The organism is Streptomyces actuosus, assembly GCF_016921115.1.
Taxonomy (GTDB): Bacteria; Actinomycetota; Actinomycetes; order Streptomycetales; family Streptomycetaceae; genus Streptomyces; species Streptomyces actuosus_A.
In genome coordinates this window covers 55048-167721 of record NZ_JAFFZS010000003.1, presented here as the reverse complement: position 1 = coordinate 167721, position 112674 = coordinate 55048, and the positions used below count along the sequence as shown (strand labels likewise).

Below are 112674 nucleotides of genomic sequence, written 5' to 3'. Positions count from 1 at the left end.
GCCTGGTGACCACCACCGATCAGCACAGCGCCGTGCGCGGCCGCGAACCCCTGCGCACCCTGGGCCGGCACCGCCGCATCGGCAGTCTCCTGGTCTTCGGCCAGAACCTGGTCCCGCTCGGCCCCGGCACGGTGCGCGTGGGCGACCCGGTCAGGGTTCTCGCCTAGTGCCGCATCAGGCAACGTTCGCCCCGTCGCGACGCCCGGCACGCACTCTCGCTGCACCGGACGAAAGCCCGAGTACATCCAGTACGAGGGCTTCCGGCCGGCACACCGGGAGCACGCACCGGACGCCGCTCCTCGACGGGCGAACGTTGCCTGCCGCGGCACTAGAGACGGGCCTTTGCAAGGGCGTGCGGGCACGAGGCACCGGCGCGCGGGATCCGTTCGCGACGACGGGCCCGACCACCTGCTTCATCGCACGGCCCGGGGTTCGACGACGATCGGTCCGGTCCCACCCGACCGCGGCCCCGTGCACTGGGACGCGTCGCACCCCACGGCCCGGTCAGGCCGCGCTGCGGCCGAGGCGGTTGCGCGCGGACACGACGGACGCCTGCGGCGAGACCTGCCGGTCCGGCCACCGGCGTCCACGCCGGGCCCCTACCACCCGCGCAACCGGTCCTCAGCCGCCCTCCTCGGCAAGCTTCCTGATGCCCTGCAGCGTGGCCTCCATCCCTGCCCTGAGCTCCTTCAGGCGGAAGGCGACGATCTGCTCCTCCCGGTCCGGCCGGCGCTCGATCGCCAGAGTGACTCCGTTGCGGCCCGGCCCGACGAGGGCCGACTGGCGCAGCCGGGTGCCCCCGTCCTCGGCCTCGAGTTCGTAGCGCCAGTACGCCATGGACCGGGCCGGATCCAGCGTCGGTTCCCCGTACCGGCCGTCCGCATCCATGACGACCCAGGCGAAGACCCGTTGGTCGTCCAGCTCGACCACATGGGAAACGGTCCGCCACTCGCCGATCTGCGGATGGCGGTTGCAACCCTCGAAGCGCGCACCCACCAGGGGCCGGTCCGCGCCGTCGACCCACGCGACGCGCTGCAGCTCCGGGCTGAACCGGACCGGCAGGCGGATGTCGGTCACCAGTTCCCAGACCCGCGGCACGGGTGCCTCGACACGCACGTCACAGCGCACGGTCGGACCCTCGGCACCTCGCATGTCGCCCCCTCGATGTCGAATTCCCGGATCATCCACGACCTTGATCCGTTTGCGCAACAGGCCCTGCCCACAGGGCTTCGGGCCGCCGGGGACCGGACCGCCGTGCCAGGTGCCGGGCCCGATGAAGGCCGTCCCCGACGCACCGCCCGGCGACCGCGCCGCCATCGGGCGCCTCCCCGTGCCTCCCCACCCCTTTCCGCCTCCCCTCTCCTGCCCCACGGCGTTCCCCTTCCCCCCTCTTCCTCCCCCCTCGTCCGGTTCCCGGTCCCGTCCCGGGTGCTGTTCCTCCGGAACGAGGGGGCGGGAACCGGGAACGCTCCCGTGGGGGAACGACGTTGGGACTTTCATGAGACGTTCGTGAGAGGCCCCGAGCGTTCGAGGTGATGTCGCTCTCTCCTCGACCGCGTCCTCGGGTCGAAGACCTCACCAGCGGCTGTCACGGAGCGGGAAGGGGGTTGTGGTGCGGGCGATCAGCGGACTGTGGCGCTGGCGGCACAACCCGCTGCGCCGCGGGACCGACCTCGCCGAGGCCTGGCTCGCGGTGGCGGCGCTGGTGCTGCTCCTCGTCGCCGCCCCGGTGGCCGGCGTCCTCGTCGGGGGCATCGCCGACGACGCGCTGCAACAGTCCGTCCGCGAACAGCACCGGCACCGGCACCGGGTGACGGCCACCGTCGTCCAGGAGCTGGACCGCTCCGGCCGGGACTCGGACCCCCAGGTCGCTGCCGGGCGCGTCGCCCGCAGCCGGGTCGTCGCCGACTGGCGCGCCCCGGACGGCTCCCGGCACCGGGGCCCCGTCCTGGCGGTCCTCAACACCCCGCACCCAGGCGACCACTTCCCGATATGGACCGACGTCCACGGCGGCATGGTCGCCCGCCCGCTGGACTCGGCCACGGCGACCACGCACGCCGTCCTCGCCGGATTCGGCACGGCGATGCTGACCGGCGGACTCGTCGAGGGCGGCAGGCAGCTGACCGTCCGGCGCATGGTCCGCCGCCGGTACGACCGCTGGGGCCAGGCCTGGGACCGGGCAGGTCCGGACTGGGGCCGCACCGGTACCGGCAGCTGACGGCGTCACGACTCTGGTCAACCCGGGGCCGCCGCGCACGCTACGGTGGACCGGCCGACTCTTCGGCGACATCCCGCGCGTGAGGGAGCCCCAGGGCGCCCCGAGGGCGACGAGCCATCAGGTACGACGAGGTGGGGGCACAGCAACGCATGGCACAGGGCACGGTCCAGGTGACGCACACCGGCACATCGCGGTGGCGGCGCCGCACGGGTGAGTACGCGTCGCTCGCCGCCGCCCTGGAGGCCGCGGCCGACGGTGACGTCCTCACCATCGCACCCGGCACCTACCGGGAGAACCTCGTCGTCGAACGGGCGGTCACCCTGCGGGGGCCGGAAGGGGCCTCGGGCAGCGTGCGCGTGGCCCCGCTGGACGGGGTGCCGCTGACCGTGCGGGCCTCCGCGGTCGTCCACGACCTCCACCTGGAGGGGCAGGACACGACGGCCCCCGCACTGCTGGTCGAGGAGGGCACTGCAGAACTGCGGGACATACGCGTCGTGACCCGTTCCGCCGCCGGGATCGAGGTCCGCGGTGCCGCACGGCCGACCCTGCGGCGCTGCACCGTCGACAACCCGGCGGGCATCGGCATCGCCGTCCTCGACGGCGGGGGCGGAGTGTTCGAGGAGTGCGAGGTCGTCGCGGCCGGCCAGTCGGGCGTGGCCGTCCGCGGCGGTGCCCACCCGCGGCTGGATCGCTGCCGGGTGCACCACGCCTCGGGCGCGGGTCTGAGCGCGACGGGCGAGAACTCGGCCCTGGAAGCGGTGGGCTGCGAGGTGTACGAGGTGCGCGGCAGCGGTGTGCAGATCACCGGACGGGCCACGGCCCACCTCACCGACTGCGACGTGCACCGCACCGCCGCCGACGGCGTCACCCTGGACACCGACGCCGTGCTGACGCTGGCCGACTGCCGCATCCACGACATTCCGGAGAACGCCGTCGACCTGCGCTCGCGGTCGGTGCTGACGCTGACGCGGACGACCGTGCGCCGGTTCGGCCGCAACGGCCTGTCCGTGTGGGACCCGGGCACGCGCGTCGACGCCAACCAGTGCGAGATCTTCGACAGCACCGGAGACTACCCGGCCGTCTGGGTCAGCGACGGGGCGACCGCGGTCCTGGACTCCTGCCGGGTGCACGACGTGCCCGACGCGCTGTTCGTCCTGGACCGCGGTTCCCGCGCGGACGTCGTCGACAGCGACCTGTGGCAGGTCCGCAACACCGCCGTGTCGGTGAGCGACGGGGCCACGGCCCAGCTCGACGACTGCCGGATCCGGGACGCGGCGACCGGCGCCTGGTTCCGCGACCACGGCAGCGGCGGCACGCTCGCCAACTGCACCCTGGACGGCACCCAGACCGGTGTGATCGTGACCAAGGGCGCCGACCCCACCGTCGAGCGGTGCACGGTGGGCTCCCCCGCCGAAGCCGGCTTCTACGTCTCCGCGGGCGGCCGCGGCAGTTTCCTGGACTGCCGGGTGATGGGCAGCGGGGGCTACGGCTTCCACGTGATCGACGGCTGCCGTACCACGCTCCGCAAGTGCCGCACGGAGCGGTGCGCGCGCGGCGGCTACGAGTTCGCGGACAGCGGGCCGGACGCGTCCTCGACGAGTGGTCCGCTGGTGGAGGACTGCACGAGCGACGAGAGCGGGGGCCCGAGGACCCCGGCGGCGCGCGAGACGGCCGTGGAGGCGATGGTCACCACGACCGGCCTCCTCGGGTCCGTGCCCGAGCAGCGCCCCGACGTGCAGGCACCGCCGCCGGCCCCCGCCGACGACGAGCGGCCGGCGCGCCCCGGCAAGGCGGTGCTGTCCGAACTCGACGCGCTGGTCGGTCTGGAGAGCGTCAAGCGGGAGGTACGCGCCCTCATCGACATGATCGAGGTGGGCCGGCGTCGGCAGCAGGCCGGTCTGAAGGCTGCGTCGGTCAAGCGGCACCTGGTGTTCACCGGCTCCCCCGGCACCGGTAAGACGACGGTCGCCCGTCTGTACGGCGAGATCCTCCGCTCCCTCGGCGTGCTGGAGAAGGGCCATCTGGTCGAGGTCTCCCGTGTCGACCTGGTCGGCGAGCACATCGGTTCCACCGCGATCCGCACCCAGGAGGCGTTCGAACGGGCCCGCGGGGGTGTGCTGTTCATCGACGAGGCGTACGCGCTGTCGCCGGAGGACGCGGGCCGCGACTTCGGCAAGGAGGCCATCGACACCCTGGTGAAGCTGATGGAGGACCACCGGGACGCGGTCGTGGTGATCGTCGCCGGCTACACGGCCGAGATGGAGCGGTTCCTTCAGGTCAATCCGGGAGTGGCGTCCCGCTTCTCCCGGACCATCACCTTCGGCGACTACGGTGCGGGGGAACTGCTGCGGATCGTGGAGCAGCAGGCCGAGGAGCACGAGTACCGGCTGGCGCCGGGCACGGGCGAGGCACTGCTGAAGTACTTCACGGCGATCCCGAAGGGTCCCGCGTTCGGCAACGGCCGGACCGCGCGGCAGACCTTCGAGGCGATGGTGGAGCGGCACGCGGGCCGGGTCGCCCAGGTGGCGGAGCCGAGCACGGACGATCTGACCCTGCTGTATCCGGAGGACCTGCCCGACCTGCCGTGAGCGGCCGGACACGCCGGCCCTCGCGGAGCACCGGGCCGGCCCGCCCCGAGGGAGGAGCGCGGCACGCTCCGGTCGGGGCGCGACCCCTCGGTGCCGCACCGAGGGCGAACGCTCGGGTCCCGTCGGGGGCGGGCGCCGTCGGAGCGGTGCCGAGGGCGGGTCGATGACGGGTCGATGACGGGCGTGGACCGTCCCGGCGCCACCCCGACGGCGGGCGCCCCGTGCGCGGGCCGTCACGGATCTCCGCGTCCGGCCTCCGGCGCCGGACCCGGGGCACCGGGCACGATGCCGGGGCTCCCTCACCCGTCCCCGCCGGACGGCCGCGGGGCGGGGACGTCCGGGCGCAGGCGGGCCAGGAGCGCGCGACGTTCCTCGGCGAAGGCGGGGTCGGCCTGGTAGTCCGAGTGGCCGAGGATCGGCGCCGGCAGCGGGGTCCGCTCCGTGCGTCCGTAGGCGAGCGGGTCCCTCAGGGGCTCGCGGTCGACGGCCGGATCGCCGGGCAGCCGCACCGGTCCGCCGATCGGGTCGGTCGGGCGGTACAGGTTGCGCCAGCAGTCGACCTCGGCGTGCAGGGAGGCGAGCGCGGCCGGACCGAAGTGGGCCGGGAACCAGCGGCCGTACAGCCGCTCCAGCGGGGAACCGTACGTCAGCAGCGCCACCCTGCTGCGCTCGGCCGGGCGCAGCTGCCAGGCCGCTGCGGCGGCGAGCACGCTGCCCTGGGAGTGTCCGGACAGCACGAGGCGCCCGCCGGTGGCACGGGTCCAGGTGGCCATGCGCCAGGTCAGGTCCGGTACGGCGCGCTCGGCGTAGCAGGGCGGGGCGAAGGGGTGGGCCGCGCGGGGCCAGAAGGTGCCGACGTCCCACAGGATGCCGATGGTGCGTCGCGCCGAGGCGTCCTTGTACGCGCGCCGGCCCGACGTGACGAAGAACAGGAAGCCCAGTCCGATCAGCCAGGAGCCGAGGGCCTGCGCGGTCTGGGCGGCCCCGTGGACGAAGGGGGGTGTGCCGGCGGCTGCGCCGCTCGGGGTCCTGCCGGTGGTGAGGGCGCCCGCGAGGGCTCCGGTGCCCAGCAGCAGGGTGGTGGCGGAGGTGACCGCGACGAGGAGGGGGGTGCGGTCGGTGAGCGCGGCCATCGCCCGTGCGGTCGCGATGCGGCGGGTGCGGGCGGGGTCCTTCGGCTCGTCCGGGTAGTCGCGGTCGACCGCGGCCACCTCTGCGCGGCGTAACCGCCAGGTCTCCCGGGCCAGCCGCACGCACGGGACGAGCAGCACCAGGAGCAGCGCGGGGATGACGGAGGCCTGCCAGGTCAGCAGGGCCGGCGGCCCGTCGATGACGGCGCGGGTGCCGTCCAGCCAGTCCGCGACGCGCTGCGCGACGCCGCCCGACATCACGCCGCCCAGGGCACAGGCCAGCATGGCCACGGCCGGACCACCCAGTCCCCGCAGGACCGTGCGGGAGGCGCCCGCCGCACCGGGCGCACGGGCAGGGCCGAAGGTGCCTGGGATGCGGAGGGCGCCGGAGCGGCCCGCGGTGCTGGAGGTGTCCGTGATGCCCGAGGTATCCACTGTTCCGGAGGCATCCGCTGTGCCGGAGAAGCCCGCTGTGCCGCAGGCGCCCTGCCTGCGGGCGTCGTCGGCGGGAGCGCGGTGCAGCAGATGGGCGACGACCGCCAGGGCGACCACGATCAGGCCCTGGACCAGGGCGATCCCCCCGAAGGTGGCATCGCCGGGCAGCCGGCCCGACGAGTGCCAGCCCGGCCGCTCCCAGCCGGCGTGGACGACAGCGAGGACGAGCACGGCGAGCGCGCCGAGCGGCAGCCATCTGATCAGGTGGCCGTCGAGTTCGCGGTCGAGGCGCTGCTCGCTGCGCCCCCGGTGGCACACCACCGACACCACGGCGACGGCACCGGCCACGAGGACGGCTTCCAGCAGCCGTCCGGCGACGTCGAGTGCCACCGGGCCACCGGGCTCCCGGTCGAAGCGTGCCGCCGAGGTGCCGACGGCTGCGGCGACGGTCAGCAGGCCCGCCGCGGTGTGCGCGGCCCGCAGCCGCGCCACGAGGCGGCGCCCGTACCAGAAGCCGGGCCGGGCCAGCGGCGTCGGACCGCTCCCCTCGTCGCGCCGGTCGGGTACCGTGAGGGGCAACTGGGACTCGTACGCCCGCCACGTGCGGTGGGAGAGGTACCACAGCAGACCGGTGAGGGCGGCGGGCACCACGGCGGCCAGGGCGAGTCGGCGGCCGGGCAGGCTCCACCAGCCGGGGTGCGGCGCGGCCGGTGAGAGGAAGCCGAGCCAGGTGTGCCGGTCGGTGCAGGCGCGTGTGCCCGCGCACTGCCAGGCCGCGAGGTCCAGGGCGACCTCGCAGGCGGCGGCCACCAGCAGCACCGTCAGAGTGAGGCCGGCGAGCCGCACCAGCAGCCCGTACAGGCGGACGGTCCGGGGCCGGTGGTCACCGCCGGGGCGCATCCAGTGGGCGAGGTTGACCACCATGAACGGCAGCAGCAGCAACCACAGGGCACGGCCGGCGTTGCCCGAGGTGAGGTTGCACCAGACGTACGCCTCCGGCACCGGCCGGCCGCGCGGGTCGCCGCCACGGGACTCGGCGTCGACGTCGTCGGCGCGCCGGAAGACGGCGGCGATGCCGTCGCCGGTGATCCGTACCGTGCGCGGGTCGTTGAGCATCTTCTCGGCGGTGGCGCCGCCGACTCCGTGGACGAGGAGTTCCAGGGCCACCGTGGGCTGTGCGGGTCCGGCGGCACCGGCCGGACGGTCCTCGGCTGCACGTTCCACTGTTCTGCACTTCCCCCGTGACGTGTCGCGCACTTCCCTGTGGCGCGTCCTCGACGTGTGTCCGTGCGGGCACAGGATCTCCGCTCCGGGCGCGTCGTACACCTGCCGTCACGGAATTTCCCCGTTCCGTGTGACTGTGCGGCGCACGGCGGGCCGTGGAGTGGCATGTGCGCGTCGGTGCCGGCGGTGCCGCGGTGCGCTGGGCGGCGTGCAAGGATGGGACGTCCGCGCCCCGAGAACGCGAGAAGATGCTCGTCGCAACCGGCGTGCCGGGCGTGTCGGACGGCTTTGAGACGGCTTGAGGCGAAAGGACCGGAGCGTACGTGAGTGAGAATCAGAACCTCCTCGCGGAACAGCGGCGCGCCCTGATCGTGGACGAGGTCCGGCGCCGGGGCGGGGTCCGCGTCAACGAGCTGACCCGCAGGCTCGGCGTGTCGGACATGACGGTCCGCCGGGACCTGGACGCGCTCGCCCGGCAGGGTGTCCTGGAGAAGGTGCACGGCGGCGCGGTGCCCGTGGTCGAGGCCAGCACGCACGAGCCGGGGTTCGAGGCGAAGTCGGGACTGGAGCTGACGGCCAAGGAGGACATCGCGCGCGCCGCGGCCGAGCTGGTCGCGCCCGGCAGCGCGATCGCGCTCTCGGGCGGCACCACGACCTACGCGCTGGCGCAGCAACTGCTGGACGTTCCGGAGCTCACGGTGGTGACGAACTCGGTGCGGGTCGCGGACGTCTTCCACGTCGCGCAGCGCACCTCGGGCCAGCGGCAGGGCGGAGCCACGGTGGTACTGACCGGCGGGGTGCGCACGCCGTCGGACTCGCTGGTGGGGCCCGTGGCCGATCAGGCGATCGCCTCCCTCCACTTCGACGTGCTGTTCCTCGGGGTGCACGGGATATCGGCGGAGGCCGGGCTGTCGACGCCGAACCTCGCGGAGGCGGAGACCAACCGGCGGCTGGTGCAGTCGGCGCGGCGGGTCGTCGTCGTGGCCGACCACACCAAGTGGGGCACGGTGGGCCTGAGTTCGTTCGCCAGGCTGGAGCAGATCGACACCTGGGTCACCGACGCGGGGCTGCCCGAGCGGGCCCGAGCGGAGGTCGCCGAGCACGTACGGCAGCTGGTGCTGGCGGGCGAGCACGCGGAGGACGCGGACACCTGACGGGTGCCCACCGGGGCCGGTGCGGCGGCGCAAGGACGTCGGCCGGGTGGACACCCGGTGGCTCTCCCGTCCAGGACACCGGGGCGTGCGGGCGCCGCGCATCGGGCCCTCGTGCCCGTAAGTGCCGTTGCCCGACGGGGAGTTCCATCCCCGCCGCGTCCTGCCGCCCATGTCCCGCCGCACGCGGCTCGGCGCCCACCGCCCCCGTGCGGCTGCAGGGTGCGCCGCACGCACGCGCGCCCGGGTACCGGCCGGCGTGGCGGGCGGTCCGGCCTGCGCCGGAACCTGGCGCGGCGCGCCGGGCCGCGGAGCGCGGGCCGCGCGTGCCGGCCGCGACGCGACTCAGCCCGGCCACACCCCGGTCTCCAGCAGCGTCCGGATCGCTGCGCTGTACGGGGCGATGTCCAGGCCCTGCTGGGCGAGCCAGGCGTCCGAGTAGTACTTGTCGAGGTAGCGGTCGCCGGGATCGCACAGGAGCGTGACGACGCTGCCCTGCCGGCCCTCGGCGACCATCTCCGCGACGATCTTCAGCGCGCTCCACAGTCCGGTGCCGGTCGAACCGCCCGCTTTGCGGCCGATGGCCCCCTCCAGGGCGCGCACGGCGGCGACGGAGGCGGCGTCGGGGACCTTCATCATGCGGTCGACGGCACCGGGCACGAAGCTGGGTTCCATCCGCGGCCGGCCGATGCCCTCGATGCGGGAGCCGCAGTCGCAGGTGACGTCCGCGTCCCCGGTCGTCCACCCCTCGAAGAAGCAGGAGTTCTCCGGATCGGCGACGCAGATGCGGGTGTCGTGCTGCATGTAGTGGACGTAGCGGGCGAGAGTCGCCGAGGTGCCGCCGGTACCGGCCGTGGCGACGATCCACGCCGGTTCCGGGTACCGCTCCAGCTCCAGCTGGCGGAAGATCGATTCGGCGATGTTGTTGTTGCCGCGCCAGTCGGTGGCCCGTTCCGCGTAGGTGAACTGGTCCATGTAGTGGCCGCCGGTCTCCGTCGCGAGGCGGACGGACTCCTCGTACATCGTGCGCGGGTCGTCCACGAAGTGGCAGCGCCCGCCGTGGAACTCGATCAGCCGGATCTTCTCGGTGCTCGTCGTGCGCGGCATCACCGCGACGAACGGCACGCCGATCAGCTTGGCGAAGTACGCCTCGGACACGGCGGTCGAGCCGCTGGACGCCTCTATCACCGGGCGGTCCGGGCGGATCCAGCCGTTGCACAGGCCGTACAGGAACAAGGAGCGGGCGAGGCGGTGCTTGAGGCTGCCGGTGGGGTGGGTCGACTCGTCCTTGAGGTACAGGTCGATGCCCCAGTGCTCGGGCAGCGGGAAGCGCAGGAGGTGGGTGTCGGCCGAGCGGTTGGCATCGGCCTGCACCTTGCGCACAGCGTCTTTCAGCCAGTCGCGGTAGCCGGCGTCGCTGCGGTCGACATCGAGTGTCACGCCCGTCCGGGGCTGCTGGGTGGTCCTCACGGCAGGGCTCCTCACACTTGCGCGCCGACGACGCGTCGTACGCCCGGCACCCCGATGATAAGCAGCTTTCGCACGCTCCTCACCTGCATAAACGCATCTTTGAGCGCCTCCAAGACACCCCTGGGGGAGGCGCCTTGGGCCACGGGGGGCGCATTCGGACGAATGCTCCCCGCCGCGCCCCGGGAGGACGACGCGCGTACTGGTGCTCCACGCCGTACGCGGGCAGACTGCACCGCACGGGACCGGTCCCCCGTCACCGGGCGTCACAAGCCAGTCCGGCGGCCGGCGCGAGGGCGGCGTGTCCCGGACGGGGGCGCACACACTGGGTCACGACACGAACGGGACGCCGCCCGGGCGCGAGCACCGGCCGGCGCACCCACGCGCACAAGGGGGCAGGGCGGTATGGCGGAGCCGGAGTTCACGGCCACGGGCGTACGGATCGAGAAGAGACTGCGCTCGCTCACCCGAGCCGGGAAGGTCCGCATCAGCGGAGGCAGGCTGGAGTTGCTCAACAGCTACGGCAGCGAGATCGACAGTGCGCCGGTGCAGGCGGTGCGCGCTTCGCGGCCCTGGTTCGCTCCGGAGGACCGGGCGACGGCGGATCTCAACGGCCACCGGTACCTGCTGACACTGGGCGAGCACGACCCGGCCCCGGGCGAGCCGGGGCCGCCCGCGGCACGCCGATTCATCGAGGCCGTACGCCGGGCGGCGGGACGCGGCGACTGAATCCCCGGGGCGGGGCGCGCCGCGAGTTGCGGGACCGCACCCCCTGGGTCACGCTGTTCTCACGTCACTGAGGGTTTACCGGCGATAACGCTGCGAACCAGCCCGCCGGCCACGACAGCAGGCGGCAGTTCCACGCAGGCGTCCTGCTGACGATCCGTTGTTCGTGTTCTTCCGGACGTCCATCTCGGACCTCACGTCGGGGAGTCGCAGCCGTGATCAGCAACCCACGCAGGCACTGCACGGTGGAGCTTCAGGCCCTGCCGTCGCGGATCGGCCAGGTCCGCAGAATCGTATCGGCGCAGTTGCGCTACTGGCATCTGGATCCCCTGATAGACCGGGCGTCGCTCGGTGTGACGGAGCTCCTCAGCAATGTCCACCGGCATGCCCGGCCGGACAAGACATGCACCGTCGAGATGGAGCTGCTCCTGGACCGGCTCACGGTCTCGGTGCGCGACCACGATCCTCGCCTGCCCGTGGTGGAGGAGGCCGATCCGCTCGCCACGTGCGGCCGCGGCCTGGCGATGGTCGCCGCCGTGAGCGAGAGCTGGGGCGCGCAGCCGGACGGTGACCAGGGCAAGGTCGTGTGGTTCACACTGCCCACGGCCGCCACGGCGCGACCGGCGCCGACGCGCGTGCCGCGCTTGACGCCCCTCGATCAGCCCGCGCTCCGGTTCGCCGAACTCGGCGCGGTCGACCAGGTCGCCGACGGCCGCGGTCCGACACGCGCTCCCGCCCGGTCCGGCGTGGCCGGCTGACGGCGATCGACGGCCGGGCCGCCCGCGGGGCGGCCGTCGGCCGTTGTCGCGGTCACGGCAGCGCCGAGCGGCTCTCGCCCGGCTGTCGACGACGCGCCGCGGCCGGGGCCGACGCCCCGGACCACGCGCAACGGACCACCGATGCCCGGCTCCCCTGGTCCCGGTGGCGCACCGGACGGGCCTCGAGCCCCGGGCGACGCCCCCTCGGGCGCGGGCTGCGGCTCCCGGGTCCCGCGCTCCACCTACGGCCGACTCGCCGCTCCCACCGATGCAGGGACGTCCGACCGATGCCCCGGCCACGGAGGTCGGCGGCCCCGGCGCCGTCCAGCGGCGGGGGTCACCGGCTGGTGCGGGCAGGAGCCCTGCCCGCACCGCCTCGGCGCCGCCGGGTCACGGCGGCCGAACCGCCGGTGCCCGCACCGGTCGGGTCCCGGCACCCCCCTCATCCCGCGCGCTGCGGCCCTTCGACAGCAGGCGCACCCAGCGGTCGCCAGCCGCGTTCCCGGGCGAAGCCTCGTCCGTGCCCCGCTCCCCCGCTCCCCCGCTCCTCGGCGACGACGCACCCGGCCGGACGAGGGGAGCCCGACGGCGCCTCGGTGGCACTCGACCGCCTCCGGCTCCCGTCCCGGCACGCGCCCCGGACGGCCCCGTCCCGGCCCACGGCACCGAGGAGGAGCCTGGTCGGCAAGGGGCCGCGACGGCCGGGACGGGGGCGACGTGTCCGCCGTTCAGCTGAAGGGGCCCCGGGCGGTGGTCATGGCGTGCCGCCCCGGTCCGCCCGGCCGAACTGCTCGTCCAGGACGGACAAGCGGCGCCAGTACTCGTCCTCGTCGATGTCGCCGGCGGCGAAGCGGCGCCCGAGCAGGGCGATCGGCGAGTCGTGTGCGGTGGAGGGCCGTCCGGGGCCGCCGCGCCGGCCGGTGCGTCGCAGGAGCGTGACGGCGCCGATCACGACGGCCGCCCAGATCAGCGGGAAGAACAGGAGCCACGGGCCGGGCCCGCCGCCCCCGTGCGCGAGGGTCAGCATGTCGGGTCATCTCCCTTGCCGGTCGTTGCGTGGTGACACTTCGACACTGACGCCGCGAGGGGGTCCGCGTCGTCGTCCGCACAGCGGCAACGAGCCTGCTTCCCCGGGAGTACGGCGCGGGCGGCCTGCGAACTCCCGGGCCCTCTCGACGCCTGTAACTACTAGTATGTACAGTGCGGCTATGAGCACAGCGGACCGACTGGTCGAGTCAACCCGCGAGCTGCTGTGGGAGCGCGGCTACGTGGGCACGAGCCCCAAGGCCATCCTGGAGCGGGCCGCCGCCGGGCAGGGCAGCATGTACCACCACTTCAAGGGCAAGCAGGACCTCGCCCTGGCCGCCATCCGGCGCACCGCCGACGAGATGACGGCCACCGCCGAGAGCGTCCTGAGCCGGCCGGGCACGCCGTACGAGCGCATCGAGGCCTACCTGCTGCGTGAACGCGACGTGCTGCGCGGCTGCCCGGTGGGCCGGCTGACCATGGACCCGGACGTGATCGCCAGCGACGCGCTGCGCGCCCCCGTCGACGCCACCATCGCCCGGATCCGGCAGCGTCTCGCGGACGTCGTCGAGGAGGGCAGGCAGCAGGGGCAGTTCGCGGCGGACCTCGACGCGGAGGAGATCGCGTCGGCGGTCGTCGCGACCGTGCAGGGAGGCTATGTCCTCGCCCGCGCCTCCGGCTCCCCCGCCGCCTTCGACGCGGGCGTGCGCGGCCTGCTCGCCCTGCTGCGGCCCGCGTGAGGGCCGTCGATCCCCACGAGCGGCACCCGCCCGGTCCGGTCCGGCCCGCCGTCCACCGCGCCCGAGGAGGCAACGGATGCACGCCATGCAGTACGAACTGACCTTGCCGGCCGACTACGACATGGGGATCGTACGATCCCGCGTGGCCCGGGTCGGGCACCTGACGGACGACTGGGAGGGCCTGGGCCTCAAGGCGTACCTCATCCGCGAGCGCGGGCTGCACGGCTCGCCCGTCAACCAGTACGCGCCGTTCTACCTCTGGAACACCGTGGAGGGCATGAACGCCTTCCTGTGGGGCGGCGCCTTCCAGAGACCGTGCGACGACTTCGGACGGCCGGCCGTGCAGCAGTGGACCGGGCTCGCCCATGAGCCGGGAGGCGCGGCCGGCTCCCCCGCCACGACCGCCGTACGGCGCCGGGAGCAGGTACCGGACGGCGTGGTCCTGTCGCAGGCGACGGAGGAGGCCGCCGCCGAGGCGGGCCGGCTCGCCCGGCAGGACGGGGCGGTGCTCGCGGCGGCGGCCGTGGACACGCTGCGGTGGGAGATCGTCCACTTCTCGCTGTGGGGGCACGACACGCCGAAGGCCGAGGGGGATGTGTTCCAGGTACTGCACGTGTCGGCGCCGGGACACCGGCGGCTGCCGCGCGGCCGCCACTGGTGAGCGCGGTCCGCACGGTGCTCGGGGACATGTCTCCCGAGCACCTGGGGGTGTGCGACGCGCACGACCACCTGTTCCTCGGCAGCCCCCGACTGCCCGGCGAGGAGTTGCGCAGCGTCTCCGCGGCGCGCGCGGAGCCGGCGGCGTTCCGCGAGCGGGGCGGCGGGGCCGTCGTGCAGTGGACTCCCTACGGCATGGGGCGGCGGGCCGCCGATCTGCCGGCCCTGTCCCGGCAGTCGGGCGTGCATGTGGTGGCCGCGACGGGGCTGCACCGGGCCGCGCACTACGACGCACGGGTGCCGAAGGGGCCGCGCGGTCGGGCTGCTTCCTGACCTTCGACGGGCCCTCACGGGCCCACCACGCCACCGACGGGCCCGTGCCGGACGCCGTGCGGGCCCTGGCCGACGCCGGGTTCGCCGACCGACTCCGGCTCGGCGGCGACACGACGACGGCGTCGGCCCGGTCGGTGAACGGCGGACCGGGGATGCCGTACCTGCTGCGGCGGGTGGCTCCCCGGCCGGCGGAGACGCTGGGGGAGGATCTGATGCGGCGCGTCCTGACGGACGATCCCCGGCGGGCCTTCGCGGCGGACTGGCGCTGAGGCCGCCTCCGCCCTCACCTCGCACGTCCGGGCCGGCACCGAGCCGTCGCGGAACCTTCCGGCCGCGTGCCGTGCGGCGCGGCCGGGCCCGGTGGGTGGCCCCGGCCCGCCGCACCGGTCGCGGGCCGCGCCCCTCCCCGCCGGTCACGCCCGTTCCCGCAACCGGGGGAAGAGCGGGGCCGAGTCCGGCAGCCGGCCGTCCGGACCGGGGGTGAGCTGCGCGGCGACGGAGGCAGCGGCACCCGGGACGAAGGGCTCCAGCTCCGCGGCGAGTCCACGGCACGCTCCGATCAGCGTGGCCAGCACCGCGTCCAGCCGGGCGGCGGCGGCCCGGTCGCCGAGACGTTCGGCCCGGGCCAGTTCCCACGGGCGGGCCGCGGCGAGGCAGCGGTCGGCTGCCTCGACGATCTCCCACACCGCGCGCAGGGCGCGGCGGAAGTCGTAGGCGGCCAGGGCGGCGTCGACCCGGCCGGGAGCCGCGCGGTACACGGCCGCCAGGGTGTCGGCCGCCTCGTCCCCCGGGCGAAAGGACGGGACGGTCCCGCCCCGGTGCCGGTGCCGGTGCAGCAGCGTCACCACGCGGTGCACGAGGTTGCCCAGCCCGCCGGCGAAGTCCGCGTCGGCGCGGGCGACGAGGCGGTCCGCGGTGAAGTCGGCGTCGCCGACGCGCGGTACGTCGCGCAGCAGCCACCAGCGCACCGGGTCCGTGCCGTAGGCCTCGGTGAGGGCGACCGGGTCGACGGTGGTCCCGGCGGACTTGCTGATCTTGCGGCCGCCCACGGTGAGGTGGTCGTGGACGAGGACGTCGGTGGGCAGCGGCAGCCCCGCCGAGAGCAGGACGGCCGGCCAGTACACGGCGTGGAAGCGCAGCACGCCCTTCCCGGCGAGGTGGACGCGGCGCCCGCCGGAGGCCCACCAGCGCCGGTAGGCGGGGGCGTCGGTGCCGAGGCCCAGGCTGGTGACATAGGCGCTGAGGGCGTCCCACCACACGTACACGACCTGGGTGGGGTCGTCGGGGACGGGGACTCCCCAGCCGCGGGCGCGGGCGTGGGAGCGCGAGACGGAGAAGTCGTGCAGTCCGCCGGCGATGAGGGCGAGGACCTCGTTGCGGCGGACGGCGGGCTCGATGCGCACGGTGCCGTCCGAGATCAGCCGGTGCAGCGTGCCGGCATGGCGGGAGAGCCGGAAGAACCAGTTCTCCTCGGCGACGCGCTGCGGCGCGGTGCCGTGCTCGGGGCACCGCGTGCCGGTCAGTTCCTCCGGGGCCCGGAATGCCTCGCAGCCCACGCAGTACAGGCCCTCGTACTCCTTGCGGTACAGGTCCCCGGCCGCGGCGCAGGCGCGCCAGAGGCGTTCTACGCCGACACGGTGGCGGGGGTCGCTGCTCGTGCGGAGGAAGTCGTCGAGGCGGAGTGCCAGAGGTTCGCGCAGGGCGGCGAAGGCGTCGGCGTTGCGGTCGACGAACGCGCGCACGGGTACGCCCTCGGCCTCGGCGGCGAGGACGTTCTTGAGGGAGTTGTCGTCGGTGCCGCTGAGCAGCCGCACCTCGGCTCCCCGGCTGCGGTGGTGGCGGGCCAGGGCGTCGGCCTGGACCAGCTCCAGGGCGAAGCCCAGGTGCGGGCGGGCGTTGACGTAGGGAAGGGTCGTGGTCAGGTAGTGGCGTCGTGCCGTCATCGGTCCTCCTCGCCCGGTGACGGGGCGACCTGACCGGCACAGCGGTGAGACCCCGTTCCCGGGGCCTCGGCGTCGGTACGCGTCCGTGCTCAGCAGCCCCGTCGGCGGGGCATCGTGCGGTGCTGGGCGGAAGGCGCGGTCATGGCGGAGACCGTAGCAGCGCGGGCCGGTGCCGGTCAGGTGGATTTACGGCACCCCCATGGCCCCGGCCGGGTTCCGCTCCGGAGGGGGCGAAGGGCCGGCCCTTCGTCGTCGACCGGCGCGCGCCCGGCCGGGACAGGGGCGCCGCCGCGGGCGCGCCCGGCCGGGGCAGGGAGCGGACGTCGTTCCGTCAGTCGGTGGGTTCGTCGAAGCTGGCGTAGTAGGCGGCGGCCATGTCCTCGTCGGCGTGGCCCTGCGCGGCGGCGCGTTCCAGTCGGGCCGCGCTCGCGGCGGCCACGTCGAGGCGGACGCCGTTGCGCTCGCCGGCCCGGACGATGAGGCGCGCGTCCTTGGCGGCGGTCGCCACCGCGAACTGGGGCGGGGACAGCCGCCCGTCGAGGACGAGGGCCGACTTGGCGCGCAGATAGCCCATGTCGAGCGGGCCGCCCTCGATGAGCTCGAAGAAACGGTCGGGGTCGACGCCGAGGGCCTTCGACAGGGCCAGCACCTCCCCGGCCGCGGCGGTCGCCGCGACGACCCAGCTGTTGGCGACCAGCTTCAGCCGTGTCGCGTCGGCCGCGGCGCCGTCCTCGCCGCACCACACGGTGCGGGCGCCGACCGCGTCGAGGACCGGGGTCACCTTCTCGCGGCCCTCCGCGGGCCCGGCGGCCAGCACGGTCAGATGTCCGGCCTCGGCCGGCTCTCGGGTGCCGAGCACGGGCGCGTCGTAGAAGACCAGGCCGTGCTCGCGGGCGAAGGCCGCCAACTCGGGTACGGACTCCATGCCGGCGGTGGTGGACTGCACCCAGGCCGTCCCGGGACTCAAGGCGGGAGCGGCCTCGCGCACGACGGCCAGGGCGGCGTCCCCGTCGTGGAGCATCGTCAGCACGACGTCTGCCCCCTCGACGGCCTCGGCGGGCGTGTCGGCCACGAACGCCCCGTCGGCCGCGAGCGGTTCGGCCTTGGCGCGGGTGCGGTTCCACGCGCGTACGGCGTGCCCGGCGCGGGCGAGGTTGCGGGCCATCGCGGCGCCCATGATGCCGGTGCCCAGGACGCTCACAGTGAGCTTGTCGGTCATGCTGGCGGCTCCCTTGGCCTCGTCTTTTGTTGACCGATCGTTCCGGAATAACCTACCGTCACGGCATGGCCAGGACCAAGGCATTCGATCCGCAGGTCGCGCTGCAGTCCGCTCTCGAACTGTTCTGGAGCAAGGGCTACGAGGCGACGTCGATGGCCGACCTGGTCGATCACCTGGGCATCGGGCGCGCGAGCATCTATGCCACCTTCGGCAACAAACGCGCGCTGTACCTCAAGGCGCTGGACCGGTACGGCGAGGCGCGCAACACGGCCCTGGCGCGCGAGTTGTCCCGGCCGGGTCCGGCGCTGCCCGCCGTCCGGGCGGCCGTGCGCCGCTTGGCGGCGGAGGCCGCCGAGGAGCCCGGCCGCACCCGCGGCTGCCTGGTCACCAACACGGCTGCCGAGCTGGCCCCGCACGACGGCGCGGCCGCTCGCCGCGTGGAGCTGAACTGGGCGCACCTGGAGACGCTGTTGCACTCGGCGCTCCTGCGCGCCCAGGCACAGGGCGAGTTGCCCGAGGAGCGCGATCCGCGGGCGCTCGCGCGGATGCTGCTGGTGCTCCTGCAGGGCCTGGGGGTCGTCGGCAAGGCCTCCACGGACCCCGCACGGGTGCTCGACGCCGCGGAACAGGCCCTGACCCTCCTGGACTGACACACGCCCGGCGCCCCGGCGAGCACCCGACCGGCCCCCTCCCTTCAGGACCGGTCGGTCCATTGCACAGGCGCGTGTGCCGCGCCGCCGCCTCAGCCCCCGGCCAGCGCGCCCAGCGGGTCGTCCAGCACCGGCTGCCACGCCAACTCGGCCGCCCCGACCAGGCTGTTGTGGTCGAGGGTGCAGGCGAGGATGGGGACGCCGCCGCTGCGGCCCCACAGGCTGCGATCGGCGACGACCGCGCGCAGGCGGTCCGGGTCGGTGTCGAGGAGCGTGCGGTGCAGGCCGCCGAGGACGATCCGGTCGGGGTTGAGGATGTTGACCAGGCCGGCCAGGCCCAGGCCGAGCCGGTCGATCAGGATCTCCACGGCCGCGCGGACGGCGGGGTCGCCGTACTCCTCGCGGATCAGGTCCTTGGCCTGCTGGAGCAGCGACACCTCCGGGCCGGGGGCCCGGCCCGCCGTCGCGAGGAAGGCCAGCGGGTCGGCCTCGACGTCGAGACAGCCCCGGCCGCCGCAGTGGCAGGGGCGGCCCTCGGGGTTGACGGTGAGGTGCCCCACCTCCAGCGCGAGCCCGGCGCTGCCGGTGTGCAGCCGCCCGTCCAGCACGAGGGCACCGCCCACACCCCGGTGCCCGGTGGCCACGCACAGCAGGTCACGGGCGCCGCGCCCGGCGCCGTGGCGGTGCTCGGCGAGGGCGGCGAGGTTGACGTCGTTCGCGGCGAAGGCGGGCCCGGTGACACCGGCCGCGTGCACGCGCTCGGCGAAGATCTCGCGCACCCGCGCTCCCACCGGCCAGGCCAGGTGCAGTGGGTTGAGGGCGAGCCCCTCCGGTTCGGCGACCGCCGACGGCACGGCCAGGCCGGCGCCCACGCACCGTCTCCCGGTCTCCCGCAGCAACTGCGCGCCCGCGTCCACGACGGAACCGAGCACCTTGGCCGGGTCGGCGTCGACGGTCTCGCAGCCGGGCGCGGTGGCGACGATGCGGCCGCCGAGGCCGACGAGCGCGGCGCGGAAGCCGTCGGCGTGCACCTGTGCGGCGAGGGCTACGGGGCCCTCCTCGGCCACGTTGAGCCGGTGCGAGGGGCGGCCCTGGGAACCGGCCGGGGCACTCGGCCTGGCGTCGACCCGGATCAGTCCCAGGGCCTCCAGTTCCGCGGCGACCGCCCCGGCCGTGGCACGGGTGACACCGAGCTCGGCGGTGAGGACCGCTCTGGTCGGTGCCCGGCCGGTGTGCACGAGCTCCAACGCGGGCCCCAGCGCACCGCGCCCCCGGTCCAACCGTGTCCTGGAGGTGCTCACTTCCCCCGTCGGCCGGGGGTCCGCCTTGCCGCTCATGAGGGCGAGTCTCCCATGATCCGCTCGCCCGGCGGCGGCCGGGAAGCCGCCCACCGGAGGGGCGGCGTTCGGCCGGCCGGTCGGCCCCGGACGGGGAGCGGTTCTCCCGGCCGGGTCCGCGGAACACCGAGGTGGGCGAGGCACCAGCGGGCACCGGGGACGAACAGGGCGCCGCTGCGCGGGCTCGGCACCCCCTGCGCGGGGCGGGCACGCGTCTCCGGGGGCGCGGGAGCGACGACGCGGCGGTCGCCGAGGCCCCCGGGGGCGCGCGGGGCGCACCCCGGCCGGCGCGGGCCTTGCCGGTGGTGCGGCACGGAGTGCGCCGGGTGTCCGCGCCGGTCCGACGCGTACCGGGCGGGCCCTGGACCGACGGACGCGTACCCGCCGGACCCGTGCGCGGGGCCCTGGACGGGCGGGCGGGTACCGGGCGGGGCCGGCACCGAACCCGGCGCGATCCGGGCTCGGTACCTGGTGGCAGCTCGCGTCCTCTCGTCCCTCCTCCCGCACCGGCCCTGAGCTGCGGCTCGGCTAGCCTTGTCGCGATGAACGACCGTATGACGACCCCGTGGGGCGAGTTCGCGCTGACCCGTTTCCCCGAGGACCCACGCGACCGGCTGCGCGCCTGGGACGCCTCCGACGCTTACCTGCTCGTGCATCTGGCCGAGCAGGGGGTCCCGCTGACCGGCACGGTCGTGGTCGTCGGCGACCGGTGGGGTGCGCTGGCCACGGCGCTCGCGGCGTGCGAGCCGACGCAGATCACGGACTCCTTCCTGACCCAGGAGGCGACGCGGGCCAACCTGGCGCGGGCGGGGGTGGTGCCCGGCACGGTGGGGCTGCTGACGACGCAGGACCCGCCGCCGGAGCGGATCGACGTGCTGCTGGTGCGGGTGCCGAAGAGTTCGGCACTGCTGGAGGACCAGTTGCTCAGGCTTGCGCCCTCGGTGCACGAGGGCACGGTCGTGGTCGGCACCGGCATGGTGAAGGAGATCCACACCTCCACGCTCAAGCTGTTCGAGCGGGTGCTGGGGCCGACGCGGACGTCGCCGGCCCGGCAGAAGGCCCGCCTGATCTTCTGCACACCGGACCCGGCGCTGAGGCCGGGAGCCAGTCCGTGGCCGTACCGCTACGCCCTCCCGGAGGGCGTCGGACCTGCCTCCGGCGGTACGGTCGTCAACCACGCGGGGGTGTTCTGCGCCGACCGCCTGGACATCGGCACGCGGTTCTTCCTCCGGCACCTGCCCACCACCCGTGGCACGCAGCGGGTCGTGGACCTGGGCTGCGGAAACGGTGTCGTGGGGACGTCGGTGGCGCTGGCCAACCCTGACGCCGAGGTGCTGTTCGTGGACGAGTCGTTCCAGGCGGTGTCGTCGGCCGAGGCGACGTACCGGGCGAACGGCGTGCCCGGGCACGCGGAGTTCCGGGTCGGGGACGGGCTGAGCGGAGTGCCGTCCGGCAGTGTGGACACCGTCCTCAACAACCCGCCGTTCCACTCCCACCAGGCCACGACGGACGCCACGGCCTGGCGGATGTTCACCGGCGCCCGGCGTGCGCTGCGGCCCGGCGGCGAGCTGTGGGTGATCGGCAACCGGCATCTCGGCTACCACGTCAAGCTGCGGCGTGTGTTCGGCAACAGCCAGGTCGTCGCGGGCGACCCGAAGTTCGTGGTGCTGAAGGCGGTCAAACACGATCGCTAGCGCCGCGTACGGCCAAGCCCCGACGTTCCGGGAGGGGTGCCCGGCGGGCTCCTTCGCGAGCCCGCCCGCTCCGGGCGAGCCGGGTGGCCGGTGTTCACCGGCCCACAGGTGTGGGCGGCGTCGCCTCCCCCGTCCTGCGCGGGCGCGCCCGCCCGGGCGGCCTCTCCCCCGCCCGGGTGGGCGCGCCCTCCCGCCCTGAGGAGACCGGAAGCGGCCGGACCGGTGCCGCTCCGGCCGAGGCGGGCGACGCGCGTGAGGAACGAGCGACCACCGGCAACCGGTGGCGTTCAGCGTGCGGCGACAGCGGGTGCGGTGGGCCGGCCACCGGCGAGCACCCCGATGAGCCGCTCCACGCTCCGGGCCATCGCCTCTCGGCCCACGCTGAGGTAGCTGCGCGAGTCGACGGCATCGGGATGGGCCGCCAGGAAGTCCCGGATCGCGCCGGTCATGGCGATGTTGAGCGCGGTCCCGATGTTGATCTTGGTGATGCCGCCCGCGACGGCGGCCGTCAGCTCCCCGTCGGGGACGCCGGAGGAGCCGTGCAGGACGAGTGGCACGCCGAGGGTGACGGCAAGGCGCTCGAGGAGGCCGTGGTCGAGGGCCGCGGTGCGGGTGGTCATGGCATGGGCACTGCCTATGGCGACGGCCAGGGCGTCCACGCCGGAGTCGGCGACGAAGGCGCGGGCCTGGGCGGGGTCGGTGCGCGCGCCCGGCGCGTGGGCGTCGAGGGCGGGGGCACCTGCCTTGCCGCCGACCTGACCCAGTTCCGCCTCGATCCAGAGGCCTTGGGCGTGCGCCCAGTCGGCGGCGGCCCGCGTCGCTGCGAGATTGTCGGCGTAGGGCAGGTGGGAGGCGTCGTACATGACAGAGCTGAAACCGGCCTCCGGGGCCTGGCGCAGCAGGGCGTCGCTGCGCACGTGGTCGAGGTGGAGTGCGACGGGCACGGCGGCGCGCTCGGCGGCGGCGACGGCGGCCCGGGCGAGGGGCAGGAGCCGGCCGTGGCGGAAGCGGACCGCGTTCTCGCTGACCTGGAGGACGACGGGTTCACGGCACACCTCGGCTCCGGCGACGACGGCCTCGACGTGTTCGAGCGTGATGATGTTGAAGGCGGCGACGGCGGAGCGCGCGGCGGCGGCCCCGGACAGGAGCTCGCCGGTGGTGACGAGGGACACGGGCGGTCCTTCCGGGGCGTCAGGGGGCGAGGATCACCGAGCGGGTGAGGTGGCGGGGGCAGTCCGGATCGAGGCCGCGTCGGGCCGCCGCGGCCACGGCGAGGCGTTGCGCCCGGACAAGTTCGGCGAGCGGGTCGAGGCCGCCCGCCACCCACAGTCCGCCGGTGGCCCGCACCTGTTCGGCCAGGCCCTGCGGGGCGTCGCCGAACATCCATGTCGCCGTGCCGGCCGTGGTGACGCTGATGGGTCCGTGCCGGTACTCCATCGCCGGGTAGGCCTCGGCCCACGCCAGCGAGGCCTCGCGCATCTTCAGCGCGGCCTCACTGGCCAGGCCCACGGTCCAGCCGCGGCCCAGGAAGGTGAACTGCCCGCATTCCACGAGGCCTTGGGGCAGCGGACGGGACAGTGCCGTGCGGGCGTCGGCGACGGCCGCCTCGGAGTGCAGGCCGAGGTGGGCGCGCAGCAGGGTCAGCGCGCTCGTCGCGAACCGGGTCTGCACGACGGAGCGTTCGTCTGCGTGGTCGAGGACGACGACCTCGTCGGCGGCACGCGTCACGGGTGTGTGCGGGGCGGCGGTGAGCGCGGTCGTCCGGATGTGCCCGCGCAGCCGCCCGAGCAGTTCCAGCACCTCGGTGGTGGTGCCGGAGCGGGTGAGTGCGACGACACGGTCGTAGCGGCGGCCGTGGGGGAACTCGGAGGCGGCAAAGGCGTCCGTCTCGCCCAGGCCCGCCCCCTCGCGCAGTCCCGCGACCGCCTGCGCCATGAAGAAGGAGGTCCCGCAGCCGACGACCGCGACCCGCTCCCCGGGCGCCGGCAGCACTTTCCCGTGATCCGCGGCCTGCTCCGCGGCGCGCGTCCAGCACTCGGGCTGGCTGTTCAACTCGTCCTCGACATGGCTCATGCGTGCCCTCCCCGAGACGGGATGATTGTTCATGCAAGATATAGCCAGCTTTCGAGCATCATCAAGCATCTGAGGGAATCGACGGTGCGCTAGGGTCGCCGGGGATCACGCGTGGGCCGAGGACGGAGGTGCGGATGTCGCGCGACGCCCGCTGGAAGGCGCTGCTGGAACTGCTCGTCGAACGGGGCAGGCTCGACGTCGAGGAGGCCGCCACCGAGCTGGCGGTCTCGGCCGCAACCGTCCGCCGTGACTTCGACCAGCTCGCGGAGCAGCAGTTGTTGGTGCGCACCCGGGGCGGCGCGGTGGTGCACGGGGTGTCCTACGAACTGCCGCTGCGCTACAAGAACGCCCGGCGCGCCCCGGAGAAGCAGCGCATCGCCAAGGCGGTGGCCGACCTGATCGCGCCGGGCGAAGCGGTCGGGCTGACCGGCGGCACGACCACGACCGAGGTGGCGCGGGCGCTCGCGGTGCGCGGCGATCTCTCCTCGGGCTCGCCGGCGCTGACCGTCGTCACCAACGCCCTCAACATCGCCAACGAGCTGGCGGTCCGCCCCCAGTTCAAGATCGTGGTGACCGGCGGGGTGGCACGGGCGCAGTCGTACGAGCTCATCGGGCCGCTCGCGGACGGCGTGCTCGGCCAGATCACCCTCGACGTGGCCGTGCTGGGCGTGGTCTCCTTCGACGCCGTCCACGGCGCCGCCGCGCACGACGAGGCGGAGGCCGCCGTCAACCGGCTTCTGTGCGAGCGCGCGGAGCGAGTGCTGGTCGCCGCCGACTCCAGCAAGCTCGGGCGGCGCGCCTTCGCCCGCATCTGCGCCACCGACGCGGTCGACACACTGGTGACCGACGCGGCGGCCGAACCCGAGGCGGTCCGGCGGTTCGAGGAGGCCGGCCTCACGGTCGTGACCGTGTGACGGCGCTGCAGGCGGCGCCCACCGCCGGCACGCGCGGAAGGCCGGGCGTCGCGGCGGCTGCCGGCCGGCGGTGACGGCGGCGGACCCGGCTCCGGGAGTGCGTGCGGTGCTCCACGCCTGCCGGCGACACCGCGGACGGGGCCGGGCACCGGCGGTGGCGCGGCGGCGGGCTTCCGGCCGCCGGCCCCGCGCGGCGGCTGCGCCGCCCCTCTGCCGGGTCCGCGCAACGGGCCGGGGACACGCGCCTCAGGCGGCCGGGTGCTCGGCGCGGAAGCGCGCCACCCATTCCGAGGTCGTCGCCAGCCCGCCGAAGGTGTAGAAGTGCACCTTGACGTCGCCGTGGCGGCGGACGTCGTAGCCACGGGCGAGGGCGTGCAGGAAGCGGTCGGGGCCCGCGGTGCCCATCAGGTTGGTGAGGGACAGCCCGTACTTGCGGGCGATGGAGGCGCTGGTGCCGACGCCGAAGCGGGTGGCGTAGGACAGCAGCCGGCGCACCCCGGCCGGGCCGGGCACGCCGATGCGGACCGGCGCCTGCACTCCGTGGGCGCGGGCCCGCTCCACCCAGTCCAGCACCGGGTCGGCGTCGAAGCCGAACTGCGTGATCACGTCGCCGGCCAGATCGTGCCGGCCCAGCACGGCGCTCTTGTCCCGCAGCGCCGACCACAGCTCGGCGTCGTCGATGGCGGGGTGGCCCTCCGGGTAGCCGCTGATGCCGACCCGGCGCACCCCGTACCGCTGGAGCAGTCCGGTGCGGATGACGGCGAGGGCGTCGTCGTAGGGGCCGTGCGGATCGGCCGGGTCGCCGCCCACGACGAACACGTGCTCACCTGCGCCCTCGTCCCGCAGGCCCGCAAGGAACTCCTCCAGGGCGGCCCGCGAACCGAGCCGGCGGGCGGAGATGTGCGGCACCGGCACGAAGCCGTACCCCTTGACGGCGCGGGCCGCCTCGAGCCGCATGTCCGGGTCCTCGTTACCGAGGAAGGTGATGTTGACGCGGGTACCGACGGGGATGGTGTGGCGCGCCCGCTCCAGGGCGGGGACGTCCTTGGCCGTCATCTCCAGGGAGAAGTCCTCCAGCAGCGCCGTGGCGGGCGCGGCGGGGGCCGTGGGACCGGGGTGCATCGTCCTCCTCGTCGCGGGTGGCGCGGATTCCCCGGCCGGTGCCCGGTCCGAGTGCTCGCCCCAGCGTACGGCCGCGCTCCGTGCGGGCCCGCGGGGGCCCTGCGCAAGGCGGGCGACCGGAACGCTGCGTGCAGGCCCGCCACGCTCGGCGACCGGAACGGCCCCGGGCACCCGCCTCGGCCCCGTGTCCGACGCCCGCGCTCTGTTGCCCGCGGCCAGAGGACCGACGTCCGGAGGCCGCCGTTCCGGCGCGCCGCGGGGCGGGGCGTCCCCTGGGCGGGACGCTACCGGGAGTCCGGGCGGCGCTTCGGGCGTCCCCGGGCGAGGTGGCGGCGCAGCCGGGTCAGTGGCCAGGTGTTGACGACGTCACCGGCGGTGAGCCAGCCGCGCTGCGCCGTGCCGATGCCGAAGCGCAGGGTGGCCAGGTGCCGCGTGGAGTGGGCGTCGCTGTTCACGGCGAACCGCACCCCGTACCGGCGGGCGCGCAGGATGTCCTCGTCGCGCAGGTCGAGCCGCTCCGGCCGGGCATTGATCTCCAGGACCGTGCCGGTGCGGGCGCAGGCCTCGAACACCGCGTCGAGGTCGACGTCGATGCCGGGGCGCTTGCCGATGAGCCGGGTGGTGGGGTGGCCGATGATGTCGACGCAGGGGTGCTCGCAGGCCCGGACCAGGCGCCGGGTGAGCGCCGCGCGGTCCTGACGGAAGTGGGAGTGCACGGAGGCCACGCACAGGTCGAACCCGGCGAGGAAGTCCTCCGGCCAGTCCACCCCGCCGTCGGGGTCGATGTTCAGCTCGGCACCGTGCAGCAGTCGCAGGCCGCCGCGCCGCCTGCCGTAGCGCCCGTCCAGGGCGCGCAGCCGCGCCCGCTGGTCCAGCATCCGCTCGTCGGTCATGCGCTGCATGGACAGGGCGGGGCCGTGGTCGGTGACGGCGTAGTAGGCGTACCCGCGGTCGGCCGCCGCGGCGACCATCTCCTGGAGCGGGGCGAGTCCGTCGGTGAGGTCGGTGTGGGTGTGCAGGTCGCCCCGCAGGTCCGCCTCGGTCACCGGCCGGGGCAGCGTGCCCGCCAGGCCCGCCTCGATCTCGCCTCGGTCCTCGCGCAGCGGGGGCGGGATCCACGGCAGCCCGAGCCCGGCGTACACGTCCTCCTCCGTGCGGGAGGCGATCCTGCTTCCGGTCTCGGCGTCGAAGAGGCCGTACTCGGACAGTTTCAGCCCCAGGTGGACGGCCCGTTCCCGGAGGCGGATGTTGTGCGCCCTGGACCCGGTGAAGTACTGCAGGGCGGCTCCCCACGACTCGGGCGGCACGACACGCAGGTCGACGGCGAGCCCCTCGGTGGTGCGCACCGACGTCTTGGTGGTGCCGTGGGCGATGACCTCGGTGACGTAGGGAAGTTCGGTGAACGCCCGCATGAGGGGCGCGGAGTCCTCCGCGGCGGCGAGGACGTCGATGTCGCCGATGGTCTCGCGGACGCGGCGCAGGGAGCCCGCGCAGGCGCAGCGGGAGCAGCCGCTCACCTCGGCCAGCCGGCCGACGATGTCCTCGGCGAGGTCCGCGGCCACGTCGAGGAGGACGCGGTCGCCTGCGGACCGAAGGAGTTCGATGCCGTGGAGGATGTTCTCCTCGGTCTTCGGACCGAAGCCCCTCAGGTCCCGCAGCCGCTCGGCACGGACGGCGTCGGCGAGTTCCTCCACGGAGGAGATACCGAGCTCCTCGTGGAGGACGCGGGCCTTCCTGGGGCCGAGCGTGGGGACGGCGGTGAGCCGGCGAACCCCGGGCGGGACACGAGCGCGCAGCTCCTCGACGGCGGCGACGCGGCCGTCACGGAGGTACTCGACGATCTTCTCGGCGACGGACCTGCCGACGTCGGGGATCTCCTGGAGGCCCTGGACGTCGAGCGTGGCCACATCGGCGTGGTAGCCGCCGATCGACCGGGCGGCCTTCTCATGGGCACGTGCCCTGAACGCGTCCCCGCCGGTGAGCGAGATCAGGTCCGCGTACTCCTGGAACAGGGCGGCGACCTCGTCGTTGGACCGAGCCACCCCTCCAGGGTAGGGGCAGCGACGGGCGGGTACCCGAGGGCACGGTTCCCGTTGCCGAGGAGGGTGAATCGGATGCTGTTCCTCGGACTGTTCCTCCTCACGGCCACCGGTGCCTTCACCGCGCTGGCCGTCGCCGGCAACCTGTCGGGCGGCCCGGAGTACACGGTGACCGTGCTCGGCCAGGACATCGCCACGATGAACGGGCTCGCCCTGTTCTGCTCCGGGTTCGCCCTGGCCCTGATCTTCTGCCTGGGCCTGGCGATGACGACGGCCGGGGCGATGCACCGCCACCGCCGTTCCTTCCGGGCGCGTCACCGGCGCGGCCGCACCCCGCTCGACGACACGAGGGGCCGCCCGGGCGGCCACACCTGAGTCGGTACGTCCCGTGGGCGGGTCCGGCACCGGGCAGACGAGGCCGGCGTGACCGAGTGCGGCAGTCCGCCGTCCCCCGGCCGGCGGGGAGCCCCCGGACCGCGGGACGGGCGCGAGCCCCGCCCCGCGGTCCGGGGGCCGGTTCAGGGGGTGCGGGCGGTGCGCAGGCTGCCGACCGCCCTCAGCAGCCGGTCGGCGGGCTCGCGCAGCCGAGGGTGGGCGAGGACCGTGTTCCTCAGGCCCCGCACGGGCCGCCGCACCATCCGGTGGGCCGCCGCGACCGGGTGGGGACGGGTCGCGAACCCCTCCGCCACACGGAGTTCGCGGGTCTTGAGCCAGTCCTTGTACTCCTTGTCGCCACGCCCCAGGTCCAGCAGCGTCAGCCCCTGCCTGCGGCCCGTCTCGGCCATCCTCAGGTGCATCATCAGGCCGGGCGAGTAGCGGTGGACCTCCGGGTCGTAGGTCGTGAACCACGCCGCGAGAACGGTGCGGGACCTCGGCCCGAAGTGCGCCGCCACCGGACGATCACCGGCGTAGAGGACGGAGAGCACCCCCGTGAAGTGCTCCTCGCGCACCTCGAAGAGGTCGTTCACCAGGTCGACTATCCAGGGCCGGGAGAAGCGGTCCATCCGGCCGGTCCTGCGGTACTGGGCCGACTTCCACCGCATCAGCTGCCGCAGCGCGCCCGGATCCCGCTCGTCGAAGACGAACCGCATCTCGCCGACGTCCCGGCCCATGCGGCGCTCCTTCTTCAGGGTCGTCCGGGCCAGGCCCGGATAGCTGGCGCGCAGCCACTCCGGGTAGCCGTCGTCGCCGTGCGCCAGGTCGATCACCGGGGACGGGAAGAGCCCGGTGACGTGGGGCCCGAACGGCCTCTGCTGCTCGACGAGATGGTCGAACTCGAAGCTGGCCAGGCCGCAGGCCCGCAACAGCGTTCGTGTGTCCCAGTCGACGCCGGGGCGGTGCACGAGGGCCTGGCAGTCGGACAGTCCGAGGCCGAGGGCCCGGCCGACACCGAGGGAAGTGCGCTCGTAGGGGAAGAAGCCGACCGGGTCGCCGCCGTCGTGCAGGACGGCCACCCGTGTCCCGGCGCGGTGCCGGGCCACTCCGGCCGCGAACTCCGGGGCGAGGAACGGGTTGGCGAACTCGGGTGACTCCTCCATGGCCTGGTGCCAGATCTTGCGCTGCGACTCGGTCAGTTCGTCAACTCTGTGGACGGTGATGTGCATCGGCGAACCGCTCCCCCCACGGCGCGTTGCGCGCGTTGCTCATGGCTCGATGAGGGATCAAACGTCGCGAAACAGTACGCACACTGTCAAGACGTAGAGGGGTGCGACGGTCGTGCCCGCGCCGCGGCGGCCGATATCGGACCTGGTGGATCCCGGGGCGCCCGCCGTGGTGCGGGCGCCCCTGCGAGGGTGCGTGACGCGAGAGCCGTTACAGCGTGCGCTCCAGGCGGTCGGCGACCAGCTTGACGAACCGTGCCGGCTCCTTGGGCTGGCCGCCCTCGGCGAGCACGGCGAGGGTGTGCAGCAGCTCGGCGGTCTCGGCGAGCCCTGCGTGGTCCGCGCGGTCCCGGTGTGCCTGGTTGAGGCCCTTCACGAGCGGGTGGTCCGGGTTGAGTTCGAGGATCCGCTTGGCGGAGGGCACCTCCTGGCCCATCGCCCGGTACATGTTCTCCAGAGCGGGGGTCAGGTCGTTCGCGTCGGAGACGAGGCAGGCCGGGGAGACGGTGAGCCGGGACGACAGGCGCACCTCCTTGATGTCCTCCGCCAGCTGTTCCTTCATCCAGTCGAGCAGCCCGGCGTACTCCTGCGACTGCGCGCTGTCGGTGGACTCCCCCTCCTCGCCGTCCAGGTCGATCTCGCCCTTCGCGACGGACCGCAGCCGCTTGCCCTCGTACTCGCCGACGGTGTCGGCCCACACCTCGTCGACGGGGTCGGTGAGCAGGAGGACCTCGATGCCCTTGGCCCGGAAGGCCTCCATGTGGGGGGAGTTCTCGATGCTCTGCCGGGAGTCGCCGGTGAGGTAGTAGATGTCCTCCTGGCCGTCCTGCATCCGCTCCACGTAGGCCTTCAGCGTGGTCGGCCCGTCCTCGCTGTGCGTGCTGGCGAAGGACGAGACGGCGAGGAGGGCGTCGCGGTTCTCCGCGTCGGTGACCAGGCCCTCCTTCACGACGGCGCCGAACTCCCGCCAGAACGTGGCGTAGCGCTCGGCGTCCTTGGCCATCATCTCCTTGACGGAGGACAGGACCTTCTTCGTCAGGCGGCGCTGGATCATCCGGATGTGGCGGTCCTGCTGGAGGATCTCGCGGGAGACGTTGAGCGAGAGGTCGGCCGCGTCGACGACGCCCTTGACGAAACGAAGGTAGGGCGGGAGCAGTTCCTCGCAGTCGTCCATGATGAAGACGCGCTTGACGTACAGTTGCACGCCGCGCTGGTGCCCCTGGGTGAACAGGTCGTGCGGGGCGTGGGCGGGCAGGAACAGCAGGGCCTGGTACTCGAACGTGCCCTCCGCCTGGAGCCGTACGGTCTCCAGCGGGTCGCGCCAGTCGTGGCTGATGTGCTTGTACAGCTCGTGGTACTCGTCGTCGGACACCTCGTCACGCGAACGCGCCCACAGGGCCTTCATCGAGTTCAGCGGCTCGGCCCCGGACCCGCCCTCGCCCTTCCCGTCGCTGTCGCCCTCGCCGCCGGGCTTGGGTACGAACCGGATGGGCCAGGTGATGAAGTCCGAGTACCGCTTGACGATCTCCCGGATCTTCCACTCGTCGGTGTAGTCGTGGAGCTGGTTCTCGGGGTCGGCCGGCTTGAGGTGCAGGGTGACGGAGGTGCCCTGGGGTGCGCCGTCGACGGTGTCGAGCGTGTAGGTGCCCTCACCGCGGGAGGTCCAGCGGGTGCCGTGCTTCTCGCCGGCCCGGCGGGTCACCAGGGTGACCTCGTCGGCGACCATGAACCCGGAGTAGAAGCCGACGCCGAACTGCCCGATGAGGCCCTCGGCCCGGTCCGCGTCCTTGGCCTCCTGGAGTTCCTGCAGGAAGCCGGCCGTGCCGGAGTTGGCGATGGTGCCGATCAGCCGCCCGACCTCCTCGTAGGACATGCCGATGCCGTTGTCCCGCACGGTGAGGGTTCGTGCGTCACCGTCGGCCTCGATCTCGATGTGCAGGTCGGACACATCGGCGTCGGCAGCGCCGTCCCGCAAGGACTCCAATCGCAGCTTGTCCAGTGCGTCGGAGGCGTTGGAGACGAGCTCCCGAAGGAAGACGTCCTTGTTCGAGTAGACCGAGTGGATCATCAACTGGAGCAGCTGACGGGCCTCTACCTGGAACTCAAACGTTTCGGTCGGCATGGTACGCGGTTACCTCACAGGTCCTGAGTCGCCGGAAAATGGTGAGACCACTTTGACGTGCTCCCCGGGCTGAAGTCCAGGGACTTCAGCGCGTCGCCGCGCCCGCGGTTCGTCGAGTCGCCGGGACAGGTTCCCGTCGGGCCGGACCATCCCGTGGGCCTCGCGGGCGGGACCGGCGGGCGACCCGCATCGATCCCGCCGCGGAAGTGACCGGCGACCGACAGCCAGGACACCCGAAGGTCGGTCGCGAACAGGGGTCAGGCCGCTCCTGCGCCGGTGACCTCGTCCTCGCAACCACGGGTGGGGCCTGACCGGTCCGCTCGGGTCGGCGACGCCGGCCGCTCCAGGCACTCGGGCCGGGCCACGGACGTCTCGTGCAGGTCCGCGTCCGGATTCCCGGCCCGCGCAGGCACGGTCCGCGCCGGACGGCCGCCTCTCGTTCAGGCCTCCTCGGCTTCGGCCGGACCTCGGCGATCCTGTCGGGTGCGCACACGTGCGCGCAGTCCCCACAGGGCCACGGGCACACCGATGGCGACCAGAGCGGCAGCAGTGCAGAGGCCGGCCTGATAGCCGATGAGAAAGGCATGTCCGGATCCGGCGCCCCTGTCGGCGACCGAGCTTTGCACGGAGGTCACGATCAGGCCGATCACGGCGATGCCGAACACGCCTGATGCTTCTCGTGTAGCACTGAACAGTCCCGCTGCGACACCGGAGAGCCGGTCGGGTGCGGACTCCAGGGCGCGCGTGGTCAGTGGGACCGCCAGGCCCGAGCCGACGCCGATCGCCACCAGTCCCGGCAGAAGGCCGACGAGACCGCCGCGCCTGCTTCCCAGCGACACCAGCAGCAGACCCAGCGCCACCAGAAACATTCCCGCCGCGGCCACTTTCGCGTCCCCCAGCAGACGAGCCAGTTTCGCGACGAAGGGCGCAGTGGCAAGAAGAGAGGCGGCCACCGGCGTGAACATGAGCCCGGCAGAAGTAGGGCTGAGGCGGAGGTAATTCTGCAGGAAGAGAGCGGTGAAGAAATAGACCCCGCTGACGCCGAGTCCCCACAGGAGCTGGGTTAGCAGTCCACAGGTGAAGGCACGCCTTGCGAAAAGGGTGGAGAAGACCCCCCGACCGTGAAGCGATGACCTCACAGCGAGCGCGATCAGGGAGACGAGAGATGCGGCAGCAACAAGCAGGACACGAGAGTCAACGAAACCGTACTGCGGCCCCTCGATAAGGCAGTACGCAAACCCGCCGATGGCAATACACGCCAGAAAGATCGCACTCAGCGGGGCGGCGGGTACGCCACTCTCCCGCATTGCAGGACGGGACGGCGGACGGGGCACGAACGCGGCACAGGCCAGGAAGGAGACCAAGCCGATGGGGGCATTGATCACGAACAGCCAATTCCATCCCCAGTGTTCCGTGATCACTCCGGAAAGGACCGGTCCGCCCGCCAGGGCGGTCGCCAGCGCAACCGTGAGTGCGGTGAAGCCGGCATTCCTCGACCGGGGTGGCAGGTCATGGGAGAGCACGGCCAGGGCCGCAGGAAGGATCAGGGCCGCTCCCACTCCCTGCAGGCCACGCCCCGTGATCAGCATCGGCGCCCGGGTCGATACGCTGCACAGGATCGACGACAGCGCGAAGACAGCCACACCGAGAGAAAGAGTGAGACGCCGGCCCTTGCTGTCCGCCAGATGCCCGCCGAAAAGGAGGAAACTGGAATGCGTGAGCGGATAGACTGCGGCCACCCATTTCAGTCCCGCTTCGTCGAGAGCGAGTTCTGTCTGGATCTGGGGCAGGGCGACGTTGACGACGGTGCCGTCCAAAGCCGTCATGAAGGCAGGAAGGATGACGGCCACCAGAATGCCAAGGATCCGCAGACGGCTCATCGACCAGCCTCATGAGTTCGCTCGGCATCAATGTGGACCACGCAAGGGCACAGGGTTCGACCGGGTCTCCCCATGGTCGGAGTGTGCAACGCGCGGTTCAAAGCCGACACGCCGCAGTCCTTGACACGCCTGTGCGGCGACCATACTGAACATCCGCATCTGCACGACATGGTGAATCCGGCGGTCAGGGCCTCGACGACTGCGGCGTGTCACCCAGGTCGACGATCGGCACTGTGTTCTTCTGATTGGTGCGCTCCCCATGTCCGGATGATCCCGGGACCCGGGGCGCGCACCCTGGGATGTGGTCGGACGCTGTGTGGTATCGCCGTGGATATCGTCTCCGTCGGGCCGTCGCGGAATTTTCCTTCGAATCTGCCCGACATAACGAAGGCTTGGTGACCCAGTGCCGTCAACTGCGCGAGACACGCTCACCTACCATCTGGACCGGTCCGCATCGAACGCGCCCGACGAAGCCGCGTTCACCTTTGTGGACTTCAGCACCGACAAGGACGGCACCGCCCACAAGCTGACCTGGAGACAACTCGAGCATCGGGTCCGTGTGGCCGCGGCAGGTATCCGCCGTGCCGGAGCAGTGGGTGAACGGGTCGCCATCGTCGCGCCGCAGAGCCTGGACTACGTCATCGGTTTCCTGGCGGCCGCCTGCGCGGGCGCCATCGCGGTCCCCCTGTATCCTCCGGTTCTGCGCAGTCACGGTGACAAACTGGCGGCCTCCCTGGCGGACGCCGATCCGCTGCTCGCCATTTCCACCAGGGAGCAGCGTGCATCGGTGGCCGATTTCTGTGCGGAGCGCCGGGTCGGCTCAGGCATGCGGGTCACGACCCTCGAGGACCTCCGGACGCCGGACACGGAGGGCCCCCCGGAGCTGGTGCCCGTCGACCCGGCGGACTGCGCCTACCTGCAGTACACGTCGGGATCGACGAGGGTTCCCTCCGGAGTGGAGATCACTCACGCCAATGTCGTTGCCAACGCCCGCCAGGCTATGGAGGCGTACGACATCCGCCGGGGGCGCGACTGCACCGTGGGATGGCTCCCCCTCTACCACGACATGGGCCTGCTGTTGACGATCGCGGTGCCTGTCGTCGCTGGTGTCCCCTCGGTCCTGATGGACCCTCTGGCTTTCGTGCAAAGGCCGGCGAGATGGCTGCAACTGCTCACACGGCACAGCGGCGCGCACACCGCGGCGCCGGACTTCGCGTACGACTACTGCGTCCAACGGGTGACGGACGAGGAGCGCGCCGCGCTCTCCCTGGAGTCGGTGGCCACGATGGTCAACGGCAGTGAGCCCATTCGAGCGCGGACACTGACCCGTTTCCAGAGCGCCTTCGCCTCCTGCGGCATGCGCAGGACGACGATGCGTCCCTCGTACGGGCTGGCGGAAGCCACTGTGTTCGTAGCCGCCTCGCTCCAGGCGGAAGAGCCGACGGTCACCTGCTTCGACCGGGACATGCTGGCACAGGGCACCGCCCGCGTTGCGGAGCCCACCGACGGCGAGCCCGTCAGTGAACTGGTCGCCTGCGGCCGGCCGACCAACCAGGAGGTCGCCGTCGTCGATCCGGCCACGCGCCGGAGGCAGGAGGACGGCACGGTCGCCGAGATCTGGGTCAAGGGGCCCAACGTCGGGCGTGGCTACTGGCGCCGTCCGCAGGAGAGCCAGGCCACGTTCCACGCGGTCCTGGAGGGGGACGACCCTCAGGACCCCTCCCGGCACTGGCTGCGCACGGGCGACCTGGGAATGTGGTTCGACAAGCAGCTCTACATCACCGGGCGCGACAAGGACCTGGTCATCGTCGACGGCACCAACCACTACCCGCACGACATCGAAGGGACGGTGCAGGACGCCCATCCGGCCGTTCGACGCCACCACGTGGCCGCTTTCGCCGTGGACACGGAGAACGGCGAGAGACTCGTCGTCGTGGCCGAGCACGTACGGCAGGTTCCCGACCTGGAGAGGGTACGTGACGAGGTGAAGCGTGCCGTGCGTGGCGCAGTCGCCGAGGCCCACGCCATCGCAGTCCAGGACTTCGTCCTCGTCGAACCCGACAGCATCCCCTACACGACCAGCGGCAAGGTCTCCCGTACGGCCTGCCGCGAGAGCTACCTGGCAGGCCGGTGGTCGAAGCCGAAGCATGCGCTGCAGAAGGGGAACGACGGGGCATGACGGCGACGGGAGGACAACCGGAGAGGCCGACGGGCGCCGGGGAGTCACGTGCCGGTGTTCCGCCGCGCACGGCGGCGCCGGATGCCGCGGAGCTGCGCCGCGTGCTGCGGGAACTCGTGGCACATGCGTGCGACGTGTCGATGGAGGAACTGGACGACACACGCCCCTTGCCCGAGTACGGGCTCACGTCACGAGACGCGGTCGACCTCTCCGGGCGTCTGGAACAGATCCTCGATGTGTCGCTCCCCGCCACGCTGCTGTGGGAGAACCCGACCATCGAGCTGCTCACTCGCCGCCTCGCCGGGCAGGGGCAGTCCACCCGGGCGACGGAGCCGGCAACCGAGGGAGACGCCCCCGACGCCGGAGCCGCACCGATCGCCGTGGTGGGGGTGGGGTGCCGTCTGCCCGGCGACATCAACGGGCCCGGGGCCTTCTGGCAGCACCTGCTGGCCGGCACCGACGCGATCGGCCACGTGCCTGCCAAACGCTGGCGGGCCTTCGACGACGGGAGCGCTGACACGGCCGCCGTCCTGGACCGCACCTCCCGGTGGGGTGGATTCCTCGACGACATCGAGGGGTTCGACGCCGACTTCTTCGGCATCGCACCTCGTGAAGCCGAAGTGATGGACCCGCAGCAGCGCCTCCTCCTCGAGGTGAGCTGTGAAGCCCTCGATCACGCGGGGATCGCCCCTCCTTCCCTCCAGGGAACCGCCACCGGCGTGTTCGTCGGCCTCAGCGCACTCGAGTACGGGCATCTGACGACCTCCGACCTGACCCGCGTGACAGCTTGGACCAGCACCGGGGCGGCGGGCAGCATCGCCGCGAACCGGCTGTCCTACCTGCTGGACCTCCGTGGTCCGAGCATGACCGTCGACTCCGCGTGCTCCTCGTCCCTCGTCGCGGTCCACCAGGCGTGCCGCAGCCTGCGCAGCGGTGAGAGCGACACCGTGCTGGCAGCGGGGGTCAATGTCCTGCTGTCCCCTGCCGTCACCGTCAACTTCGACCAGGCCGACGCCTTGGCGGCCGACGGCCGATGCAAGCCCTTCGACGCGAGCGCCGACGGCATCACGCGAGGCGAGGGATGCGGCGTCGTCATCCTCAGGCGGCTGTCCGACGCCCAGCGCGACGGTGACAGGATCCTCGCCGTCATCCGGGGCACCGCCGTCAACTCCGACGGCCGCTCGGCCGGCCTCATGGCGCCCAACCCCGTCGCGCAGCAGGCGCTGCTGGAGGCCGCCGTGCGGGACGCCGGTGTGCAGGCCGGCGACATCGACTACGTCGAGGCGCACGGGACCGGAACGCTGCTGGGCGATCCCATCGAGGCCGGTGCGCTCGGCGCCGTCCTCGGCCCCGGCCGGCCCTCCGAGCGCCCGCTGCTCATCGGATCCGTCAAGAGCAATCTGGGGCACCTCGAGGGTGCGGCGGGCATCACGGGTCTGATCAAGACGGTGCTGTCGCTCCACCACGGTGAGATCCCCCCGTCCCTGCACTTCCACAACCCGAACCCGCACATCGACTTCACTGCCCTCGGCCTGCGCGTCGTGACCCGGGCGACTCCGTGGCCCGGGGGGTCCGCCCGCCCGGCCCTCGCCGGGGTGTCGGCCTTCGGCTTCGGGGGTACCAACGCGCACGTCGTGCTCGAGCAGGCCCCCACGACGCCCGCCCCGCACGCTCCCGGCCCCCCCGGCGCCGGGCAGGAGGCGGTCACCGGCCTGCCGCACGTTCTGCTCGTCACCGCCCGCAGCACGGACCGGCTGGGGGACGTGGCCACCGGCCTGACGCACTGGCTGGCCTCCAAGGACGGCCTTCCGCCTCTCAGCGACGTGGCCCACACCCTCGCCCACCACCGCCGCGGCCCGGCGAGCGCAGCCGTCGTGGCCCGGACACTAGACGAACTCGCCGACAGACTGGCCGCGCTTGTGCGTGACGACTTTGGGGCCGGCATCGTCGCTCCCGCTGTCAGGCCTGACCCACCGCGCCCGCGGCAGCCGGTCTTCGTCTTCTCCGGCTACGGTTCCCAGTGGCCCGGAATGGGGCGCAGGCTGTTGAGCGACAGTTCGGCCTTCAGGGAAGCCGTGGACCGGCTGGATCCGTTGTTCAGCGCCGAGCTGGGCACCTCGCTGAGCACGCTGATCCGAGCCGGCGAGAACAGCGGCGTGGACCGGATCCAGCCGCTCCTGTTCGGTCTGCAGTACGCGCTCGCGGACACCTTGCGCGCCCATGGCGTGGAACCGGCCGCAGTGGTCGGGCACTCGATGGGAGAAGTCACCGCGGCCGTGGTCGCAGGCGCCCTGACCCTGCGTGACGGTCTGACGGTGGTCCTGCGCCGCTCGGTGATGCTCGCCGGGATCGACGAGGAACACGCCGGAGCCATGGCGGCCGTGGAACTGTCGGCCGAGACACGCGGTGACGTCCTCGCACGCTACCCCGACGTCGATGTCGCGGTGCACTCCTCTCCACACCGGTGCACCGTGGCCGGACCCGCCGAAGCCGTCGGCCGGCTGGTCGACGACCTCACGGCAGAAGGCCGACTCGCCCGCCTCCTCGACGTGGGCGGAGCGGGCCACTCTCCCGCGGTCGATCCCATCCTCCCGGCGCTGAACGAGGCGCTCCGCCCCGTTCGGGCGCGCACACCCGTCCTCCCCTGGTACAGCACGGTCCTCGACGACCCGCGGAGCACCGTACTGCCGGATGCGGGGTACTGGTGCGCCAACGCGCGCCGGCCCGTGCGGTTCCAGCAGGCCGTGGCCGCCGCCGCGTCGGACGGCCACGACCTGTTCCTCGAGATCGCACCCCACCCCGTCGCCGCCGTCCCCCTCGGCGAGATCCTCGCCGACGTGCCCGGCGACTCGGCTGCCACCGCACTACCCACCCTGCACAAGAAGCGCGACGAAACCGTCGACCTGTTCGCCTCCCTGACCCGGCTCCACCTCGCGGGCGTCCCAGGGCCCGCGCGGAGCCTGTGGCCGAGCGGGCGGCGCGTCGCCCTGCCCACCCCGCCATGGCGCCATGTACGACACTGGTTCCCTGCCCGCAGACCGACGCGTGGGGCCCTGGGCAGCCAGGGAGGGCTGGGCCTGCGCACGCAGGACCCGCTCACCGGCCGCGTTCTGTGGCAGGGGGATGCGGGGACCGCGGCTCGCGGGCAGCAGCCCCGCAAGCTGCTCGGCCTGCCGGTGCTCGGCCTGCCCGCCTGCGCGGAGCTGGTGCTCGCCGCCGCGGCGGACATCCGCAGGACGGACCCGGAAACCGTCCGCATCGAGGACCTGACCGTGCACGACTGGCTACCGGTGTCCGCCAGTTCACCGATCACCGTCGTGTGGCAACCGTCCGGCGCCGATGTGGCAGCCGTCAGCATCCATTCACGCTCCCCCGGGGGCACCTGGGTCTGCCATGCCTCGGCCCGGGTCCTGACCGCCCCGGACACCGTGGAACCCGAGCAGTCCCGCGATGCCGCCCCGCTGATCGAAACCCTCCACCGGCGGTCGGCCGACTCCCTCCAGGCCACGGGCCGGCTCGCCCTGGCCGAACTGCTCGACGCCACGCTCTACGCTCCGGTCGCTCTCGAGCGGCCCGAGACCGTTCCGGGCAACGCCGGGTCCACCTCGGCGACCGCCGAGCGCGCCCCTGCCTCGGTACGAGTGCTGCAGGTGCAGTGGAGCACGGTGGACGACAGCTACCGGATCACGTGCTCCGCGTCGGTGGACGAGGAGACCTCTGCCGACGCCCGACCGGAGCGGTGGGACATCCGGGCCCGGGGCTCCGAAGGCGCGAACCTCGTGGCACAGGGCGTTCAGGTACGGTCCGTCGCGCCGGGGGAGGTCCGCCCGCCCCTGGAGGACATCGCATTCGACATCGAGTGGCGGAAAGCCGGCGTGAGCGTCCCGCGTCCGCCCGACTCCGTCCTGCTGCTGACCGCCTTCCCCGGCCAGGGCGACCAGCTCACCGGCCCCCTCGCCGCGGCCCTCGAGCGCCGGGGGGTGACCGTCACCGTCGGGTCCTACCCGGGTGACTCGGCCGACGACCTCCTTGACGACTGGAGGGATCGGACGGGCGAGAGCCGGGCCGCAGTCGTCATGCTCTTCGGTCCCGGACGCACACCCCCCGAGAGCTTCAGCGAACTCGACGCGGCGGCCCGGGTGGCACGCCGGCTCGCCATGGACTCCCCCGGTGCGTCCGCCCCCCGCCTGTGGCTTGTGACCAGCAACGCCCTGGCCACCGGCCCGACCGAAGTGCCCGACCCCGACCGGGCCTGCCTGCGCGGCCTCGTTCGTGTCATGGCCCTGGAGCGTCCGGATCTTCGGGTCTCGCTCGTGGACATCGCCGCACAGCCCGAGCCGGTCGACGACCTGGTCCGCGAACTCGTCGCCGACGGGGACGCCGACGAGGTCGCCTGGCGTTCCGGAACCCGCCTGGTGGCCCAGCTGGTACCCGCGGACATGGAGCAACCGCCCGACGAGGTACCGTTCGCCCGGCCCGACGGCGCCTACATCATCACCGGCGGGCTCACCGGACTGGGCCTTGCCACGGCACGCCGGCTGGCCGAGACCGGAGCGGGCCGCATCGTGCTCAACGGGCGCAGGGAACCGGGACCCCGGACCCGAACGGCTCTGACCGAACTGGGCGAGCTGGGCGCGTCCGTCGCGGTCGTCCAGGGCGACATCGCCGACGCCGACGTGGCACGACGTCTCGTCGAAGCCGCCGTGGCCGAAGGACACGCGTTGCGCGGTGTCGCCCATGCGGCCGGCGTGCTCCACGACCGCATCATCACCGACGTGGAGCCTTCCGACATCTCAGCGGTCTTCCGACCCAAGGTCGTCGGCGCGCTGCGGCTGGACGACGCCAGCCGTGATCACGACCTCGACTGGTGGCTCGTCTACAGTTCCGCGGCCGCGCTGTTCGGCTCCCCTGGGCAGACGGCCTATGCCGCTGCGAACGCCTGGCTGGACGCGATGGCGCACCAGCGCCGCGCGGCCGGGCGTCCCGCGACGTCCATCGCGTGGGGCCCGTGGGCCGAGGTGGGAGCCGCGCCGGACAACCCGGCGCTGGCCATGGAGCCCATCCGGCTGTCCGAGGGCCTGGACGCCCTTCAGGCGCTCGTCACCCGTGCACGCACCTACACGGGTGTCGTGCACCTGGACGCCCAGCGAGCTCTGGCGGCGTTTCCCGGTATGGAAGCCGTGCCGTTCTTCGCCGACGTACTGGCCGACGATGCAACGCTCGCCGGTGAGTGGGTCGGCCCCGACGGCATCGAGGCACTCGGAGACGCGGCCGCCGAGAAGGTCTGTGAGCGCCTGGCCAAACGCACCGCGGCGGTCATGGGGTTCGCGGCCCAGGAACTGGACGAGACGACCCCGCTCACCGATCTGGGCCTCGACTCGCTCATGACGGTGCGGATCAGGAACGCGGCCCGGCATGACTTCGCGGTGGACCTGTCCGCCGAACTGCTTCTCCGGGGAGCCGGCCTCCGTCAGATCATGGATGCGGTGCTGGACGAACTCGGGCTCGAGCAGCCGGACCGGGGTCAGCACGCGTCGTCCCACGGGCATCCGGCCGCCGAGGACGCCTTCCCTCCCCTGCCCACCTCGATCGGCCCCCGGGACGCCGCCGAACGCCTCGTGGCGGGCGTGTGGACCCAGGTACTCGGCACCTGCCCCGCGAGCGTCGACGACGACCTCGTCGAGGCGGCCGGCGACGCCCACACGGCGGCCCGAGCCCTGGTCGAGGGAATCCGCCGGCGCCTCGGGGACGCGGACGTCGCCCTGTCCGAGGAGGAGGTCGTCGGCAACCGCACGGTCGCTGCCATCGCCGATCTGATCCGGCCCGCGGTCAACGGAACCAGCGGCTCCATCGTGCGCACGTTGCGCACGGCACGGTCGAAGACGGTCGGCTCGTCGCTGTTCGCCTTCCACCCCGCAGGCGGCCCGACGTCCGTCTACCACCCTCTGGTCCAGCGGCTGGCCACCCCGCATGCCGTCTTCGGGCTGGAGCGTCTGGACTCGGTGGCGACCCTGGAGGAGAAAGCCGCCCACTATCTGCGCATCATCACGGAGATCCAACCGGAGGAGCCCTACCACCTGCTGGGTTGGTCCTTCGGCGGTTGCCTGGCCTACGAGGTGGCCTGCAGGCTCCGCGACGAGGGACGGTCGGTGGGGTTCCTCGGTCTCATCGACACCATTCTCCCCGCCGCCCTGCCCGGACTGGACTCCCGGGAGTTGCTGCTGAATCGCTTCAGCAGGTTCGCCGAGTACATCGGAAAGACGTACGGGCACCGCCTGGACCTACCGTACGAGGAACTCGCCGCGGCCTCCGAGGACCAGCAGATCGACCTGGTCATGCGCTTGGTGGCCGAAGCCGGTCTGCGTATGAGCCCCGGCATCCTGGAACACCAGCGGACCTCCTACATCGACGCCCGCGTGGGAGAGCGCTACCAGCCACGGCCGTACGAAGGGGACGTCGTCCTGTACCGGGCGCAGGAGGCCCAGCCACTGACGACAGCCCTCGACCCCCGCTACCTGCGCTCGGAGCGGGACCTGGGATGGGCTCCGCTGTGCCCCCGGCTCGAAGTCGTCCCCGTACCGGGCGACCACCTGTCGCTGATCGATCCGCCGCACGTGGACGTCATCGCCGAGCACCTCACCAGATCCCTCACCGTTCCAGGTGGCTGACGGCAACGGGAGGCGAGGTGAGACGGACCTTCGGTTCCGCCTCACCTCGCCGTGCTCGCGGGGACCGGAAGCGCTGGGCGGGGAGATGTCCGCCGGGCCCGCAGTTCAGGCGGCGTCGTGCTCAGCCCGCTGGAAGAGCCGCAGGCGGTCCTCTCCGACCTTGGCCCGGGCCTGCGGGTCCGTCACGCCCAGTCCCGGGCGCGGGGCCAGGCAGAGGACGCCGACCTTGCCGACGTGCTCGTTGGTCTGCACGCTCCTCGTCGCCGCTCCCACCTCGGCGAGGGGGTAGGTCGTCGACAACGCCGGCACGAGATGCCCCAGGCTGAACAGCCTGTTCACCTCGCACTGTTCGTGCAGATTGGCGCCGTGGCTGCCGATGATCCGCTTCAGTCGCATCCACAGGTAGCGGTTGTCGTAGGTGTGGTCGTAGCCGGTGCTGGAGCCGCACGTGACGACGGTTCCACCCCGCCGGGCCACGAAGACCGAGGCCGCGAATGTCCTTCGCCCCACATGCTCGAACACGATGTGCGGATCCTCACCCACCGCCTTGCGTATGGCACCGCCGAGCCTCTTCCACCCCTTCGGCTGCTCCAGCATGGTGGGGTCGCCGTCCTCGATCTCGGAACGGTTGATGACCGCCTCGCAACCCAACGACCGCAGGACGGCCGCTTTCTCCTCGGAACTCACCACTCCGACCGGAATGCCACCGCCGTTGCGCACCAACTGCACCGCGTAGGAGCCCAGGCCGCCCGTCGCCCCCCAGATCAGAACGACGTCCCCCTGCTTCATCTGTGCACCGCGGTCGCTGACCAGCATGCGGTAGGCGGTACTGGCACACAGGGGGTTGGCAGCCGCCTCCTCCCACGTCAGCAGTGCCGGTTTCGGCATCAGCTGGCTCGCCCGTACCACGGCGTAGTGGGCCAGGGCGCCGAAGTTCGTCTCGAAGCCCCAGGCCTTCTGGCCGTCTCCCAGCATCCCGTCCCGGTGGGTGTCGGGGTCCTGCTCGTCCACGTACGCGGGTGCGACGACGACGCGGTCCCCGACCTTCCACTTGCGGACCGAGGAACCGGTCCGCACGACCACGCCGGAGGCGTCCGAACCCAGGACGTGGTAGGGGAGATGGTGACGGGCCTCCCATCCACCGGCCCTGCCCATCTGTTCCAGGAACTGGAACGTCGGCACTGGTTCGAACATGGCGGACCACACCGTGTTGTAGTTGATCGCACTCGCCATGACGGCGACCAGCGCCTCGTCAGGAGCCAGTTCCGGCATCGGGATCATGTCGACGGACAGCGACTTGCGCACGTCCTTGTCGCTGACTTGCTGGAACATGTCGACGTCCCGGGCGTGCACCACCGCTGCGCTGAAGTGGTCAGGCAGGGGCAGGGACGCGAGGGTGGGCCCGTCGGCACCTGCCACAACGGCCTCGGACATGCTGCTGCTCATGGGACACGACCTCCTGCTGCTTGTCCACAAGTGGAGAAAGGGCGGCCGGTGCCCCTGCCGCCCGAGCTGCTGAGATGCCTGCAACAAGCAAGACCCACCACCCGTCGAGGCGCAACCGCAGGAGAGCGCGCGAACCTCGCCGTCCGGGAAACAGGCAGGTCAGGTATGTCGTCTCGGCGCCGCCGGGGTCAGACGCCGTCGCCCGTAAGGGCTACCCGCGATGCACTCCTGTTCGACTCGCCCTCGTCTCGGAGGTGGAGGCGGGTGAATGCCTCCACCGGCGGCAGCGCGACCGTGGCGACGCCGGTGAGTGCCGCGCAACTGCTGCTGTGTCGGGCGTTCGTTCATTCGCCGGGCGTCTGCCGCACGGGGAGCCGGCGTTCGCGGAAGTCCGTCTCGATGGCCTGGTAGGCATTCAGGAGCTGACGCAGCAGCCCGATCGAGTCCTGGTACTCCAGGCCCAGGTCGGGCTCCTCCGGAGGCGTCGCCCCCCGGGCGGGAAGCCGGGAACTCGCAGTGGGGCCGTCACCATCGGACGGGCCGGGGCCGTGGCCGGGCAGTGCATTCACATGAGTACGAACGAGCGAGGACCGGAAAGAGGATGACGCAGATGGATGAAAGATGCCGCCTCAGCACCCCCCGGGCCGCCGTTCCAGGGCCGCAGCCGCCCCGCGCGCCCGCCCCCTTCTACGGCAGCGGCGCGCCTCCCCATGAGCAGGACCGACGTTGCGTCATCTCGGGACGAGTCTGTCCAGGACCCGACAGGCGCGGTCAGTGCCGTCCTCGGACTGCAGAGAGCGGCCGATGCGGCGGGCCGCATCCGCGTAGGCGGTGTCCGCGGTGAGAGCACGCAAGCGGTGGGTGAGAGCCGGGACGGTGAGGTCGCGGGCAGGCAGCGGCCGCGGGCCCGCGCCCAGGTCGCGGACACGGCCGGCCCAGTAGGCCTGGTCACCGAAGAACGGGCAGACCAGGGAGGGCACTCCGGCCCGGAGTGCGGAGGCCGTGGTTCCTGCGCCACCGTGGTGGACGACTGCGGCCATTCTGGAGAACAGCCACGCATGAGGGGTGTCGCCGACCACCAGCATGTCCTCTTCGCTCGTGGCAGGGTCCCCGGCCAGAACACCTCGGAGCCCCGCACGCCGTAGCGCCGTTCGTACCAGGCGCTCGGTGGCCCCGGGATCCCTGGTCCTCATGCTGCCGAACCCGACATACACGGGCGGGGGGCCGTCGTCCAGAAAGGCGAGCAGCCGCCGTGGCGCCTGCCACTGCGGCTGCTCGTAGTGCCAGAAGCCGGTCATGTGGACGTTCGGCCCCCAGTCGGTGGGGCGCGGTACGACCGCGGTGCTGAACGCGCACAGGACCGGGGCCGTGCGGATCCGGCGGACGGGACCGGTCAGGGACGATGCCGGGAGGCCAAGACTCCTGCTGCGCCAGGAGTTGACGAAACGACGGGTGACGAGCCAGGACCCCAGGTCGACCGCCTCGAAGCTGAGCCGGTTGCCCAGAGAGCCCAGGAAGCGGGCAGACGGTGCGAGCGGGTGCGGAAACGTTCTGGTGGGATGGCTCGGCTGAAAGTGGATGACCGCGTGCGGAACACGCAGGTACTGGCTCAGGTGGACGCCGATGAAACTGAAGGTGGGGGCCAGGACCAGGTCGGCGCCTTCGGCGCCCGCTCGAGTTGCCGCGAGGATCGGGCCGATCCTCGGCTCCAGGACCCTGCCGATGCCGCGGACGAAGGCGACGGGATTGGTGGGGCCGGAAAGGAGCTCCTGGCCTTCTGCCGACCGGATGATCTCGCTCGGGTCGGCGGGGAGGAGGTGGAACTCCAGTCCGGCGCCGTCGACGAGGTCCTGGTACCGGGAGCTCGCGAGGAGGCGCACCGTGTCGCCCCGTCGCATCAGCGCTCGGCCGAGGGCCACGCAGGGCTGGACGTCACCACGGGATCCCGCGGCGAAGATCACTACTTGTCGGCCCGTACCCATGGCCTCTCTCAGCCCGCGGCCGGAACGAGCCGCGCCTTCTGCGGATCATGATCGGGCCGGAGGTGGCCTGCCCAGGCGTGCTTCCCCAGCGATGCCATGACGTCAGGCCAGATCGCATGCAGTTCACGCTCCCAGTACGGCCAGGAGTGGGTGCCCGGCTTGTAGAGATGAGTCGTGGCGTCGACGCCCACCGAGCGCAGCGACGCGGCAAATTTCCTGATCGGCTCCGGAAGCAGGGCCTCGCCCACCGCGCCCATCACCAACACGTCCGTCGCACGGCCCGCGTCCAGCGGACCGGGCATACCGTCTCCTGCGGACAGGTGCACTCTTGTGCCCTGGAAGGCGCGCGGCATCGAGGCGGGATTGTGAGCCTGCCAGACATCGGCATTCCTGACCGGATCACCCCAGACCCGCTTGATGTCGACGCCGTCCCGAGCGGCGCCGAGGCCGAGGACGACCCAGACTCCGGGATCGGCGAGGTCGACGTAGGAACTCATGGCGGCTACGTACCGGAACATCCCCTGGTGGTGAGCTGCGTAGTTGAGGGCGCCGAACCCTCCCATGGAAAGACCGATGACGGCCCGGGACGAACTGGCGCGATAGCGCTCCTCCATGAGGCGAACGAGTTCGCTCGTGTGGAAGGTCTCCCAGCGGGGTCCGCCGTCGAACCAGTTGCTGTAGTAGCCGGTCTTTCCACCGTCAGGCATGACGATCAGGACGTCGGACCCTGCGGCAAGCTGCTCCACGTCCGTCTCGCGCGTCCAGGACGTGTAGTCGTCGTTCCCGCCGTGCAGCATGTAGAGCACGGGGAACCGCGCCCTCTTCTTGCTGTACCAGCTTCTGGGAAGGATGACGCGGACGGGAATCGACGCTCCCATGGCCGGGGAAGCGACAGTGAGGTCCTGCATGTACCTGTCGATCTTCTTGACCGCGGTGATGCTCGCCTCGGGAGCCGGCCTCCGAGGCCCGGAGTCGGCATCACGGGCTGCGGCGGTCGCGGCGGGGGCGAGCGCCGAGGAGAGCAACAGCAACGTCACGACGGTGCAACTGAGCAATCTGGCGCGGCTTGCAAGGAATTCGACGGCTGACGGCATGGGCTGAGGCACTCCGTGGGAAGGGAGGGGACCGGTCGCGCTGGACCTCGCACGGCTCCCTCACGGAGAGACCGGAGTGTGCAGCGGTGATGCGGGCTCGGCAGCCACTGCCGGTCGGGCCGCAGCAATCCCGGGCGAGCAGGATCGAGTTCCTCGGCACTTCCCGCCTCCCGTGTGGAGCGGTTGCGCACCGGACCTCTGTGTCACCGCGCGCACCGGCCCGCTGCGAAACTCCGGAGGTAGCCGGCTCGGAGCCGGGGTCTTCGTGGTCGGGGACAGGAGAACCTCTCCCTTATGCGCACCACCTTCCCCTATAGGCGTCATGAACGGTCAAATGATGACGCATCAGACACCCGGGTGCCGGGAGACACACCGTCGGACCGGTAATCGGCGAGCGTGCAGCGCCGCCCGGCGTCGGGGAAGCACGGGCGGTCGGAGCCGGGGCGCGCACGATCAGGCCTGGCGGCTCGTGCCCCTCACGGCCGGGGCGCCGACGGCAGGCCCCGTGCGGTCACGCCTGGGTGGTTCCGGCATCTCCGGTGCCGGCCGGGACCGCGCGGGCGCGACGGACGGGGAACATCGTCGGGGCGGGCGCCTGGGTCAGGAAGTCGATGACGAGGCGGTTGGCCTGCTCGGGCTTCTCCATCAGCAGGGCGTGCGAGCTTCGGGGCAGGACGGCGAGCTCGGCGTCGGGGAGCGCCCGGTACAGCGTGATGGTGTGCTCCAGGCTGATCACGTCGTCGTCGCCGACCAGGACGAGGGTGGGTGCGGCGATGCGCGCCAGGTCCTCGGGAGTGAGGGTGGGCTGGGTGCGGAACATGTCGATCAGCTTTCCCGCGACGACCGGCCAGTGGTCGGCGCCGTCGGGTGAGGTGGCCGCGTACATGTCGCGGAACACCGCGAGCTCGGGCGCGTCGGGCGCCATGTGGTCCAGCAGGCCCGGTACCGCCTGGCTCTCGGGCGCCGGGCGGAAGTTGACTCCCACGGCCACGACCTTGCGGACCAGGTCGGGGCGGGCGAGGGCCAGGAGCAGGGCGACGATGCCGCCGTCGCTCCATCCGACGAGATGGGCGGGGCCGCCGACGACGGACTCGACGAAGGCCGCGGTGTCCTCGGCCATGTCCTGGTAGGAGATCGGCCCGTCGACGTCGGGTGTGTGTCCGTGGCCGCGGCGCTCGGGAAGGTGGACGCGGAACCTCGCCGCGAGGTCGGATCGTTGGGGTGACCATGTCTCGTTCGTGCAGAGGCCACCGTGCAGCAGGAGCAGCGGGTCGCCCTCGCCCTCCGCCTCGTACCACGTCCTGACACCGTGGAGCTCGACGTAGTCGCCCATGGGTCCAGGCCTTTCGACGTCACGTGTGGCGTGCCGCCCCCACCCCTTCAGTCTCCGCCGCACTCCGGCCGTCCTGCAACGCGAGGCGCCCTGCGCGCCGGACGGACCCGGTCCGGCGCACCCTGCGGCGGGACCAGCCGCTCATGCTCGCCGACCGGTGCGGCCGCGGGCTCCCGCCGTCCCCGCGCCGCCCCGCACAGGCCCGCACAGGCCCGCAGGACAGGCCGGACACGCGGGGCGGCGACGGAGGACCGGCGCGCGGCAGACGGATCCGCGTACGCGTGCGGACAGGGGGCTGCCCGGAAGAACCGCAGGTCAGGAGTCGAAGTCGATCGTCAGGGTCTCCGACACCGGATACGACTGGCAGGTCAGGACGTAGCCCGCGTCGACCTCGGCGGGCTCCAGGGCGAAATTGCGGCGCATGTCCACAGTGCCGTCGGTGACCAGGGCGCGGCAGGTGCCGCAGACACCGCCCTTGCAGGCGAAGGGCAGGTCGGGGCGGGTCTTCTGGGCACCGTCGAGGACGGTCCGCTCCCGGGGCAGGGCGGTCGTGCTGGTGCGGCCGTCCAGGACGAGGGTCACCTGGCTGACCGGGCCGGAGGGTTCGCCGTCGGTGTGGCGGACCTCGCGGACCGGTTCGTCGTCGGCGTAGAAGAGTTCCTGGTGCACGCGGTCGGCGGGCACGCCCAGCCCCACCAGGACCTGCTGCGCCGAGCGGACCATGCCGTGCGGCCCGCACAGCCACCAGTGGTCGGCGGCCGGGACGTCGACGAGCGCGCCGACGAGTTGGGCGAGCCGTTCGGCGTCGAGGCGGCCGGAGAGCATCTCCGCCTCGCGGGGTTCGCGGGAGAGCACGTGGGCGAGCTGGAAGCGGGCCGGGTACAGGTCCTTCAGGTCGGCGAGCTCGTCCGCGAACATCACGGTGCCGGTGCGCCGGTTGCCGTAGAGGAGCGTGACGGTCGAGCGGGAGTCGGCGGCCAGGACGGACTCGGCGATCGACAGCATGGGTGTGATGCCGGAACCCGCCGCGACCAGGACGTGGTCGCCGGGGGTGGTGAGATCGGGGGTGAACGCGCCGGTGGGGCCCATCACCTCGACCGTGTCGCCGGGGCGCACGTCGTGCACGAGCCAGGAGGAGAACAGGCCTCCCGGCACCACACGCACCCCGATGCGGGGCGCGGAGCCGGCGGGCGAGCAGATGGAGTACGACCGCCGTTCGTCCCGGCCGTCGATCTCGCGCCGCAGGGTGAGCGACTGCCCCGGTGCGAAGGCGAACTCCTCGGCCAGTTCCGCCGGGATCTCGAAGCCGACGGCCGCCGCGTCGTCGCACAGCGGTTGCACGGCGGACACGCGCAGCCGGTGGAAGACCGGACGGCGGCGGGTCTGCGGGCGGGCGGCCCCGGGGGAGACGGACGTGGCCATCAGATCTCCTTGACGTACTCGAACGGCTCGCGGCAGGCGCGGCAGCGCCACAGTGCCTTGCAGGACGTGGCGGCGAAGCGGGAGGTCTCCTCGGTGTCGGCCGAGCCGCAGCGGGGGCAGGGCACCGTGTGCCGTGTCGGAGACAGGACCAGCGGCACGGGTGCCGTGCCGTGCCGGGGTGCGGCACCGGGCGGGGCGATGCCGTGGTCGGCGAGCTTGCGGCGGCCCTCCTGGGTGATCCAGTCGCTCGACCACGGCGGGTCGAGCGCGGTGCGGATCTCCACGTGGGCGTACCCGGCGTCCCGCAGCCGGGCGGCGACGTCGGCGCGCATCTCGGCCATGGCCGGGCAGCCCGAGTAGGTGGGGGTCAGGGTCGCCACCACCGTGCCGTCGTCGGTCAGGTCGACCCCGCGCAGCACGCCGAGATCGGCGAGGGTCAGCATGGGCAGCTCGGGGTCGGGCACCTGCTCGGCGATGTGCCGGGCGTGCCGGGCGTCGAGGAGGGTCGTCACCACGCCGCCTCCGGATGGGCGCGGGCCACGCTCTGCAACTCGGCGAGCAGGGGGGCGAGGTGCTCGGTGTGCTCGCCGTGGCGGCCGGAGCCGGAAAGCGGCCGGTACACGGGCATGGGCAGGCCGGCCGCCGCGGTGACCTGGCGGAGGTCGGCGACGACCTCTTCGCGCACGTCGCAGGCGGTGAACAACTCGCCCAGATACGGCGCGGCCTTCTCCAGCGCCGTACGCATCCGCCGGTGGGACTCCGGCGTGCCGTCGCCCAGGCGCACCGCCCACTCGGCGGCGTACTGCCGGTGGTAGGCGAGTTCCTTGACGCCCTTGGTGGCGATCGCCGCGAGCACCGGGTCGGCGTGCGCGGTCAGCCGCTGGAACCGGGCGAGACGCCAGCTGGACAGCAGGAGCATCCGCACGATCGAGAACGCGAAGTCCCCGCACGGCAGTTCGGCCAGGCGTACGTTGCGGAAGTCGCCGGCGTCGCGGAAGTAGGCGTACGCGTCCTCACTGCGGTCGGTACCGTCGGCCTGGCCGGCGCGGGAGTAGAGCAGGCGGGCCTGTCCGAGCAGGTCGAGGCCGATGTTGGCCAGCGCCACTTCCTCCTCCAGCTCGGGGGCGCGGGTGGTCCACTCGGCGAGCCGCTGGGCGCTCACCAGCGCGTCGTCGGCCAGGGCCACGCACTCGGCGGCGAGTTCGGCGGGGTCGACGCCCTCGGGCACGGTGGTGTCGACGCCGTGCAGCGGGTCCTCGAAGCCGGTGCCGTAGGCCCAGCGGGTGTCGTCCTCGTGTCCCTCGGCGAGGGTCATGTAGACGTGGTCGTCACTCATGCCATTCCTCGGTGGGACTAGATGTGCGGGACGTCGTCGGGGATGTCGTAGAAGGTCGGGTGGCGGTAGACCTTGTCCGCGCTCGGGGCGAAGAAGGGGTCCTTCTCGTCCCGGGTGGACGCCGCGATGTGCTCGGAACGCACCACCCAGATCGACACGCCCTCGTTGCGGCGGGTGTAGAGGTCACGCGCGTGCGTGAGCGCCATCCGGTCGTCGGCGGCGTGCAGCGAACCCACGTGGACGTGGTTGAGCCCGCGCTTGCTGCGCACGAACACCTCGTACAGAGGCCATCCCCGCTTGTCGGCCGTCATGCCACTGCTCCCTCTCGTGCCTGTGCCGCCTGCTTCGCCGCGTGGGCGGTCGCCGCCTCGCGCACCCATGCGCCCTCCTCGTGGGCCTCCCGGCGGCGCTGCACGCGCCGGTCGTTGCACGGCCCGTCACCGCTGATGACGCGCTTGAGCTCCGCCCAGTCGGGGGTGCCGAAGTCGTGGTGCCCGCGCTCCTCGTTCCAGCGCAGCTCCGGGTCGGGCAGGGTCACGCCGAGCCGCTCGGCCTGCGGGACGGTCATGTCGACGAAGCGCTGGCGCAGCTCGTCGTTGCTGTGCCGCTTGATCTTCCAGGCCATGGACTGCGCGGAGTTGGGCGAGTCGTTGTCGGGCGGACCGAACATCATCAGCGAGGGCCACCACCAGCGGTCCACGGCGTCCTGGACCATGGTCCGCTGAGCGTCGGTGCCCCGCATCATGGTCATCAGCAGCTCGTAGCCCTGCCGCTGGTGGAAGGACTCCTCCTTGCAGATCCGCACCATCGAGCGGGCGTAGGGCCCGTAGGAGGAGCGGCACAGCGGCACCTGGTTGCAGATCGCCGCGCCGTCCACGAACCAGCCGATCACCCCGACGTCGGCGAAGTTCGCGGTGGGGTAGTTGAAGATCGACGAGTACTTCTGGCGCCCCTCGATGAGCCGCTCGGTCAGATCCGCGCGGTCGGCGCCGAGGGTCTCGGCGGCCGAGTACAGGTACAGGCCGTGCCCGGCCTCGTCCTGCACCTTGGCGAACAGGATCGCCTTACGGCGCAGCGACGGCGCACGCGTGATCCACTCGCCCTCCGGCTGCATGCCGATGATCTCCGAGTGCGCGTGCTGCGCGATCTGCCGGATCAACGTCCTGCGGTAGCCCTCGGGCATCCAGTCGCGCGGCTCGACGCGCTGGTCGCGCGCGATCGTCGCCTCGAAGTGCTCCTGGAGCTCGGGTCCGGCACCGTCCGCACCCGAGGAGCTGGAGTGTGTCGTGTCCATCCGTCTCCCTTGCCCAACCGCTCTGCCAACCGACCATTCGTTCGGGACTTCATCCTACGCTGTGTCCCCCGCCCGGGTAAGCCCCCCGTGCGACCGACCCCGGACCGGGGGCGGGGACCTCGATGTCGCCGCTCTCCGACGCGATCACCGGCAACGCCCCGGGCGGGGACGGCGGCGTCCCCGCAGGCCTCGTGCCGACCGCGCCGCAGACCGGCCACGCCGCAGCTCGGCGGGGCGCCGGGTGCCTCCGCGCCGGTGCCGCCCCGCTCCACCAGGGGCGCGCCCCCTCACGGGCCGACCGGCCTCCCCGGCGCCCGTGGCCGCGACGGAGCGGCCGGGCGGGCCGGGATGCGGCGGCCGTGCGTGTCGCGGCCCGTCCGGGGCGGGACGCCCGCCCGGCCCGGGGCTGCCGTCGTGACAGCGGGCCACCGGGCCTTCGTGACCGGCGCGCACATCGCCGCGCCGGTCACCGGAGTGCCGTGCGCCGCGGGCGTGGTGCCGGCGGCGGGCGTGGACACCCCGGAGCGCGTGCCTCGCCCCGGCCACGGGCGTACGCGTCCTCCGGGGCGACCGCCTCGCCCCGGCTGCGGGCATGCGGCGTACCCGGGCGACGGCATCACAGCGGCCCCCGGGTGGTACGGCGCGGCGGGTGCCTCCGGCCGCCGCCCCAAAGGCGGCCGAGCGGCGGCGTCAGCTCCCGGTCGGCCGCAGAACGACGAAGTCGGCGTTCGACGGGTCGAGGCAGACGGCGAGCCGACCGACCCCCTCGGAGTCGGCCGGCCCCATCTGCACGCGGCCGCCGTTCTCCGTCACCCTGGCGACCGCAGCGTCGCAGTCGTCGACACCGAACACGGGATGCCAGTACGGCTTGCCGTCCGCCAGGGCCAGGGCCTCCGTGGACACCTGCAGGAAGCCGCCCTGCATGCGCTCCTCGGGAAGGCCGGCGGGGGTGATGAGGGTGTACGTCCCCGAGCCGTCCGGCATCGGCATGTCGCTGAACTGCCAGTCGAAGACCGCGCCGTAGAACTCGCGGGTCGCCCGGGCGTCGCTCGTGTGCAGCTCGGTCCACGACAGCGAGCCTGGCGCGTCCGCCAGTTCGAAGCCGGCCTGCTTCCCCGGCTGCCACACGGCGAACTGGCCTCCCAGCGGGTCGCTGTACTGTGCCATCCGGCCCCATTCACCGAGGTCTCTCGGCGGAACCCGCACCGTGCCGCCCGCGGCCTCGACCGCCCGGGTCGTGGCGTCCGCGTCGGTGACGGTGTAGTAGATCATCCAGGCCGACCGCGCTCCCTGCTCGGTGAGCGCGCCCAGTCCGGCCACGGTCCTGCCGTCCTTGCGGAACATCCCGCCTTCGGCACCGGCCTCCTCCCCCATCGGCTGGAACTCCCAGCCGAGCACCGCGCCGTAGAAGGCCGCGGCGGCCGGGACGTCGGGGGCGCCGAGGTCGAGCCAGCAAGGTGAGCCGGGCGCGAGGTCCGTCGTGATCATGCCGTGTTCCCTTCCGCAGTGCCCCCTCGGTCATCCCCCACCTCAGCGTGGCACCCGGCACCGACACTCGCGCGCCGGACACCCCGGCCGGCGGACGTCTGCGACCGGACGGTCGCGGCGGGGCGAACGCCTCCGGTCGCACGCACCGACCTACAGCCCCGGCGCGCGCCGACGCACCGTGGCATGTCCTCTTCCTCCGGTGGCGAGTTGGGCAGGACCGGGACTGGGGCGAACCGGGGGCGCGGCGCCGGGCCGTCAGACCGCGGGGCCGCGAGGCCGCGAGGCCGCGGGGCGAGCACAGGATGGGCCGACCGGGTGGTGGGGCAGCCGGGGGCGCGGTCCGGAGACGGGGCAGCGCATGGCCCAGGACGCGTCGAGCGGTGACGCCGCGTCCGGGGCGCGGTCGGGCCGCGTCCGGGGCGCGGTCGGGCCGCGTCCGGGGCGCGGTCGGGCCGCGTCCGGGGTGGGGCCGCCCGCCCGGGCGCACGGCCCTCGCAGCCGTCGAGGCGCAGGTCGCGGGCTCCGCCCTCCGGGGGACACCGGAGGGCGGGACCCGGCGGCGGGACGCGGCGGCAAACTGTCGGGGCGCCACCGGGTGGCGGCGCCGGAACGCACTTGCGTCGAGGCGTACCCCGTCCTGCACACTCACCCCATGGAGACAGCCGAGTTTCTTGACATCCTCGACCGGGAGGGCCGGTTGCTGGCCGACGCGGCCGAGGCCGCGGGGCCGGACGCCAAGGTGCCGACCTGCCCCGACTGGCAGGTACGGGATCTGCTGCGGCACACCGGCGCGGTCCACCTCTGGGCGGCCGGATACGTGGCCGAGCAGCACCCCTCCCCCCGCCCCTTGGGGGACGGCCCCGCGCTGGACGGCGCCGAACTGCTGGAGTGGTACCGGGACAGCCACCGCCGTCTCATGAGCACCCTGGCCGCGGCCCCGCACGACATCACCGCCTGGACCTTCTTCCCGGCGCCCCCCCCCTCCCCCTCCCCCCTGGCCTTCTGGACGCGCCGCCAGGCACACGAGACGGCCGTCCACCGCTACGACGCGGAGACCGCCCGCGACGGCGACCCTGTGGCGGGTGAACCCGCCGCCGGGTTCACCGCCGGCCTCCCGGTGGAGTTCGCCGTCGACGGCATCGACGAACTGCTGTGCGGCTTCCACGGCCGCCCCAAGAGCCGGGTGCGCACCATCGAGCCGCGCCTGCTGAGGGTCAGGACGACGGACGCGGACGCGGTGTGGACGGTGCGCCTGTCGACGGAGCCGCCCGTCACGGCACCCGGTGCCGCCGGGTCGGCCGACGCCGAACTGGCAGGCCCGGCAGGGCAGCTGTACCTGGCACTGTGGAACAGGATCCCGGTGCCGCAGGTGACCGGGGACGCCGCCCTGGCAGAGCTGTGGCAGGAGGCGTCCGCCATCGGTTGACCGGACCGGGGCCGCGGGAAGGGCCGGCTCAGTCGGCCAGCATCCGCGTCAGCACCGCGCGTTGCACCGGGCGCACCTCGTCGTGCAGCGCGCGCCCCCTGGCCGTGAGGGAGACACGCACCCCGCGCCGGTCCTCCGGGCACATGCCCCGCTCGACCAGTCCGTCCTTCTCCAGGCGGGCGACGAGGCGCGACAGCGCGCTCTGACTGAGGTGGACGCGCTCGGAGATCTCCTGGACGCGGTAGGCGCCGGAGCCGTCCGCGGGCCCTTCCGACAGCAGGTCGAGCACTTCGAAGTCGCTCGCGCACAAGCCGTGCCCACCGAGGACGCGGTCGAGTGCGCACTGGGTGCGGGCATGCAACGCGAGGATGTCCCGCCACTGCTCCACGAGTGCCTGCTCGACCTTCTTCGCAGCCATGGCCGGACGGTAGCAGAGAACCAATTTAATTGCATCCGAATTTAATGTGTTTGCATCTCATGCACATGCATGCAGCTTGTCCGGCATGTGGGCGCCGGGAAGGACTGCCGGACGACTCGCGGCGTCGGGTGGCACGGGGGCGCCTCACCGACCGTCCGGGCGGTGCGGAAGCATCGCACGGCGAGCACGGCCCGCGGGCGGGATGCGCCTGGGCCGTGCGACAGGGCGGCGAGGCGGGCGGCACGGGCCGGCGGCTCCGCCCGATCGCAACGGGATCGGGCTCAGGCGCGCGCCCGGCCGGGACGACTTGCCCGGCCGGGCGCTCGCCTGTTTCACTCGGGGCATGAGCGGGGGACGCAGTCAGGCCGAACGGGACGCCATCACGGTGGAGATCGGATACGCGTTGCTCAGCGCCGCGTTCGCGGCCGTGCTGTTGTTCGGGGCGGTGGCCGGACCGGCGTTCGCCTTCCCTCTGTCGGCGGGGACCCGCGGCGTGCTGGTCACCGTGGGAGCGGTCCTGGCCTCGGTGCTGTTCCTGGTCCGCGTGGCCAGCGTGCTGATCCGTTTCCAGCGGGGCACCGGCCCCGGCGGCGATCAGCCCAGCCAGCCGGGACGCACCAGGCCCGACTCGTAGGCGAGGACGACCAGTTGCGCCCGGTCGCGGGCGCCGAGCTTCACCATGGTGCGGCTGACGTGCGTCTTCGCGGTGAGCGGGCTGACCACCAGGCGGCGCGCGATCTCCTCGTTGGACAGGCCGATTCCGACCAGCGCCATCACCTCCCGCTCCCGCTCGGTGAGCCGCGCGAGGGCGTCGGCGGCGGCAGGCTCCTTGGAACGGGCGGCGAACTCCTCGATCAGCCGACGTGTCACTCCCGGCGACAGCAGGGCGTCTCCGGCGACCACTGCCCGCACCGCGCGCAGGAGTTCGTCCGGCTCGGTGTCCTTCACCAGGAATCCGGAGGCGCCGGAGCGGATCGCCTCGAAGACGTACTCGTCGATCTCGAAGGTGGTCAGCATGACCACCCTGACGTCCCGCAGAGCCCGGTCGGCGGTGATGCGGCGGGTGGCGGCCAGCCCGTCGAGCACGGGCATCCGGATGTCCATCAGGACGACGTCCGGCCGCAGTTCGCGCACCGTGCGCACCGCCTCCTCCCCGTCGGCGGCCTCCCCGGCGACCTCGACGTCCGGCTGCGCGTCCAGCAGGGCCCGGAACCCGGCCCGGACCAGCGACTGGTCGTCGGCGAGCAGTACGCGGATCACCGGTGATCCTCCTTCGGGCCGAGCGGCAGTACGGCGAGCACGCGGAAGCCGCCGTCCGCGCGCGGCCCCGCCTCGATCGTGCCACCGAGCGCCGCGGCCCGCTCCCGCATCCCGGCCAGGCCGTTGCCGCCGCCGCCCGCTTCCGCGCCCGTCGCGGGCCCGTCGTCGTCGATCCGCAGCCGCAGCGCCCCGTCCGCCGTCGCGAGCCGCACGCGCGCGTGCCGCGATCCTGAGTGGCGCACGACATTGGTGAGGGCTTCCTGGACGATCCGGAAGGCGGCGAGGTCCGCACCCGGCGGCAGCGGCGGTGCCGCGCCCCGCACCTCCACGGCCAGACCGGCGCCCGCCGCCTGCCGCACCAGCTCCGGCAGCCGGTCCAGGCCCGGTGCCGGGGTGCGCGGTGCCGTGCCGGGCGCGCGCAGGGTGTCGAGGACCTGCCGGACCTCGCCGAGCGCCTCCTTGCTCGTGGCCTTGATGGTGGTCAGCGCCGTCCTCGTCTGCTCCGGGTCGGTGTCGAGCAGGGCGAGGCCGACGCCCGCCTGCACGTTGATGACCGAGATGCTGTGCGCCAGCACGTCGTGCAGTTCGCGGGCGATGCGCAGCCGTTCGTCGTCCGCGCGGCGCCGGGCCGCCTGCGCCCGCTCGGCCCGCTCGCGCGCCCACTGCTCGCGGCGGGCCCGGGCCAGTTCCGACACGGCGGCGATCGCCACGACCCACGCCGCGGCCGCGATCTCCTGCCCCCAGGACGCGGCAAGGTCCCCGGACGGCGGCAGCCACCGGTACAGCCAGTGGGCCACCAGCAGGTGCCCGGCCCAGAGCATGCCGACCGCCGTCCAGGCCGCGTACCGGTGGCCGGCGACGACGGCACCGAAGCAGCCGAGGGCGACGGTGAGGAACACCGGGCCGTAGGGGTACCCGGCTCCGACGAGGAGCAGGGCCGTGGCGGACGTGCCGAAGGCGACCGCCACCGGGTGGCGGGTGCGCCACAGCAGCAGGAGCGAGGCCACCAGCAGCAGTCCGTAGGCGAAGGGGTCCAGCGTGACGCGCTCCCCGTGCTGCCGGCCGGCGGCCACGTGCGAGCCGGCCAGCACGATCACGGTGACGACCAGGGTGGACCGCCAGGGCCACCGGGGAGCCCCCTCCGCCTCGCCCCCGCGACCCGGCCGCGGCAGCGGGCCGGGATGCCCCCACCGCGGCGGGCCGCCCCCGCGCACGCGCTGCTCGTCCATGACGGCCACGCTAGACGCCGCGCCCCGCGGACGACGTCCCCCGCGCGCGGTGCCCGCGTGTACTCCCGGGGAAGTACCCGGCGCGGGGGAAACGACCCGGCGGGCGGACACCGTGACCGCCGCCCGGTGCCGTAGCCGAGCGCCGGTCCGCTGCCCGGGCACCGAGGCGGACGGCCCCGCGGATGCGGGGGGCTTGGGCGCCGACGGCCCGTCAGGTCCTCTCCCCCCAGGCCCCTTCCCACCGATCGCCCCGGCGGGACGATGGCCGGCCGGCGAGGAGCGATCGACCGGGACGGGACGGTCAGGGGAGCGCCTCGCGCATCGTGCGGGCGGTGGTGGCGGGGTCGTAGCCGTCGGGGACGCCCGGGACGAGGACGATGTCACCCTCGACGTGTCGCGAGCGCAGCGGTGCGATCGCACGGTAGGCGGGCGAGTCCCACCAGGCGCGGGCCTCGGGCATGCCGGGGAAGGCGATCACCACGACGTGTCCGGGCCAGGCTCCCTCCTTCACCTCGTGCTGTGCGGCGTGCACCAGGAAGCGTCCCCCGTACGGGGCGAAGGTGCCGCCGATGCGCTCGATGTACTCGGCGATCTCCGGGTGCGGCGCGGCGTCGCGCAGGTGGGCCACGGCGTAGGCGGTCATGGTCTCCTCCAGGTCGGAGCGGGCTGCCTGCGGTGCCGATCGTGGCACCCCGCGCCGGACCCGGTCGATGACCTCCGAGGTAGGAGCCCGGCCGTTCAGGCGTGCCCGGCCGGCAGGCCCACCCCCTGCGCCAGCCGTGTCGCCGCGTGGCGGAAGAAGGGCTCGCGGTCCTCCACGACGCGGTGGAACTGGCCGAACACCTCGAAGCCGACCAGGCCGTACAGCTGGGCCCAGGCCGCGACGAGTGCGGTGACGACGGGCGGCGGGAGATCGGGGGCGAGGTCGGCGGCCATGCGCGCGGCCTCGGGGCGCAGGGCGTCCGGCACGGGTGACACGGCCAGCCGGCCGGCCTGGTGGGCGTCGCGCACGACGGCGATGAGGAGCAGCCCGACGCGGGAGGCGGCGGGGATCGTCGTCTCGGGGGCACTGTAGCCGGGCACGGGCGAGCCGTAGATCAGGGCGTACTCGTGGGGATGGGCCAGGGCCCAGTGCCGTACCGATGCGCAGACCGCCGTCCAGCGCTCGACGGGGCCCGCGTCGGCGACCGCGTCGTGCGCCGACTCCGCCGCCTCGCCGAGGGAGTCGTAGGCGTCGATGATCAGCGCGGTGAGCAGGTCGTCGCGGCTGGGGAAGTAGCGGTAGAGCGCGGAGGAGACCATGCCCAGTTCACGGGAGACGGCACGCAGCGAGATCTTGGCGGCCCCGTCGGCGGCGAGTTGTCTGCGGGCGGCGTCCTTGATGGCCGCGGTCACTTCGATCCTGGCGCGGGCTCGGGCGCCGCCGTGTGCGGAGTTGCTGCTCATGCAGGCAGTCTCCCATGGATCGAGAGCACCGCACACAAGTGAGAGCAATGCTCTTGCCCAACCGTGCCGAGCTGATGCACACTGGACGCATCGAGAGCAGTGCTCACCAAGAAGAGCGGCGCTCTTCACGGTTGCAGCCACGAGTGCAGCCACACGTACAGGGGGTCCCCATGTCCGCACACGTCCGCAAGCCCGGCTGGTTCACCGTCAACGTCCTCAACCGCTTCGTCGCCTGGCTCACCCGCCGCGGCGTCAGCGTCTGGGGCTCCCGCGTCCTCGCCGTGCGCGGCCGCAAGAGCGGCCAGTGGCGGACCACCCCCGTCAACCTGCTGGCGATCGACGGCCGGCAGTACCTGGTCGCACCGCGCGGCCACGTCCAGTGGACCCGCAACATGCGCGCGGCCGGCGGCGGTGAACTGCACCTCGGCAAGAACGTCGAGGAGTTCACCGCCACCGAGGTCGCCGACGACGACAAGGCCCCGATCCTGCGCGCCTACCTCAAGCGGTGGAAGGCGGAGGTCGGCGTCTTCTTCGACGGCGTCGGCCCGGACTCCTCCGACGCCGAGCTGCGCCGGATCGCGCCCGACCACCCGGTCTTCCGCATCACCGTCGGCGGCTGACCCCGCGGGTCAGGAACCGGCCTCGCCCGTGGCCTGCCGCCGGTCCAGCGCGGACAGGGCACGCTGGGCGATCGGCCGGTTGCGGATGAGCTCGCCGAGCGAGGTCGAGCCGCGGGTGATGTCCGTGAACGCCTTCCACGCCGGGCGGAACCCGGTGAGCGCCGCGTGGAAGACGCCGGGCCGCCGCTCGAAGGCCGCCAGCAGCCGCTTCCCGACGGCCATCTCCACCCCGAGGCCCGCCTTGACGGCGAAGGCGTAGTTCAGGGCCTGACGGCGGGCGTCCACCGCGTCGTGCGCCTCGGCGATCCGCACCGCCCACTCCCCCGCGAGCCTCCCGGAGCGCAGGGCGAAGGAGATGCCCTCGCGGGTCCACGGCTCCAGCAGCCCCGCCGCGTCCCCGCACACCAGCACCCGGCCCCGCGACAGCGGCGAGTCGTCGGCACGACAGCGGGTCAGATGGCCGGAGGAGAGGCTGGGTTCGAACCCGGCGAGGCCGAGCCGGCCGATGAAGTCCTCCAGGTACCGCTTGGTGGCTGCACCCTCGCCGCGCGCCGAGATCACACCGACGGTGAGCGTGTCGCCCTTGGGGAACACCCAGCCGTAGCTCCCCGGCATCGGACCCCAGTCGATCAGCACCCGCCCCTGCCAGTCCTCGGCGACGGTCTCCGGGACGGGGATCTCCGCTTCCAGGCCCAGGTCGACCTGGTCGACCTTGACGCCGACGTGCGCTCCTATACGGCTGGCACTGCCGTCGGCACCGACCACCGCGCGGGCCAGCACCTTCTCGCCGCCCTGGAGCACCACGGCGACCGTCCGGCGGTCCGGCACGGCCGAGCCGTGCTGCTCGACGCGCTGCACACCGGCCCCCGTACGCAGTTCGGCACCGGCCTTCTGCGCGTGCTCGACGAGCTGGTGGTCGAACTCGGGCCGGTTGATCAGCCCGAACAGCATCTGCTTGGAGCGGCGTGTACGGGAGAAGCGGCCGTTGTGGGAGAACGTCACCGCGTGCACGCGGTCGCGCAGCGGCAGCTCGTAGCCGGGCGGCAGGGCGTCGCGCGACGGGCCGATGATGCCGCCGCCGCACGTCTTGTAGCGCGGCAGGTCCGCCTTCTCCAGCAGCAGCACGCGCCGCCCGGCGACCGCAGCCGCATAGGCGGCCGACGCTCCCGCAGGGCCCGCACCCACCACGACCACGTCCCACACCTGCCGCACGTCGTCCGCCGAAGAGTTCTCGCTGCTCACGATGGTCTGCTGCTCCCGATCAAGTCGGCTCACGCTGCTGTCCCCGGCATCCTAGGCGGAGATCGCCACGGGCTGCCGAGTCGGCACCGGCGGGGGGTGCGGTTCGCCCCTCGGGGCGGGCGTACGCTCGCACGGTCAACCGTTGGCAGATGAAAGTACGAGACGTACGCAGACGTTCACGCACGGACGCGTACAGGTACACCGTCGCACCCACAAGGAGCGTGCCCATGTCGTCGAATCCGGTCGCCGAGACCGTCGCCTCGCTGATGCCCCGGGCGAAGGCGGAGCTCGCCGAGCTGGTGGCCTTCAGATCGGTGGCGGACTTCGACCAGTTCCCCAAGAGCGAGAGCGAGGGCGCCGCGCGCTGGGTGGCGGACGCGCTGACCGCCGAGGGCTTCCAGGACGTCGCCCTGCTCGACACCCCCGACGGCACCCAGTCGGTGTACGGCTACCTGCCGGGTCCCCGGGGCGCGAAGACGGTCCTGCTGTACGCCCACTACGACGTGCAGCCGCCGCTCGACGAGTCCGGCTGGGCCACGCCGCCGTTCGAGCTGACCGAGCGCGACGGCCGCTGGTACGGCCGCGGTGCAGCCGACTGCAAGGGCGGCGTGATCATGCACCTGCTCGCGCTGCGCGCGCTGAAGGCCGACGGCGGGGTGCCGGTGCACGTGAAGGTGATCGTCGAGGGCTCGGAGGAGCAGGGCACGGGCGGCCTGGAACGCTACGCCGAGGCGCACCCGGAACTGCTGGAGGCGGACACCGTTGTCATCGGCGACACGGGCAACTTCCGTGTGGGCCTGCCGACGGTGACCTCGACCCTGCGCGGCATGACGCTGCTCCGGGTCCAGGTCGACACCGTGGAGGGCAATCTCCACTCCGGCCAGTTCGGCGGTGCCGCCCCGGACGCACTCGCGGCGCTGATCCGCGTCCTGGACTCGCTGCGTGCCGAGGACGGTTCGACGACGGTCGACGGCCTGTCCTCGGACGCGTCGTGGGACGGTCTCCAGTACGACGAGGAGGAGTTCCGCGCGGACGCCAAGGTGATCGACGGCGTCGGTCTGATCGGTTCGGGCACGGTCGCCGACCGCATCTGGGCCCGCCCCGCCGTCACCGTCCTCGGCATCGACTGCCCGCCGGTCGTGGGCGCCACCGCGTCGGTGCAGGCCAACGCCCGGGCCCTGGTCAGCCTGCGGGTGCCGCCGGGCGTGGACGTGGCAGGGGCGACCAAGCTGCTGCAGGCCCACATCGAGGCGCACACCCCGTGGGGCGCCCGGGTCGCGATCGAGCAGATCGGCCAGGGCCAGCCGTTCCGCGCGGACACCGCCAGCCCCGCCTACCGGGCCATGGGCGAGGCCATGGCGGAGGCGTACCCGGGCCAGGAGATGCAGTACAGCGGCCAGGGCGGCTCCATCCCGCTGTGCAACACCCTCGCGGCCCTGTACCCGGACGCGGAGATCCTCCTCATCGGTCTGAGCGAGCCGGAGGCCCAGATCCACGCCGTGAACGAGAGCGTCTCCCCCGAGGAACTGGAGCGCATGTCGGTCACGGAGGCGCTGTTCCTCCGCAAGTACGCGGCGAACTGACCCGCCCGCCCGCAGCCGAGGGCCCTCGAATGCGCCGCACGGCGGGGGCCCGCGCGGCCCTGTCCCGGCGCCCGGCTCCGACCGGTGCCGTGTCGCCGTCCGGCGTCCCCGGCGCGCACCGCCGGCTCGGGTGCCGCAATGCTGTCGGCCGGGTGCCGTGAGGTCCGTCCCGGGGCCTGCGGCCGCCCGGGCAGCCGGGGTGGGTGGGCAGGCCCCGTCGGACCGGTGCGGCACGGGGTTCCGGCGCTCGTACGTCCGCCGGTCGGCGCCGTTCCGGTCCGCAGGGGCAGGCAGCGGTGACCGGGGCGGGGCACCGGACGCCCCGCAACCGGAAGCCGGGAGCCTGGATCCGGTGGCCGAGGCGAGATCAGGCGGCCGGGATCCGACACTCGATCAGGCCGTCGCGGTGACGTCCGTGTCGAGCGCGGCGAGCAGCCAGTCGTGTGTCGAGCCGGGGGTGGGTTCGGGACGGGCGCCCGGTGCGGTGGTCAGGACGGAGACCAGGTCCCAGTAGGCGTCCAGGCGTGCCTCGGCGGCGAGCTCCCGGGCCAGTGCGCGGCGGAAACCGGGGGTGTCGCGGCGGTCGTAGGCCTGTGCGTAGGCCGCGACGAAGCCGTCCAGGGCGTCGCCGGGGCGCGGTGGGCGGTCGTGGCGCAGGTGCGCCGCCGCCAGCTCGTACGCCTCGGCGAGGCCCGCGTACAGGACGGCCGCTCCGCGGGCGCCCGCGACCCGGTGAGCCTCGGGGCGGGGCCGGCGGGCGCCGCCCGGGCAGGGCCCGCTGGTGAGGGCGTGCAGCCGGGCGAAGGCGAGCACCTGTGCGGGGTCCGGGTCGTCGGGCGGCGCGGGGACCGCCACCTCCAGGAACGCGGCGACCGACCGGGCCGGCATCCGGGCCGGCAGCCAGGCACGCCAGAATCGGGCCGGCGCATCGGTGCTCGGCGGGGTCGTCATCGCGCCGAGCAGGAGCAACCGCTCGGCCCGCTCCTCTGGCGGGCACTCCTGCACGAGCCGCAGGGCCGCCTCCCGCCAGCGCAGCTCGCGCAGCCGGGAGCCGACCTCGCTCAACCGTCCGGCGACGGCGTCCTCCAGGGCGCGGCCCGGGTCCTGTTCGTCCAGGACGCGGTGCACCGCGGGCAGCGGCAGGTCGAGGGCGCGCAGGGAGCGGATCAGGCGCAGCCGGTCCAGGGACGCGGGAGCGTAGCGGCGGTGTCCGCCAGTGCTGCGGGAGGCCTCCGGCAGCAGTCCGCGGTCGGAGTAGAAGCGGACGGTCTTGACGGTGACGTCGGCGTGCTCGGCGAGTTCGCCGATGCTCCACAGGCCATCGTGCGACATGGTCGGTTGAACCTCCCTCAGGGGGAGTTCCTACGGTACCGGCGAGCGCGGGCCGGGCGAACGGGGGACGGCCCGCGCTCGGCGACGCACCCCCGTGCTCAAGGAGCGGGCCATGACCGTATTCGTTCTCGTCCCGGGCATGTTCACCGGGACGCACGTGTGGCAGGAGACGGCCGCGCGGCTCACCGCCGCCGGCGCCGAGGTGCTCCCGGTCGCACTGACCGGACTCGACGGGTCCGGCGGCGCGCCGGGTACCGATCTGGAGACGCACATCGCCGACGTCATGGCGGCCATCGACGCGGCCGGCGCGGCACAGGGCCGCAAGATCGTCCTGGTCGGCCACGACTACGGCATCCACCCGGCCGTCGGCGCCGCGGACCGGCGGGCCGAACGCGTCGCACGGATCGTGTACCTGGACGCGGGGATGCCGAGGGACGGCGTCCCGGCCCTGGCGTCGGTGCCCGACGAGGCGCTCCGCACGCAGGTGGCCGAACGTGCCCGTGTGGACGGCGGCGACGGGGTGCTGGCCCCGCCCGCCGGGCGTGCCCGGTGGCAGCGCTGGGGCAGTACCGCGGGCGTCGACGACAGGACCCTGGACCGGCTCACCGCTCTGGCGGCTCCGCAGCCGCTGGGCACACTGCTCCAGCCGTTGCGGCTGTCCGGTGCGGTGGCCGCGGTGCCCACCACGGGGGTGCTGTGCACCGGCAACGGTGTGAGCATCGAATTCGTACAGCGGTTGGTGGACTTCGGCGACCCGGCAGTCCAGATCCTGGCCGCGCCCGAGGTGACGTTCTTCGAACTCGCCACCGGGCACTGGCCGATGCTGTCCCGGCCCGCCGAGCTGGCGGACGTCCTGCTGCGGGCCGCGGCCGGGCAGGGGCACCGGCTGGTGCCGGCGGGTCGGGGTGAACCGCCGGCACATCTGCGGCCGTTCCCGCTGGAGGTCCCCGAGGTGCCCGTGGAGCGGCGGGACAACGTGGACCTGCATCTGCCCCTGGACGCCGAGGGTCCGCGACCCGCGGTGCTGTTCGTGCACGGCGGCCCGGTGCCGGCCGGAGCCAGGCCCACCCCGCGGGAGTGGCCGGGCCAGGTCGGGTACGCACGGTCGGCGGCGGCACGGGGGGTGGTGGGCGTCACGTTCGATCACCGTCTGCACGACACGGCCGACTACGCGCGGGCCGCCGACGACGTCGCCGCCGCGGTCGAGTTGGTGCGTGCCGATCCCCGGGTGGACGCCGACCGGGTCGCGCTGTGGTTCTTCTCCGGCGGCGGGCTGCTGTCGGCGGACTGGCTCGGCGCGCCGCCGGCCTGGCTGCGCTGTGTGGCGGCGAGCTACCCGGTCCTGGCGCCGATGCCGAACTGGGGCATCGCCGGCAGCCGTTTCCGCCCGGCGGCCGCGGTGGGCGGTGCCGGTGCCCTGCCCGTCGTCCTCGTCCGGGCCGGCCGGGAGGCGCCGGAGATCGCCGCGACCGTCGAGGAGTTCCTGGCCGCGGCGAAGGACGGCGGGACGGATGTCGAGGTGGTCGACGTGCCGGACGGCCGGCACGGCTTCGAGACCGTCGACGCGGACGACGCCTGGCGGGATGCCTTCCACCACGCGCTGGACCGGGTCGTGACCCACCTGACGGCCTGAGACCCAACGCCCCCGGTCCCGCCCGCGACCACCACGTCCCCGGCCCGGGGTTCACCACTTCCCCGGTCCGAGGCCACCGCCGCCTCCCTCCGCGCGCCCTCCCGCCCCGGGGTCCGCCCCGGGGTCCGCTCCGGACCCGCACCGCAGCCGGACACCCACCCGGGGCAACGGGCCTGCGTCCGTCGTGCGCGAGGCGGGCGGGCCCGCGGTCCCGGTGCCCCGGGGAGGACGAGCGTGGCGTCGTGGAGCGGGCGGCGACGGCGCTCGGACGGGCGGGCGCCCCGCCCCGGGTACGGCCTGCGCCCTCGGGCACCGCGCTGGGATCCGGTGCTCCCACCTGCGAGACCTCAGACGGGCACGCCCGCCTCCAGGTACAGGGCCGCACCGCGCTCCCGGGCGTGCAGGGCCCAGCGCAGGCGCTCGTAGCGGACCGGCGGGAGCAGGTCGGCCGCCTCCTGCTCGGTGACGAAGCGGCAGCCACGCAGCTCCGGGCCGGGCAGCAGCAGTTGTTCGGTCTCGGCGGCGTCCAGGCGCCCGCCGTCGAAGAGCAGCCGCAGACCGCCGTAGGCGGGGGGTGCGGGGCGCTCCCAGTCGACGACGAGGAGGCGGGGCACCTCGGCCAGTTGCAGCCCCGTCTCCTCGGCGACCTCCCGCATCCCTGCCCGCGCGGGCGCCTCGCCGCGCTCGACGACGCCGCCGGGGAACTCCCAGCCGGCCTTGTAGGTCGGGTCCACGAGCAGCACGCGGTCCTGTTCGTCGAAGAGGAGCACTCCGGCGGCGAGGGTCTCGGCGGTGGGCTCCGGGGTCTGCACGATGTCGCAGACGGGCGCGGTACCGCTGCTGACGGCCTCCGCGATGCGGGCGGCCGTCTCGTGCGGGGTGAGCGCGCCGTTGTCGATCAGGTGGGCGTCGGCGGCGAGCCAGGCGGCCAGGGCGGCGCGGTACGGCTCGATGCGGTCGCGGTCCCACTGCCGTGCGGGGGTCTCCCCGCCACCGCCGGGCGGGTCCAGGGGCGTCTCCCGGGCCGCCGCACGCGCGCGCAGGATCGTTTCGGCCGGAGTGAGAGCCAGGTGTCGGACCGGAATACGACGGGCGGCGAGGCCGCCGAAGATCTCGTCCCGGTGCTCCTGGCGCAGCAGGGTCATGGGGACCACGAGGGTGCCACCGACCTCGGCGAGCAGCGCTGCCGCGGTGTCGATCACGAGCCGCCGCCAGATCGGCAGTTCCTGGAGGTCGCCGACCTCGGCGAGGTGCTTGGGCGGAAGCAGGTCGGTGAGCGCTCCGCCGATGACCCCCGGGTCGAAGAGCGTGCTGTTCGGGATCAGCTCGATCAGTTCCCGTGCGGTGGTGGTCTTCCCCGCACCGAACGCGCCGTTGATCCAAACGACGATCACGGGTCCCCCTCTTCTGTTGGCCCCCTGAGGCTTGCCCGCTCCACCCTGCCACGGAAACCAGATCCAGTTGAGGGCGCGAGAAGCGGAAGGCGCCGGTACCCGTGGGGTCCGGCGCCTGCGAGGCGGTGGGCGTCAGTCGCCCTCCACCAGGGAGCCCTCGTCGGCGGCGAGGCTGCCGCTGCTGACCGTGTGGTCGACGGTGCTGAGGGTGCCCCCCACGTTCAGGTCGCCGAGGTCGTGGTCGGCCAGTCCGTGGGACGGCGTGACGGCCGCGACGACGAACCCGGTGGCGAGGGAGGCGATGGCGAGCATGCTGCGCTTCTTCATGCCACGATCAACGCGGCAGGCGGCCCGGGGTCACGGGCAGGGGGGCGAAGCGGAGGATCGCGCCGGCCGGCCCGTCTGCCGCCGGACTCCGTCGAGCGGCCGGCGCACGCAGGTCGGCGTGTCGGCGGGTCGGGCCACGGGGTGCGCGGCAGCGGGCGGACGGCACTTCCGGCCGTCCGCCCGCTGCCGGGGGTTCAGACGCCGGCCGCGGCCGCTCCTCCGGCCAGCACCGCCGCGGCGGCCCCCACGAGCCCGGCGTCCGTGCCCATGCGGGCGGGCACGACGGTCAGGCGCCGCACGAAGGAGAGGGTGGCGTATTCGTCGAGGATCTTGCGGAGCGGCCCGAACAGGACCTCCCCGGCGGTGCCCACTCCCCCGCCGATCACCGCGATGTCGATCTCCATGAGGCTCGCGGCGGACGCGATCGCGGCGGCCAGGGCCTGTGCGGCCCGTTCGAAGGAGGCCACGGCCACCGGGTCCCCGGCGCGGGCGGCGGCGGCCACCGCGACGGCGGAGTCGTCGCCGTCGGGACCGGGACGCCAGCCGTTCTCCAGCGCACGGCGGGCGATGTTGGGGCCGCTGGCCAGCCGTTCCACACAACCTCGCGAACCACAGGGGCACGGGTCGCCGTCCAGGTCGACGCTGATGTGCCCGATGTGGCCCGCGTTGCCGGTGGGGCCGGGACGCAGCCGGCCGTCCAGCACGAGGCCGCCGCCGACACCGGTGGAGACCACCATGCACAGCGCGTTGTCGTGACCGCGGGCCGCGCCCTGCCAGTGCTCGGCCGCGGTGATGGCCACGCCGTCGCCGATCAGCGTCACCGGCAGGTCCCCGGCGGCGGCCCGCACCCGCTCCACCAGGGGGAAGCCGCGCCAGCCGGGCACGTTCACCGGGCTCACCGTGCCGGCCGAGGCGTCCACCGGGCCCGCGCTGCCGATGCCGATCGCCCGGGCACGCCCCCACAGCGGCGAGGCGGCCAGCTCGCCGATCACCTCCTCGACGGCCCGCATCACGGTGTCGCCGTCCTCCTGAGCGGGCGTCGGTCGCTGAGCACGCACCAGGATCGTGCCGCGGCCGTCGACCAGCCCTCCGGCGATCTTGGTGCCGCCGATGTCGAGCGCGGCCACGAGGTCGGTCTGCATGAGTGTCGGATCTCCCCGTCGAGGCAGGCAATGGAAGGCACATCGTCGAAAAGGGCCCGGCCGGCCGACGGTGGGGACGCGGGCCGGAGAGCGCGGTGCTCAGTCTCTCCCGCTCGTGACAACGTTGTCCAGGCTCTATGCTCGACGCCACATCCTCATACAAACCGTGGATCGCCGCACCACCACGGACGACGACAGGACAGGACACCGCCACCGTGCCCGAGACCGCGCGCCGAACAGACCGCCACTCCGCGACCCGTTATGGCAACCGTCCCACCATGAAGGACGTCGCGGCGCGAGCCGGTGTGGGACTGAAGACCGTCTCCCGGGTCGTCAACGGCGAGCCGGGCGTCACGCCGGAGACGGAGCAGCGGGTGCAGGAGGCCATCGACGCGCTGGGCTTCCGGCGCAACGACAGCGCCCGGGTGCTGCGCAAGGGCCGCACCGCCAGCATCGGACTCGTGCTGGAGGACCTCGCCGACCCGTTCTACGGCCCCCTCAGCCGCGCGGTGGAAGAGGTGGCCCGGGCCCACGGCGCCCTCCTGATCAACGGTTCCAGCGCGGAGGACGCCGAGCGGGAGCAGGAGCTGGGGCTGGCCCTGTGCGCGCGGCGGGTGGACGGGCTCGTGGTGATCCCGGCCGGGGACGACCACCGGTACCTGGAGCCGGAGATCAGGGCAGGAGTGGCGACGGTGTTCGTGGACCGCCCGGCGGGGCGGATCGACGCCGACTGCGTCCTGTCGGACAACTACGGCGGGGCACGGACCGGTGTGGCCCACCTCATCGCGCACGGGCACCGGCGGATCGGCTTCATCGGAGACATGCCGCGCATCCACACCGCCGCCGAGCGGCTGCGCGGGTACCGGGCCGCCATGGAGGACGCGGGGATATCCGTGGCGGACGCATGGATGTCGCTCGGGGTCACCGTGCCTGAGCGGGTGCGCACGGCCGCCGAGGAGATGCTGTCCGGACCGGAGCCGGTCACCGCGATCTTCACCGGCAACAACCGGGTGACGGTCACCGTGATCCGCGTGCTGGCGGAGCACTCCCGGCAGGTCGCCCTCGTCGGATTCGACGACATCGAGCTCGCCGATCTGCTCCGGCCGGGGCTCACCGTCGTCGCCCAGGACTCCGCAGCGCTCGGCCGCACCGCCGCCGAGCGCCTCTTCCGGCGGCTGGACGGCATCCTGGCCGGCCCCGAACGCCTCGAACTGCCGACCCGGCTGATCGCCCGCGGCTCCGGCGAACTCCCCCCGGCGGACTGAGATGAACGCGCAGGACCGCACCCTGTCGGCGCTCGGGCTGGCCGGGGTGCCGCGCGACGATCCGCTGTCCTATCCCGGCGCCTGGCCGCGCGAGTCCGGGCTCCTCGTCGGGGACCGGCTGCTGCCGCTGGAGCGTGCGGTGCACGCGGACCGGGTGCCCGTGCTCGCCGTCGGTTCCAACGCCTGCCCCGGTCAGCTCCGGCACAAGATGGCCGCGTGCGGGGTCTCCTCCCCGGTGCCGATGGTGCGGTCCCGCGTCCACGGACTCGACGTCGGGGTGTCCGCGCACGTCAGCCTCATGGGCTACGTCGCCGCCTCACCGGTCTGCGCCCCCGAGGCCGTCCGTGACCTGTTCGTCATCTGGCTGGACGCCGAGCAGCTCGCGGTCGTCGACGCCAGCGAGGGGACGCCCCTGCCGCACGGCAACTACCGGCGCGCCTGGCTGCCTGCTCCGGACGTGCGCGTCGCACCGGAGGGCGGCGCGGCACTGCCCGGCGTGTACGTGTATCTCAACCGGCACGGCGTGCTGCACGACGGTTCCGGCGCACCCCGCAGTCATCCGGGACAGCGGGAGCTGCTCGCCGAGCTGCTGCTGAACTCCGCCCGCCTCAGGGAGCTGTTCGGTGTCACTCCCGAGGAGTTCAGCGCGCGGGCGCGCGCGGACGCGGCGCTGTGCGCGCGGGGGACGCGGCTGCTGGCCGAGGAGAAGCTGGTGACGGCGTCCGGGCTGGAGCGGTACGCCGACAGCCCGCAGACCGGGGCCACGGGCCCCGGCGGGCCGTAGCCGCGTCCCGCGGGGCTGACGCGGTGCCGTCGCCGAGTGGCACCGGTGCGCGGGTGTGGCGGTCGGGCCGGCCGCGGTGCGGAGCGGGTTCTACTGCCCGGTGGCAGTCAGGTCGCCGCGCCGGGGTGCCGCGAAGCCCTCCAGGTCGGTGCGGCTCAGGCCGGTCGCCCCGGCCACCTCGGTGTCGTCCAGGGCGCCGCAGTCCAGGCCGCGCAGCAGGTAGCCGCTGAGGGCCTTGGCGGTGGCGGGCTCGTCCATGACGTCGCCGCCGGCGCGGTTGGCGTACCGGGCGAGCCGCTCGGCCGCCTGGCGGAAGCCCTCGCGGTAGAAGGCGAAGACGGCGGCGTAGCGGGTGGGGATGTGGCCGGGGTGCATGTCCCAGCCCTGGTAGTAGGCCCGGGCCAGGGCACGTCGGGTGAGGCCGTAGTGCAGGCGCCAGGCGTCGTGGACCTTCTCGGTGGGGCCGACGGGCAGGACGTTGGTCGAGCCGTCCGAGACCCGTACGCCGGTGCCGGCCGCGGCGACCTGCATGACCGCCTTGGCGTGGTCGGCCGCCGGGTGGTCGCTGGCCTGGTGGGCGGCGGAGACGCCGAGACAGGCGCTGTAGTCGAAGGTGCCGTAGTGCAGACCGGTGGCGCGGCCGTCGGCGGCCTGGATCATGCGGGCGACGGTGGCGGTGCCGTCGGCGGCGAGAATGGCCTGGCTGGTCTCGATCTGGATCTCGAAGCCGATCCGGCCGGCGTCGAGGCCATGGGTCTTCTCGAAGGCATCCAGCAGGCGGACCATCGCGGTGACCTGCTCGGGGTAGGTCACCTTGGGCAGGGTGAGGACCAGGCCGCCGGGCAGGCCGCCATGGTCGAGCAGGCCGGTGAGGAAGATGTCGAGGGTGCGGATGCCGCGGTCGCGGACGGCGGCTTCCATGCACTTCATGCGGATGCCCATGTACGGCGCCGCGGTGCCGTTCCCGTACGCCTCGGCGACGAGCCGGGCGGCGCGGGCGGCGGCCTCGTCCTCCTCGGCGTCGGGGCGGGGGCCGTAGCCGTCCTCGAAGTCGATGCGCAGGTCCTCGATCGGCTCGCGCTCCAGCTTGGCGCGGACCCGTGTGTGGACCGGCTCGGCCAGGTCGTCGGGCAGGCCGAGGACCGCGGCGAAGGAGGCGGCGTCCGGGGCGTGTTCGTCGAGGGCGGCCAGGGCCCGGTCGCCCCAGGAGCGGACGGTGCCGGCGGCGAAGACGTCACCGGGGACGTAGACGGTGTGGACGGGCTGACGGGTGCCGGGGTCCCCGGGGTAGCGGCGCTCCAGTTCGGCGTCGACCGGGGCGAGGGAGGCGCTGATCTCCTCGCTGACGGTGCCCGCGAGGCTCGTCGACACTGTCTCCTGCTGACCCTGACCCATCCCGCACCCTCCTATTTTCCGCTATACGGAATCAACAATCCGTAGAATGAAGTTATCTGCCGATCTTCCGGCAGGTCAACACCCTGTCCACGGGACGGTCGGGACCTCCCACCACTCGAGGAGCACGACTCCAGGATGCGCCGAGGCCCCCGTGACCGCGCGGGTCACGGGGGCCTCGTACAGCCGGGCGGCGATCAGCCCTTGCGGGTCTTGACCTCGTCGGTGAGCTGCGGGACGACGTCGAACAGGTCGCCGACGACGCCGTAGTCGACCAGCTCGAAGATCGGGGCCTCGGGGTCCTTGTTGATGGCCACGATGGTCTTCGAGGTCTGCATGCCGGCGCGGTGCTGGATCGCGCCGGAGATGCCGGAGGCGATGTACAGCTGCGGGGACACGCTCTTGCCGGTCTGGCCGACCTGGTTGGTGTGCGGGTACCAGCCCGCGTCCACCGCGGCGCGGGAGGCACCGACGGCCGCGCCGAGGGAGTCGGCGAGCGCCTCGATGATCGCGAAGTTCTCCGCGCCGTTGACACCGCGGCCACCGGAGACCACGATCGCGGCCTCGGTCAGCTCCGGACGGCCGGTCGACTCGCGCGGGGTGCGGCCGGTGATCTTCGTGCCGGTCGCCTTCTCGGAGAAGGACACCTCCAGCGCCTCGACCGCGCCGGCGGCCGGGGCGGCCTCGACGGCCGCGCTGTTCGGCTTGACCGTGATCACCGGGGTGCCCTTGGAGATGCGGGACTTGGTGGTGAACGACGCCGCGAACACCGACTGGGTGGCCACCGGGCCCTCGTCGCCGGCCTCCAGGTCGACGGCGTCGGTGATGATGCCGGAACCGATGCGCAGCGCCAGACGGGCGGCGACCTCCTTGCCCTCGGCGGAGGACGGCACCAGCACGGCGGCCGGGGACACGGCGGCGACGGCGGCCTGCAGGGCGTCCACCTTCGGGACGACCAGGTAGTCGGCGTACTCGGAGGCCTCGTGGGTGAGGACCTTCACCGCGCCGTGCTCGGCGAGGGTCTGAGCGGTGGCGGCGGCGCCGCTGCCCAGCGCGACGGCGACCGGCTCGCCGATGCGGCGGGCCAGGGTCAGCAGCTCCAGGGTGGGCTTGCGGACAGCGCCGTCCACGTGGTCGACGTAGACGAGAACTTCAGCCATGGGAATGGTTCTCCTAGCGGAAAGTGCGAAGTCTGAGAGGCGGTGAGGGAGTCGATCCCTCAGATGAACTTCTGGCTCGCGAGGAACTCAGCGAGCTGCTTGCCGCCCTCGCCCTCGTCCTTGACGATCATGCCCGCGGTGCGCGCGGGACGCTCGGCCGCGGCGTCGACAGCGGTCCAGGCGCCGTCGAGGCCCACCTCGTCGGCCTCGATGTCGAGGTCGGAGAGGTCCCAGGACTCCACCGGCTTCTTCTTGGCCGCCATGATGCCCTTGAACGACGGGTAGCGGGCCTCACCCGACTGGTCGGTGACCGACACGACGGCCGGCAGGGAGGCCTCCAACTGCTCGGAGGCGGTGTCGCCGTCACGGCGGCCCTTGACGACGCCGTCCTCGACGGAGACCTCGGACAGCAGCGTGACCTGCGGGACACCCAGACGCTCGGCGACCAGCGCCGGCACGACGCCCATGGTGCCGTCGGTGGAGGCCATGCCGGAGACGACCAGGTCGTAGCCGGCCTTCTCGACGGCCTTGGCCAGCACCAGGGAGGTACCGATGGCGTCCGTGCCGTGCAGGTCGTCGTCCTCGACGTGGATCGCCTTGTCGGCGCCCATGGACAGCGCCTTGCGCAGCGCGTCCTTGGCGTCCTCCGGGCCCACGGTCAGGACGGTGACCTCGACGTCGTCGTCGGAGTTCTCGGCGATCTGCAGCGCCTGCTCGACGGCGTACTCGTCCAGCTCGGAGAGCAGACCGTCCACGTCGTCCCGGTCGACGGTCAGGTCATCGGCGAAGTGCCGGTCGCCAGTGGCGTCGGGCACGTACTTCACAGTGACAACGATCCTCAAGCTCACGCCGGCTCTCCTACTGCATCGTCATTTCTGGCTGCCTGCCTTCAGGCAGCATAGGCGCCTGTAAGCGGCCCATCCCGGTCCGGGGCGACCCGCGCTCCGGCCGAAATATTACTCGTCAGTACACCCAGTTCCTGCCCGCTAAGCAAGCGCTTTGAACTGTGACCTTTGCAACGCAGCGTAACCGGAACTCGACGAGAGCGCAGGACGACCGAAGGGTGATCAATCGCGCAGCGCGGTGAATCGCCCCTGGTGGTAGAGGAGGGGCCGGCCGGGGCCGCCGGGGTCGCCCAGGACGACCTCGGCGAGCATCACGCGGTGGTCGCCGGCGGGAACCCGTGCGGCGACGCGGCACACCAGCCAGGCGAGCACACCGCCGAGGACCGGCACACCCTCGGGGCCCTCGCGCCAGTCGGTGGGGGCGCCGAAGCGGTCGGCGCCGCTGCGGGCGAAGGTGGCCGCCAGTTCCTGCTGGTGCTCGCCGAGTATGTGGACGCCCACGTGCTCGGCCTGCGACATCGCCGGCCAGCTGGAGGCGGTGGTGCCGATGCCGAACGACAGCATCGGGGGGTCCGCGGAGACGGAGGTGAGGGAGGTGGCGGTGAAACCGACCGGGCCGTCGGCTCCGCGCGCGGTGATCACCGCGACTCCCGCGGCATGCCGCCGGAAGACGGAACGCAGCAGGTCGGGAGAGGCGGTGTGCGCGGTGGCCAGTTCGGGCGTGGCCGTCATGGAGTTGTCCTTCTGCCGGGGATGACGAGCGGATGCGTGACTGCTCAGCAGCCCGGACAGCACGCGCTCGCGGTGCGGGCGAGGTCGACGTGGAGGCGACCGTGGAGAAGGAGTTCCGAAGGCATAGGGTCAGGCTGACGATAGTGAGTGTGCTCAGTCAAGCACGTTCCGCGATGTGGGAGATGACTCACTCGGGGGCGTCCGCCGGATCACACGGCCTCGCCCAGTGCCGCGATCACGTCGGCCTTGCGGGGCTGCCCGGCGGCACGCCGCACCACGCGGCCGTCGGCGTCGAGGACCAGCACGGTCGGCGTCCTGAGGATGCCGAGGTCGCGCACCAGCTCCAGCCGTGCCTCGGCGTCGATCTCGATGTGCGCCACACCCGGGACCAGGCCTGCCACCTCGCCCAGGACCCGCCGCGTGGCCCGGCAAGGGGCGCAGAAGGCGCTGGAGAACTGCACCAGGCTGGCGCGCTCGCCGAGGGGCGCGCCCACCTCGTCCGCGGTCAGCCGCTCGTCCTCGCCACGCCCGTGCACCGCTGTCCTTCCCTTGGTCCCTCGTCCGCCGTCGGTCCATCATCCGCACCGGACTCCGCGGACGGCAAGGAGGCCCGGTCCGGCCCGGGTTCGGCGGTCCGGGACCGCGGGCCACACCGCGGACCGGCGGACGACGTGACGAGGATCTCGCCGCCGGCGGGCACGCGGACTGGCTCCCGGCGCGTTCTTGGGGCACGATCTGCGACATGCCGTGAACCTACGGCTGCGTAACTTTCCCGCCGGGAGTCCCCTTCCCTGGCAGAGAACCCCTGGCACGGAGTCCCGGCACCCGGTCCTGGCACAGGGCCCCTGGCAGAGAAGCATGGCAGAGAAGAAGGAAGGGTCCGCCCCGCCCATGGCTGAGTTCGTCTACCGTCCCGTCATCGGTTTCGCCCGCACGCTGTTCAAGGTGTGGGACCTCAAGATCGACTGTCGGGGTTCGGAGAACATCCCCCGCTCGGGCGGCGCCGTACTGGTCAGCAACCACATCAGCTACCTGGACTTCGTCTTCGACGGGCTCGCGGCGCTCCCGCAGAAGCGTCTCGTGCGGTTCATGGCCAAGGAGTCCGTCTTCCGGCACAAGGTCTCCGGTCCGCTGATGCGCGGGATGAAGCACATCCCGGTGGACCGCAAGCAGGGTGAGGCGGCCTACGCCCACGCGCTGGACTCCCTGCGGTCGGGCGAGATCGTCGGGGTGTTCCCGGAAGCCACCATCTCGCAGTCGTTCACGCTGAAGAGCTTCAAGTCGGGGGCCGCCCGGCTGGCCCAGGAGGCAGGCGTGCCGCTCATCCCGATGGCCGTGTGGGGCACGCAGCGCCTGTGGACCAAGGGGCACCCGCGCAACTTCAAGCGCAGCCACATCCCGGTCACCATCCGGGTGGGCGAGCCCGTGGAGGCCCCCCGCGACCAGTACGCCGGGGCGATCACGCGGCGGCTGCGCGAGCGGGTGCAGGAGCTGCTGGAGGCCGCACAGCGCGCCTACCCCGTCCGGCCCAAGGGCCAGGACGACACCTGGTGGATGCCCGCGCACCTCGGGGGCACGGCACCCACGCCGGACCAGGTGCGGGCGGCGGAGTCGGGCTGACCGGAGCTCGCCCCGAACCGAGGCCGTGACCGACGGGCGCGACCGGACCCGCAACTTCCCGAGTGGCGCCCTGCCGGAGGAGCATCGTGCCGGCCGCACTCAGGGAGGGAGCCCCTTGAATCCGGACACTCCGGCACGGCCTCTGCGCGTCAGCGAGCGCACCCGCCACCGCCGCCTGCGGGAACAGGGCAGCCTGGATCGCGACCAGTTGGACGCGATTCTCGGCGCGGGCTTCGTCTGCCACCTCGGCGTCGTCGTCGATGGGACCCCGATGGTCGTGCCGACCGTCTACGGCTTTGACGGCAGCACCCTGTACTTCCACGGCTCGGTCGCCGGCCGCAGCCTGCTGGCGTCGCCCGCCGCCGCGGTCTGCGTCACGGTCACCCACGTCGACGGACTCGTCCTCGCCCGCTCGGTCTTCGAGCACGGGGTCGACTACCGCAGCGCCATGGTCTACGGCACGCCCCGCCTCGTCACGGACCCGGACGAGAAGCTCGCCGGCCTGCGCCGCCTGGCCGAGCACGCCGCGCCCGGCCAGTGGGACTACGCGCGCCGCCCCGACCGCAGGGAACTCGCCGCGACCGCCCTGCTCGCCCTCTCCCTGGACGAGGCGTCCGTCAAGATCCGCACCGGCGCTCCGGACGACGGCGAGGGCGAGGACGCCCGACTCGACGTGTGGGCAGGCGTTCTACCGCTGCGCGCCATCTGGGGCGCCCTGGAGCCGGACCCCCTGCTGGCGCGGGCATCGAGGCCCCTGGGCACCTCACGGCGCGCGTCGGCACCCCGGCCCGCTGAGCGCCGCACCGCCCGCGGCTCGGGAGCGCATCCGTGGAGGCCCCGGGTCGGCGGCACACGCCGACCGGCCGCTCGGCGGGCCCTCCCGGGAGATCCGCCTGCCGCCCGACGAGGCCGGCGCGGCCCTGCCGGACCGGAACGGGATCGCGGCGCCCTTGCGTCGGCCCTGGTCAGAGGATGGCGGGGAGCGACGCCAGGAGGTGCGACCGGTCCGGAGCGGCCCTGAGGGCGCTCAGCACGGCCGGATGAGGTGCCGCGTACAGAACCGGGTGGTCGCTCTCGCCGAGCGCGGGATCGGGGGCGAAGGCCAGTCGTTCGCCCCGCAGGGAGAACTCGGCCCGGCCGCCCGGCTCGCCGCCGCGCGGATCCTGGCGGTGCCACGCCCCGTGGAAGCGCACGGCGACCAGACCGTGCACCGCCTCGAACGTCTGGTAGCAGAGCGCGGTCGGGATGCCCTCGGCCCGCAGCAGGGCGGTGAGCGCGTGGGCCTTGGCGTGGCAGATGCCGGTGCCCTGCTCCAGGACGTCGGAGGCGCGCCAGGTGACGCGGGGGTCGCCGGTGTCCCGGGAGTGCGGGACGGCGTCACGGACGTATGCATAGGCCAGACGCGCATAGGAATACGAGTCGTCGGCTTCCCCGGCCAGCCGTGCTGCTTGTTGACGCACCAGCGGATGGGTGTGGTCGATGACCTCGTCGGCCGCCAAGTAGGCCGAGAGGTCAGGGTTTTCCTGGATCAGCTGCATGCCGGCGAGCATAGAAACGCGATCACCCGCGAGTCAATGACTTTACGGGTGACCGCATATCCATGCACAAAGCGTCAGCGCGCCATCTCCTCCTTCAGCGCCGCCACGAACGCGTCGACGTCGTCCTCCGTCGTGTCGAAGGCGCACATCCAGCGGACCACGCCCGCCGCCTCGTCCCAGAAGTAGAAGCGGAATCGCTTCTGCAGGCGCTCGCTCACCTCGTTGGGGAGCTTGGCGAAGATGCCGTTGGCCTGCACCGGGTAGAGGATCTCCACGCCGTGCACGGAGCGGACGCCCTCGGCCAGCCGCTGGGCCATCTCGTTGGCGTGGCGGGCGTTGCGCAGCCACAGGTCCTTGGCGAGCAGCGCCTCCAGCTGGACCGAGACGAAGCGCATCTTGGACGCCAGCTGCATCGACAGCTTCCGCAGATGCCGCATCCGCCGCACGGCGTCCTGGTTGACGACCACGACCGCCTCGCCGAACAGCGCGCCGTTCTTCGTCCCGCCGAGGGAGAGGATGTCGACGCCGACGGCGTTGGTGAACGTCCGCATCGGCACGTTCAGCGAGGCCGCCGCGTTGGCTATCCGGGAGCCGTCCAGGTGCACCTTCATGCCGTGGGCGTGGGCGTGCTCGCAGATCGCGCGGATCTCCTCGGGCGTGTAGAGGGTGCCCAGCTCGGTGCTCTGGGTGATCGAGACCACCTGAGGCATCGCACGGTGCTCGTCCTCCCAGCCCCAGGCCTGACGGTCGATCAGCTCGGGGGTGAGCTTGCCGTCCGGCGTGGGCACGGTGAGCAGCTTCAGACCGCCCATCCGCTCGGGAGCGCCGCCCTCGTCCACGTTGATGTGGGCGCTCTCGGCACAGATCACCGCGCCCCAGCGGTCGGTGACCGCCTGGAGCGCGACGACATTGGCGCCGGTGCCGTTGAAGACCGGGAAGGCCTCCGCCGTGGGACCGAAATGGCTGCGGATGATCCGCTGGAGGTTCTCCGTGTAGTCGTCCTCGCCGTACGCGACCTGGTGCCCACCGTTGGCCACGGCCAGCGCCGCCATCACCTCCGGGTGCGCCCCGGCGTAGTTGTCGCTGGCGAATCCGCGAACCTCGGGGTCGTGGTGGCGGCGGGCGTCGGTCTTCGGGGGGTTCACGGCTTCTCGGTGAGCCACAGACGCTGTCCGTTCACTTCCGCGGCGGGCTTGTCCCAGACGCCGACGATGGCCTCGGCGAGGTCCTTGACGTCAGTGAAGCCCGCGAACTTCGCGTTGGGGCGGTCGGCGCGCATCGCGTCGTGCACCAACGCCTTCACCACCAGGATGGCAGCCGCCGACGTCGGCCCCTGCTCACCCCCGGCCTTGCGGAAGTAGTCGGCCATCGCCAGCGTCCACGCCTCGGCGGCGGCCTTGCCCGCGGCGTAGGCGGCGTTGCCCGCGGTGGGCCGGCTCGCGCCCGCGGCGCTGATCAGCAGGTACCGGCCGCGGTCGCTGCGCTGGATCGCCTCGTGGAAGGCCAGGGAGGTGTGCTGGACGGTGCGGATGAGCAGCAGCTCCAGGAAGTCCCAGTCGTCCAGGCTGGTCTTGGTGAAGGTCTCGCTGCCGCGCCAGCCGCCGACGAGGTGGACCAGGCCGTCGACGCGGCCGAACTCCTTCTCGGTGCGGTTGGCCCAGTCGCGGGTGGCCTCCAGATCGAGCAGATCGACGGTCTCGCCGGTGACGGTCGCGCCGCCGGAGGCGTAGCGCGCCGCGTCCACGGCCTCCGCCAGCCGCTCCGGGTCGTTGTCGGCACCGACGACGACGGCGCCGGCCTCCGCCAGCCGGAGCAGGGTCGCCCGGCCTGCGGGTCCGCCCGCGCCGGCGACCGCGATCACCGCACCGCTGAGAGCCCCGTTCCCCATGTTCCTCGCCTCCTGAGCAGTGTTCTCGCTGGGCCGGTCGCTCACGCGGCGACCTGCTCGGCGCTGTCCGCCGTGATGCCCTTCGTCCGGGCGATCACATTCTTCAGCTTCTTGGACAGGGCCTCATAGAACATGCTCAGCGGAAACTCGTCCGGAAGCACGTCATCGACGAGCTTGCGCGGGGGCAGGGACAGGTCGAGGGCGTCGGGACCCTTGGCCCACTTGGAGCCGGGGTGCGGGGCGAGGTAGGTGGAGACCAGCTCGTAGCCGGCGAACCAGTGGACGAGCTTGGGACGGTCGATGCCGTCGCGGTAGAGCTTCTCGATCTCGGCGCACAGCTCGTTGGTGACCTGCGGGGCGCGCTGCCAGTCGATGAACAGCTTGTTGTCGGTCCAGCGCACCACGTCGTGCTTGTGCAGGTAGGCGAAGAGCAGCTGGCCGCCGAGGCCGTCGTAGTTGCGCACGCGGTCGCCGGTGACCGGGAAGCGGAACATGCGGTCGAACAGCACGGCGTACTGCACGTCACGGGCCTGCGGGACGCCGTCGGCCTCCAGCTTCACCGCCTCCTTGAAGGCGGTGAGGTCACAGCGCAGCTCCTCCAGGCCGTACATCCAGAACGGCTGGCGCTGCTTGATCATGAAGGGGTCGAAGGGCAGGTCGCCATGGCTGTGGGTGCGGTCGTGGACCATGTCCCACAGGACGAAGGCCTCCTCGCAGCGCTTCTGGTCGTGGACCATCGCGGCGATGTCCTCGGGCAGCTCCAGGCCCAGGATGCCGACGGCTGCGTCGGTGACGCGGCGGAAGCGGGCGGCCTCGCGGTCGCAGAAGATGCCGCCCCAGGAGAAGCGTTCCGGCGCCTCGCGGACCGCGATCGTCTCGGGGAAGAGGACGGCGGAGTTGGTGTCGTAGCCGGCGGTGAAGTCCTCGAAGGTGATGCCGCAGAACAGCGGGTTGTCGTAGCGGGTGCGCTCCAGCTCGGCCAGCCACTCGGGCCAGACCATGCGCAGCACGACCGCTTCGAGGTTGCGATCGGGGTTGCCGTTCTGCGTGTACATCGGGAAGACGACCAGGTGCTGCAGGCCGTCCGCGCGGTGAGCGGCCGGCTGGAAGGCCAGCAGCGAGTCCAGGAAGTCGGGCACCTCGAAACCGCCCTCGGACCACCGCTGGAGGTCCTTGGCCAGGGCCTCGTGGTAGGCGGCGTCGTGGGGCAGCAGCGGGGACAGCTCCTGCACGGCCTCGATCACCTGACGCAGGACGGCCTCGACGTCGGCACGGGCCGGAGCGCTGTCGGCCTCGAAGTCGATCGAGCCGTCCTTCGACTGCCAGGGCCGGATCCGCTCCACGGCATCCTTGAGCCGGGGCCAGGCGGGGTTCTCGACCACCCTGCTCACCGGAGGAACCTGCTCCCCCGAACCCACCTGCACAAGAATTTCCGTCATGTCCCATCCTCCACGGGAGAAGCTCGCGTAAGGACACCGTAGGCATATGCGGTTTCTTCCAGCAAGAGGAGTCTCGGGAAAATATCCTGTGGACCCCCGGTCTTCACCGCAGGTTTTCCTGTCAGAGGGTCCGGGAAGGGATGCTTCCGCGCGCCCGCGCACGTCCGGGTGCATCGTGGGCAGGGGCGACTAGGCTGCGGCCCCGACTGCCGTCGACGGAAGCGAGGCCACCTTGAACTTCCTCACCATCGGTCACCGCGGAGTCATGGGCGTCGAGCCCGAGAACACCTTGCGCTCCTTCGCCGCCGCCGAGCGGGGCGGGCTGGACGTCATCGAACTCGACCTGCACCTGAGCAAGGACGGCGCTCTGGTCGTCATGCACGACACCGACGTGGACCGCACCACGGACGGCAGCGGCCCCATTGCCGAGAAGACCCTGGAGGAGCTGCGCACGCTGGACGCGGGGCACGGAGAGCGGATCCCCGTCTTCGAGGAGGTCCTGGACACCGTGCGAACACCGCTCCAGGCCGAGATCAAGGACGTGCGCGCGGCGCGGACCCTGGCCGCGGTGATGCGGGAGCGGGACCTGACCGACCGGGTGGAGGTGCTGTCGTTCCACGACGAGGCGATCGCGGAGATCACCCGGCTCGTGCCGGGAGCGCGCACGGCGCTGGTGGCCGAGCACTACGGGCCCGAGGTGGTCGACCGCGCGGTCGCGGCGGGCGCCGCGACCGTCTGCCTCGACATCCAGCGCCTCACACTGGAAGTGGTGGAGCGGGCGCGCAAGGCGGAGCTGCGGGTGTGCGCCTGGGTGGTGAACACGCAGCAGCATCTGCGCCTCGTCCGCGCCCTGGAGCTCGACGGCGCGACCACGGACTACCCGGACATCAAGCGCACCGGCCGTTTCACCGCGTGAGCGCGGCTGCCGAGGTCAGCCCAGCGGCTTGACCAGCAGTTCGAAGCGAAGGTCCGGGCGGAGCGGCACACCGAAACGCTCGTCGCCGTACGGGAAGGGACTCGTCCGGCCCGTACGGCGGTAGCCGCGCCGCTCGTACCAGGCGATCAGGTCCTCGCGGAGGGAGATCACGGTCATGTGCATCTCCGTCACACCCCAGGCGGCGCGGGCCTGCCGCTCCGCCTCCGCGATGATCGCCTTGCCGAGCCCGGCGCCCTGGAGGGACGGCCGTACCGCGAACATCCCGAAGTAGGCGTGGGCGCCGCGGTGTTCGAGCTGGCAGCAGGCGACGACCTCGCCGTCCTGCTCGACCGTGAGAAGCCGGCTGTCCGGTGACTTGACGACCTCCAGGACACCCTCCGGGTCGGTGCGCTGCCCGTCGAGTATGTCGGCCTCGGTGGTCCACCCGGCCCGGCTGGCGTCGCCCCGGTAGGCCGACTCGATCAGCGCGACAAGCCCGTCCACGTCGGCGTCGGTGGCGTCACGGAAGGTCAGTGCAGGGGACTCCATCGGGTGCTTCTCCCTCTCTCGGGCGCGGCTCGGACCGGGACGAGGGTAACCCTGCCACTAGGATCCGTATGTATGGTGCACGTTCTCAGCAGCCGGACACTCCTGCGCCCCACCGACCCGGAGCGCTCCCGCGCCTTCTACGGCGGGCGACTCGGGCTCGCGGTGTACCGGGAGTTCGGTACGGGGCCCGAGCGCGGCACGGTCTACTTCCTCGGCGGCGGTTTCCTGGAGCTCTCCGGCCGCTCCGACGCCCCGCCCTCCCCGGCCGTGCGGCTGTGGCTGCAGGTCGAGGACGTGGCGGCGGCCCACGCGGAGCTGGTGGACCGGGGCGTGGAGATCCTCCGGCCCCCGCAGCGGGAACCGTGGGGCCTGGTGGAGATGTGGATCGCGGACCCCGACGGCACGCGGATCGTCCTGGTGGAGGTCCCGGCGGACCATCCGCTGCGGCACCGTCCGGGGATCTGAGCACTGCTGTCTGAGCACTACTGCCCGCCCCCCGACGGGGCGGGACCCGGGTGAGCCGGCCCGGCTCGGTGCTCAGTTCGCCGCCGTCCTGGTGCCGGGCGAACCCGGTGATCAGCGGCGCCATCGGGGTCACGCACACGGTCCCCAGCCAGTAGTCGCGGCCGATCAGGGCCTCCGCGCCGAGGTTGAAGGCGAGGCAGGGCAGGACCAGGGCCGCCGGGTGCAGGTGGGCGAGCGGCACGACCGCGGCGACGGCGAGTACGCCGGCGAGGTTGCCGGCCACGCGCCGGACGGCCCGGTTCCGGGTGAGCGCCGGTCGGCCCGGTACCGGGAGGCGGCGGTGACGAGCACCCGGTACGGGCGGCCGAGGGCGAGGGAGGCGCAGCCGGCCGGGGCGCAGCCGAGGAAACAGCGCGTGGCCGCCGGGACGATCGGGCCGAGGCCGCGGAGCAGGGGTTGGGCGGGCACGGCGTCCTCCGCACCGGTCCCGAGGAGTTCGGGCCGTGCGGGGCGGGAGCCCGTCGCCGGCCGGCGCCGCACAGCGCCGTGCCCGTCCGGGCACGGCGCAGCGGGCCGCCGCCGAGGGCGGTACGCGGGCGGGCCCGCCCCCGCTGCGCCGGGTCGTGGCCTGTGTCACTTGGCGTGACAATCCGTATCTCGGGGCGCCCGGCCCTCGTAGGGTGCTGGGCATGATGGTCCCCGCGGTCCTGCTGCTGCTCGGCGCCCTTACCGCCGTCACGGCTCCCCGGCTGCTCGCCCGCGCCGACTGGCCGGACCGCGAACCGGTCGTCGCCCTGTGGATGTGGCAGTGCGTCGTCGCGGCCGTCCTGCTGTGCTGCGCACTGTCCATGACGCTCAGCGCCGCCGCGGCATGGCAGGCGGTACGCGGCCATCTCTTCGCCCCGGCGCCGCGCGCGGTCGTGGAGGCCTACGCCCTCGGCACGCACGGGCCGTGGGCGGCGGGCACCGCCGTGGCGCTCGCCTGCGGCGGGATGTGGAGCGCGGCCATGCTCGTGCGCGAGGTCCTCCGCACCCGGTCCGGGCGGCGGACACGCCGGGCCGAACTCCGGCTGCGCGCACCGCTGCTGCCCGGCGAGGAGCCGGGTGCGGGACGACTGGTCGTCCTGGAGGGCGAACGGCCCGACGCGTGGTGGCTGCCGGGCACGTCACCCCGGCTCGTCATCACCACCGCCGCGCTCGCCCGGCTCAAGGGGCGGCAGCTGGAGGCCGTACTCGCCCACGAGCAGGGGCATGCGCGGGCCCGGCACGACTGGCTGCTGCACTGCTCCTCCGCGCTGGCCGGCGGATTCCCGCAGGTGCCGGTGTTCGCGGCGTTCCGCGACGAGATGCACCGGCTGGTCGAACTCGCCGCCGACGACATGGCCTCGCGCCGCTTCGGCCGACTCACCACCGCCCTGGCACTGGTCGAACTCAACGAGGACCGGGGTGTGTTCGGCCCCTGTCCGACCCCGCAGGCGCACGTCCCGCAGCGGGTGAACCGGCTGCTCGCCCCGCCGGCCAGGCTCACCGCGGCCCACCGCCTACGTCTGACGGCGGCGGCCGCGTTGGTGCCGGTGGTGCCGCTGCTGGTGACGTTCGTGCCGGGGCTGCGGGCCCTCGGCTAGGAGCGCGGACCCGACGGCAGCCCACCGGAGGGATCGGGACGCGCCCCGGAGCCACGCCGGACGGCACCCTCCCACCGCGACACCCCGGCACACCCACGCGCCGCACCGCACCGCACCGCACCGCACCGCACCGCACCGCACCGCACCGGCGAGCAGAGCTCTCTCTCCTCCGGCCCCCTCGCGAGGCCGACACCGAACGGCACCCGCGACGGACGGACACCGCCCGGAGCGGGTCCCGAACCGGCCCGGGGGCCTTGCCGGCCGCTGGAGCGGGCCCGGGGAACACGGGGTCCGCGGGGGCAGGGTCCGGGGTCCGTGACGCCACCAGAGGTGCAGCGCCCCGGTGATCGCCTGCTCAGGCGGTCGGCGTTCGTTCCCCACGAGGCGCTGGACGCCCCTGGTCGAGGGCGGCCATCGCCGCACGGAGCTCGTCGAAGGCGCGGCGGGTGAGATCCGTGAGCGCCTCCCGGCCCGCAGGGTCGGCCCACTGCTCGAAGGCCCGGTCGAAGGCGCGGAGTCCGATCTCGGCCGCGAGACTCGCGGCCGGCTCCGGCACACCGCGCTCGTGGAGCGCGCCCGTCATGGCCTCGGCCAGCTTGGCCCGCTTCAGGGCCGAGCGCTCCTGAAGTTCGCTGTGCCCGGCGATGACCGGCCGCAGCGCGGCGCTGAACTCCCGGCGGTCCTCGGTGAAGGCGGCCGTCACCGCGTCCAGGGCCGCGCCGACGGCTTCGAGAGGGGTGGCCCGGTCGGGCGCTTCGGCGATCGCCTCGGCGAGAAGCCGGGTGTGCAGGTCCTGGCCGGCGAAGAGCACTTCGCGCTTGTCGGGGAAGTGCCGGAAAAAGGTGGTCTTGGTCAGACCGGCTCGGTCGGCGATCTCCTTGACGGTGGTGGCGTCGTACCCCTGCTCGGCGAACAGGTCGAGTGCGGCGCGCACCAGCCGCACCCTGGCGTTCGGTTCCCATCGGGCCATACGGACAGCATAGTGATGTGACTTGGTACCGTCACTCGGGCTATGGTGACGGTACCAAGTCACATCACTTCGCTCCGCTCTGCGGGGCGCCCGAAGCAGGAGGCTCCCTCATGCGTGTCTTCGTCACCGGCGCCGCCGGCCACATCGCGTCGGCCGTCGTGCCCGAACTGATCCGAGCCGGACACGAGGTCGTCGGCCTGGCCCGGTCCGCCTCCTCGACCGCCGTCGTGCAGGCCCTGGGCGCCGAGGTGCGCCGCGGCGACCTCTCCGACCTCGGCGGCCTGCACGAGGCCGCGGCCGAAGCGGACGCGGTCGTCCATCTCGCGTTCGACCACGCGGCCATCGCCGACGGGAGGTTCGCCGAAGCCGTGGCTGCCGACCTGACCGTCGTGCGGACCTTCGGCGAGGCACTGAAGGGCACGGGCAAGGCCTTCATCGGCGTGGGTCTGACCCCCACCGGCGATCCGCGGCGGGACGCGGCCATCGACGCCAACCCCCGCTCCGCCGTGGCGCGCGCGATCGCCGCGTACTCCGAAGCGGACGTGCGGACCGTGCTCGTCGGCGTCCCTCCGGTCACGCACAGCACGCGTGACCGGGCCGGCTTCGTGCCCACACTCATCAGGATCGCCCGCGACACGGGAGTGTCGGGCTACCTCGGCGACGGGTCGAACCGGTGGCCCGCCGGTCACGTCCTGGACGTCGGCCGTCTCTTCCGGCTGGCGCTGGAGAAGGCCCCGGCGGGCTCGCAGGTGTACGCCGCCGCCGAAGAGGGCGTCACGGTGCGGGAGATCGCCGAGACGATAGGCCGCCATCTGGATGTCCCGGCCGTGAGCATCCCGGCCGAGCAGGCCGCCGACCACTTCAAGGGCTTCCCGTTCATGGCGTTCGACATCACGATGCCCTCCGCGGACACCCGGCGGCTGCTGGGCTGGGAACCCCTCCGGCCCGGCCTGATCGCCGACCTCGACGACGGCCATTACTTCTCCACCACCGGCTGACAGCGGCCCGCACCGGCGGTCCGCCTCGGCGGCTCAGGGCCAGGCGCCGAGAAGCCACCGCGGATCCACCGCGACTTCGGGGCCGCCGGGCCCCGGAGCCGCGGAGCCCCGACTGCGGGACGCCGCGGGCGCCGCGAACGGAAGCCGGCCCGACACGGCGGGTGGGAGCCGACCCTCGGAGGCGGAGCCGGTAGTCGGCCTCCTCCCCCGCCGGTCGGGGAGGATCGCCCCATGCACACCCCGCCCGCCGCCCCACCGCCCCGCCGCGACGAGGAACGGCGCGCCGCGCTGAGAGCGGGAATCGCGCTGGCCCTCTGTGCAGGCATGCTGACGGCACTGGTCGCGACCGAGTGGCGTCCGCTCGTCGACACCGACGCGCGTGTCGCCCGCACCACGCACCGCTGGGCCACGGACGCCCCCGGGCTCACGCACGCCGTCCGCATCCTCACCGACTGGGTGTGGGATCCCTGGACGATGCGGCTCCTCGCCGCCCTCGCCGCGGTGTGGCTGGTGCGGCGGTACGCCGCCTGGCTCACGGCGGTGTGGCTGGTGGGCACCTGCGCGCTGGCGGTCCTGGCCGAACAGGGAGTCAAGGCCGCGGTGGGACGGCCCCGACCGGTCTGGCCGGACCCCGTCGACTCCGCGCACTACGCGGCCTACCCGTCCGGCCACGCCATGACGGCGACGGTCGTCTGCGGGCTGCTGCTGTGGCTGGTGCACCGGTACGGGGCGGGCCGCCGCGTGCGCCGTACGGCGGCGGCAGTCGCCGTCGTCTCGGTCGTGGGTGTCGGTGCGACCCGGGTGTGGCTGGGCGTGCACTGGCTGTCGGACGTGGTGGGCGGGTGGCTGCTGGGGGCTCTCGTCGTGGCGCTGGCGGTGGCCGTCCGTCCGAGGCGGCGTGACTGAGACGGCCTCCGCCGCCCGCTGTCGCCGCCCTCCTCCCCCTTCTCGACGGCGGCGACCGGCCTCGCCGACACCCGGACGCCGCCCGCTACCGTGGTGACACGGCGATCGAACCATGGGGACACAGGAGATTTCGTGGAGAACTGGCTCTACTTGGCCGTCATCGCGGGCTGTGTGGCCGTCATCGCGATGCTGGGCGTGGTCGTCACCCTCGTTCTCAGACTCAGGAAGAGCTTCCGGTTGCTGGGCGGTGAGGAAGTGCCGTTCCAGAACAAGGTCGCGTTCTGGGCGGCGATCGCCTACACGATCTGTCCGGTCGACCTGCTGCCCGATCCGGTCTACCTCGACGACATCGGCGTCCTCCTCGCCGCCCTGCAGTCGCTGAACAAGGCGGCCGAGCGAGCCGGGATCACAGCCAGGTAGCCCGTCCTGCGTCCGCGGCGATCGCCGGCCCTGCCTGCTTCAGGACGTGCTCCTGACTGCGCCGATCCAGCCCGCGCCAGGTGACGACGGGAAGGAGTCCACGGGTGAGGGCGGGCGGCCTCTCCGGCCACATCGATGGCCTCGTCGAGGTCGTTCCGCGCCCGGTGGTGCCGGTAGCGGGTGTGGAGGACGGCGGAGAGGTGGGACGGATCCCGGGCCCGCACCGCGCGGTCGGTGGTTTTCAGTTGCGTGTGCTCCTCGCCCGCGTCACCGTCGCCTGGCGGCAGAGATCCGAGGAAGCCCAGCAGCCGCAGAAGCCGAGGAAGGTCGAAGACATGACCGCGCACCCCCATCCCGTCGACCACGAGCTCGTCCGGGCCGCGGCGAACGTCGCACGCACCCGCTGCCGGGGCGACAACCACACCATGGCAGCGGCGGGCCGCAGCCGGGACGGTCTGATCGTCACCGCGGTGAACGCCTACCACTTCACGGGCGGCCCCTGCGCGGAGCAGGTCCTGATCGGTGCCGCCGCCGCTCAGGGCGTGTACGAGCTGGACACCATCGTCGCCGTGGGCGACCGCGACCGAGGCGTCGTACCCCCGTGCGGGCGATGCCGTCAGGTGCTCCTGGACTACTTTCCGGCCCTGAAGGTCGTCGTCGGCGCGGGCGAGCGCATCCGTACCGTGCGCGTCACCGACCTGCTGCCCGAGAGCTATGTGTGGGCCGATCACCAGCTCGGCGCCGAGGAGGGCGGCGTGCTGCCGCAGTGACGTCGCCGGACGGCGGAAGGGCTACGGACGCGGCCCCGTCCGTAGCCCGAGGCCACCATCGGGGGGAGCGAAAGCCCGTCTCGGACGATCCCCCGCGTCGCCCGAGACGGGCGGCAGAACGACCATGCCCAGGAAAGGGCCGGCCGACACGCGCTGAGTATAGTTGGCTGGCAGCCAGTCAACGCAGGAGTTACAGCATGTCCCCGCGCAGCGCCTCGGTCAACGCAGAATTGCGGCGACGTTCCCGCGAGCGGCTGCTCCAGGCGGCGGTCGAACTGGTCGACGAGCGCGGCTACGAGGCCACCACACTGAGCGACATCGCCGACCGGGCGGGTTCGGCGCGGGGCCTGGTGTCGTACTACTTCCCCGGCAAGCGTCAGCTCGTGCAGTCGGCCGTGCACCGGCTGATGCACCGCACGCTGGAAGAGGCACTGGAACGGGAACCGCACACCGACGACGGCAGCGAGCGCATGGCGCGGGCCATCGACGCGATCCTCGGGCTGGCCCGCGACCGGACCGTGCTGATGCGCCAGCACATGGCCGGGCTGCTGCAGGCCGAGGGGTTCGTGCAGTGCCCTGAGCAGAAGCGACTGGCCGAACTGCTGCGGGACACCGTCGCCCGGCACGGCTCCGGTGACGTCGACGCCGACTATCCGATGCTGCGTTCGCACCTCATGGGCGCGGTGTACGCGATGGTGCTGCCGAAGGTGCCGATGCCGTTCGCCGCGATGCGGTCCGAGCTGTTCGCGCGGTATCGGCTCGACTGCGGGCTGGGACTCCCGCCGGCCCCTCCGTCGGCCTCCGGCGGGGCGTGCCGTACCGACCTCTCCCGGTTCTTCGCGACCGGCGGGAAGAACTGCGGGCAGCCGAAGGGTCCCGGCACGGCCGAGGGCTGAGGCGACGGGCGGGGCGGTGAGCCCGCGGGCCGGGCACCCCCCGCACCCGCGGGCGATCGGCCGTGTCAGCGCCGCGCGTGACGTGGCGCGAGGAAGCCCGCGTCGCGGGCCTGGGCGATCAGGCGCAGGGACTTGCGGCGGCTGTGGCCGGTCACGCACATCACCGCATGGACCGGGTCGACACCGTCCTCCTGGGCCGCGCGGTACTCCTGGGCGACCAGCCGGCGGCCCTCGATGCCACGCGGCCAGGCCGGGCGGGCCCGGCGCCCGGCTCCGGGCTCACCGGGGGCGCCGTCCACCGCGCACGCGTCGCCCGCCCCGAAGGCACCGACGGCGCCGCCCGCGTCGCGTGTGGGGCCGCCCCGGCGCAGGTCCTGGATGTCGCCGGGTTCCGGTCCGTCCGCTCCGTCCGCTCCGTCCGGGCGGTCGGGGTCGACGCCGCACGCCTCGAACAGGGGCTCCTCGATCCAGTCCGCGAGCACGGTCAGGTCGTCCAGGGACAGCGCGGGCTGGGCACGGACGTCCTCGAGCCGCACGCAGCCGGCGGACACCACGGCGAGGGCGTCGACCCGGGCGCCGTCGGGGAACGCCAGCCGGACCTGGAACCACGAGGTCACACCGCCGTCCTCCTGCACTTCCCACGCGGGCCACACGGACACGGCACCGTCCGCCCCGGACCGATCAGAAAGATTAAGAAAGGATGCTTCCAACACACACGCAACGTAACCGCATGATCACATTCCATACGAACGGACACGCACCATCCGGCGCGCCCGGCACCCTGTCAGCGCAGCACACCCGGTGCGATGCTGGAGGCGACAGCGCTCTTCCCCGGCCTCCCGGGCCGTCCCGGCCCCTGGGTAAGGAGTTGTGCCGTGCTCCGTGTCGCCGTCGTGGGCTCAGGGCCCAGCGGGGTCTACACCGCCCAGAGCCTGCTCCAGCAGGACTCCGAGGTGCTCGTCGACGTCCTGGACCGGCTCCCGTGCCCGTACGGGCTGGTGCGCTACGGCGTTGCCCCGGACCACGAGAAGATCAAGTCGCTGCAGAACAACCTGCGGACGATCCTCCAGGAGCCGCGGGTCCGGTTCCTGGGCGGCATCCACGTCGGCGCCGGAGGGATCCCGGCGGGACGGCTCGCGGAGCTCTACCACGCGGTCGTCTACTGCGTGGGTGCGGCCACCGACCGCCGGCTGGGCGTGCCGGGCGAGGACCTGCCGGGCAGCTGGTCGGCGACGCGGTTCGTGTCCTGGTACAGCGCCCACCCGGACGCCCCGGACGGCGGCTTCGTCGCCGGCGCCCGCGCGGCGGTGGTGATCGGCGCGGGGAACGTGGCCCTCGACGTGACGCGGATCCTGGCGCGGGGCGCGGACGAGCTGAGCGGCACCGACATGCCGCAGGCCGCGCTCACCGCGCTGGCCGCGAGCCGGGTCGCCGACATCCACATGGTGGCCCGGCGCGGACCGTCCCAGGCTCGTTTCACCACCAAGGAGCTGCGTGAGCTCGGTTCCCTGCCGGATGCCGAAGTGATCGTGGATCCGGGGGAGTTGGCGCTGGACCCGCAGTACACCGACCCGTCCGGCCTGCCGGCCGTGCAGCGCCGGAACGTGGAGGTGCTGCGGGAGTGGGCGGCCCGGCCGCGCCGGGGCGCCCCGCGGCGGATCCGGCTGCGGTTCTTCCTGCGCCCGGTCGAACTGCTGCCCGGCGGGGTTCCGTCACCCGGCGGGCCGCGCGGGGAGTGCGGGAGCGCCCGCGTGGGCGCGGTGCGGTTCGAGCGGACGGCGCCGGACGGGCACGGCGGCGTCCACGGCACCGGCCGGTTCGAGGAGATCGATGCCGAGCTGGTACTGCGGTCGGTGGGCTACCGCGGGGTCCCGCAGGAGGGGCTGCCCTTCGACGCCGAGCACGGCACGGTCCCGCACCTGGCCGGGCGGGTGATGCTCGAGGGGGCGGCGCTTCCGGGCCGGTACGTGGCCGGCTGGATCAAGCGCGGCCCGACGGGCGTCATCGGCACCAACCGCCCCTGCGCCAAGGAGACGGTGGCCTCGCTGCTGGCGGACGCTCCCGCACTCGCGGCGCGCGGGCTGCCCGGCGATCCGGTCGGCGCGCTGCGAGCGGAGGGTGCGGAGCCGGTCGACTGGGCGGGGTGGCTCGCCATCGAACGGGCCGAGGCGCGGCTGGGCGCCACACTGGGGCGCGGCGTGGTCAAGCTGCCCGACTGGGCGTCCCTGCTGGCGGCGGCACGATCGGGCGCGTAGCGCAGTCGGCGGTGCCCGGCGGGCAGGACACACGGCGGCAACGCCCCCGAAATCAACAAACTGTTCAAGTCGCCTACGGTCTCGTGCTGTTCTCTTCTCGCCACCCCCTCCCGGCCGCCCTGGAGTGCCCATGCCTGTGACCGCACCCGTTCATCCCGTCGACGAGGTGCCGCCCGTACGGCAGTTGGCCGCCTTCGGCCTGCAGCACGTGCTCGCGATGTACGCGGGCGCGGTGGCCGTTCCGCTGATCGTGGGCGGGGCGATGAAGCTGCCGCCCGCCGACCTGGCGTATCTGATCACCGCCGACCTGCTGGTGTGCGGCATGGCCACACTGATCCAGTGCGTCGGCTTCTGGCGGTTCGGAGTGCGACTGCCGATCATGCAGGGCTGCACGTTCGCGGCCGTCTCCCCGATGGTGCTGATCGGGACGACGGGCGGCGGACTGCCCGCGATCTACGGCGCGGTGATCGTCGCGGGGCTGGCGATCATGCTGCTGGCGCCGGCCTTCGGCAGACTGTTGCGTTTCTTCCCGCCGCTGGTCACCGGCACCGTGATCCTGATCATCGGGGTCTCCCTGCTGCCGGTGGCGGGCAACTGGGCGGCGGGCGGCGTGGGCGCCGCGGACTTCGGCGCGCCGAGGAACCTCGCGCTCGCGGCCTTCGTGCTCGCGGCGGTGCTGGGTGTGCAGCGGTTCGCACCGGCGTTCCTGAGCCGGATCGCGGTGCTGATCGGCATCGTGGTCGGCCTCGCGGTGGCGGTCCCGTTCGGCTTCACCGACTTCGGCGGCGTCTCGGACGCCGGCTGGCTCGGCGTCAGCACGCCGTTCCACTTCGGGGCGCCGGTCTTCGAGGTGTCCGCGATCGTGTCCATGCTGGTGGTCGCCCTGGTGACGATGACCGAGACCACCGGTGACCTGATCGCCGTCGGGGAGATGACGGGGCGGAAGGTGGAGCCCCGCTCGCTGTCCGACGGGTTGCGGGCTGACGGGCTGTCGACCGTCCTCGGCGGGGTCTTCATCACGTTCCCGTACACGGCGTACGCGCAGAACGTCGGCCTGGTCGGCCTGACCCGGGTGCGCAGCCGGTGGGTGGTCGCCGCCGCGGGCGGCATCCTCGTCCTGCTGGGCCTGCTGCCGAAGCTGGGCGCGCTGGTCGCGGCGGTCCCGGCGCCGGTGCTCGGCGGAGCGGGCCTGGTGATGTTCGGGACGGTCGCCGCGAGCGGCCTGCGGACGCTGGCCCAGGTCGATTTCCGGGACAACCACAATCTGACGGTGGTGGCCGTGTCGGTGGCGGTCGGCATGCTGCCGGTCGGGGTGCCGGCCGTCTACGACCGCTTCCCCGACTGGTTCCAAACGGTGATGAACAGCGGCATCAGCGCGGGCTGCCTGACCGCGATCGCACTGAACCTGCTCTTCAACCACCTGCCCGGCACGGCGGGTTCACCCGTCACCGAGGCGGACGGCCTGGCCGGCGGCGGCCCGCAGGAGGCAGTCCAGGAGGCCCGGGAAGAGGCGGTCTAGCTCCTCCCGGCGCAGGCTGTTCATCTTGGCGGTGCCCCGGTAGGCCTGCCGCACCACGCCGGCCTCGCGCAGCACCCGGAAGTGGTGCGTGGTGGTCGACTTGGTGACCGGCAGGTCGAAGTGCGAGCAGGCGAACTCGTCGCCGTCGGCGGCGAGTTCCCGCACGATGCTGAGCCGTACCGGGTCTGCCAGCGCGTGCAGCACGGCCTCCAGCCGGATCTGCCCGGGCTCCGGGTGCGGAAGTCCGCGACTGCCGGCGGCGGGGGTGGCGGGGGTCACGGCGTGGCTCCACTTCCTCGGGAGTCTCCATCGTACGAGAAGCATCGTAGTTTGACACTCGTCGTAGTACGAGGGCTATCGTACGAGACGTTCGCTGGTCCCGTGACGAATGGAGTCCGCCGTGAGTGCGCTCTTCGAGCCCTGCACCCTGCGCGATCTGACGATCCCCAACCGCGTGTGGATGGCGCCGATGTGCCAGTACTCGGCGGCCCCGCAGGGTCCGGCGGCGGGCGTCCCCACCGACTGGCACTTCGCGCACTACGCGGCCCGTGCGGCCGGCGGCACCGGCCTGATCGTCGTCGAGGCCACCGCCGTGTCGCCCGAGGGCAGGATCTCCCCCCACGACCTCGGGCTGTGGAACGACACCCAGGCCGAGGCCTTCCGCCGCATCACCGGCTTCCTGGCGGACCACGGCACCGTGCCCGCGATCCAGCTCGCCCACAGCGGCCGCAAGGCCTCCACCGACCGGCCGTGGAAGGGCGGCGCCCCCCTCGGGCCGCAGGAGCACGGCTGGCAGCCGCTGGCGCCGAGCCCCGTCGCCTTCGACGAGCGCCATCCGGTGCCCACCGAGCTGACCGTCGAGGGGCTGAGGCGGATCGTCGACCGGTTCGCGGACGCCGCGCGCCGGGCGCTGGCGGCCGGGTTCGAGGTGGTCGAGATCCACGGCGCCCACGGCTACCTCGTCAACGAGTTCCTCTCACCGCACTCCAACCACCGTACCGACGCCTACGGCGGCTCCTACGAGAACCGCACCCGCTTCCCGCTGGAGGTCGTCGACGCCGTCCGCGCGGTGTGGCCCAAGGACAAGCCGCTGTTCTTCCGCATCTCGGCGACCGACTGGCTGACCGAGGGCGGCTGGAGCGCGGACGACACCGTGCGCTTCGCCCGGGAACTGCACGCACGCGGCGTCGATCTGCTGGACGTCTCCACCGGCGGCAACGCCTCCGGCGCGGTCATCCGCACCGGGCCCGGGTACCAGGTCCCGTTCGCGGCGCGGGTCAAGGCCGAGACACCGCTGCCGGTCGCCGCGGTCGGCCTGATCACCGAGCCGGACCAGGCCGAGAAGATCGTCTCGGGAGGCGAGGCCGACGCCGTCCTGATCGGCCGTGAGCTGCTGCGCAACCCCTTCTGGGCCCGGCAGGCCGCACGACTGCTCGGAGGCGCGATGCGGGTGCCCGAGCAGTACGGCCGGGCCGGCTGAGCCGTCCGCGACCCCTCGCACGCCACCCCGCACGGAGCACCCATGTCCTGAACATGATCAAATGATGCGGGGATCCACCAGGGGAGGGGGCCGACATGAGGGGCACAACGGAAGAGATCGTGCAGGCGTGTCCGGAGTGCGGGACCGAGGTCCGGACGGACCCGCGGTTCACCGCCTGGTGCGCCGCCTGCGACTGGAACGTGGACGCGGGCGGCGAACAGCAGGAGCGCGGCCGGGTGGAACGGGTCCGGCGCGCCCTGGCCCGCCGGTACGGCGAGCGGCTCCTCGACCAGGTGCGGAACGGCGGTGCCCTGCGGGCGCGGCGCGACGCCTCCGCGGTCCTCGCCCACATGATCGCCCTGGCCGTGCACGCCGTCACCCTGGCGCTGGCCGTCGTCGGCGTGTGGGGCGTCGTCCGGGGCTGGGGCGGCCCCGGCATGGTCGGGGGGCTGGTCCTGCTGGCGACGGCGGTCGCGCTGCGGCCCCGGTACGCGCGTCTGCCGGAGGACCTGCCGGTGCTGCGCCGCGCCGACGCGCCCGAGTTGCACGCGCTCGTCGACGACGTCGCCGGATCGGTCGGGACCCGCACGGTGGACGCGATCGTCGTCGACACGGAGGTCAACGCCGGTGTCAGCACCTACGGGATGCGGGGGCGCCGGCAGCTGACGATCGGCCTGCCCCTGTGGGAGGTCCTCACCCCGCAGCAGCGCATCGCCCTGCTCGGCCACGAACTCGGCCACTACGGCAACGGCGACACCCGGCACCACACCATTGTGGGAACGGCTCTCGGTTCGCTGGCCCGCTGGCGCTACTACTTCGCCCCGATCCCCCACCCGGTCGGCATCCAGCTCGTGGTGAACCTGCTGTACGTGCCGCCCCGACTGGTCGTCCACGGTGTGCTGATGCTGCTCGACCAGCTGACGCTGCAGGCGGCCCAGCGCGCCGAGTACCTCGCCGACCGGGAGGCGGCGCGGGCGGGCTCCACCGACGCCGCGATGGAGCTGATGGACCGGCTCCTCGTCGCGGACTCGGCCGCCACGGCGCTGCGCCGCGAGGCCAACCACGCGGCCCGGGGCGGGCGGAGCGGTGCCCGGCTGGCCGAGTCCCGTGCCGACGTCCTGTGGGAGCGGCTGTCCGCGCACATGGACTCCGTCCCCGAGCACGAGTACGAGCGGCTGCGGCGCGCCGGCGCCCTGCGCGGGCACAGCGTCGACTCGACCCACCCGCCGACCCACCTCAGGCGTGCCTGCCTGCTGACCGGGCCCGCCGTGCCGGCGGCGGTGGTGAGCGACGGCGCACGCGAGCGCCGTGTCGCCGCCGAACTCGCCGACGCGCGGCGCACGCTGGCGCAGCAGATCATCCGGGACGGCTACGGGGGTTAGGTCCCGGCCTCGGGCGGCGTGGGGCTCCTCCCCGAGGACACCTCGTGGCCTCCCCCGGACGCGCCTCGCGAAGGGCCTGCCGCGGCGGGGCGGCGCGGGCGGGTCGACGGGCGGGGCTCGTCGCCGACGCCCCGTGCGGCCGTCCGCGAGGCTCGGCTGCGGGTCCGGGCGGCGGCTTCGCCGATCCGGCGGGTCAGCGGGCGGGTGCCGCCGCCCGCCCGAGGCGGAGCACCGTCCGTTCCAGCTGCGGCAGCGCCCGCTGACCGGTCACGGCGAGGCCGATCGCGACGGCGACCCCCGCCCAGGCCAGCGGGCCCAGGGGCGTGCAGCCGAAGAAGCGGCTCGCCCCCGGGGTCTGCACCAGCAGGACGAGCGCCGCCGCCGAGCCGAGGACGGTGCCGCGGACCAGCCTGCTGCCGCGGCGGTCGGCGAGGGTCTGAGCGAGCTGGGTGCCCACCACCGCGCACAGCGCCATCGTGGTGGAGCGGCGTCGCGATCCCGGGGTGAGACGACCGAACAGCCAGGCCGCCACCGCCCCCAGACAGGTGGTCAGCGCCCGGTGGCGGATCTGCGCCATCAGCGGCGTGCCGAGCAGCGAGGTTCCCGGCGGGGCCTCGCTCCGCGCGGCGACGGGGTCCTGTCGCGGGGTGACGGCGACCGCCATCGCCGGGAACAGGTCCGTGAACAGGTTGACCAGCAGCATCTGACGGGTCGACAGGGGGGCCGCGCCGCCGAGGAGGGTGCCGAGGACGCCGAAGGCGACCTCGCCCGCGTTGCCGCCGATGAGGATGGCGATCGCGTCGGCGACGCTGTGCCACAGCGCACGGCCCTCGCCCACCGCCTCCACCAGGGCTCCGAGGTCCTCGTCGGTGAGCACCAGGTCGGCGGCGTTGCGGGCGGCGGCGGACCCGCGTGCGTTGATGCCGACGCCGATGTCCGCGGCGCGGATGGCCGCCGCGTCGTTGGCGCCGTCGCCGACCATCCCGACCACCCGGCCGGCGTCCCGGAGCGCTTCCACCACCTGGAGCTTCTGCTCGGGTGCGACCCGGGCCACGACACCGGCGTCGCGGAGCATGTCCGAGCGGGCTGCCCGGTCGGCGGCGGCCAGGTCGTCACCGGTGACGACGCCGGTGTCCCCGGGCCAGCCCAGCTGGACGGCGATCGCCCGCCCGGTCTGCGGATGGTCGCCGGTCAGCATGACGGGTCGCACACCCGCCTCGCGCAGGCCGCGCACAAGTGCTTTGGAGGTCTCCCGCGGCACGTCGGCCAGCGCGACCAGACCCGTGAACTCAAGGTCGTGCAGGGGCCGTTCGAGGGTGTCCGGGTCGTCCTCCGCGGCGCCGGGGCGGCGCTGGGCGACGGCCAGGACGCGCAACCCGTCGCGGGCGAGGTCCCGGGCGGTCCGCCCGGCGTGTTCCGGCAGGCCCGGGCAGGCCGGCAGGACGGTCTCCGGGGCGCCCTTGACCACCAGCAGGCGCTCACCGTCCCGGGTGCGGCCCACGGCAGCGGCGTACCCGCGGCCCGCCTCGAACGGACGGCCCTCGCTCTGCCGCCACTGCGGGTCGCGGCCGGCGGCGTCCAGGATCGCCTCGTCGGTCGCGTGCGTCGTCCCGGCCGTATCCCCGTTCAGCCGGGGGCAGGCCCGCGCCGCGGTGCGCAGCACGGTCCCGTCCGCCTCGGCCCCGTAGGCGTCGGTGGCCCGCACCAGCCGCAGCCGGTTCTCGGTGAGCGTGCCCGTCTTGTCGAAGCAGACGGTGTCCATGCGGCCCAGGGCCTCCAGAGTGCGCGGCGCCCGGACCAGTACTCCTCGGCTGCTCAGCCGGCGGGCCGCCGCCAGCTGCGCCACGGTCGCCACCAGCGGGAGCCCCTCGGGCACGGCGGCCACGGCCACCGCCACTCCCCCGCTCACCGCCCGGCGGATCGGGGTGCCGCGCAGCAGCGCGAGGCCGGTCACGGCGGCGCCCCCGGCCAGTGTCAACGGGACCGCCGCGGACGTCAGTTCCCGCAGCCGCGCCTGCACCCCGGCGGCGGGCGGGGTGCGGGCTGCCAGGGAGACGGCCCGCGCCGCCTCGGTGCGCTCACCGGTCTCCACGACGACGGCGCGGGCCTGCCCGGCCACCACCGTGGTGCCTTCGAAGACCATGCAGTGCCGTTCGGCCACCGGGGCGCGCGGCGCCGGGTCGACGTGCTTGCCGACCGGCAGGGACTCTCCTGTCAGGGCCGACTCGTCGACCTCCAGGCCGTCCGCCCACAGCAGACGAGCGTCGGCGGGGACGACGTCGTCGACCTTGAGCTCGATGACGGCGCCCGGGGCCAGCCCGGCGGCGTCGACGGTCCGTGTCCCCCGCCCGGCGGCGATGCGCGCCTTCCGCTTCTGCTCCGCCCGCAGTCCGGCCAGCGCGCGCTCGGCCCGCACCCGCTGCACTCCGCCGACCAGGGCGTTGAGGTCGAGCGCCCCGAGCACCAGCAGGGCGTCCACGGCGGAGCCGAGCATCGCGGACGCTGCCGAGCCGACGGCGAGGACCGGTGTGAGCGGGTCGTCCAGCTCTTGGCGCACGGCCCGCGCCAGCCGTACCGTCCAGCGCGCCGGGGCCAGCGGCGGGAGACCGCCCGCGGTCCCGGCCGCATGCCGCATCCGGCCGACCGCCTCCAGCAGCGGCGCGGGATGCGCCTCGGGCCTTTGGTCGATGCGATCCCGCACGGCATCGGTGTCCAGGGCGTGCCAGGCGACCCGGGGCTGCGGCTGCGGCGGGCGGGCGAGGGCCACACCGAGGGCGGCCCGCGCACCGGACACCAGGGCCACCGCCACGCTCGCGTCGACCGGTGCCTGCCGCGGCGCCGGCAGCGGCCCGCGGCGGCGACCCCTGCGGGCCGTTCCGACGGCGACCAGCAGCCCGGACAGGGCGGCGCCCGAACGGGCCAGGGTCTTCGAGCGGCGCCCCACCTCGCGCGCCGCCGGCACGGCCGTCAGCAGCCGCCACACGTCGACGAGGCCGTGCGGAGCCACCACGTCCGCGCCCCACACCACGGCGGCGTGCCGGTCGGCGAGGTCCACGGCCAGATCGCCCGCGAGCAGCCCGGCGAGGACACCGGTGTCACCGGCCGAGCCGGGGCGGGCGACCGTGACGACCCCGCCGCGCCCGCGCAGGGCGGTGACCGCCTCCTCGAACGGCCGCCCGGCGCCTACGACGTGGTCGGCCAGACCGGTCAGGTCCTCCAGCGCGGGGTGCTCGCCGACCACCACGCGCAGCCCGGCCCGCCGCGCCGCGTCCAGGACCGCCTCGGCCCACGGATCCGGGCCGGTGCCCGGCCCGGACAGCGCGCTCGGATGCAGGACCAGCGTCTCGGCCGTCTCCAGCTGCCGGAGCCGGTCGGTGTCGCGCACGAGGACGCCCGTCCCGGCGAGCGCGCAGCCGAGGACGGCGTTGAACGAGGCGGGTCCGTAGCGGGCGGCCCGGGGCGAGCCGGCCAGCACCGCTTCGGCCGCCTCCTCCGTGTCGTGCTTGACCAGGAGGGTCGCGGCGGCGCCGAGCAGGCTGCCGGTGCCCGCGTGGGCCGCGTACTCCTGGGCCGGGCTGGTGCGCAGCGGCGGGCGCGGTCGGACGTCCGCGGCGACGTCCTCGCGGTCGGGCGCGCACAGCAGGTCGTGGTCCGCGTCGAAGGCGGCGGCACGGGCGACGGTCTCCGCCAGTTGGAGCGCGCGCAGGACCGCGTCGAGCAGCAGGGCGGTCGGTGCCTGGCCGGCACCGTGGGCGGCGGCGTTCGCGGCGGCCAGCAGCAGGTCCCGGCGGGAGGGACCGACGCGGGACCGCAGCCAGGAACGGAAGCGGGGGTTCTCCCGCAGCAGCGTCACGACCGCGGTCACCAGCCGCGGGGAGGCCGGGATCCGCAGCCCGTACGCCGAGAGGGCGGTGGCTGCGCCCAGCACGTCGGCGAGCAGCGCCAGCGCGGCGGTGCGCACACCCGCCGCGTCGCCGGGGTGCGCGAACTCCTCCACCGTCTCGTCCGTCGACCCCAGCCCGTGCCGGCGGGCGAGTTCGGCGGCCCGGTCGAGGATCCGGTCCGTGACCTCGTCGTCGGCCGCGGACACCACGAGCCGCCTGAGCCCGCCGTCCCAGTAGGCGTAGGCGACGTCGGGCCGCCGGTCCAGGGTGGCGGCCACCCGTCGGGCCACCGACTCCGTTCCGCCCTCCCGGCGCACCCGCTCCTGCTCACGCTCCTGCGGCTGCAGAGCGAGGTGCGCCCGCCGGCCCGCCCGCCAGTCGCCGCCCGCACCCGGCAGCGCACTGCGGGCGACCCGGCCGACCCTGATCACGGTGTCGGCGCCCCGCACCCCGGCCCTGGCGGTCCCGGCCACCAGACCGGCGACCGCTCCGACGGCGGGCGCCACGCCGCGCACCACCAGCCGGGGGCCCACCAGGGCCAGCCCGGACACGGCGGCCGAGGCCTCCCTCGGCAACCCCGGTGTCATCGGCCGGCCTCAGCCGCGGGAACCGGACGAGCGGGCTGCCGTGGACCTCGCCCCGGCGGTCCCGGCGCGGGCCCCGGCGGCCGTGGACTTGGCCGAGGTGGCGGACGTGGCCTTCTTCGTCCCGGTGGCGGACCCGCCCGCCGCGGTGCCCTTCCTCGCGGCGGACCGTGACGTCCCGGTCCCGGCGGTGGTGGTGCCCGCCCCGGTGGTCGACCGGCTCGCCGCTCGTGCTCCCGCGGTGGTCTTCCTGGCGGTGCGCGTGCCGGTTCCCGCGCTGGACTCGGTGGTCTCGGTGGCCTTGGCGGTCTTCGTGGACCTGGTCGCCTTGCGTGTCGGGGTCCCCGCGGTCGCCCTGCCCGCCGAGCCTGTCCCGGACCCCGCGGTCGCCCTGCCCGCCGTACGCCCGCCGCTTTGCGTGGTCTCCCCGCTCGCGGTGCGGGTTCCGGCCGCGGTGCCGCTCGCGGCGGCCTTGCCCGAAGCGGTCCTGGGGGCGCCGGTCGTGCCCGAGGCGGACTTCCTGGCGGCGGCCGTGGAGGTTCTGGCCGTGCTGCCGCCGCCTGCCGTCGACACCATCGCCTCGGCACTGGTCCTGCGAGCCGCACGGGTCCCGGCCCGCTTCACCCTGGCCGCGGACCGGGCCGCGGTGCCCGTGGCCGACGGGGCCGCGCCCTCGTCACCGGTGCCGTGTTCCCGCGGCCGTGCCTGTGTCAACCAGGCCACGGCCGCGCCGGTCAGGGCCACCGGCCACTCCACCACCCCGGCGACGCCCAGCACCCCTGCGCCCGTGTACACCGCCAGCCTGCGCCGACGCGGGGACACACGCTCGACCGCGGCCAGGGCTCCCCCGGCCGCCCGGCCGGCCGTTCCGGCCCCCGGAATCCTGCGCAGCACCGAGGCCGTGGCCCGCAGTGGCTGCGGAAGGCCGGACGAAGTCTCCTGACGTGCCATGGCTCACTCGCCTCCCGAGCTGATCGGCTCCTGGGCCTGCCGAGTTCCCCGCTGGAGCGGCGTCACCCGTGTCCGCGGCGGGCGGCCGGGCGGCTTCGGGGAACGACACGCAGCGCGGAGGCGCAGGCGGCTCCGGAACTCGCACAGGCCCTCCGGCGGATGGGGCCGCGACGGCCGTCAGCCCGTGCGCCCCCGCCACAGGGGATCGAAGCGCGCCCATGCCACGTCCCACTGGTCCAGACGCCGCCACTCCAGGCGCCGGCGCAGGGCGTGGCCCGCGGCGCACGGCACGGCTGCCGCGCTGAGGCCGCCCAGGGCGCCGACGAGACCGGAGCGGAGCCGGGCCTGCTCGGCGGTGGCGGGCTTGGTCACCAGGCGGCCCCGGGGGTCCGTCCACAGGGCGACCGGGGTACCGGCGGCGGTACCGGGTGCGACCCGGACCTGTCCGGAGTGGGCGGAGCCGTTCGGAGCGGTCCAGGACACCTTCGCCCAGACCCGCTCGCCACCGGAGTCCCCGTCCTGCGCGGCCGGCCGGCCGGGCGCCTGCGACGTGAGGTGGGCGGTGACGAGTCGCGCCTCGGCCCGTTCCCGCGTGAGCCCCTGCTCGACGGTCCGCGCGGTCGCCAGGCCCGCGAGCACCCCGACGAGGACGGTGACCGTCCAGGTGCCCAGCAGCACCCAGGCCTCCACCTTGTCGGCGCGGCGCTTGAGGGGATTGCGCCGCCAGCGCCACAGCCACACCTTCGGACCTCGGAACGCCATCGAAGGGTTCCTCCTCGTGAGCACGCGAACATCCCGGGCGTCCTCCCATACGGGCGGCGGGCGGGGGATGCTCATGACGAGTCCTCCGCCTCGACGGTCGCACGGGGGCGCCGACCGCGCACCCGTTGTCGCGAAGCTGCTCCGCACATCGCCCTCCTCTGCCGCAATCGCCGCATCGACCTGCGGTGACGCCCGGCCGAGGGGTGGCTGTCAGTGGCCGGGTGCAGACTGGCCCGAGTCCGTGAGTGAGACGTCCGGACAACGACGTCGCGGAGGTGATCGGCATGACGGAAGTACTGCTCGCCGTGGGCACACGCAAAGGCCTGTTCATCGGGCGCCGGCGCGGTGGCACCTGGGAGTTCGACGGGAGTCCCTGTTTCAACGCGCAGGCGATCTACTCGGTTGCCGTGGACACCCGAGGGGAGCGTCCGCGGCTGCTGGCCGGCGGTGACAGTTCGCACTGGGGGCCGTCGGTGTTCCATTCCGACGACCTGGGCCGCACCTGGACCGAACCGGGGAAGCCGGCGGTGAAGTTCCCGCCCGGCACCGGGGCCTCGCTGGAGCGGGTCTGGCAGTTGCACCCTTCGGCGGCCGAACCGGACGTGGTCTACGCGGGCACGGAACCGGCCGCGCTGTACCGCTCCGAGGACCGGGGCGAGAGCTTCGATCTGGTCCGGCCGCTCTGGGAGCACCCGACGCGCTCGAAGTGGGTGCCGGGCGGCGGCGGGGAAGGGCTGCACACCGTGCTCACCGACCGGCGGGACCCGCGGGCGGTGACGGTGGCCGTGTCGACCGCCGGAGTGTTCCGCACCACCGACGGCGGCGCGACCTGGATGCCGTCCAACTCCGGTGTCTCCGCGGTCTTCCTGCCCGACCCCCACCCCGAGTTCGGCCAGTGCGTGCACAAGGTCGCGCGGGACGCGGCCAACCCGGACCGGCTGTACCTGCAGAACCACTGGGGGGTGTACCGCAGCGACGACGCGGGTGCCCACTGGAGGGACATCGGCGAGGGCCTGCCCTCCACGTTCGGTTTCGCCGCGGCGGCCCACCCGCATCGCGGGGACACGGCGTACGTCTTTCCCATCAACGCCGACTCCGACCGGGTCCCGGCGGACCACCGCTGCCGGGTCTTCCGCACCGGCGACGCCGGCAAGACATGGGAACCGCTCTCCGCGGGCCTGCCGCAGAGCGACCATTACGGCACGGTGCTGCGCGACGCCCTGTGCACCGACGACGCCGACCCGGCCGGGATCTACTTCGGCAACCGCAACGGCGAGGTGTACGCCTCGGCCGACGACGGGGACAGCTGGCGGCAGTTGGCCTCCCACCTGCCCGACGTGCTGTGCGTCCGCGCAGCGGTGGTCGGGTGAGGCGCGGCGGCCCACCACCCGCCCACGGTCACCGGTCGACCACTGCCTGCGGCACGGCTGCAAGGTGACGCCTGCGCGCGCCGCCGCCCAGCCCGCCGGCCCGCGACTCCGAACGCCGCGGGCCGGCGGACGCAGCGTCGCCACAGGTCCGTCGGGCCGGGCTCCGCGCCCACGGCCGACTGCACGCCCCGCTCACCGTCCACGCACGCCTCGGACCACCGCCCGGCCTGATGCATCGTCAGGTCCGGTGCCGGGGATTCGCGCATTTACCGGCATACGCGGTGTTCGACATGAGAGGCTGCCCGTCGTGCGTTCCCTTCAGGCAAGACACGCGTCCCTTGCCCTGTGCCTGGGCGTGGCCGTGCTGACCGGCTGCTCGGACACCTCGTCGGCTCGGTCCGGCCCGACACCGCCCGGCGCCGGCGCAGCCGCCACCACCGCGGACTGGTCCCAGGTGACGTTCGACGTGACGGCGTCGGCCACGGCCGACAGCCTGACCCGGACGGTCGACCGGATGCGGGCACGGGCGAAGAACCTGGGGATGGCAGAGGTGCGGATCGCGTCGGAGAGCGGCTCCGTCACCGTGACCGGCCCCTATGCCACGGAGCAGTTGAAGGAACTGGGGACTTTCGGGCAACTCCGCTTCCGCCCCGTGCTGGCGATCGGGGTTTCCGGGATACCCACGGATCAGCCCAGTCCCAGTCCCTCGGCGCTGGGCCGTGCCGTCACCCAAGACCTGCGCGCCGATGCCTCCGCCACCCCGCAGGCGGTTCCCACCGGCAACGCCGACCCGGACTCGGCGCACTCCCTCGAAGCCGAGTTCGCGGCGCTGGACTGCTCCGCCAGCAGCGCGCACGCCGAGACCGACCTGGAAGCGAGCCCCGACGCCCCCGTCCTCGCCTGCGACGCGAAGGGCAGCTCAGGACGGACATCGTCGAAGTACGTACTGGGACCGGCCATACTCGACGGCAGTGACATCAAGTCGGCCAAGGCGACCTACGACAGCGCGGCCGCGCAAGGCTGGATCATCGAGTTGGCCTTCACCGCCAAGGGAACCAAGAAGTTCGCCGTCGCCACCGGGCAGCTCTCCCAGAGTGCGCCACCGCAGAACCAGTTCGCCATCGTCGTCGACGGCGAAGTCGTGTCGGCGCCCTCCGTCAGTCAGGCACTGACCGGGGGAAATGCGCAGATCACCGGAGGATTCACCAAGCGGGAGGCCCAGGACCTGGCCGCCAAGCTGACCTCCGGCGCCCTGCCGGTCCCGCTGAGATTCTCCCGCGCCACCCGCTTCACCAAGCCGTAGGGCGGCCGCGCCCCTCTCCGTCGCGCGACGACGTGCCCGGAGCTCACCCGGTTCTACCGGAAAAGGAATTCGGGGCGCCCGCGTTTGCGGACCGTTGTACAGGTGAATTCAGCTGTCGACCACCGTGAAATCGTAGGATTCCGATCCGTCGACACCCGAGTCGGTGGTCACACGGGCGGTGAGGCGATACGTGCCGGCGGCGTCAAGACTGTCGCCGAATCCGAACATGGTGATTCCGCCGGAGCGGCAGGCACCGCTCTTCGCGGTGCGAATGGGATCACCCTGGCGGTAGAGCGTCCATTGGACGTAGCAGCCGAAGCCGAGTTGTCCGCCGGCTGTGTCGTAGACCTCGGTATTGGCTCCCGGCGCAGCCCCCTTGCGCCACGTGTCCACACCTACCTTTCCCGTCCTGCCCATCTTGATCCGGATGAGCAGTGGTCCCCCGCCCGCGGATCCGGACGCCGAGGGCCCCGGCGCAGGCTCACCCTCCTGGAGGTCCGCGGGCGGCGGGCCCGAGGGTGCCGAATCCTCACCGCCAGACGTGCCCGTGCCGATCGGCGCAGGTCCCGTCGTACCCGGCGAGCCGGAGAGCGGTGAGGACGTCCCGCCCTCTGCCGGTGCCGAGGCTCCGGGGGCTTTGGGACCCTCTCCGGTCGATCCGCCCAGGAGAGCGGGAAAAGATGCCCATCCCGTGGCGAAAACAAAGATCGTGATCACACCGGAAACCAGCCCGATCCCGAACGCCCAGCGGCCAAGATGTCTTTTGATGTTCCCCACGCACGCCTCAACGATCGAACGAAAGTATGACTCAGCTTCGCTGGTGCCAAGATGGTGACTGGCCGACACCATACGCCTAGGTGGGGGCGCCTGAGTCCGGAACGGGGACAATGGGTGGGAGGTACCGAAAAGCGGGTTCGGCCCTCACCGTTCATGTCACGGCAGCAGCGATCCGTCAGCGAGCGTGAGGACGGCTTGTCCGGCGATGCCGAGCGCCAGCGAAAGGGCGGCTGCCGTATAGGCGGTGACGGCGGCCCAACGGCCCAGCGCGGCCTGGACGGCGGCAGGCGCCGGGGCGGTGGTGGTGAACACAGGGGCGAGCCAGCGCAGGTAATAGAAGAGGGAGGCGACCGTGTTGGCGACGGCGACGACCGCCAGCCAGGTGTGACCACCGTCGATGGTCGCGCTGAAGACCTCCAGTTTGCCGAGGAAGACACCGGTCGGCGGGGTGCCGACGAGGCCGAGGAGGCAGACGACGAGCACGGCGGCGAGACCGGGACGGTGGCGGCCGAGCCCGCGGTAGTCGTCCAGGGAGCGTGCGCGGGGCAGTTCGGTGACGACCGCGAAGGCGCCGAGGTTGGTGGCGGCGTAGGCGGCCAGGTAGAACAGCAGGCTCCGCTGGGCCAGGTCGGTCCGGGTGGCGACGGTGAGAGCCATGAGGAGGTAGCCGACCTGGCTGATGGTGGAGTAGGCGAGCAGGCGGGTGACGGAGCGTTGGAAGAAGGCCGCGAAGTTGCCCAGGGTCATGGTGACCGCGGCGAGGATCGCCAACAGCAGTGGCCAGTTGAGGTCGCTGCCGGGCAGGGCCTGGTGGAGGAGGCGGTAGCCGGCGATCAGGCCCCCGACCTTGGGCAGGGTGGTGACGTAGGCGGCGACCGGTGCGGGGGCGCCCTCGGTGACGTCGGGCACCCAGAAGTGGGCGGGCACCGCACCGGCCTTGAAGAGCAGCCCGGCCAGGACTCCGACCAGGCCGACGGCGACGAGGCCGTAGGGGGCGGCGGGCAGGGCGGCGTTCAGTTCACGGTAGAGGGTGCCGTGGCCGACGGCGTACAGGACGGCGGTGCCGGCGAGCATGGTGGTACCGAGCAGGGCGCCCATCAGGTAGTACTTCAGGGCGGCTTCCGTACCGGAGGCGTCCTTGGCGAAGCCGGCGAGGGCATAGGCGGGGATGCTGGCGAGCAGGTAGGCGGCGAAGAGCATCAGCAGGTCGTTCGCCCCGATCAGGGCCAGGGTGCCGGCGCCGGTCAGCAGCAGGAGCACCCAGTACTCGGTCTCTCGGGCGTGGCCCCGCACGGTCTCCGTGGACATGCCGATGATCAGGAGCAGGGCGGCGAGGACGACGAGGCGCCCGATGCCGGTCGCGGTGTCCGCGGCGAAGGTATGGGAGAAGACGGTCTGTTCGCGGTCGGTGGCCAGGGTGAAGGCGGTGGCCGACAGCCCGGCCGCGCAGGCGGCGACGGCGAGGACGGCGATCGCGCACTGGCGTCGGCGGGGCAGCCACGAGCCGGTGAGCAGGCCGATGACGGCGGCGCCGAGCAGGGCGAGTTCGGGGATGAGGGCGGTGAGGTTCTCGTTCATCGGGCCACCAGCCCGGCCAGGGTGCGACCGGCCGGTTCGATGACGTCCAGGAGCCAGCGGGGGACCACACCGATCACCGTGGCGAGGGCGAGCAGGGCGACGGTGGGGAGTGCCTCGTGGCGGTGCAGGTCCGTGATGCCGGCCGCGGGGATGGTCGGGGGAAGGCGCGCGGCGCCCAGGAACATGCGCCGCAGCGCGGTGAGGAACAGGGCGGCGGTGACGATGATGCCGGTCAGGGCGATGGCGGTGGCGGTCGTCCGGGAGGCGAGGGAGCCGGTGAAGATCTGGAACTCGGCGATGAAGCCGGAGAAGCCCGGGATGCCGAGACTGGCGAACGCGGCGACGGCCGTGGCCGCGGCGAAGCGCGGGGTGTGGGCGGCCAGGCCGGAGTAGGCATCGATCGCGTACGTGCCGCCGCGGTCGTACAGGACGCCGGTGAGCAGGAACAGGGCGCCGGTGATGAGTCCGTGGCTGACCATCTGGGTGACCGCACCGGTGACGGCGAGGGAGCGGGCCTGGGCGTCGGTGCCGGCCAGGGACCCGGCGGCACCGACGGCGAGGACGACGTAGCCCATGTGGTTGACGGACGTGTACGCGACCATGCGTTTGAAGTCGGTCTGTGCCAGCGCGACCAGTGCCCCGTACACCACCGACACGACCCCGACGACGACGACGGCCAGGGCGTAGCGGCGCCAGCTGCCGGGGAGCAGCGGCATGGCGATGCGGACGAATCCGTACGTCCCCATCTTCAGCAGGACGCCTGCGAGGATCGCCGAGCCGGCGGCGGGGGCGTCGGTGTGGGCGGGCGGAAGCCATGTGTGGAAGGGCACGGTAGGTGTCTTGACCGCCAGTCCGACGCCGACCGCCAGCAGGACCAGTCCCGCGTACGCGCCGCGTCCGGCCAGCGGGGCGGCACGGGTGAGGTCGGTGATGTCGAAGGTGTGCGGGTCGGCGGCCAGATAGAGGCCGATGAAGCCCAGCAGCAGAGCCAGGGAGCCGACGAAGGTGTAGAGGAAGAACTTCAGCGCCGCCGCACGGGCACGCTCGCCGTGGCCCCAGCCGGCGATGACGAAGAACATGCCGACGATCGACAGGTCGAAGAAGACGAAGAACAGGATCAGGTCGAGCGCGACGAACAGCCCGGTGCTGACGGTCTGCAGGAACAGGAACAGGCAGACGTAGGAGCGCACCCGCCGGTGCTCCCGCAGCGAGTACACGGCGACGGCCAGGAACAGCAGGCAGGTGAGTGCGACGAGGGGCAGCGACAGGCCGTCGACGCCCACGTGGTAGCCCACCCCGGCGCTGGGGATCCAGCGCGCCCGCTGCTCGTACTGCGTTCCGCCGCCCGTGTCGAAGCCCGCCCACAGCACGACGACCAGGGCGAGGTCGACGGCGGCGGCGGTGATCCAGATCAGGACGTAGGCACGGTCGGGGAGAACGCGCGACAGGATCAGCAGCACCGCGCAGACCAGCAGCGGCAGGAAGGTGACGACACTCAGCACAGCGGGGTTACCTCACCAACAGGATGATCAGGACCAGCACGGAGAAGCAGACGGCGGCCTGGGCGTAGTACTGGTGGAGCAGTCCGGTCTGCGGGCGGCGCGCCCACCGGCCCAGACTCCGGGCGGCGGAGGAGATCGCGCGGACGGCGGCGTCGATGCCGCCGTCGTCCAGGCGGCGGGCGAACCGGGCGGCGGCGAGACCGCCGCGCGCCGTCTGCCGCACGGCGCCGTCGACGACCCGGTCGTCGAAGACGGCCAGCGCCCGTGCCAGACCCAGCACGGGGCGCACCACGACGGCCTGCGCCGCCCGCTCCAGATGCAGCCAGCCCTGTGCCGCTCGCGCGGCGGCGCCCGGCACGGGCGCCGGACGGGCACCCCACCACCACGCCGGACCGGCGGCGGCGAGCGCGACACCGGCGGAGAGGACAAGTTCCCAGGGCCGGGGGCCGGGCTCTCCCGCGGCGCCGAGCAGGCGCTTCAGCCAGGCCGCGGGGCCGGGCAGGGCCAGCACCCCCAGCACGGCCGCGGCGAAGGTGAGCAGGAGCAGCGGCGGGGGCGTGGTGGGGGCGATACGCCGGGTTCCGTGCTGCTCGGTGTCGTATCCGTGCTCCGGGTCCTCGGGAAGCGGGCGGGTGACGTACCGGACGGCCTTGACGCTGTAGACGGCTGCCACGGCCGCCGCCGCCAGCCCCACGGCGTACAGCCCGGTCCCCTCGGCCCGAGCGGCGGCGAGGACCTCGTCCTTGGCCGCCCACAGGGACAGCGGTGGCAGACCGGCGAGGGTGAGCGCGCACACGGTGAAGGCCGCACCGACCAGCCGGTAGCGGCGGGCCGCGCCGCGCAGGGCGGGCAGCCGCTTGGTGCCCAGCGCCGTCAGCCAGGCCCCCGCGGAGAGGAACAACGCGGACTTGGTGGCCGCGTGAGCGACCAGCTGGGTGGTGCCTGCGGCTGCTCCGCCGCTGCCGGCCGCGAGCACCATGAAGCCGATCTGTGCGGCGGTGGACGCCGCGAGCAGCTGCTTGAGGTCGGTCTGGGCCACGGCGACCACGCCCAGGGCCAGGGCGGTGAGGGCGCCGGTCCAGGCCACCAGCGGACCGGCCCAGACCGTGGTGGCCAGAAGCGGGTGCAGGCGCAGCAGCAGGTAGGCGCCGGCGGCGACCATGGTCGCCGAGTGCAGCAGCGCGGAGACCGGGCTGGGGCCCTGCATGGCCCGCGACAGCCAGAAGGAGAAGGGCAGTTGCGCGGACTTCCCCAGGGCCGCCGTCACGACACCCGCGGTGATCACGTACAGCCACGGTGGTGCGGCGTGCGGCAGGGCGTCCAGGCGCAGTGAGCCGATGCCCGCGGCCAGTGCGGCTCCGGCGGCCAGGTAGAGGCCCAGGTCGGCGGTGCGGGTGGTCAGGAACGCGACGTCGGCGGCCTCCGCCCGGCCGGGCCGCCGCCACCAGTAGCCGATCAGCGCCCAGCTGGTGGCACCCATCGCCTCCCAGGCCATCAGCAGCAGTGGCAGCGTGGTCGCCGTGACGGTGACCAGCATCGCGCCGGCGAAGAGCAGCATCAGCCCGAAGAAGCGGCCCCGGTTGTCGTCGGCGGTGAACTCGCCTGCGGCGAAGGCGAGGACGCAGGTGGTGACGGCGGCGACGGTGACCACCATCACGGCGGACAGGCCGTCCACCGCCAACCCCGCGCGCATCCCGGCGAACAGCGGCGCGCTCGCCGTCGGCCGGGTCACCGCGGCGGCGACGGCCACGCCCAGCGTCGCCGCGGCCACCGCCGCCCCCAGGGCGGGCACCGTGCGGGGGAAGCGGGGCCCGTTCAGAGCGAGCAGCGCTCCCCCGCCCAGGGGCAGGGAGATCAGCAGCCAGAGCGAGGCGCTCATCCCTTCAGGTCCTCGGCCATGTCGGTCATGTCGACCTGACGGGCGCGGTAGAGGGCGGTGGTGACGGCGAATCCCATGGCCATCTCCACGGCCATCGCCACCACCGCGGCCACGATCACGACCTGGCCGCTCGCCGCGGCCGGGGCGAGGAAGTGCCAGAAGTCGGCGGCGGCCACGATGATGCCGCCGATCATCAACTCGATCCCCATCATGACCATGACGATGGACTGCTGGGACAGCGCGCCGAACAGGCCGGTGCAGAACAGCCCCGCCGCCGGCACCAGGAGGAGTTCGAACGTCATCGCCCCACTCCCCCACCGGCCGGGTCCCGCGCGGGCCGCTGGTCGAGCTCGTCGCCGAAGCGGTCGTACCGGCCGCGGCGGGTGGCGAGCACGGTGGCACCCACCATGGTGGCCAGCAGCACGAATCCGAGGGTGATCATGGTCAGCATCTGCTCCCGCATCAGGGCCGCGCCGATCTGGAAGGTTGTGTTCCGCGGGCGGGCGCCCCCGCGTTCCGGCCAGGGCACCAGGAAGATCCCCGCGACCAGGGCGGCGAACAGGGAACCGCTGATCACAAGTGCGCCGCGTCTGTTGTGCAGCATCGACATCGGCATCAGGCCGGCCGGGTTCATCATGTAGGCGATCATGAACACGGCCATGATCACCATCTCCATGACCATCATCAGCACGATGACCACGCCGAGGTAGGACAGGCCCAGCACGGTCACGATGCCTCCCACGCACACCAGGCAGGCCAGCAGCGCGAAGGTGACCCGGGCCATCGAGTTCATCGTGAACACCAGAACGCCGAAGGCCGGGGCGAGCAGAGCCGACGCCCACAACAGCACCGTGGCGGTCGCGCCCATGTCCCCCTCCTTCCCTAGAGGTTGAGATCGACCAGCGCCGGCACCAGGACCTGGAGGACGGCCGGCGGGAGGAGCACCACCCAGGCCAGCTCCACGTACCGGTCGGCGCGGATCACCGGCAGCCTGCGCGACACCCACACCAACAACCCCAGCACCAGCAGCGTCTTGACCAGCGACCAGGCCCAGGCCGGCAGGCCGGGCCCGGCGCCGCCGCCCAGGAACAGCGGCACCGCCATCGCCGCGCCGGCCGCCAGCCACAGCCACCGCCCGGCCTGCAGCAGCAGGCGGTCCGCTCCAGACGTCTCCCCCAGCACACCGCCGGCGATGTCGCGGCCGGCCGGGTAGGCGAAGGGCCCCAGGAAGCTGAAGGCCAGCACAGCGGCCAGATGGACGAGCAAGGCGAACGGCATCCACACCGCGTACCAGAGGCCGTGCTGGGCCGCCGCGATGTCGGTGACCCGCAGTGACCGGGCGCCCGTGGCGGCCGAGATCAGGGCGAACATCAGCGGCAGTTCGTAGGCCAGGCCCTGGGCGAGGAAGCGGTAGCCGCCGATGAGGGAGAACGCGGCGTTCGGCCCCCAGCCGGCCAGCCACAGCCCGGCCCAGGTCAGCGCCTCCATGGCGTTGAACCAGACGACTCCGACGGACAGGTCGGCGACGACGTGGCCGCCGAACGGGATCACCAGCGTGGACAGCACCGCGGCCACCGGTACGGTGATCACACCCGCCCGCCACAGCAACCTGTCCGGCGCGGGCAGCCGCCGCGGCTGCGCCAGCAGCGCACGCGACACGGCGAGAAGGGGCCGCACCGCGGTGCCGGGAGTGAGCGGCCTGCCCGCGCCGCGTGCGTCCAGCGCGGCGTCGCCGACCACGGCAAGGCCCGCGAGACCGAACAGGATCGCCGGAGCGGCCAGCACCGTCCACCATGCCCCCGCCTCAACCACGGGCCACCTCCGCCCGGCGGAAGGCGAGTTCGTCCGGATCCGGGTCGAGACTGGCGACGATGAGCCGGGCCGCGCCGAGTTCGGCTCCCACCAGCAGACCGGGAAGCGCTTCGGTCA

97 protein-coding genes and 3 pseudogenes (2 of these 100 cut by a window edge) are annotated in these 112674 nt (G+C 73.3%); 40 read left to right on the top strand and 60 right to left on the bottom strand.

Translation table 11 applies throughout. The features are described 5' to 3' along the window. Positions 1-167, top strand: the end of a protein-coding gene (locus tag JS756_RS05845) for an MOSC domain-containing protein (protein WP_205381859.1). 655 nt of this gene lie to the left of the window's left edge; 167 of the gene's 822 nt are visible here — the last part of the coding sequence; the start codon falls outside the window, past its left edge; it ends in the stop codon at positions 165-167. A 454-nt stretch (positions 168-621) separates the two neighbouring features. Here JS756_RS05845 and JS756_RS05840 read toward each other — a convergent pair whose 3' ends face one another. Next, complete coding sequence (locus JS756_RS05840; protein ID WP_307790338.1) at positions 622-1116, bottom strand: SRPBCC family protein; 495 nt, start codon at positions 1114-1116, stop codon at positions 622-624. Between the two features lie 496 nt (positions 1117-1612). Here JS756_RS05840 and JS756_RS05835 point away from each other — a divergent pair, with 496 nt between their 5' ends. Both JS756_RS05835 and JS756_RS05830 read left to right on the top strand, forming a co-directional pair. Continuing rightward, positions 1613-2218 (top strand): Rv1733c family protein, encoded by a 606-nt coding sequence (locus JS756_RS05835; protein WP_205381857.1) that lies wholly within the window; start codon positions 1613-1615, stop codon positions 2216-2218. Between the two features lie 149 nt (positions 2219-2367). Next, entirely contained in the window at positions 2368-4806 is a 2439-nt protein-coding gene (locus JS756_RS05830; protein ID WP_205381856.1) for a right-handed parallel beta-helix repeat-containing protein, read from the top strand. A gap of 299 nt (positions 4807-5105) precedes the next feature. Here JS756_RS05830 and JS756_RS05825 read toward each other — a convergent pair whose 3' ends face one another. Next, positions 5106-7595 (bottom strand): hypothetical protein, encoded by a 2490-nt coding sequence (locus JS756_RS05825; RefSeq protein WP_205381855.1) that lies wholly within the window; start codon positions 7593-7595, stop codon positions 5106-5108. A 323-nt stretch (positions 7596-7918) separates the two neighbouring features. Between JS756_RS05825 and JS756_RS05820 the strand changes: the two genes are divergently transcribed. Then, positions 7919-8749 (top strand): DeoR/GlpR family DNA-binding transcription regulator, encoded by an 831-nt coding sequence (locus JS756_RS05820; RefSeq protein WP_205381854.1) that lies wholly within the window; start codon positions 7919-7921, stop codon positions 8747-8749. Between the two features lie 342 nt (positions 8750-9091). Here the strand turns inward: JS756_RS05820 and cds1 are convergent, their stop codons facing one another. Beyond that, complete coding sequence (gene cds1, locus JS756_RS05815; RefSeq protein WP_205381853.1) at positions 9092-10216, bottom strand: L-cysteine desulfhydrase Cds1; 1125 nt, start codon at positions 10214-10216, stop codon at positions 9092-9094. 402 nt (positions 10217-10618) lie between these two features. Between cds1 and JS756_RS05810 the strand changes: the two genes are divergently transcribed. Further along, on the top strand, positions 10619-10942 hold the full coding sequence (locus tag JS756_RS05810; protein WP_205381852.1) for a hypothetical protein: 324 nt from the start codon (positions 10619-10621) through the stop codon (positions 10940-10942). 212 nt (positions 10943-11154) lie between these two features. Further along, the gene (locus tag JS756_RS05805) at positions 11155-11697 is read left to right on the top strand and encodes an ATP-binding protein (protein WP_205381851.1); all 543 of its coding nucleotides are present in this window, start codon (positions 11155-11157) and stop codon (positions 11695-11697) included. Positions 11698-12451: 754 nt separating this feature from the next. On the opposite strand, the gene JS756_RS05800 is transcribed toward JS756_RS05805, so the two are convergent. Next, entirely contained in the window at positions 12452-12724 is a 273-nt protein-coding gene (locus tag JS756_RS05800; protein WP_205381850.1) for an SHOCT domain-containing protein, read from the bottom strand. A gap of 166 nt (positions 12725-12890) precedes the next feature. Here JS756_RS05800 and JS756_RS05795 point away from each other — a divergent pair, with 166 nt between their 5' ends. The 3 genes and pseudogenes from JS756_RS05795 (at position 12891) to JS756_RS05785 (ending at position 14722) form a co-directional block, all read left to right on the top strand. Next, a complete protein-coding gene (locus JS756_RS05795; protein WP_205381849.1) occupies positions 12891-13463 on the top strand; it encodes a TetR/AcrR family transcriptional regulator in 573 nt (190 codons plus the stop codon). 76 nt (positions 13464-13539) lie between these two features. Then, positions 13540-14124 carry a DUF4865 family protein gene (locus tag JS756_RS05790; RefSeq protein WP_205381848.1) on the top strand — a complete coding sequence of 195 codons (585 nt, stop codon included), beginning with the start codon at positions 13540-13542 and terminating at the stop codon, positions 14122-14124. Continuing rightward, a pseudogene (locus JS756_RS05785) lies at positions 14121-14722 on the top strand (phosphotriesterase family protein). Before JS756_RS05790 ends, JS756_RS05785 begins: the two are co-directional and overlap by 4 nt. A 144-nt stretch (positions 14723-14866) precedes the next feature. Here the strand turns inward: JS756_RS05785 and metG are convergent. Together metG and JS756_RS05775 are read right to left on the bottom strand one after the other, a co-directional pair. After that, a complete protein-coding gene (gene metG, locus JS756_RS05780) occupies positions 14867-16396 on the bottom strand; it encodes a methionine--tRNA ligase (protein WP_205381847.1) in 1530 nt (509 codons plus the stop codon). Between the two features lie 331 nt (positions 16397-16727). Beyond that, positions 16728-17615, bottom strand: a complete 888-nt coding sequence (locus JS756_RS05775; RefSeq protein WP_205381846.1) for an NAD(P)-dependent oxidoreductase — start codon at positions 17613-17615, stop codon at positions 16728-16730. A gap of 65 nt (positions 17616-17680) precedes the next feature. On the opposite strand from JS756_RS05775, the gene JS756_RS05770 reads away from it, so the two are divergent. Then, positions 17681-18265 carry a TetR/AcrR family transcriptional regulator gene (locus JS756_RS05770; protein ID WP_205381845.1) on the top strand — a complete coding sequence of 195 codons (585 nt, stop codon included), beginning with the start codon at positions 17681-17683 and terminating at the stop codon, positions 18263-18265. 92 nt (positions 18266-18357) lie between these two features. On the opposite strand, the gene JS756_RS05765 is transcribed toward JS756_RS05770, so the two are convergent. Beyond that, entirely contained in the window at positions 18358-19602 is a 1245-nt protein-coding gene (locus JS756_RS05765) for an ROK family protein (protein WP_205381844.1), read from the bottom strand. 554 nt (positions 19603-20156) lie between these two features. Between JS756_RS05765 and JS756_RS05760 the strand changes: the two genes are divergently transcribed. Further along, positions 20157-21296 carry a methyltransferase gene (locus JS756_RS05760; RefSeq protein ID WP_205382070.1) on the top strand — a complete coding sequence of 380 codons (1140 nt, stop codon included), beginning with the start codon at positions 20157-20159 and terminating at the stop codon, positions 21294-21296. 287 nt (positions 21297-21583) lie between these two features. On the opposite strand, the gene JS756_RS05755 is transcribed toward JS756_RS05760, so the two are convergent. Then, positions 21584-22468, bottom strand: a complete 885-nt coding sequence (locus tag JS756_RS05755) for a class II fructose-bisphosphate aldolase (RefSeq protein WP_205381843.1) — start codon at positions 22466-22468, stop codon at positions 21584-21586. 19 nt (positions 22469-22487) lie between these two features. Beyond that, complete coding sequence (locus JS756_RS05750) at positions 22488-23369, bottom strand: SIS domain-containing protein (protein ID WP_205381842.1); 882 nt, start codon at positions 23367-23369, stop codon at positions 22488-22490. A 134-nt stretch (positions 23370-23503) separates the two neighbouring features. Between JS756_RS05750 and JS756_RS05745 the strand changes: the two genes are divergently transcribed. Further along, on the top strand, positions 23504-24283 hold the full coding sequence (locus JS756_RS05745) for a DeoR/GlpR family DNA-binding transcription regulator (protein ID WP_205381841.1): 780 nt from the start codon (positions 23504-23506) through the stop codon (positions 24281-24283). Between the two features lie 246 nt (positions 24284-24529). On the opposite strand, the gene JS756_RS05740 is transcribed toward JS756_RS05745, so the two are convergent. Both JS756_RS05740 and polX read right to left on the bottom strand, forming a co-directional pair. Next, entirely contained in the window at positions 24530-25405 is an 876-nt protein-coding gene (locus JS756_RS05740; RefSeq protein WP_205381840.1) for a methylenetetrahydrofolate reductase, read from the bottom strand. Between the two features lie 284 nt (positions 25406-25689). After that, positions 25690-27447, bottom strand: coding sequence for a DNA polymerase/3'-5' exonuclease PolX (gene polX, locus JS756_RS05735; RefSeq protein ID WP_205381839.1), 1758 nt, complete (start codon positions 27445-27447; stop codon positions 25690-25692). A 72-nt stretch (positions 27448-27519) separates the two neighbouring features. Here polX and JS756_RS05730 point away from each other — a divergent pair, with 72 nt between their 5' ends. After that, positions 27520-27819 (top strand): hypothetical protein, encoded by a 300-nt coding sequence (locus JS756_RS05730; protein ID WP_205381838.1) that lies wholly within the window; start codon positions 27520-27522, stop codon positions 27817-27819. Between the two features lie 143 nt (positions 27820-27962). Here JS756_RS05730 and JS756_RS05725 read toward each other — a convergent pair whose 3' ends face one another. The 3 genes from JS756_RS05725 to JS756_RS05715 form a co-directional block, all read right to left on the bottom strand. Further along, positions 27963-29048 (bottom strand): GNAT family N-acetyltransferase, encoded by a 1086-nt coding sequence (locus JS756_RS05725; RefSeq protein ID WP_205381837.1) that lies wholly within the window; start codon positions 29046-29048, stop codon positions 27963-27965. Positions 29049-29256: 208 nt separating this feature from the next. Then, entirely contained in the window at positions 29257-31167 is a 1911-nt protein-coding gene (htpG, locus tag JS756_RS05720) for a molecular chaperone HtpG (protein WP_205381836.1), read from the bottom strand. 440 nt (positions 31168-31607) lie between these two features. Further along, a complete protein-coding gene (locus tag JS756_RS05715) occupies positions 31608-33047 on the bottom strand; it encodes an MFS transporter (RefSeq protein WP_205381835.1) in 1440 nt (479 codons plus the stop codon). A 403-nt stretch (positions 33048-33450) separates the two neighbouring features. On the opposite strand from JS756_RS05715, the gene JS756_RS05710 reads away from it, so the two are divergent. Beyond that, positions 33451-35226, top strand: coding sequence for a fatty acyl-AMP ligase (locus JS756_RS05710; protein WP_205381834.1), 1776 nt, complete (start codon positions 33451-33453; stop codon positions 35224-35226). After that, positions 35223-41894 carry a type I polyketide synthase gene (locus JS756_RS05705; RefSeq protein ID WP_205381833.1) on the top strand — a complete coding sequence of 2224 codons (6672 nt, stop codon included), beginning with the start codon at positions 35223-35225 and terminating at the stop codon, positions 41892-41894. The genes JS756_RS05710 and JS756_RS05705 overlap by 4 nt, the downstream gene beginning before the upstream one ends. 105 nt (positions 41895-41999) lie before the next feature. Here the strand turns inward: JS756_RS05705 and ccrA are convergent, their stop codons facing one another. The 4 genes from ccrA to JS756_RS05685 form a co-directional block, all read right to left on the bottom strand. Then, entirely contained in the window at positions 42000-43340 is a 1341-nt protein-coding gene (ccrA, locus tag JS756_RS05700; protein WP_205381832.1) for a crotonyl-CoA carboxylase/reductase, read from the bottom strand. 344 nt (positions 43341-43684) lie between these two features. Further along, entirely contained in the window at positions 43685-43909 is a 225-nt protein-coding gene (locus JS756_RS05695; RefSeq protein WP_205381831.1) for a hypothetical protein, read from the bottom strand. Positions 43910-44071: 162 nt separating this feature from the next. Beyond that, the gene (locus JS756_RS05690; protein ID WP_205381830.1) at positions 44072-45322 is read right to left on the bottom strand and encodes a glycosyltransferase; all 1251 of its coding nucleotides are present in this window, start codon (positions 45320-45322) and stop codon (positions 44072-44074) included. 8 nt (positions 45323-45330) lie between these two features. Next, positions 45331-46230, bottom strand: a complete 900-nt coding sequence (locus JS756_RS05685) for an alpha/beta hydrolase (RefSeq protein ID WP_205381829.1) — start codon at positions 46228-46230, stop codon at positions 45331-45333. Between JS756_RS05685 and JS756_RS05680 the strand changes: the two genes are divergently transcribed. Continuing rightward, positions 46229-46423: a hypothetical protein gene (locus tag JS756_RS05680; RefSeq protein ID WP_205381828.1), complete on the top strand. Its 195-nt coding sequence runs from the start codon at positions 46229-46231 to the stop codon at positions 46421-46423. The genes JS756_RS05685 and JS756_RS05680 overlap by 2 nt on opposite strands. Before the next feature lie 504 nt (positions 46424-46927). Here the strand turns inward: JS756_RS05680 and JS756_RS05675 are convergent. From JS756_RS05675 to JS756_RS05645, 7 genes are all read right to left on the bottom strand, one after another. Further along, the gene (locus JS756_RS05675; protein ID WP_205381827.1) at positions 46928-47749 is read right to left on the bottom strand and encodes an alpha/beta fold hydrolase; all 822 of its coding nucleotides are present in this window, start codon (positions 47747-47749) and stop codon (positions 46928-46930) included. A 315-nt stretch (positions 47750-48064) separates the two neighbouring features. Continuing rightward, complete coding sequence (paaE, locus tag JS756_RS05670) at positions 48065-49171, bottom strand: 1,2-phenylacetyl-CoA epoxidase subunit PaaE (protein ID WP_205381826.1); 1107 nt, start codon at positions 49169-49171, stop codon at positions 48065-48067. Continuing rightward, entirely contained in the window at positions 49171-49686 is a 516-nt protein-coding gene (paaD, locus tag JS756_RS05665) for a 1,2-phenylacetyl-CoA epoxidase subunit PaaD (protein WP_205381825.1), read from the bottom strand. The genes paaE and paaD overlap by 1 nt, the downstream gene beginning before the upstream one ends. Further along, positions 49680-50507 carry a 1,2-phenylacetyl-CoA epoxidase subunit PaaC gene (gene paaC, locus JS756_RS05660; RefSeq protein ID WP_205381824.1) on the bottom strand — a complete coding sequence of 276 codons (828 nt, stop codon included), beginning with the start codon at positions 50505-50507 and terminating at the stop codon, positions 49680-49682. The genes paaD and paaC overlap by 7 nt, the downstream gene beginning before the upstream one ends. Before the next feature lie 17 nt (positions 50508-50524). Further along, positions 50525-50818 carry a 1,2-phenylacetyl-CoA epoxidase subunit PaaB gene (paaB, locus tag JS756_RS05655; protein ID WP_205381823.1) on the bottom strand — a complete coding sequence of 98 codons (294 nt, stop codon included), beginning with the start codon at positions 50816-50818 and terminating at the stop codon, positions 50525-50527. After that, the gene (paaA, locus tag JS756_RS05650) at positions 50815-51801 is read right to left on the bottom strand and encodes a 1,2-phenylacetyl-CoA epoxidase subunit PaaA (RefSeq protein ID WP_205381822.1); all 987 of its coding nucleotides are present in this window, start codon (positions 51799-51801) and stop codon (positions 50815-50817) included. The genes paaB and paaA overlap by 4 nt, the downstream gene beginning before the upstream one ends. A gap of 690 nt (positions 51802-52491) precedes the next feature. Next, a complete protein-coding gene (locus JS756_RS05645; RefSeq protein WP_205381821.1) occupies positions 52492-53289 on the bottom strand; it encodes a VOC family protein in 798 nt (265 codons plus the stop codon). A 652-nt stretch (positions 53290-53941) separates the two neighbouring features. On the opposite strand from JS756_RS05645, the gene JS756_RS05640 reads away from it, so the two are divergent. Further along, entirely contained in the window at positions 53942-54715 is a 774-nt protein-coding gene (locus JS756_RS05640) for a maleylpyruvate isomerase family mycothiol-dependent enzyme (protein WP_205381820.1), read from the top strand. Between the two features lie 28 nt (positions 54716-54743). Here JS756_RS05640 and JS756_RS05635 read toward each other — a convergent pair whose 3' ends face one another. Beyond that, positions 54744-55133 (bottom strand): MarR family transcriptional regulator, encoded by a 390-nt coding sequence (locus JS756_RS05635; RefSeq protein WP_205381819.1) that lies wholly within the window; start codon positions 55131-55133, stop codon positions 54744-54746. 343 nt (positions 55134-55476) lie between these two features. Between JS756_RS05635 and JS756_RS05630 the strand changes: the two genes are divergently transcribed. Beyond that, complete coding sequence (locus JS756_RS05630) at positions 55477-55767, top strand: DUF6332 family protein (RefSeq protein WP_205381818.1); 291 nt, start codon at positions 55477-55479, stop codon at positions 55765-55767. Here JS756_RS05630 and JS756_RS05625 read toward each other — a convergent pair. The 4 genes from JS756_RS05625 to JS756_RS05610 all read right to left on the bottom strand — a co-directional run bounded on the left by JS756_RS05625 (position 55728) and on the right by JS756_RS05610 (position 59068). After that, on the bottom strand, positions 55728-56393 hold the full coding sequence (locus JS756_RS05625) for a response regulator (RefSeq protein ID WP_205381817.1): 666 nt from the start codon (positions 56391-56393) through the stop codon (positions 55728-55730). The genes JS756_RS05630 and JS756_RS05625 overlap by 40 nt on opposite strands. Then, a complete protein-coding gene (locus JS756_RS05620) occupies positions 56390-57622 on the bottom strand; it encodes a sensor histidine kinase (protein ID WP_205381816.1) in 1233 nt (410 codons plus the stop codon). The genes JS756_RS05625 and JS756_RS05620 overlap by 4 nt, the downstream gene beginning before the upstream one ends. 301 nt (positions 57623-57923) lie before the next feature. Beyond that, positions 57924-58265 (bottom strand): DUF1330 domain-containing protein, encoded by a 342-nt coding sequence (locus tag JS756_RS05615; protein WP_205381815.1) that lies wholly within the window; start codon positions 58263-58265, stop codon positions 57924-57926. Positions 58266-58360: 95 nt separating this feature from the next. Further along, positions 58361-59068, bottom strand: coding sequence for a TetR/AcrR family transcriptional regulator (locus JS756_RS05610; protein ID WP_205381814.1), 708 nt, complete (start codon positions 59066-59068; stop codon positions 58361-58363). A 170-nt stretch (positions 59069-59238) separates the two neighbouring features. Here JS756_RS05610 and JS756_RS05605 point away from each other — a divergent pair, with 170 nt between their 5' ends. Then, positions 59239-59688: a nitroreductase family deazaflavin-dependent oxidoreductase gene (locus JS756_RS05605; protein ID WP_205381813.1), complete on the top strand. Its 450-nt coding sequence runs from the start codon at positions 59239-59241 to the stop codon at positions 59686-59688. A 9-nt stretch (positions 59689-59697) separates the two neighbouring features. Here JS756_RS05605 and JS756_RS05600 read toward each other — a convergent pair whose 3' ends face one another. Beyond that, positions 59698-60930 (bottom strand): geranylgeranyl reductase family protein, encoded by a 1233-nt coding sequence (locus JS756_RS05600; protein WP_205382069.1) that lies wholly within the window; start codon positions 60928-60930, stop codon positions 59698-59700. Positions 60931-61157: 227 nt separating this feature from the next. On the opposite strand from JS756_RS05600, the gene JS756_RS05595 reads away from it, so the two are divergent. Then, entirely contained in the window at positions 61158-62513 is a 1356-nt protein-coding gene (locus JS756_RS05595) for a dipeptidase (RefSeq protein ID WP_205381812.1), read from the top strand. Positions 62514-62906: 393 nt separating this feature from the next. On the opposite strand, the gene JS756_RS05590 is transcribed toward JS756_RS05595, so the two are convergent. After that, positions 62907-63845 (bottom strand): helix-turn-helix domain-containing protein, encoded by a 939-nt coding sequence (locus JS756_RS05590; RefSeq protein WP_205381811.1) that lies wholly within the window; start codon positions 63843-63845, stop codon positions 62907-62909. A 112-nt stretch (positions 63846-63957) separates the two neighbouring features. On the opposite strand from JS756_RS05590, the gene JS756_RS05585 reads away from it, so the two are divergent. Next, positions 63958-65478, top strand: coding sequence for an alpha/beta hydrolase (locus JS756_RS05585; RefSeq protein WP_205381810.1), 1521 nt, complete (start codon positions 63958-63960; stop codon positions 65476-65478). Positions 65479-65825: 347 nt separating this feature from the next. Here JS756_RS05585 and JS756_RS05580 read toward each other — a convergent pair whose 3' ends face one another. The 3 genes from JS756_RS05580 to JS756_RS05570 all read right to left on the bottom strand — a co-directional run bounded on the left by JS756_RS05580 (position 65826) and on the right by JS756_RS05570 (position 68341). Beyond that, on the bottom strand, positions 65826-66872 hold the full coding sequence (locus JS756_RS05580) for an NUDIX hydrolase (RefSeq protein ID WP_205381809.1): 1047 nt from the start codon (positions 66870-66872) through the stop codon (positions 65826-65828). A 132-nt stretch (positions 66873-67004) separates the two neighbouring features. Further along, on the bottom strand, positions 67005-67199 hold the full coding sequence (locus JS756_RS05575; RefSeq protein WP_205381808.1) for a hypothetical protein: 195 nt from the start codon (positions 67197-67199) through the stop codon (positions 67005-67007). 194 nt (positions 67200-67393) lie between these two features. Further along, complete coding sequence (locus JS756_RS05570; RefSeq protein WP_205381807.1) at positions 67394-68341, bottom strand: ROK family protein; 948 nt, start codon at positions 68339-68341, stop codon at positions 67394-67396. 278 nt (positions 68342-68619) lie between these two features. Between JS756_RS05570 and JS756_RS05565 the strand changes: the two genes are divergently transcribed. Both JS756_RS05565 and JS756_RS05560 read left to right on the top strand, forming a co-directional pair. Continuing rightward, a complete protein-coding gene (locus JS756_RS05565) occupies positions 68620-69606 on the top strand; it encodes a LacI family DNA-binding transcriptional regulator (RefSeq protein ID WP_438817286.1) in 987 nt (328 codons plus the stop codon). 1 nt (position 69607) lies between these two features. Beyond that, positions 69608-70390: a hypothetical protein gene (locus JS756_RS05560; RefSeq protein ID WP_205381805.1), complete on the top strand. Its 783-nt coding sequence runs from the start codon at positions 69608-69610 to the stop codon at positions 70388-70390. Between the two features lie 90 nt (positions 70391-70480). Here the strand turns inward: JS756_RS05560 and JS756_RS05555 are convergent, their stop codons facing one another. The 6 genes from JS756_RS05555 to JS756_RS05535 all read right to left on the bottom strand — a co-directional run bounded on the left by JS756_RS05555 (position 70481) and on the right by JS756_RS05535 (position 75055). Then, positions 70481-71785 (bottom strand): DUF6986 family protein, encoded by a 1305-nt coding sequence (locus JS756_RS05555; protein WP_205381804.1) that lies wholly within the window; start codon positions 71783-71785, stop codon positions 70481-70483. Positions 71786-71979: 194 nt separating this feature from the next. Next, the gene (locus JS756_RS05550; RefSeq protein ID WP_205381803.1) at positions 71980-72942 is read right to left on the bottom strand and encodes an electron transfer flavoprotein subunit alpha/FixB family protein; all 963 of its coding nucleotides are present in this window, start codon (positions 72940-72942) and stop codon (positions 71980-71982) included. Positions 72943-73001: 59 nt separating this feature from the next. After that, on the bottom strand, positions 73002-73790 hold the full coding sequence (locus JS756_RS05545; RefSeq protein WP_205381802.1) for an electron transfer flavoprotein subunit beta/FixA family protein: 789 nt from the start codon (positions 73788-73790) through the stop codon (positions 73002-73004). Between the two features lie 219 nt (positions 73791-74009). Then, positions 74010-74519 carry a flavin reductase family protein gene (locus JS756_RS05540; protein ID WP_205381801.1) on the bottom strand — a complete coding sequence of 170 codons (510 nt, stop codon included), beginning with the start codon at positions 74517-74519 and terminating at the stop codon, positions 74010-74012. 44 nt (positions 74520-74563) lie between these two features. Then, positions 74564-74644: a putative leader peptide gene (locus JS756_RS38025; protein WP_368861090.1), complete on the bottom strand. Its 81-nt coding sequence runs from the start codon at positions 74642-74644 to the stop codon at positions 74564-74566. Positions 74645-74728: 84 nt separating this feature from the next. Beyond that, a complete protein-coding gene (locus JS756_RS05535; protein ID WP_205381800.1) occupies positions 74729-75055 on the bottom strand; it encodes a TlpA family protein disulfide reductase in 327 nt (108 codons plus the stop codon). A 355-nt stretch (positions 75056-75410) separates the two neighbouring features. Between JS756_RS05535 and JS756_RS05530 the strand changes: the two genes are divergently transcribed. Both JS756_RS05530 and JS756_RS05525 read left to right on the top strand, forming a co-directional pair. Then, on the top strand, positions 75411-76139 hold the full coding sequence (locus tag JS756_RS05530; protein WP_205382068.1) for a lysophospholipid acyltransferase family protein: 729 nt from the start codon (positions 75411-75413) through the stop codon (positions 76137-76139). A 115-nt stretch (positions 76140-76254) separates the two neighbouring features. Beyond that, a pseudogene (locus JS756_RS05525) lies at positions 76255-76934 on the top strand (pyridoxamine 5'-phosphate oxidase family protein). A 170-nt stretch (positions 76935-77104) separates the two neighbouring features. Here the strand turns inward: JS756_RS05525 and JS756_RS05520 are convergent. From JS756_RS05520 to JS756_RS05505, 4 genes are all read right to left on the bottom strand, one after another. After that, positions 77105-77677, bottom strand: a complete 573-nt coding sequence (locus JS756_RS05520; RefSeq protein WP_205381799.1) for a transglutaminase-like domain-containing protein — start codon at positions 77675-77677, stop codon at positions 77105-77107. Between the two features lie 74 nt (positions 77678-77751). Next, positions 77752-78822 (bottom strand): threonine aldolase family protein, encoded by a 1071-nt coding sequence (locus JS756_RS05515; protein ID WP_205381798.1) that lies wholly within the window; start codon positions 78820-78822, stop codon positions 77752-77754. Next, a complete protein-coding gene (locus JS756_RS05510; RefSeq protein WP_205381797.1) occupies positions 78819-79565 on the bottom strand; it encodes an SDR family NAD(P)-dependent oxidoreductase in 747 nt (248 codons plus the stop codon). The genes JS756_RS05515 and JS756_RS05510 overlap by 4 nt, the downstream gene beginning before the upstream one ends. Before the next feature lie 41 nt (positions 79566-79606). After that, entirely contained in the window at positions 79607-81004 is a 1398-nt protein-coding gene (locus JS756_RS05505) for a DUF6421 family protein (RefSeq protein ID WP_205381796.1), read from the bottom strand. 232 nt (positions 81005-81236) lie between these two features. Here JS756_RS05505 and JS756_RS05500 point away from each other — a divergent pair, with 232 nt between their 5' ends. Further along, entirely contained in the window at positions 81237-81920 is a 684-nt protein-coding gene (locus JS756_RS05500; protein WP_205381795.1) for a glycerophosphodiester phosphodiesterase, read from the top strand. A gap of 15 nt (positions 81921-81935) precedes the next feature. Here JS756_RS05500 and JS756_RS05495 read toward each other — a convergent pair whose 3' ends face one another. Continuing rightward, the gene (locus JS756_RS05495; RefSeq protein ID WP_205381794.1) at positions 81936-82469 is read right to left on the bottom strand and encodes a GNAT family N-acetyltransferase; all 534 of its coding nucleotides are present in this window, start codon (positions 82467-82469) and stop codon (positions 81936-81938) included. Between the two features lie 72 nt (positions 82470-82541). Between JS756_RS05495 and JS756_RS05490 the strand changes: the two genes are divergently transcribed. Then, positions 82542-82934, top strand: a complete 393-nt coding sequence (locus JS756_RS05490) for a VOC family protein (RefSeq protein WP_205381793.1) — start codon at positions 82542-82544, stop codon at positions 82932-82934. Between the two features lie 139 nt (positions 82935-83073). Here the strand turns inward: JS756_RS05490 and JS756_RS05485 are convergent. Continuing rightward, positions 83074-83625, bottom strand: a pseudogene (locus JS756_RS05485) (hypothetical protein); the annotation flags it as partial. Here JS756_RS05485 and JS756_RS05480 point away from each other — a divergent pair. Then, the gene (locus JS756_RS05480; protein ID WP_205381792.1) at positions 83624-84559 is read left to right on the top strand and encodes a M56 family metallopeptidase; all 936 of its coding nucleotides are present in this window, start codon (positions 83624-83626) and stop codon (positions 84557-84559) included. The pseudogene JS756_RS05485 and the gene JS756_RS05480 sit on opposite strands and share 2 nt — an antisense overlap. A gap of 355 nt (positions 84560-84914) precedes the next feature. On the opposite strand, the gene JS756_RS05475 is transcribed toward JS756_RS05480, so the two are convergent. Next, entirely contained in the window at positions 84915-85529 is a 615-nt protein-coding gene (locus JS756_RS05475) for a TetR/AcrR family transcriptional regulator (RefSeq protein WP_205381791.1), read from the bottom strand. A gap of 110 nt (positions 85530-85639) precedes the next feature. Between JS756_RS05475 and JS756_RS05470 the strand changes: the two genes are divergently transcribed. The 5 genes from JS756_RS05470 to JS756_RS05450 all read left to right on the top strand — a co-directional run bounded on the left by JS756_RS05470 (position 85640) and on the right by JS756_RS05450 (position 89519). After that, entirely contained in the window at positions 85640-86527 is an 888-nt protein-coding gene (locus JS756_RS05470) for an NAD-dependent epimerase/dehydratase family protein (RefSeq protein ID WP_205381790.1), read from the top strand. Between the two features lie 231 nt (positions 86528-86758). Then, complete coding sequence (locus tag JS756_RS05465; RefSeq protein WP_205381789.1) at positions 86759-87433, top strand: phosphatase PAP2 family protein; 675 nt, start codon at positions 86759-86761, stop codon at positions 87431-87433. A gap of 132 nt (positions 87434-87565) precedes the next feature. Then, positions 87566-87853: a YkvA family protein gene (locus tag JS756_RS05460; protein WP_307790334.1), complete on the top strand. Its 288-nt coding sequence runs from the start codon at positions 87566-87568 to the stop codon at positions 87851-87853. A 335-nt stretch (positions 87854-88188) separates the two neighbouring features. Further along, positions 88189-88623 carry a cytidine deaminase family protein gene (locus tag JS756_RS05455; protein ID WP_205382066.1) on the top strand — a complete coding sequence of 145 codons (435 nt, stop codon included), beginning with the start codon at positions 88189-88191 and terminating at the stop codon, positions 88621-88623. Between the two features lie 197 nt (positions 88624-88820). After that, positions 88821-89519: a TetR/AcrR family transcriptional regulator gene (locus tag JS756_RS05450; protein ID WP_205381788.1), complete on the top strand. Its 699-nt coding sequence runs from the start codon at positions 88821-88823 to the stop codon at positions 89517-89519. A 65-nt stretch (positions 89520-89584) separates the two neighbouring features. Here JS756_RS05450 and JS756_RS05445 read toward each other — a convergent pair whose 3' ends face one another. Further along, positions 89585-90172, bottom strand: coding sequence for a DUF6214 family protein (locus JS756_RS05445; protein ID WP_307790365.1), 588 nt, complete (start codon positions 90170-90172; stop codon positions 89585-89587). Between the two features lie 222 nt (positions 90173-90394). Between JS756_RS05445 and JS756_RS05440 the strand changes: the two genes are divergently transcribed. Beyond that, a complete protein-coding gene (locus JS756_RS05440) occupies positions 90395-91774 on the top strand; it encodes an FAD-dependent oxidoreductase (RefSeq protein WP_205381786.1) in 1380 nt (459 codons plus the stop codon). 130 nt (positions 91775-91904) lie between these two features. Continuing rightward, the gene (locus tag JS756_RS05435) at positions 91905-93293 is read left to right on the top strand and encodes a nucleobase:cation symporter-2 family protein (protein WP_205381785.1); all 1389 of its coding nucleotides are present in this window, start codon (positions 91905-91907) and stop codon (positions 93291-93293) included. On the opposite strand, the gene JS756_RS05430 is transcribed toward JS756_RS05435, so the two are convergent. Beyond that, entirely contained in the window at positions 93213-93572 is a 360-nt protein-coding gene (locus tag JS756_RS05430; RefSeq protein ID WP_307790332.1) for an ArsR/SmtB family transcription factor, read from the bottom strand. The two genes, JS756_RS05435 and JS756_RS05430, sit on opposite strands and share 81 nt — an antisense overlap. Before the next feature lie 121 nt (positions 93573-93693). On the opposite strand from JS756_RS05430, the gene JS756_RS05425 reads away from it, so the two are divergent. Together JS756_RS05425 and JS756_RS05420 are read left to right on the top strand one after the other, a co-directional pair. Further along, positions 93694-94773, top strand: a complete 1080-nt coding sequence (locus JS756_RS05425; protein ID WP_205381783.1) for an NADH:flavin oxidoreductase/NADH oxidase — start codon at positions 93694-93696, stop codon at positions 94771-94773. 95 nt (positions 94774-94868) lie between these two features. Continuing rightward, positions 94869-96155, top strand: coding sequence for a M48 family metallopeptidase (locus tag JS756_RS05420; protein ID WP_205381782.1), 1287 nt, complete (start codon positions 94869-94871; stop codon positions 96153-96155). Between the two features lie 193 nt (positions 96156-96348). Here the strand turns inward: JS756_RS05420 and JS756_RS05415 are convergent, their stop codons facing one another. Further along, complete coding sequence (locus tag JS756_RS05415; protein ID WP_205381781.1) at positions 96349-100626, bottom strand: cation-translocating P-type ATPase; 4278 nt, start codon at positions 100624-100626, stop codon at positions 96349-96351. A gap of 40 nt (positions 100627-100666) precedes the next feature. On the opposite strand from JS756_RS05415, the gene JS756_RS37780 reads away from it, so the two are divergent. Continuing rightward, the gene (locus JS756_RS37780; protein ID WP_205381780.1) at positions 100667-101566 is read left to right on the top strand and encodes a hypothetical protein; all 900 of its coding nucleotides are present in this window, start codon (positions 100667-100669) and stop codon (positions 101564-101566) included. 185 nt (positions 101567-101751) lie between these two features. Here the strand turns inward: JS756_RS37780 and JS756_RS05405 are convergent, their stop codons facing one another. Next, entirely contained in the window at positions 101752-102336 is a 585-nt protein-coding gene (locus tag JS756_RS05405) for an Rv1733c family protein (RefSeq protein ID WP_205381779.1), read from the bottom strand. Between the two features lie 284 nt (positions 102337-102620). On the opposite strand from JS756_RS05405, the gene JS756_RS05400 reads away from it, so the two are divergent. Then, positions 102621-103706 (top strand): WD40/YVTN/BNR-like repeat-containing protein, encoded by a 1086-nt coding sequence (locus JS756_RS05400; protein ID WP_205381778.1) that lies wholly within the window; start codon positions 102621-102623, stop codon positions 103704-103706. Between the two features lie 307 nt (positions 103707-104013). Beyond that, on the top strand, positions 104014-105009 hold the full coding sequence (locus JS756_RS05395; RefSeq protein ID WP_205381777.1) for a SecDF P1 head subdomain-containing protein: 996 nt from the start codon (positions 104014-104016) through the stop codon (positions 105007-105009). A 108-nt stretch (positions 105010-105117) separates the two neighbouring features. Here the strand turns inward: JS756_RS05395 and JS756_RS05390 are convergent, their stop codons facing one another. The 8 genes from JS756_RS05390 to JS756_RS05355 all read right to left on the bottom strand — a co-directional run. Further along, positions 105118-105402, bottom strand: coding sequence for a hypothetical protein (locus JS756_RS05390; RefSeq protein ID WP_205381776.1), 285 nt, complete (start codon positions 105400-105402; stop codon positions 105118-105120). 540 nt (positions 105403-105942) lie between these two features. Further along, positions 105943-107364, bottom strand: coding sequence for an NADH-quinone oxidoreductase subunit N (locus JS756_RS05385; RefSeq protein WP_205381775.1), 1422 nt, complete (start codon positions 107362-107364; stop codon positions 105943-105945). Beyond that, the gene (locus tag JS756_RS05380) at positions 107361-108866 is read right to left on the bottom strand and encodes a complex I subunit 4 family protein (protein WP_205381774.1); all 1506 of its coding nucleotides are present in this window, start codon (positions 108864-108866) and stop codon (positions 107361-107363) included. The genes JS756_RS05385 and JS756_RS05380 overlap by 4 nt, the downstream gene beginning before the upstream one ends. Positions 108867-108873: 7 nt before the next feature. After that, positions 108874-110745, bottom strand: a complete 1872-nt coding sequence (locus tag JS756_RS05375) for a proton-conducting transporter transmembrane domain-containing protein (protein WP_205381773.1) — start codon at positions 110743-110745, stop codon at positions 108874-108876. Next, complete coding sequence (locus tag JS756_RS05370; protein ID WP_205381772.1) at positions 110742-111047, bottom strand: NADH-quinone oxidoreductase subunit NuoK; 306 nt, start codon at positions 111045-111047, stop codon at positions 110742-110744. Before JS756_RS05370 ends, JS756_RS05375 begins: the two co-directional genes overlap by 4 nt. Next, positions 111044-111613, bottom strand: coding sequence for an NADH-quinone oxidoreductase subunit J (locus tag JS756_RS05365; protein WP_205381771.1), 570 nt, complete (start codon positions 111611-111613; stop codon positions 111044-111046). The genes JS756_RS05370 and JS756_RS05365 overlap by 4 nt, the downstream gene beginning before the upstream one ends. Positions 111614-111627: 14 nt before the next feature. Further along, positions 111628-112557, bottom strand: coding sequence for an NADH-quinone oxidoreductase subunit H (locus tag JS756_RS05360; protein ID WP_205381770.1), 930 nt, complete (start codon positions 112555-112557; stop codon positions 111628-111630). After that, positions 112550-112674 carry the end of a hypothetical protein gene (locus tag JS756_RS05355; RefSeq protein WP_205381769.1) on the bottom strand. 1366 nt of this gene lie beyond the right edge of the window, so only the last 125 of its 1491 coding nucleotides appear in the window; its start codon lies off the right edge, out of view; its stop codon occupies positions 112550-112552. The genes JS756_RS05360 and JS756_RS05355 overlap by 8 nt, the downstream gene beginning before the upstream one ends.

Excerpts from the sequence above, each read along its gene's own strand:
- JS756_RS05830 (WP_205381856.1), top strand. The coding sequence starts at position 2,368 with ATGGCACAGGGCACGGTCCAGGTGACGCACACCGGCACATCGCGGTGG.
- JS756_RS05810 (WP_205381852.1), top strand. The coding sequence starts at position 10,619 with ATGGCGGAGCCGGAGTTCACGGCCACGGGCGTACGGATCGAGAAGAGA.
- JS756_RS05800 (WP_205381850.1), bottom strand. The coding sequence starts at position 12,724 with ATGCTGACCCTCGCGCACGGGGGCGGCGGGCCCGGCCCGTGGCTCCTG.
- JS756_RS05795 (WP_205381849.1), top strand. The coding sequence starts at position 12,891 with ATGTACAGTGCGGCTATGAGCACAGCGGACCGACTGGTCGAGTCAACC.
- JS756_RS05790 (WP_205381848.1), top strand. The coding sequence starts at position 13,540 with ATGCACGCCATGCAGTACGAACTGACCTTGCCGGCCGACTACGACATG.
- metG (WP_205381847.1), bottom strand. The coding sequence starts at position 16,396 with ATGACGGCACGACGCCACTACCTGACCACGACCCTTCCCTACGTCAAC.
- JS756_RS05775 (WP_205381846.1), bottom strand. The coding sequence starts at position 17,615 with ATGACCGACAAGCTCACTGTGAGCGTCCTGGGCACCGGCATCATGGGC.
- JS756_RS05770 (WP_205381845.1), top strand. The coding sequence starts at position 17,681 with ATGGCCAGGACCAAGGCATTCGATCCGCAGGTCGCGCTGCAGTCCGCT.
- JS756_RS05765 (WP_205381844.1), bottom strand. The coding sequence starts at position 19,602 with ATGAGCGGCAAGGCGGACCCCCGGCCGACGGGGGAAGTGAGCACCTCC.
- JS756_RS05760 (WP_205382070.1), top strand. The coding sequence starts at position 20,157 with ATGACGACCCCGTGGGGCGAGTTCGCGCTGACCCGTTTCCCCGAGGAC.
- JS756_RS05750 (WP_205381842.1), bottom strand. The coding sequence starts at position 23,369 with ATGAGCCATGTCGAGGACGAGTTGAACAGCCAGCCCGAGTGCTGGACG.
- JS756_RS05745 (WP_205381841.1), top strand. The coding sequence starts at position 23,504 with ATGTCGCGCGACGCCCGCTGGAAGGCGCTGCTGGAACTGCTCGTCGAA.
- JS756_RS05740 (WP_205381840.1), bottom strand. The coding sequence starts at position 25,405 with ATGCACCCCGGTCCCACGGCCCCCGCCGCGCCCGCCACGGCGCTGCTG.
- JS756_RS05730 (WP_205381838.1), top strand. The coding sequence starts at position 27,520 with ATGCTGTTCCTCGGACTGTTCCTCCTCACGGCCACCGGTGCCTTCACC.
- JS756_RS05725 (WP_205381837.1), bottom strand. The coding sequence starts at position 29,048 with ATGCACATCACCGTCCACAGAGTTGACGAACTGACCGAGTCGCAGCGC.
- htpG (WP_205381836.1), bottom strand. The coding sequence starts at position 31,167 with ATGCCGACCGAAACGTTTGAGTTCCAGGTAGAGGCCCGTCAGCTGCTC.
- JS756_RS05715 (WP_205381835.1), bottom strand. The coding sequence starts at position 33,047 with ATGAGCCGTCTGCGGATCCTTGGCATTCTGGTGGCCGTCATCCTTCCT.
- JS756_RS05705 (WP_205381833.1), top strand. The coding sequence starts at position 35,223 with ATGACGGCGACGGGAGGACAACCGGAGAGGCCGACGGGCGCCGGGGAG.
- ccrA (WP_205381832.1), bottom strand. The coding sequence starts at position 43,340 with ATGAGCAGCAGCATGTCCGAGGCCGTTGTGGCAGGTGCCGACGGGCCC.
- JS756_RS05690 (WP_205381830.1), bottom strand. The coding sequence starts at position 45,322 with ATGGGTACGGGCCGACAAGTAGTGATCTTCGCCGCGGGATCCCGTGGT.
- JS756_RS05680 (WP_205381828.1), top strand. The coding sequence starts at position 46,229 with ATGTACCTGTCGATCTTCTTGACCGCGGTGATGCTCGCCTCGGGAGCC.
- JS756_RS05685 (WP_205381829.1), bottom strand. The coding sequence starts at position 46,230 with ATGCAGGACCTCACTGTCGCTTCCCCGGCCATGGGAGCGTCGATTCCC.
- JS756_RS05675 (WP_205381827.1), bottom strand. The coding sequence starts at position 47,749 with ATGGGCGACTACGTCGAGCTCCACGGTGTCAGGACGTGGTACGAGGCG.
- paaE (WP_205381826.1), bottom strand. The coding sequence starts at position 49,171 with ATGGCCACGTCCGTCTCCCCCGGGGCCGCCCGCCCGCAGACCCGCCGC.
- paaC (WP_205381824.1), bottom strand. The coding sequence starts at position 50,507 with ATGAGTGACGACCACGTCTACATGACCCTCGCCGAGGGACACGAGGAC.
- paaB (WP_205381823.1), bottom strand. The coding sequence starts at position 50,818 with ATGACGGCCGACAAGCGGGGATGGCCTCTGTACGAGGTGTTCGTGCGC.
- paaA (WP_205381822.1), bottom strand. The coding sequence starts at position 51,801 with ATGGACACGACACACTCCAGCTCCTCGGGTGCGGACGGTGCCGGACCC.
- JS756_RS05645 (WP_205381821.1), bottom strand. The coding sequence starts at position 53,289 with ATGATCACGACGGACCTCGCGCCCGGCTCACCTTGCTGGCTCGACCTC.
- JS756_RS05640 (WP_205381820.1), top strand. The coding sequence starts at position 53,942 with ATGGAGACAGCCGAGTTTCTTGACATCCTCGACCGGGAGGGCCGGTTG.
- JS756_RS05635 (WP_205381819.1), bottom strand. The coding sequence starts at position 55,133 with ATGGCTGCGAAGAAGGTCGAGCAGGCACTCGTGGAGCAGTGGCGGGAC.
- JS756_RS05630 (WP_205381818.1), top strand. The coding sequence starts at position 55,477 with ATGAGCGGGGGACGCAGTCAGGCCGAACGGGACGCCATCACGGTGGAG.
- JS756_RS05620 (WP_205381816.1), bottom strand. The coding sequence starts at position 57,622 with ATGGACGAGCAGCGCGTGCGCGGGGGCGGCCCGCCGCGGTGGGGGCAT.
- JS756_RS05615 (WP_205381815.1), bottom strand. The coding sequence starts at position 58,265 with ATGACCGCCTACGCCGTGGCCCACCTGCGCGACGCCGCGCCGCACCCG.
- JS756_RS05610 (WP_205381814.1), bottom strand. The coding sequence starts at position 59,068 with ATGAGCAGCAACTCCGCACACGGCGGCGCCCGAGCCCGCGCCAGGATC.
- JS756_RS05605 (WP_205381813.1), top strand. The coding sequence starts at position 59,239 with ATGTCCGCACACGTCCGCAAGCCCGGCTGGTTCACCGTCAACGTCCTC.
- JS756_RS05595 (WP_205381812.1), top strand. The coding sequence starts at position 61,158 with ATGTCGTCGAATCCGGTCGCCGAGACCGTCGCCTCGCTGATGCCCCGG.
- JS756_RS05590 (WP_205381811.1), bottom strand. The coding sequence starts at position 63,845 with ATGTCGCACGATGGCCTGTGGAGCATCGGCGAACTCGCCGAGCACGCC.
- JS756_RS05585 (WP_205381810.1), top strand. The coding sequence starts at position 63,958 with ATGACCGTATTCGTTCTCGTCCCGGGCATGTTCACCGGGACGCACGTG.
- JS756_RS05575 (WP_205381808.1), bottom strand. The coding sequence starts at position 67,199 with ATGAAGAAGCGCAGCATGCTCGCCATCGCCTCCCTCGCCACCGGGTTC.
- JS756_RS05570 (WP_205381807.1), bottom strand. The coding sequence starts at position 68,341 with ATGCAGACCGACCTCGTGGCCGCGCTCGACATCGGCGGCACCAAGATC.
- JS756_RS05565 (WP_438817286.1), top strand. The coding sequence starts at position 68,620 with ATGAAGGACGTCGCGGCGCGAGCCGGTGTGGGACTGAAGACCGTCTCC.
- JS756_RS05560 (WP_205381805.1), top strand. The coding sequence starts at position 69,608 with ATGAACGCGCAGGACCGCACCCTGTCGGCGCTCGGGCTGGCCGGGGTG.
- JS756_RS05555 (WP_205381804.1), bottom strand. The coding sequence starts at position 71,785 with ATGGGTCAGGGTCAGCAGGAGACAGTGTCGACGAGCCTCGCGGGCACC.
- JS756_RS05550 (WP_205381803.1), bottom strand. The coding sequence starts at position 72,942 with ATGGCTGAAGTTCTCGTCTACGTCGACCACGTGGACGGCGCTGTCCGC.
- JS756_RS05540 (WP_205381801.1), bottom strand. The coding sequence starts at position 74,519 with ATGACGGCCACGCCCGAACTGGCCACCGCGCACACCGCCTCTCCCGAC.
- JS756_RS38025 (WP_368861090.1), bottom strand. The coding sequence starts at position 74,644 with ATGCCTTCGGAACTCCTTCTCCACGGTCGCCTCCACGTCGACCTCGCC.
- JS756_RS05530 (WP_205382068.1), top strand. The coding sequence starts at position 75,411 with ATGGCTGAGTTCGTCTACCGTCCCGTCATCGGTTTCGCCCGCACGCTG.
- JS756_RS05520 (WP_205381799.1), bottom strand. The coding sequence starts at position 77,677 with ATGCAGCTGATCCAGGAAAACCCTGACCTCTCGGCCTACTTGGCGGCC.
- JS756_RS05510 (WP_205381797.1), bottom strand. The coding sequence starts at position 79,565 with ATGGGGAACGGGGCTCTCAGCGGTGCGGTGATCGCGGTCGCCGGCGCG.
- JS756_RS05505 (WP_205381796.1), bottom strand. The coding sequence starts at position 81,004 with ATGACGGAAATTCTTGTGCAGGTGGGTTCGGGGGAGCAGGTTCCTCCG.
- JS756_RS05495 (WP_205381794.1), bottom strand. The coding sequence starts at position 82,469 with ATGGAGTCCCCTGCACTGACCTTCCGTGACGCCACCGACGCCGACGTG.
- JS756_RS05490 (WP_205381793.1), top strand. The coding sequence starts at position 82,542 with ATGGTGCACGTTCTCAGCAGCCGGACACTCCTGCGCCCCACCGACCCG.
- JS756_RS05480 (WP_205381792.1), top strand. The coding sequence starts at position 83,624 with ATGATGGTCCCCGCGGTCCTGCTGCTGCTCGGCGCCCTTACCGCCGTC.
- JS756_RS05475 (WP_205381791.1), bottom strand. The coding sequence starts at position 85,529 with ATGGCCCGATGGGAACCGAACGCCAGGGTGCGGCTGGTGCGCGCCGCA.
- JS756_RS05470 (WP_205381790.1), top strand. The coding sequence starts at position 85,640 with ATGCGTGTCTTCGTCACCGGCGCCGCCGGCCACATCGCGTCGGCCGTC.
- JS756_RS05465 (WP_205381789.1), top strand. The coding sequence starts at position 86,759 with ATGCACACCCCGCCCGCCGCCCCACCGCCCCGCCGCGACGAGGAACGG.
- JS756_RS05455 (WP_205382066.1), top strand. The coding sequence starts at position 88,189 with ATGACCGCGCACCCCCATCCCGTCGACCACGAGCTCGTCCGGGCCGCG.
- JS756_RS05450 (WP_205381788.1), top strand. The coding sequence starts at position 88,821 with ATGTCCCCGCGCAGCGCCTCGGTCAACGCAGAATTGCGGCGACGTTCC.
- JS756_RS05435 (WP_205381785.1), top strand. The coding sequence starts at position 91,905 with ATGCCTGTGACCGCACCCGTTCATCCCGTCGACGAGGTGCCGCCCGTA.
- JS756_RS05420 (WP_205381782.1), top strand. The coding sequence starts at position 94,869 with ATGAGGGGCACAACGGAAGAGATCGTGCAGGCGTGTCCGGAGTGCGGG.
- JS756_RS05415 (WP_205381781.1), bottom strand. The coding sequence starts at position 100,626 with ATGACACCGGGGTTGCCGAGGGAGGCCTCGGCCGCCGTGTCCGGGCTG.
- JS756_RS05405 (WP_205381779.1), bottom strand. The coding sequence starts at position 102,336 with ATGGCGTTCCGAGGTCCGAAGGTGTGGCTGTGGCGCTGGCGGCGCAAT.
- JS756_RS05400 (WP_205381778.1), top strand. The coding sequence starts at position 102,621 with ATGACGGAAGTACTGCTCGCCGTGGGCACACGCAAAGGCCTGTTCATC.
- JS756_RS05385 (WP_205381775.1), bottom strand. The coding sequence starts at position 107,364 with ATGAACGAGAACCTCACCGCCCTCATCCCCGAACTCGCCCTGCTCGGC.
- JS756_RS05375 (WP_205381773.1), bottom strand. The coding sequence starts at position 110,745 with ATGAGCGCCTCGCTCTGGCTGCTGATCTCCCTGCCCCTGGGCGGGGGA.
- JS756_RS05370 (WP_205381772.1), bottom strand. The coding sequence starts at position 111,047 with ATGACGTTCGAACTCCTCCTGGTGCCGGCGGCGGGGCTGTTCTGCACC.
- JS756_RS05365 (WP_205381771.1), bottom strand. The coding sequence starts at position 111,613 with ATGGGCGCGACCGCCACGGTGCTGTTGTGGGCGTCGGCTCTGCTCGCC.